This window comes from Anaerococcus groningensis (assembly GCF_046365465.1).
GTDB lineage: Bacteria > Bacillota > Clostridia > Tissierellales > Peptoniphilaceae > Anaerococcus > Anaerococcus groningensis.
Genome location: NZ_JBGMEG010000014.1, coordinates 57,672 through 173,014, shown reverse-complemented (window position 1 = coordinate 173,014; position 115,343 = coordinate 57,672). Strand labels below are relative to the sequence as shown.

General features: G+C 31.5%; 121 protein-coding genes, 1 tRNA gene and 3 other RNA genes (2 of these 125 cut by a window edge). 9 read left to right on the top strand and 116 right to left on the bottom strand.

From position 1 onward, the window contains the following. The 4 genes from mutL to dut all read right to left on the bottom strand — a co-directional run. A protein-coding gene (mutL, locus tag AB9Q04_RS07815) for a DNA mismatch repair endonuclease MutL (RefSeq protein WP_410024781.1) crosses the window boundary here: on the bottom strand, nt 1-1,180 show its 5' portion. Its footprint begins 611 nt before the window's first position; only the first 1,180 of its 1,791 coding nucleotides appear in the window; its start codon is at nt 1,178-1,180; its stop codon lies beyond the left edge, outside the window. Next, the gene (gene mutS, locus AB9Q04_RS07810; protein ID WP_410024780.1) at nt 1,180-3,789 is read right to left on the bottom strand and encodes a DNA mismatch repair protein MutS; all 2,610 of its coding nucleotides are present in this window, start codon (nt 3,787-3,789) and stop codon (nt 1,180-1,182) included. Before mutS ends, mutL begins: the two co-directional genes overlap by 1 nt. Nucleotides 3,790-3,852: 63 nt before the next feature. Beyond that, nucleotides 3,853-4,389, bottom strand: a complete 537-nt coding sequence (locus AB9Q04_RS07805) for a hypothetical protein (protein ID WP_410024779.1) — start codon at nt 4,387-4,389, stop codon at nt 3,853-3,855. Continuing rightward, nucleotides 4,389-4,820 carry a dUTP diphosphatase gene (gene dut, locus AB9Q04_RS07800; RefSeq protein WP_410024778.1) on the bottom strand — a complete coding sequence of 144 codons (432 nt, stop codon included), beginning with the start codon at nt 4,818-4,820 and terminating at the stop codon, nt 4,389-4,391. The genes AB9Q04_RS07805 and dut overlap by 1 nt, the downstream gene beginning before the upstream one ends. A gap of 86 nt (nt 4,821-4,906) precedes the next feature. Here dut and pepT point away from each other — a divergent pair, with 86 nt between their 5' ends. Both pepT and AB9Q04_RS07790 read left to right on the top strand, forming a co-directional pair. Then, the gene (pepT, locus tag AB9Q04_RS07795; protein ID WP_410024777.1) at nt 4,907-6,127 is read left to right on the top strand and encodes a peptidase T; all 1,221 of its coding nucleotides are present in this window, start codon (nt 4,907-4,909) and stop codon (nt 6,125-6,127) included. Between the two features lie 57 nt (nt 6,128-6,184). Further along, the gene (locus AB9Q04_RS07790) at nt 6,185-6,472 is read left to right on the top strand and encodes a hypothetical protein (protein WP_410024776.1); all 288 of its coding nucleotides are present in this window, start codon (nt 6,185-6,187) and stop codon (nt 6,470-6,472) included. Between the two features lie 32 nt (nt 6,473-6,504). On the opposite strand, the gene AB9Q04_RS07785 is transcribed toward AB9Q04_RS07790, so the two are convergent. From AB9Q04_RS07785 to AB9Q04_RS07690, 20 genes are all read right to left on the bottom strand, one after another. Beyond that, nucleotides 6,505-7,737: a peptidase U32 family protein gene (locus tag AB9Q04_RS07785; RefSeq protein WP_410024775.1), complete on the bottom strand. Its 1,233-nt coding sequence runs from the start codon at nt 7,735-7,737 to the stop codon at nt 6,505-6,507. A gap of 2 nt (nt 7,738-7,739) precedes the next feature. Continuing rightward, nucleotides 7,740-8,366: an O-methyltransferase gene (locus tag AB9Q04_RS07780; protein WP_410024774.1), complete on the bottom strand. Its 627-nt coding sequence runs from the start codon at nt 8,364-8,366 to the stop codon at nt 7,740-7,742. Next, nucleotides 8,338-10,032, bottom strand: a complete 1,695-nt coding sequence (locus AB9Q04_RS07775) for a ribonuclease J (RefSeq protein ID WP_410024773.1) — start codon at nt 10,030-10,032, stop codon at nt 8,338-8,340. The genes AB9Q04_RS07780 and AB9Q04_RS07775 overlap by 29 nt, the downstream gene beginning before the upstream one ends. 9 nt (nt 10,033-10,041) lie before the next feature. Then, on the bottom strand, nt 10,042-10,473 hold the full coding sequence (locus AB9Q04_RS07770; protein ID WP_410024772.1) for a Fur family transcriptional regulator: 432 nt from the start codon (nt 10,471-10,473) through the stop codon (nt 10,042-10,044). Continuing rightward, nucleotides 10,463-10,705, bottom strand: a complete 243-nt coding sequence (locus AB9Q04_RS07765) for a DUF1292 domain-containing protein (RefSeq protein ID WP_410024771.1) — start codon at nt 10,703-10,705, stop codon at nt 10,463-10,465. The genes AB9Q04_RS07770 and AB9Q04_RS07765 overlap by 11 nt, the downstream gene beginning before the upstream one ends. Then, the gene (ruvX, locus tag AB9Q04_RS07760) at nt 10,698-11,117 is read right to left on the bottom strand and encodes a Holliday junction resolvase RuvX (RefSeq protein ID WP_410024770.1); all 420 of its coding nucleotides are present in this window, start codon (nt 11,115-11,117) and stop codon (nt 10,698-10,700) included. The genes AB9Q04_RS07765 and ruvX overlap by 8 nt, the downstream gene beginning before the upstream one ends. Further along, nucleotides 11,110-11,370: an IreB family regulatory phosphoprotein gene (locus tag AB9Q04_RS07755; protein WP_394011527.1), complete on the bottom strand. Its 261-nt coding sequence runs from the start codon at nt 11,368-11,370 to the stop codon at nt 11,110-11,112. The genes ruvX and AB9Q04_RS07755 overlap by 8 nt, the downstream gene beginning before the upstream one ends. Nucleotides 11,371-11,380: 10 nt before the next feature. Next, nucleotides 11,381-13,996: an alanine--tRNA ligase gene (gene alaS / locus AB9Q04_RS07750; protein ID WP_410024769.1), complete on the bottom strand. Its 2,616-nt coding sequence runs from the start codon at nt 13,994-13,996 to the stop codon at nt 11,381-11,383. After that, nucleotides 13,993-14,403, bottom strand: coding sequence for an RrF2 family transcriptional regulator (locus tag AB9Q04_RS07745; RefSeq protein ID WP_410024768.1), 411 nt, complete (start codon nt 14,401-14,403; stop codon nt 13,993-13,995). The genes alaS and AB9Q04_RS07745 overlap by 4 nt, the downstream gene beginning before the upstream one ends. Before the next feature lie 8 nt (nt 14,404-14,411). Next, complete coding sequence (locus AB9Q04_RS07740; RefSeq protein ID WP_410024767.1) at nt 14,412-15,038, bottom strand: DUF655 domain-containing protein; 627 nt, start codon at nt 15,036-15,038, stop codon at nt 14,412-14,414. 30 nt (nt 15,039-15,068) lie between these two features. Further along, complete coding sequence (rsfS, locus tag AB9Q04_RS07735) at nt 15,069-15,377, bottom strand: ribosome silencing factor (protein ID WP_410024766.1); 309 nt, start codon at nt 15,375-15,377, stop codon at nt 15,069-15,071. Then, nucleotides 15,370-15,924 (bottom strand): bis(5'-nucleosyl)-tetraphosphatase (symmetrical) YqeK, encoded by a 555-nt coding sequence (yqeK, locus tag AB9Q04_RS07730; RefSeq protein WP_410024765.1) that lies wholly within the window; start codon nt 15,922-15,924, stop codon nt 15,370-15,372. The genes rsfS and yqeK overlap by 8 nt, the downstream gene beginning before the upstream one ends. Next, nucleotides 15,917-16,513, bottom strand: a complete 597-nt coding sequence (gene nadD / locus AB9Q04_RS07725) for a nicotinate (nicotinamide) nucleotide adenylyltransferase (RefSeq protein WP_410024764.1) — start codon at nt 16,511-16,513, stop codon at nt 15,917-15,919. The genes yqeK and nadD overlap by 8 nt, the downstream gene beginning before the upstream one ends. Nucleotides 16,514-16,522: 9 nt before the next feature. Continuing rightward, entirely contained in the window at nt 16,523-16,807 is a 285-nt protein-coding gene (yhbY, locus tag AB9Q04_RS07720) for a ribosome assembly RNA-binding protein YhbY (RefSeq protein WP_410024763.1), read from the bottom strand. Between the two features lie 8 nt (nt 16,808-16,815). Continuing rightward, nucleotides 16,816-18,096, bottom strand: coding sequence for a GTPase ObgE (obgE, locus tag AB9Q04_RS07715; RefSeq protein ID WP_410024762.1), 1,281 nt, complete (start codon nt 18,094-18,096; stop codon nt 16,816-16,818). Nucleotides 18,097-18,151: 55 nt separating this feature from the next. Then, nucleotides 18,152-18,445, bottom strand: a complete 294-nt coding sequence (gene rpmA / locus AB9Q04_RS07710; RefSeq protein ID WP_463049195.1) for a 50S ribosomal protein L27 — start codon at nt 18,443-18,445, stop codon at nt 18,152-18,154. Between the two features lie 10 nt (nt 18,446-18,455). Further along, nucleotides 18,456-18,767 (bottom strand): ribosomal-processing cysteine protease Prp, encoded by a 312-nt coding sequence (locus AB9Q04_RS07705; protein WP_410024761.1) that lies wholly within the window; start codon nt 18,765-18,767, stop codon nt 18,456-18,458. Then, a complete protein-coding gene (gene rplU, locus AB9Q04_RS07700) occupies nt 18,767-19,081 on the bottom strand; it encodes a 50S ribosomal protein L21 (protein ID WP_394011517.1) in 315 nt (104 codons plus the stop codon). The genes AB9Q04_RS07705 and rplU overlap by 1 nt, the downstream gene beginning before the upstream one ends. 107 nt (nt 19,082-19,188) lie before the next feature. Next, nucleotides 19,189-20,349: a tRNA uracil 4-sulfurtransferase ThiI gene (gene thiI, locus AB9Q04_RS07695; RefSeq protein WP_410024760.1), complete on the bottom strand. Its 1,161-nt coding sequence runs from the start codon at nt 20,347-20,349 to the stop codon at nt 19,189-19,191. Continuing rightward, nucleotides 20,349-21,467 carry a cysteine desulfurase family protein gene (locus AB9Q04_RS07690; protein ID WP_410024759.1) on the bottom strand — a complete coding sequence of 373 codons (1,119 nt, stop codon included), beginning with the start codon at nt 21,465-21,467 and terminating at the stop codon, nt 20,349-20,351. Before AB9Q04_RS07690 ends, thiI begins: the two co-directional genes overlap by 1 nt. 96 nt (nt 21,468-21,563) lie before the next feature. On the opposite strand from AB9Q04_RS07690, the gene AB9Q04_RS07685 reads away from it, so the two are divergent. Next, nucleotides 21,564-22,469 (top strand): ribonuclease H-like domain-containing protein, encoded by a 906-nt coding sequence (locus AB9Q04_RS07685; RefSeq protein WP_410024758.1) that lies wholly within the window; start codon nt 21,564-21,566, stop codon nt 22,467-22,469. On the opposite strand, the gene AB9Q04_RS07680 is transcribed toward AB9Q04_RS07685, so the two are convergent. The 45 genes from AB9Q04_RS07680 to ssrS all read right to left on the bottom strand — a co-directional run bounded on the left by AB9Q04_RS07680 (nt 22,464) and on the right by ssrS (nt 61,287). Beyond that, a complete protein-coding gene (locus tag AB9Q04_RS07680) occupies nt 22,464-23,141 on the bottom strand; it encodes a uracil-DNA glycosylase (RefSeq protein ID WP_410024757.1) in 678 nt (225 codons plus the stop codon). The genes AB9Q04_RS07685 and AB9Q04_RS07680 overlap by 6 nt on opposite strands. Further along, complete coding sequence (gene lspA / locus AB9Q04_RS07675) at nt 23,138-23,584, bottom strand: signal peptidase II (protein WP_410024756.1); 447 nt, start codon at nt 23,582-23,584, stop codon at nt 23,138-23,140. Before lspA ends, AB9Q04_RS07680 begins: the two co-directional genes overlap by 4 nt. Then, the gene (locus AB9Q04_RS07670) at nt 23,581-24,348 is read right to left on the bottom strand and encodes a YlmH family RNA-binding protein (RefSeq protein WP_410024755.1); all 768 of its coding nucleotides are present in this window, start codon (nt 24,346-24,348) and stop codon (nt 23,581-23,583) included. Before AB9Q04_RS07670 ends, lspA begins: the two co-directional genes overlap by 4 nt. 30 nt (nt 24,349-24,378) lie before the next feature. After that, nucleotides 24,379-25,002 carry a cell division protein SepF gene (locus AB9Q04_RS07665; RefSeq protein WP_394011510.1) on the bottom strand — a complete coding sequence of 208 codons (624 nt, stop codon included), beginning with the start codon at nt 25,000-25,002 and terminating at the stop codon, nt 24,379-24,381. A gap of 69 nt (nt 25,003-25,071) precedes the next feature. Beyond that, on the bottom strand, nt 25,072-26,058 hold the full coding sequence (locus AB9Q04_RS07660; RefSeq protein WP_410024754.1) for an NAD(P)H-dependent glycerol-3-phosphate dehydrogenase: 987 nt from the start codon (nt 26,056-26,058) through the stop codon (nt 25,072-25,074). A gap of 2 nt (nt 26,059-26,060) precedes the next feature. Continuing rightward, nucleotides 26,061-26,636 carry a glycerol-3-phosphate 1-O-acyltransferase PlsY gene (plsY, locus tag AB9Q04_RS07655; protein ID WP_410024753.1) on the bottom strand — a complete coding sequence of 192 codons (576 nt, stop codon included), beginning with the start codon at nt 26,634-26,636 and terminating at the stop codon, nt 26,061-26,063. After that, on the bottom strand, nt 26,636-27,952 hold the full coding sequence (gene der / locus AB9Q04_RS07650) for a ribosome biogenesis GTPase Der (protein ID WP_410024752.1): 1,317 nt from the start codon (nt 27,950-27,952) through the stop codon (nt 26,636-26,638). The genes plsY and der overlap by 1 nt, the downstream gene beginning before the upstream one ends. Nucleotides 27,953-27,954: 2 nt before the next feature. After that, nucleotides 27,955-29,190 (bottom strand): serine hydroxymethyltransferase, encoded by a 1,236-nt coding sequence (locus AB9Q04_RS07645; RefSeq protein ID WP_410024751.1) that lies wholly within the window; start codon nt 29,188-29,190, stop codon nt 27,955-27,957. After that, on the bottom strand, nt 29,190-29,600 hold the full coding sequence (locus tag AB9Q04_RS07640; protein WP_410024750.1) for a SoxR reducing system RseC family protein: 411 nt from the start codon (nt 29,598-29,600) through the stop codon (nt 29,190-29,192). The genes AB9Q04_RS07645 and AB9Q04_RS07640 overlap by 1 nt, the downstream gene beginning before the upstream one ends. Beyond that, nucleotides 29,590-31,362: an aspartate--tRNA ligase gene (aspS, locus tag AB9Q04_RS07635; RefSeq protein WP_410024749.1), complete on the bottom strand. Its 1,773-nt coding sequence runs from the start codon at nt 31,360-31,362 to the stop codon at nt 29,590-29,592. Before aspS ends, AB9Q04_RS07640 begins: the two co-directional genes overlap by 11 nt. A 9-nt stretch (nt 31,363-31,371) precedes the next feature. Beyond that, complete coding sequence (locus AB9Q04_RS07630; protein ID WP_410024748.1) at nt 31,372-31,974, bottom strand: MBL fold metallo-hydrolase; 603 nt, start codon at nt 31,972-31,974, stop codon at nt 31,372-31,374. Further along, entirely contained in the window at nt 31,975-32,424 is a 450-nt protein-coding gene (gene dtd, locus AB9Q04_RS07625) for a D-aminoacyl-tRNA deacylase (protein WP_410024747.1), read from the bottom strand. It abuts the gene before it with no gap. After that, entirely contained in the window at nt 32,424-34,613 is a 2,190-nt protein-coding gene (locus AB9Q04_RS07620) for a RelA/SpoT family protein (protein WP_410024746.1), read from the bottom strand. The genes dtd and AB9Q04_RS07620 overlap by 1 nt, the downstream gene beginning before the upstream one ends. Nucleotides 34,614-34,620: 7 nt before the next feature. Beyond that, entirely contained in the window at nt 34,621-36,351 is a 1,731-nt protein-coding gene (gene recJ, locus AB9Q04_RS07615; RefSeq protein ID WP_410024745.1) for a single-stranded-DNA-specific exonuclease RecJ, read from the bottom strand. A gap of 75 nt (nt 36,352-36,426) precedes the next feature. Next, on the bottom strand, nt 36,427-36,687 hold the full coding sequence (locus AB9Q04_RS07610) for a preprotein translocase subunit YajC (RefSeq protein WP_410024744.1): 261 nt from the start codon (nt 36,685-36,687) through the stop codon (nt 36,427-36,429). Further along, on the bottom strand, nt 36,687-37,805 hold the full coding sequence (gene tgt, locus AB9Q04_RS07605; RefSeq protein ID WP_410024743.1) for a tRNA guanosine(34) transglycosylase Tgt: 1,119 nt from the start codon (nt 37,803-37,805) through the stop codon (nt 36,687-36,689). Before tgt ends, AB9Q04_RS07610 begins: the two co-directional genes overlap by 1 nt. Before the next feature lie 9 nt (nt 37,806-37,814). Continuing rightward, a complete protein-coding gene (gene queA / locus AB9Q04_RS07600; protein ID WP_410024742.1) occupies nt 37,815-38,837 on the bottom strand; it encodes a tRNA preQ1(34) S-adenosylmethionine ribosyltransferase-isomerase QueA in 1,023 nt (340 codons plus the stop codon). Then, nucleotides 38,838-39,845: a Holliday junction branch migration DNA helicase RuvB gene (gene ruvB / locus AB9Q04_RS07595; protein ID WP_410024741.1), complete on the bottom strand. Its 1,008-nt coding sequence runs from the start codon at nt 39,843-39,845 to the stop codon at nt 38,838-38,840. 9 nt (nt 39,846-39,854) lie between these two features. Further along, entirely contained in the window at nt 39,855-40,442 is a 588-nt protein-coding gene (ruvA, locus tag AB9Q04_RS07590; RefSeq protein ID WP_410024740.1) for a Holliday junction branch migration protein RuvA, read from the bottom strand. Continuing rightward, complete coding sequence (ruvC, locus tag AB9Q04_RS07585; RefSeq protein ID WP_410024739.1) at nt 40,442-40,936, bottom strand: crossover junction endodeoxyribonuclease RuvC; 495 nt, start codon at nt 40,934-40,936, stop codon at nt 40,442-40,444. The genes ruvA and ruvC overlap by 1 nt, the downstream gene beginning before the upstream one ends. Nucleotides 40,937-40,969: 33 nt before the next feature. Beyond that, on the bottom strand, nt 40,970-41,683 hold the full coding sequence (locus AB9Q04_RS07580; RefSeq protein WP_410024738.1) for a hypothetical protein: 714 nt from the start codon (nt 41,681-41,683) through the stop codon (nt 40,970-40,972). A gap of 181 nt (nt 41,684-41,864) precedes the next feature. Next, nucleotides 41,865-42,602, bottom strand: a complete 738-nt coding sequence (locus tag AB9Q04_RS07575) for an HAD family hydrolase (RefSeq protein ID WP_410024737.1) — start codon at nt 42,600-42,602, stop codon at nt 41,865-41,867. A 15-nt stretch (nt 42,603-42,617) separates the two neighbouring features. Beyond that, the gene (locus AB9Q04_RS07570; RefSeq protein ID WP_410024736.1) at nt 42,618-43,166 is read right to left on the bottom strand and encodes a hypothetical protein; all 549 of its coding nucleotides are present in this window, start codon (nt 43,164-43,166) and stop codon (nt 42,618-42,620) included. Further along, a complete protein-coding gene (locus tag AB9Q04_RS07565; RefSeq protein WP_410024735.1) occupies nt 43,166-43,648 on the bottom strand; it encodes a metallophosphoesterase family protein in 483 nt (160 codons plus the stop codon). Before AB9Q04_RS07565 ends, AB9Q04_RS07570 begins: the two co-directional genes overlap by 1 nt. Continuing rightward, nucleotides 43,645-44,229, bottom strand: coding sequence for an RdgB/HAM1 family non-canonical purine NTP pyrophosphatase (rdgB, locus tag AB9Q04_RS07560; RefSeq protein WP_410024734.1), 585 nt, complete (start codon nt 44,227-44,229; stop codon nt 43,645-43,647). Before rdgB ends, AB9Q04_RS07565 begins: the two co-directional genes overlap by 4 nt. A 49-nt stretch (nt 44,230-44,278) precedes the next feature. After that, nucleotides 44,279-45,763 (bottom strand): hypothetical protein, encoded by a 1,485-nt coding sequence (locus AB9Q04_RS07555; RefSeq protein WP_410024733.1) that lies wholly within the window; start codon nt 45,761-45,763, stop codon nt 44,279-44,281. Then, nucleotides 45,744-47,189, bottom strand: a complete 1,446-nt coding sequence (locus AB9Q04_RS07550; protein ID WP_410024731.1) for a sensor histidine kinase — start codon at nt 47,187-47,189, stop codon at nt 45,744-45,746. Before AB9Q04_RS07550 ends, AB9Q04_RS07555 begins: the two co-directional genes overlap by 20 nt. Then, nucleotides 47,180-47,878, bottom strand: a complete 699-nt coding sequence (locus tag AB9Q04_RS07545; protein WP_410024730.1) for a response regulator transcription factor — start codon at nt 47,876-47,878, stop codon at nt 47,180-47,182. The genes AB9Q04_RS07550 and AB9Q04_RS07545 overlap by 10 nt, the downstream gene beginning before the upstream one ends. Further along, nucleotides 47,868-48,770, bottom strand: coding sequence for an ROK family protein (locus AB9Q04_RS07540; protein WP_410024729.1), 903 nt, complete (start codon nt 48,768-48,770; stop codon nt 47,868-47,870). Before AB9Q04_RS07540 ends, AB9Q04_RS07545 begins: the two co-directional genes overlap by 11 nt. A 7-nt stretch (nt 48,771-48,777) precedes the next feature. Continuing rightward, nucleotides 48,778-49,734: an RluA family pseudouridine synthase gene (locus tag AB9Q04_RS07535; protein WP_410024728.1), complete on the bottom strand. Its 957-nt coding sequence runs from the start codon at nt 49,732-49,734 to the stop codon at nt 48,778-48,780. Between the two features lies 1 nt (nt 49,735). Further along, a complete protein-coding gene (locus AB9Q04_RS07530; RefSeq protein WP_410024727.1) occupies nt 49,736-50,281 on the bottom strand; it encodes a DUF6648 family protein in 546 nt (181 codons plus the stop codon). Nucleotides 50,282-50,323: 42 nt separating this feature from the next. Next, entirely contained in the window at nt 50,324-50,743 is a 420-nt protein-coding gene (locus AB9Q04_RS07525; RefSeq protein ID WP_410024726.1) for a hypothetical protein, read from the bottom strand. A 3-nt stretch (nt 50,744-50,746) separates the two neighbouring features. Further along, nucleotides 50,747-51,691, bottom strand: coding sequence for a tRNA modification radical SAM protein MnmL/YtqA (mnmL, locus tag AB9Q04_RS07520; protein ID WP_410024725.1), 945 nt, complete (start codon nt 51,689-51,691; stop codon nt 50,747-50,749). Then, complete coding sequence (locus AB9Q04_RS07515; protein WP_410024724.1) at nt 51,684-52,070, bottom strand: DUF1292 domain-containing protein; 387 nt, start codon at nt 52,068-52,070, stop codon at nt 51,684-51,686. Before AB9Q04_RS07515 ends, mnmL begins: the two co-directional genes overlap by 8 nt. Nucleotides 52,071-52,084: 14 nt before the next feature. After that, complete coding sequence (locus tag AB9Q04_RS07510) at nt 52,085-53,455, bottom strand: zinc-binding metallopeptidase family protein (RefSeq protein WP_410024723.1); 1,371 nt, start codon at nt 53,453-53,455, stop codon at nt 52,085-52,087. Between the two features lie 9 nt (nt 53,456-53,464). Beyond that, nucleotides 53,465-54,205 carry a peptidylprolyl isomerase gene (locus tag AB9Q04_RS07505; RefSeq protein WP_410024722.1) on the bottom strand — a complete coding sequence of 247 codons (741 nt, stop codon included), beginning with the start codon at nt 54,203-54,205 and terminating at the stop codon, nt 53,465-53,467. Continuing rightward, a complete protein-coding gene (locus AB9Q04_RS07500; RefSeq protein ID WP_410024721.1) occupies nt 54,205-54,750 on the bottom strand; it encodes a S1 RNA-binding domain-containing protein in 546 nt (181 codons plus the stop codon). Before AB9Q04_RS07500 ends, AB9Q04_RS07505 begins: the two co-directional genes overlap by 1 nt. Nucleotides 54,751-55,023: 273 nt before the next feature. Next, nucleotides 55,024-55,860 (bottom strand): YitT family protein, encoded by an 837-nt coding sequence (locus AB9Q04_RS07495; protein WP_410024720.1) that lies wholly within the window; start codon nt 55,858-55,860, stop codon nt 55,024-55,026. A 78-nt stretch (nt 55,861-55,938) separates the two neighbouring features. Continuing rightward, nucleotides 55,939-56,811 (bottom strand): hypothetical protein, encoded by an 873-nt coding sequence (locus AB9Q04_RS07490; RefSeq protein ID WP_410024719.1) that lies wholly within the window; start codon nt 56,809-56,811, stop codon nt 55,939-55,941. A gap of 4 nt (nt 56,812-56,815) precedes the next feature. Then, nucleotides 56,816-58,519: a phosphoenolpyruvate--protein phosphotransferase gene (gene ptsP, locus AB9Q04_RS07485; RefSeq protein WP_410024718.1), complete on the bottom strand. Its 1,704-nt coding sequence runs from the start codon at nt 58,517-58,519 to the stop codon at nt 56,816-56,818. Nucleotides 58,520-58,583: 64 nt separating this feature from the next. Next, nucleotides 58,584-58,844: an HPr family phosphocarrier protein gene (locus AB9Q04_RS07480; RefSeq protein ID WP_394011473.1), complete on the bottom strand. Its 261-nt coding sequence runs from the start codon at nt 58,842-58,844 to the stop codon at nt 58,584-58,586. A gap of 51 nt (nt 58,845-58,895) precedes the next feature. Then, a complete protein-coding gene (locus AB9Q04_RS07475; protein WP_410024717.1) occupies nt 58,896-59,906 on the bottom strand; it encodes a LacI family DNA-binding transcriptional regulator in 1,011 nt (336 codons plus the stop codon). A 53-nt stretch (nt 59,907-59,959) separates the two neighbouring features. Then, on the bottom strand, nt 59,960-60,403 hold the full coding sequence (locus AB9Q04_RS07470; protein WP_410024716.1) for a hypothetical protein: 444 nt from the start codon (nt 60,401-60,403) through the stop codon (nt 59,960-59,962). Nucleotides 60,404-60,413: 10 nt separating this feature from the next. Beyond that, nucleotides 60,414-61,049: a YtxH domain-containing protein gene (locus AB9Q04_RS07465; RefSeq protein WP_410024715.1), complete on the bottom strand. Its 636-nt coding sequence runs from the start codon at nt 61,047-61,049 to the stop codon at nt 60,414-60,416. Nucleotides 61,050-61,118: 69 nt separating this feature from the next. Further along, nucleotides 61,119-61,287, bottom strand: a non-coding RNA gene (gene ssrS / locus AB9Q04_RS07460) — 6S RNA. Between the two features lie 182 nt (nt 61,288-61,469). Here ssrS and AB9Q04_RS07455 point away from each other — a divergent pair. Next, entirely contained in the window at nt 61,470-62,255 is a 786-nt protein-coding gene (locus tag AB9Q04_RS07455) for an NAD(+)/NADH kinase (RefSeq protein WP_394011469.1), read from the top strand. Here AB9Q04_RS07455 and AB9Q04_RS07450 read toward each other — a convergent pair whose 3' ends face one another. The 9 genes from AB9Q04_RS07450 to AB9Q04_RS07410 form a co-directional block, all read right to left on the bottom strand. Continuing rightward, entirely contained in the window at nt 62,256-63,785 is a 1,530-nt protein-coding gene (locus tag AB9Q04_RS07450; protein ID WP_410024714.1) for a peptidoglycan D,D-transpeptidase FtsI family protein, read from the bottom strand. Next, complete coding sequence (locus AB9Q04_RS07445; protein WP_410024713.1) at nt 63,778-65,037, bottom strand: FtsW/RodA/SpoVE family cell cycle protein; 1,260 nt, start codon at nt 65,035-65,037, stop codon at nt 63,778-63,780. Before AB9Q04_RS07445 ends, AB9Q04_RS07450 begins: the two co-directional genes overlap by 8 nt. Continuing rightward, the gene (locus AB9Q04_RS07440; protein ID WP_394011466.1) at nt 65,030-65,533 is read right to left on the bottom strand and encodes an FHA domain-containing protein; all 504 of its coding nucleotides are present in this window, start codon (nt 65,531-65,533) and stop codon (nt 65,030-65,032) included. The genes AB9Q04_RS07445 and AB9Q04_RS07440 overlap by 8 nt, the downstream gene beginning before the upstream one ends. Nucleotides 65,534-65,637: 104 nt before the next feature. Continuing rightward, nucleotides 65,638-67,332 (bottom strand): phospho-sugar mutase, encoded by a 1,695-nt coding sequence (locus AB9Q04_RS07435; RefSeq protein WP_410024712.1) that lies wholly within the window; start codon nt 67,330-67,332, stop codon nt 65,638-65,640. A 9-nt stretch (nt 67,333-67,341) separates the two neighbouring features. Further along, on the bottom strand, nt 67,342-69,222 hold the full coding sequence (gene pulA, locus AB9Q04_RS07430) for a type I pullulanase (RefSeq protein WP_410024711.1): 1,881 nt from the start codon (nt 69,220-69,222) through the stop codon (nt 67,342-67,344). Beyond that, the gene (locus AB9Q04_RS07425) at nt 69,219-71,465 is read right to left on the bottom strand and encodes a glycogen/starch/alpha-glucan phosphorylase (RefSeq protein WP_410024710.1); all 2,247 of its coding nucleotides are present in this window, start codon (nt 71,463-71,465) and stop codon (nt 69,219-69,221) included. The genes pulA and AB9Q04_RS07425 overlap by 4 nt, the downstream gene beginning before the upstream one ends. A gap of 1 nt (nt 71,466) precedes the next feature. Then, a complete protein-coding gene (glgA, locus tag AB9Q04_RS07420; protein ID WP_410024709.1) occupies nt 71,467-72,897 on the bottom strand; it encodes a glycogen synthase GlgA in 1,431 nt (476 codons plus the stop codon). Next, nucleotides 72,897-74,021, bottom strand: a complete 1,125-nt coding sequence (gene glgD, locus AB9Q04_RS07415) for a glucose-1-phosphate adenylyltransferase subunit GlgD (RefSeq protein WP_410024708.1) — start codon at nt 74,019-74,021, stop codon at nt 72,897-72,899. The genes glgA and glgD overlap by 1 nt, the downstream gene beginning before the upstream one ends. A 1-nt stretch (nt 74,022) precedes the next feature. Continuing rightward, nucleotides 74,023-75,156, bottom strand: coding sequence for a glucose-1-phosphate adenylyltransferase (locus AB9Q04_RS07410; RefSeq protein WP_410024707.1), 1,134 nt, complete (start codon nt 75,154-75,156; stop codon nt 74,023-74,025). A gap of 151 nt (nt 75,157-75,307) precedes the next feature. Between AB9Q04_RS07410 and ssrA the strand changes: the two genes are divergently transcribed. Further along, nucleotides 75,308-75,663, top strand: a transfer-messenger RNA (tmRNA) gene (gene ssrA / locus AB9Q04_RS07405). A 92-nt stretch (nt 75,664-75,755) separates the two neighbouring features. On the opposite strand, the gene AB9Q04_RS07400 is transcribed toward ssrA, so the two are convergent. Genes AB9Q04_RS07400 through dnaX form a run of 4 tightly spaced genes read right to left on the bottom strand, consistent with a single transcriptional unit; the run spans nt 75,756 to nt 79,378 of the window. Next, nucleotides 75,756-76,727 (bottom strand): substrate-binding domain-containing protein, encoded by a 972-nt coding sequence (locus AB9Q04_RS07400; RefSeq protein WP_410024706.1) that lies wholly within the window; start codon nt 76,725-76,727, stop codon nt 75,756-75,758. After that, entirely contained in the window at nt 76,720-77,325 is a 606-nt protein-coding gene (gene recR, locus AB9Q04_RS07395) for a recombination mediator RecR (RefSeq protein ID WP_410024705.1), read from the bottom strand. Before recR ends, AB9Q04_RS07400 begins: the two co-directional genes overlap by 8 nt. After that, nucleotides 77,325-77,660: a YbaB/EbfC family nucleoid-associated protein gene (locus AB9Q04_RS07390; RefSeq protein ID WP_410024704.1), complete on the bottom strand. Its 336-nt coding sequence runs from the start codon at nt 77,658-77,660 to the stop codon at nt 77,325-77,327. The genes recR and AB9Q04_RS07390 overlap by 1 nt, the downstream gene beginning before the upstream one ends. Nucleotides 77,661-77,671: 11 nt before the next feature. Then, on the bottom strand, nt 77,672-79,378 hold the full coding sequence (gene dnaX, locus AB9Q04_RS07385; protein ID WP_410024703.1) for a DNA polymerase III subunit gamma/tau: 1,707 nt from the start codon (nt 79,376-79,378) through the stop codon (nt 77,672-77,674). Nucleotides 79,379-79,463: 85 nt separating this feature from the next. Here dnaX and AB9Q04_RS07380 point away from each other — a divergent pair. From AB9Q04_RS07380 to cbpB, 3 genes are all read left to right on the top strand, one after another. Further along, nucleotides 79,464-79,554 (top strand) — tRNA-Ser (locus tag AB9Q04_RS07380). Then, nucleotides 79,554-79,821, top strand: an RNA gene (ffs, locus tag AB9Q04_RS07375) — signal recognition particle sRNA large type. Before AB9Q04_RS07380 ends, ffs begins: the two co-directional genes overlap by 1 nt. Nucleotides 79,822-79,908: 87 nt before the next feature. Then, a complete protein-coding gene (gene cbpB, locus AB9Q04_RS07370; protein WP_410024702.1) occupies nt 79,909-80,373 on the top strand; it encodes a cyclic-di-AMP-binding protein CbpB in 465 nt (154 codons plus the stop codon). Nucleotides 80,374-80,387: 14 nt separating this feature from the next. On the opposite strand, the gene AB9Q04_RS07365 is transcribed toward cbpB, so the two are convergent. From AB9Q04_RS07365 to nth, 31 genes are all read right to left on the bottom strand, one after another. Continuing rightward, nucleotides 80,388-82,043 carry a GlgB N-terminal domain-containing protein gene (locus AB9Q04_RS07365; protein ID WP_410024701.1) on the bottom strand — a complete coding sequence of 552 codons (1,656 nt, stop codon included), beginning with the start codon at nt 82,041-82,043 and terminating at the stop codon, nt 80,388-80,390. A gap of 32 nt (nt 82,044-82,075) precedes the next feature. Beyond that, entirely contained in the window at nt 82,076-82,777 is a 702-nt protein-coding gene (locus AB9Q04_RS07360) for a glucosaminidase domain-containing protein (RefSeq protein ID WP_410024700.1), read from the bottom strand. Between the two features lie 62 nt (nt 82,778-82,839). Then, the gene (pyrE, locus tag AB9Q04_RS07355; RefSeq protein ID WP_410024699.1) at nt 82,840-83,415 is read right to left on the bottom strand and encodes an orotate phosphoribosyltransferase; all 576 of its coding nucleotides are present in this window, start codon (nt 83,413-83,415) and stop codon (nt 82,840-82,842) included. An 8-nt stretch (nt 83,416-83,423) separates the two neighbouring features. Continuing rightward, a complete protein-coding gene (locus AB9Q04_RS07350) occupies nt 83,424-84,323 on the bottom strand; it encodes a dihydroorotate dehydrogenase (protein WP_410024698.1) in 900 nt (299 codons plus the stop codon). Next, on the bottom strand, nt 84,320-85,045 hold the full coding sequence (locus AB9Q04_RS07345; protein WP_410024697.1) for a dihydroorotate dehydrogenase electron transfer subunit: 726 nt from the start codon (nt 85,043-85,045) through the stop codon (nt 84,320-84,322). Before AB9Q04_RS07345 ends, AB9Q04_RS07350 begins: the two co-directional genes overlap by 4 nt. Beyond that, a complete protein-coding gene (gene pyrF / locus AB9Q04_RS07340; RefSeq protein ID WP_410024696.1) occupies nt 85,032-85,895 on the bottom strand; it encodes an orotidine-5'-phosphate decarboxylase in 864 nt (287 codons plus the stop codon). The genes AB9Q04_RS07345 and pyrF overlap by 14 nt, the downstream gene beginning before the upstream one ends. Then, nucleotides 85,879-87,072, bottom strand: a complete 1,194-nt coding sequence (locus tag AB9Q04_RS07335; RefSeq protein ID WP_410024695.1) for a dihydroorotase — start codon at nt 87,070-87,072, stop codon at nt 85,879-85,881. Before AB9Q04_RS07335 ends, pyrF begins: the two co-directional genes overlap by 17 nt. Then, on the bottom strand, nt 87,072-87,500 hold the full coding sequence (locus AB9Q04_RS07330) for an aspartate carbamoyltransferase regulatory subunit (RefSeq protein ID WP_410024694.1): 429 nt from the start codon (nt 87,498-87,500) through the stop codon (nt 87,072-87,074). The genes AB9Q04_RS07335 and AB9Q04_RS07330 overlap by 1 nt, the downstream gene beginning before the upstream one ends. Then, on the bottom strand, nt 87,493-88,419 hold the full coding sequence (gene pyrB, locus AB9Q04_RS07325; RefSeq protein WP_410024693.1) for an aspartate carbamoyltransferase: 927 nt from the start codon (nt 88,417-88,419) through the stop codon (nt 87,493-87,495). Before pyrB ends, AB9Q04_RS07330 begins: the two co-directional genes overlap by 8 nt. A 56-nt stretch (nt 88,420-88,475) precedes the next feature. Further along, complete coding sequence (locus AB9Q04_RS07320) at nt 88,476-89,009, bottom strand: class IV adenylate cyclase (RefSeq protein WP_410024692.1); 534 nt, start codon at nt 89,007-89,009, stop codon at nt 88,476-88,478. Then, nucleotides 89,009-89,686 carry a metallophosphoesterase gene (locus AB9Q04_RS07315; protein ID WP_410024691.1) on the bottom strand — a complete coding sequence of 226 codons (678 nt, stop codon included), beginning with the start codon at nt 89,684-89,686 and terminating at the stop codon, nt 89,009-89,011. Before AB9Q04_RS07315 ends, AB9Q04_RS07320 begins: the two co-directional genes overlap by 1 nt. After that, nucleotides 89,683-91,503 (bottom strand): ATP-binding protein, encoded by a 1,821-nt coding sequence (locus AB9Q04_RS07310; RefSeq protein WP_410024690.1) that lies wholly within the window; start codon nt 91,501-91,503, stop codon nt 89,683-89,685. Before AB9Q04_RS07310 ends, AB9Q04_RS07315 begins: the two co-directional genes overlap by 4 nt. Continuing rightward, nucleotides 91,500-92,510 carry a metallophosphoesterase family protein gene (locus AB9Q04_RS07305; protein ID WP_410024689.1) on the bottom strand — a complete coding sequence of 337 codons (1,011 nt, stop codon included), beginning with the start codon at nt 92,508-92,510 and terminating at the stop codon, nt 91,500-91,502. The genes AB9Q04_RS07310 and AB9Q04_RS07305 overlap by 4 nt, the downstream gene beginning before the upstream one ends. Further along, complete coding sequence (locus AB9Q04_RS07300; protein ID WP_410024688.1) at nt 92,507-93,076, bottom strand: histidine phosphatase family protein; 570 nt, start codon at nt 93,074-93,076, stop codon at nt 92,507-92,509. The genes AB9Q04_RS07305 and AB9Q04_RS07300 overlap by 4 nt, the downstream gene beginning before the upstream one ends. A 79-nt stretch (nt 93,077-93,155) precedes the next feature. Continuing rightward, nucleotides 93,156-93,722 (bottom strand): histidine phosphatase family protein, encoded by a 567-nt coding sequence (locus AB9Q04_RS07295; RefSeq protein ID WP_410024687.1) that lies wholly within the window; start codon nt 93,720-93,722, stop codon nt 93,156-93,158. A gap of 23 nt (nt 93,723-93,745) precedes the next feature. After that, a complete protein-coding gene (locus AB9Q04_RS07290; protein ID WP_410024686.1) occupies nt 93,746-97,168 on the bottom strand; it encodes an FtsX-like permease family protein in 3,423 nt (1,140 codons plus the stop codon). 4 nt (nt 97,169-97,172) lie between these two features. Then, entirely contained in the window at nt 97,173-97,874 is a 702-nt protein-coding gene (locus AB9Q04_RS07285) for an ABC transporter ATP-binding protein (RefSeq protein ID WP_410024685.1), read from the bottom strand. Between the two features lie 56 nt (nt 97,875-97,930). Next, nucleotides 97,931-98,584 (bottom strand): hypothetical protein, encoded by a 654-nt coding sequence (locus AB9Q04_RS07280; protein ID WP_410024683.1) that lies wholly within the window; start codon nt 98,582-98,584, stop codon nt 97,931-97,933. A gap of 138 nt (nt 98,585-98,722) precedes the next feature. After that, on the bottom strand, nt 98,723-99,262 hold the full coding sequence (locus AB9Q04_RS07275; protein ID WP_410024682.1) for a thermonuclease family protein: 540 nt from the start codon (nt 99,260-99,262) through the stop codon (nt 98,723-98,725). A gap of 129 nt (nt 99,263-99,391) precedes the next feature. Continuing rightward, nucleotides 99,392-99,889: a hypothetical protein gene (locus AB9Q04_RS07270; protein WP_410024681.1), complete on the bottom strand. Its 498-nt coding sequence runs from the start codon at nt 99,887-99,889 to the stop codon at nt 99,392-99,394. Nucleotides 99,890-99,980: 91 nt separating this feature from the next. Further along, the gene (gene smpB / locus AB9Q04_RS07265; RefSeq protein ID WP_410024680.1) at nt 99,981-100,424 is read right to left on the bottom strand and encodes an SsrA-binding protein SmpB; all 444 of its coding nucleotides are present in this window, start codon (nt 100,422-100,424) and stop codon (nt 99,981-99,983) included. Then, on the bottom strand, nt 100,387-102,528 hold the full coding sequence (rnr, locus tag AB9Q04_RS07260) for a ribonuclease R (RefSeq protein WP_410024679.1): 2,142 nt from the start codon (nt 102,526-102,528) through the stop codon (nt 100,387-100,389). The genes smpB and rnr overlap by 38 nt, the downstream gene beginning before the upstream one ends. Nucleotides 102,529-102,586: 58 nt before the next feature. After that, nucleotides 102,587-102,814, bottom strand: a complete 228-nt coding sequence (secG, locus tag AB9Q04_RS07255; RefSeq protein WP_410024678.1) for a preprotein translocase subunit SecG — start codon at nt 102,812-102,814, stop codon at nt 102,587-102,589. A gap of 146 nt (nt 102,815-102,960) precedes the next feature. Next, nucleotides 102,961-104,268 (bottom strand): phosphopyruvate hydratase, encoded by a 1,308-nt coding sequence (gene eno / locus AB9Q04_RS07250; protein ID WP_410024677.1) that lies wholly within the window; start codon nt 104,266-104,268, stop codon nt 102,961-102,963. A 241-nt stretch (nt 104,269-104,509) separates the two neighbouring features. After that, nucleotides 104,510-105,262, bottom strand: a complete 753-nt coding sequence (gene tpiA, locus AB9Q04_RS07245; protein WP_410024676.1) for a triose-phosphate isomerase — start codon at nt 105,260-105,262, stop codon at nt 104,510-104,512. 9 nt (nt 105,263-105,271) lie between these two features. Further along, a complete protein-coding gene (locus tag AB9Q04_RS07240) occupies nt 105,272-106,468 on the bottom strand; it encodes a phosphoglycerate kinase (protein WP_410024675.1) in 1,197 nt (398 codons plus the stop codon). 57 nt (nt 106,469-106,525) lie between these two features. Then, entirely contained in the window at nt 106,526-107,530 is a 1,005-nt protein-coding gene (gap, locus tag AB9Q04_RS07235) for a type I glyceraldehyde-3-phosphate dehydrogenase (RefSeq protein WP_410024674.1), read from the bottom strand. Between the two features lie 71 nt (nt 107,531-107,601). After that, nucleotides 107,602-108,531 (bottom strand): thioredoxin-disulfide reductase, encoded by a 930-nt coding sequence (trxB, locus tag AB9Q04_RS07230; RefSeq protein WP_394011429.1) that lies wholly within the window; start codon nt 108,529-108,531, stop codon nt 107,602-107,604. A 10-nt stretch (nt 108,532-108,541) separates the two neighbouring features. After that, on the bottom strand, nt 108,542-109,000 hold the full coding sequence (locus AB9Q04_RS07225) for a tRNA (cytidine(34)-2'-O)-methyltransferase (RefSeq protein WP_410024673.1): 459 nt from the start codon (nt 108,998-109,000) through the stop codon (nt 108,542-108,544). Next, complete coding sequence (locus AB9Q04_RS07220; RefSeq protein WP_410024672.1) at nt 108,993-109,844, bottom strand: Cof-type HAD-IIB family hydrolase; 852 nt, start codon at nt 109,842-109,844, stop codon at nt 108,993-108,995. Before AB9Q04_RS07220 ends, AB9Q04_RS07225 begins: the two co-directional genes overlap by 8 nt. Then, nucleotides 109,837-110,478, bottom strand: coding sequence for an endonuclease III (gene nth / locus AB9Q04_RS07215; protein WP_410024816.1), 642 nt, complete (start codon nt 110,476-110,478; stop codon nt 109,837-109,839). The genes AB9Q04_RS07220 and nth overlap by 8 nt, the downstream gene beginning before the upstream one ends. Before the next feature lie 101 nt (nt 110,479-110,579). On the opposite strand from nth, the gene rodA reads away from it, so the two are divergent. Further along, nucleotides 110,580-111,767, top strand: coding sequence for a rod shape-determining protein RodA (rodA, locus tag AB9Q04_RS07210; RefSeq protein WP_410024671.1), 1,188 nt, complete (start codon nt 110,580-110,582; stop codon nt 111,765-111,767). Here the strand turns inward: rodA and AB9Q04_RS07205 are convergent. The 3 genes in view from AB9Q04_RS07205 to AB9Q04_RS07195 are tightly spaced (each overlapping or abutting the next) and all read right to left on the bottom strand, a layout consistent with a single transcriptional unit that may run on beyond the window. Then, on the bottom strand, nt 111,764-112,405 hold the full coding sequence (locus AB9Q04_RS07205; RefSeq protein ID WP_410024670.1) for a V-type ATP synthase subunit D: 642 nt from the start codon (nt 112,403-112,405) through the stop codon (nt 111,764-111,766). The genes rodA and AB9Q04_RS07205 overlap by 4 nt on opposite strands. Beyond that, entirely contained in the window at nt 112,395-113,771 is a 1,377-nt protein-coding gene (locus tag AB9Q04_RS07200; RefSeq protein WP_410024669.1) for a V-type ATP synthase subunit B, read from the bottom strand. Before AB9Q04_RS07200 ends, AB9Q04_RS07205 begins: the two co-directional genes overlap by 11 nt. Next, nucleotides 113,771-115,343, bottom strand: partial view of a V-type ATP synthase subunit A gene (locus AB9Q04_RS07195; protein ID WP_410024668.1) — the 3' portion only. 179 nt of this gene lie beyond the right edge of the window; the window shows 1,573 of its 1,752 coding nt (coding positions 180-1,752); its start codon lies beyond the right edge, outside the window; its stop codon occupies nt 113,771-113,773. Before AB9Q04_RS07195 ends, AB9Q04_RS07200 begins: the two co-directional genes overlap by 1 nt.

Sequence of the window (115,343 nt, the reverse complement as noted above, 5' to 3'; positions counted from 1 at the left end):
TATCTTGCTTTACTTTTTTAATTGGAGATGAAGTTTCTATTTTTTTACCTAAGTCAAAAAAGCTATTGTCTTCATAATTTGATTTTTCTTCTCTGACAATATTAAAACCACTATAAGTATCTAAAAGGCTTTTATAGTTTGATAGGTCAGGTATACTCTTTTCTTTATTTTCTTTAACTTTTATAGTATTAGCTTCTAACTTTTTATTTAAAACTTTGTAGATGGAACTTTCTATTAAATCGATTAAGTCATCCTCATAAGAAAATTTGATAGTTCTTTTGTTTGGATGAACATTTACATCTAAATTTTTTGGATTAGTTTTTAAAAATATAAAAAAGGCTGGAAATCTACCCTGCGGTATAAATGACTTGTATTCTTTTTCTATGGCTTTGGTAATTATGCTACTATCTATAAGTCTATTGTTTACATATATATATTGAAGGCTCCTACTACCCCTATAGTAATTTGAAGTTGATATAAAACCTTCTATGCTATATAAGTCATTGTTATTCGATATAGATATCAAATTATCCTTTAAACTTTCATCAAGTAGATTTGGTATTTTTATATCTAAAGGATCATTGGCATTTGTCTTAAACTCCACCCTGCCATCTTTTATATATTTTATAGAAATATTCTTATATCCTATAGCTAGAGAATACATTAACTTTGAAATAGAATTAGATTCAGCTATATCTGATTTCAGGAACTTCTTTCTAACTGGAACATTATTAAATAAATCCATTACTTCTATACTAGTACCATTATTGGTAGCTATAGGCGATTCATTTATCTTAGAATTTTTAAACTCTATTTTTTTACCTACATTATCATTTGCTGTTTTAGAAATTGCAATAACATGGCCTACAGTAGTAATGCTTGCCAGGGCTTCTCCTCTAAATCCTAGAGAGTATATATCATATAGGTCAGAGAAATCTTTTATTTTAGATGTAGCATGTTTTTCGAATGCCAAAGGCATCTGCTCATTGGTTATTCCTACTCCATCATCAGTTACTCTGATGTAGGTCTTGCCACCCTTTCTTATTTCGACAACAATGTTTTTTGAACCTGCATCTATAGAATTTTCTACCAATTCTTTGACAACAGAAACAGGGGATTCTATTACTTCCCCTGCTGCGATTTGTTCAATTGTTCTATCATCTAGCTTTATAATTGGCATTATAATTTATTTATCCTCTCAACTAAGTCATTTAGCTTAGTTATTGCTTCTATAGGTGTTAGTTCGTTGATGTTTATATCGGTAGTTAAAGTTTTAATATCATCTATTTTATCATTATTTATTTGATCTAAAGTTTCTTTTAAATCTGTACTTTTATCTAGGTTAAATATCTCATCCCCATCAATTTTTTCCATAAATTTTTGAGCATTTTTTATTACTTCATCTGGCAGGCCAGATAGCTTTGCTACTTCTATACCATAGCTACGATTTGATTTGCCTCTTTTAATTTTTCTTAGAAAAACTAGATTGTCATCATCATTTAATATTTCAATCTTTAGGTTGACTACATTGTTTAATTCATTTTCTAAAATAGTTAACTCATGAAAATGGGTTGCAAAAACTGTTTTAAATTTTTTTACTTTAGAAATATATTCTACAAGAGCCATGGCAATACTCAAACCATCATCTGATGACGTTCCTCTACCAACCTCATCCAAGATAACAAATGAATTTGCAGTAGCATTTTTTAAAATATTTGAAACTTCATTCATTTCAAGCATGAAGGTTGATTCACCCTTGGAAATATTATCGCTTGCTCCAATTCTAGTAAATACCTTATCACATATTCCTATTTCAGCAAAACTTGCAGGAACAAAAGATCCCATTTGTGCAAGAATTATAATAATTGCCATTTGTCTCATGTAAGTTGATTTACCAGCCATATTAGGACCTGTAATTATTTGGATTATATTATCTTTTTGCCCAATTTCTGTATCATTGGCTATAAATTCATTTTCTTTAAGATTTTTTTCAATGACTGGATGACGCCCACCTTTAATAATTATTTCATTATTATTATTAAGTTTTGGCCTCACATAGTCATTATTTGCTGCAACTCTAGCAAGAGTATTTAGGCCATCAATATTTGCAATCATCTTTGCAAGGGATTGAATCATTAGAGTTTGGTTTAATATTTCATCTCGTACTTCATTAAATATTTGATATTCTAAATCATTTACCTTATCTTTACCTCCAATAATTAGGTTAGACAGGGTTTCTAAGGTTTCTGTTGTATATCTTTCCTGATTTTTTAAAGTTTGTTTTCTTATATAAGTATCTGGCACCTTATCTAAGTTACTCTTAGTTATTTCAATTGAATAACCATTATTTTTATTAAATACTATCTTATAGTTTTTAATTCCGGTTTTTTCTCTTTCTTGACTTTCGTATTCTGCTAATTTGCCAAGTGCATTTTCCGATTCATTTTTTAAATCATCCAAGTATTTATTAAAACCAATTTTAATTATTCCACCTTCAGTTATTGATATAGGTGGATCATCCACAATAGCTTCTTCTAATATTTTATAAAGGCTATTTACTTCTGGTAAATTTAGACCCAGATTTTTTATATTTTGATCTTTGCTTTTTTCTAAATATTTTTTTAAATCTGGTATGTTTTTAAGAGAGTTTTTAAGAGATATAAGGTCCCTAGCATTGGCTCTTTTGTAGGAAATTTTTCCTACTAATCTTTCTAAGTCATAAATATCGTTTAAAAAGTTAGATATATTTTGAGAATCTATAGGGTTGGTATTAAAATATTCTACTATATCAAGTCTTCTATTAATTTTATCTAAATCTACTAGAGGCCTTTCTAACCATTCATTTATTATTCTAGACCCCATAACTGTGTCTGCTTGGTCGAGAATTTTTAGTACTGTGTCATCCTTGGTGTTGTTATTTAAGTTTCTATGAAGCTCTAGATTGTTTCTTGTATTTGCTTCTAGTTCTAAGTAATTTGATATTTCTAGAACTTCTATATTATTAATGTGTTTTAAATTCTCATCATAGAACTTATATATATAGTCCAGGAGGTTTGCTAGTGAAACTATAGATAATCTTTTATCCTCTATCTTTAAAAGATTATCATTTCCTAGATATTCAATTATTGTATCTGCTCTTTTTTCATATCTAGCATCATCGTTTATATAATTTATAAATATATTAGAATTTTGATTTAGATATTTTGCTAAACTTTTAAGTTTGTAGTTTTCGTTTATAATTATCTCAGAAGGGTTGATTTTTTCTATCTGATCTATGGCCTGTTTGGCAATAAAATCATCTGATCCTTTTAGTTCTATGGTAAATATAGCTCCTGTTGATATATCACAATAGGATAAGGAGAGACCAAAATTATTTTGAAAGATAGATAATAAATAATTATTTTCTCGGTTATCTAGTGATTCCATATCAGTAATAGTACCTGGGGTTATAACACGAGTAATAGCACGTTTTACAAGACCTTTAGCTTGTTTAGGATCTTCTATTTGATCACATAAAGCAACCTTGTAGCCTTTTTTTACAAGCTTATTGACATAATTGTCTATAACATGGTGAGGTACACCACACATTGGAGCTTTTTTATCATGACCGCACTCTTTACCAGTTAAGGTAAGACCTAAGGCCTTGCTGGTTATAATTGCATCATCAAAAAAAGTTTCGTAAAAATCACCTACCCTATAAAGTAACAGGGCATCTTTAAAATTATTTTTGACATCAACATAATGTTTTAACATTGGTGTTAATTTTTCATATGTAAAATTATCTTTCATTCTCATATCCCTCTTCTATTTATCATTATACCATAAAAAAAAGCCCACCCTTTGGGTGAGCGCCTACTCTATATCTAAGGTCTTTACATTAGTAACCCAAGACGAAGCTGAGTCATCAGTAGTATCTACTAAAATCATTTTTCCATAATTAGGGCTAATATCATATAAAGGAGTTCCATCCATTTTATAAACCAAATATACCCTTTCAGGCTCTAGGACTGCTGACATGTGAACTCTTTCTTGGTTGCCATCATTATCTTCGATTACTAAGAACGATCTATCCTTTAAGTTTATATTAAGATTTCCTATAATTTTCTCAATAGCAATCCCCTCAATAGTAGCTTTTTCTAATCCATTATTAAGGTTGATAGACTTTTTTTCTACCCCTAGCTTTCTGATTTCTTTAAGGGTTAGGGAATCTATTTGGTTACCCTCACCTTTTACTATAAGTATTTCATTATCATACTTGGATATTTCTTTTTCTATATTGTGTCTTCTAATTAAGAACCCTAACATAATTACAACTAGTATACCTAAAATTGAAATTATTATCCTATACTTATTCTTCTTTAGTTTCTTATTTACTCTTTTACTATCCATTATCTACCAGTGGAACCAAATCCACCCTCACCCCTATCAGATTCATCTAGGCTATCTACTAACTCAATTTCAAACTGTTGGTAAGGTTGTATAACCAATTGAGCTAAGCGGTCACCATTTTTTATTATTTGAGTTTCTTCTCCATAATTATAAAAGTAAATCATAATTTCACCCCTATAATCAGAGTCAATTACTCCTATAGTATTAGCAAGCATAAGTTTTCTTTTTACACCTGTAGAAGAACGAGGATAGACAGCTCCAAAGTATCCATTTGGAATTTGAACCTTAAGTCCAGTATCGATTTTACAAGTTTCTTTTGGTTTTATTTCTATATCTTCTTTATTAGAACAGTATAAATCAATTCCAGCAGCTTGAGATGTAGCGTAAGCTGGTATTTTATTTTTTGTTACTATTTTTAATTTTTCATTCATTATATCACCTTCACTAGAGATTAATATACCAATTTTTGCCGCAGATTACAAAGGAAAGTATAGTTAATTTAAGAAAAGAGGTAGATATGGATAATATAACTAAAAGATTTTTAAAATACATTTCATTTGATACTAAAAGTGATCCTACAAATGGAGAAAAGCAAAAGCCTTCTAGTGCTGGGCAATGGAATCTAGCAAAGGAGCTTAAAAAAGAGCTAGAAGACTTAGGGCTTACTGCGACAATTAATGATGAGGCTTTTGTTTTTTCAGAAATAAAAGCCAATACAGATAAAAACTTACCAAAAGTCGGTTTTATCGCTCACATGGATACTTCTCCAGAGATGCCAGGTAAGATTGATGACCCACAAATAATTGATTACAAAGGCGGAGATATCAAATTAAATGATAAGAGATCTATAACTGTGGAAGATTTCCCTATCTTAAAAGATTTAGAAGGTTTAACTTTAATTACCACACGCGGAGAAACCCTACTAGGTGCTGATGATAAATCAGGTATAGCTGCTATTATGAATATGGCAGAATACTTTGTAAATAATCCTGATATTGAGCATGGAGATATAAAAATTGCCTTTACTCCAGATGAAGAAATTGGTACTGGAGCAGATACCTTTGATGTAGAAGCTTTTGGTGCAGACTTTGCCTATACTATCGATGGTGGATACATTGGTGAGCTAGAATATGAGACCTTTAACGCTGCAGGAGCTAAAGTTCATATAACTGGAAAATCTGTTCACCCTGGATCTGCTAAAAATACTATGATTAATTCCACATCCGTTGCCTTTGAATTTGACAGACTATTAGGTGAAGTAAGTCGTCCAGAACATACAGAAGGCTATGAGGGATTCTACCATCTAATTTCTATAAATGGTGATATTGAAAATACAAATATGGAATACATTATCCGTAACCATGACAGAGATGAATTTGAAGCTATGAAAAATCAATTTGAAGCTAACAAAGACTATATAAATAAAAAATACGGCGATATAGTTGATGTAGAAATTAGAGATAGTTACTACAATATGGGTGAAGTTTTAAAAGATAAACCTCAAATAGTAGAATATGCTAAAAAAGCTATGGAAAATTTAGACATAGAACCTATTATAAGTCCTATACGTGGTGGAACTGATGGGTCAAAATTATCTTTTATGGGCTTACCTTGTCCAAATATATTTGCTGGTGGCTTAAACTTCCACGGAGTATATGAGATACTACCAATAGAGTTTTTGGAAAAAGCTTCTGAAACCATTATAGAAATAGTAAAAGTGATTGCTAAAGATTGTTAAGTATTATATAATGAAGATGGGTATAATATTACAAAACGTATTATAAAGGAGATTTTTATGACTGACGAAAAAAGATACGAAGAAGACGATAGAAAAATCGAAGATTTAGAAACAGGAAATGTTGAAGAATCTAGCCAATATGAAGGCGATGAAGAACTAGAAGAAGTTGCTAACAACCTAGATGAAACAGATCGTAGCGATGATCCTGATGTAAAATACAATACAGATACTGAATATAGAAATACAGATGTTGATGAAGCTGGATACGTATCTGGACCAACAGCTGAAGGAAGAAGAACAAGAGTAGACGAACTTTCAGAAAATCCTTCAGAAGACGAAGAATAATCAAAATAAAAAGAGCCCCTAGGCTCTTTTTTTTATTTGCTGATTACTCTTCGTAGCATATCCCCTTCTTCTAAAGGAAGGTCTATGGTCATATATATTTTTTCTTTTGGTTTATTAGCTACTTCTAATTCTTCCCCTTTTGCATTTCTAATACTTGGAATCCTATATTCGTAAAAGTCCTTAGAATTACCGAATATTTCTATTTCTTCACCAGGGAAAAATCTATTTCTTTGCTCAATCATAGCTTCCTTTGTTTCAGGGTTATAATCTAAGACAGTTCCAATAAAATCATATTTTCTTATATAAGATGAGTTTTCATAAATTTGATCTTCCCCATCTGGTTTCTTATGGAAAAATCCTTTTGTATAATGTCTGTGACTTGCTTTTTGAAGTTCATTAAAGTATTTTTGAACAGTTTCTTCGTTATAGTTTCCTTCATAGTAAGCATCTATAGCTTGCCTATAAGATCTGATAACCGTTGCTACGTAAAAAGCAGTTTTCATTCTTCCTTCAATTTTAAAACTATCTATTCCAGCTTCAATTAGTTTATCTAGTTCATCTATTAGACATAAGTCTTTAGAATTCATTATATAGGTACCTGAACCATCCTCTTCAATCGGATAGTATTCACCAGGTCTATTTTCTTCTTGGATAGAATATTTCCATCTACAAGCTTGGGCACAATCTCCCCTATTTGCATCCCTACCTGTCATGTAATTACTCAATAAGCATCTACCAGAATATGATATGCACATTGCACCGTGGACAAATACTTCTATTTCTAAATCTTTAGGAGTATTATTTCTAATTTCTATAATTTCTTCTAATGATAGCTCACGGGCTAGAATTACTCTTTTTGCACCCATATTGTACCAGAAATTAACAGTAGCAGAGTTTGTGACTGATGCTTGAGTTGAAACATGAAGATCAATATCAGTAAGTTCTTTTGCTATAGAAAATATACCAGGATCTGAGATTATTAGGGCATCTACTCCAATCTCATCTAAATATTTTAAATAATCTTCTATACCAACCATATCTTCGTCATGGGGAACTATATTCATAGTAATATGAACATTCACACCATTTTCATGAGCATAGTCTACTGCCTGTTTCATCGCTTCACGGTTAAAGTTCTTGGCATTAGCACGTAGACCAAAACTATCACCAGCCATAAATACTGCATCTGCACCAAATTTTACAGCTGCTTCTAATCTTTCCATATCCCCTGCGGGGGCAAGTAACTCAACTTTCTTATCTGTCATTTTTACTCCTTTATACTTAAAGTTAAACCATCGCCTATAGGAATGATGGTAGTTTGAAAATCATTTCTGTCCATAACATAGGCTAGGTAATTTCTTAATCTTTTTACGATGGTTATCATACGTTTATCTACATAATCATCATTTAAAACCATTCCTTTAAATAATACATTATCAGCTATTATTATTCCGCCATCATTTAATAGATTAGCAGTTTTTTTAAAATAATCTATATAGTGGGCTTTATTAGCATCGATAAAAACAAAATCAAAGCCTTGATTTATATTATTCAAGGCTTTTTGTGCATCATCATTTATTATTTTTATATCAGCAAAATATTTTTGGAAATTTTCGCTAGCTTTATTTGCTGTGTTTTCATCAAGCTCAATAGTGGTTATATCTGCTTTTGTATATTTATCGAAAACTAGGGCAGAATAACCAATAGCTGAGCCTATTTCTAAAATACTTTTAGGCTTTTTACTTATTAGGATGGTTTTAATAAATTCTTTAGTTTCCACATTCATTATAGGGATATTGTTAATCTCTGCGTACTCACGTAGGTCTAAATAATCCCTATCTTCAATTAATTTTTCTAAATAAAGATTAGTATGAGGATAATTTATATATTTCATTATTCTCTACTTCTGAAATAACTGGTAGGATCATTGGGTCACGGCCAAGTTCATTATATAGGTAAGATTTTAAATCTTCCCTAATTTGATATTTAATTTGACTTATAGCTCTAATTTCTTCTTTTTGGCATTTTTCAAATGATCTTACTACTACCTCTTTGGCATTTTCAATTATATCTTGATTTTCTTTTACATACACAAATCCACGAGATACTATTTCAGGTCCTGCAAGTAAAGTTTGGGTGTTTCTATCAAAGGTGATAGATACAACCATCAGACCATCTTCTGACAAGTGTTTTCTATCTTTTAGAACGATATTTCCAACATCGCCTATACCAGATCCATCGACAAGTACATTGCCTGCTTGCACTTTACCAACTACATTTGCAGATTTTTTACTAAATTCTATTACATCTCCATTTTCTAGAATATGGATATTTTGCTTATCCATACCCATTGCTATAGCTAAATCACGGTGAGTGTGTAATTGACGAGCTTCACCGTGGGCTGGTAATAGAAATCTAGGTGTCGCTAATTGATACATTAATTTTATTTCTTCTTGGCAAGCGTGTCCTGAAGCATGGACTCTTTCTAATGATGAGTATATAATATTAACACCAATCTCAGTTAACTTATTAATAACATTGTTAATTGCAATTTCATTGCCTGGTATAGCAGATGAAGATAGTATAACTGTATCAGTTTCATTTAAGTGTATTTGTTTGTGATCACGATTAGCCATACGTGTTAATGCTGATAGTGGCTCACCTTGTGTACCTGTAGATAGTACCACAATTTCATCATCGGCATAGCTTTTAACATTTTTCATATCGATGATAGTATTATTTTTTACCTTTAAATAACCTAATTCACTTGCGATTTTTACGTTATTTATCATTGATCTACCAGATAAGGCTACCTTCTTGTTATATCTTTCAGCAGCAAATATTATTTGTTGGACCCTGTGCAGGTTTGAGGCAAATGTTGCAACTACTATCCTACCTGATACTTGTCCAAATATTTTGATAAATGTATCGCCAACCTCTTTTTCACTTATAGAATAGCCTGGTCTTTCAACGTTTGTACTATCACAATATAAGGCTAACAGACCTTTTTTTCCCAACTCTGCTATTCTTTGAATATCTGTAGGGTCGCCATCTATAGGTGTAAAGTCCATTTTAAAGTCACCTGTAAATAAGATTGTTCCTACTGGTGATTTTACTGCTATAGCGCATGAATCTGGTATAGAGTGACTTACTCTAATAAATTCTACGCTTAATTCTCCAACTTTTACCCTATTATTTACATTTACCATTTTTATTTTATTAGGGTTTAAGTGGTGTTCTTTAAATTTATTTTCTAAAAGGCCCTTAGTAAGCTTTGAGCAGTATACATTTGTATCTACATTTTTTAGAAAATATGGTATAGCTCCAATGTGGTCCTCATGACCATGAGTTACAAATATACCACCTAATCTTTTTTTATTTTCTTCTACATAGGTAAAATCAGGAATAACTATATCTACCCCTAACATTTCTTCATTTGGGAAAGTTAATCCACAATCTATCATTACCATATCATTGCCATACTCAACAACTGTACAGTTTTTACCTATTTCTTGTAATCCTCCTAGGGGGATTACTCTTAGTTTCTTTTCATTTGACATTTTTACTCCTTATTTGTTTCTGCAATCGGAGCAAATTCCATAGATTCTTAATGAATAGTTATTTAACTCAAAATCATATTCTTCTTTAAGAGAGTTAGCTAAATTTTTCTTTGATAAAAACTCATCTTCTATGATTTTGCCGCAATTAGTACATATCATATGATCATGGTGATCATTAATAGGATCTATTAGTTCATAGGTATAGGCTTGGTCCGTAAATTCTTGTTTATTTACTATTCCTAATTCTTCAAATAAATTTAAGGTCCTATAAATAGTAGCTATACCTACTTGCTTATTTTCCTGGTGTACTTTTGAAAATAACTCTTCTGGTGTTATGTGCTTAGCAGAGCTATCTTTTAATACATTAAAAATTATTTCTCTTTGCCTGGTAAACTTTTGATTATTTTCATCAAAAATTTTACGGATTTCATTAGTTTCCATTACTGTCTTCTTTCATTTCTTCATACAAACTGATGATTTCATCAAGTTCTACTTGACTTTCAATTGATTTAAATACTACTTCACCACCATCATCAATGACTTCCATAATCATTATCAATTCATCATCATACTGTTGTAAAGCACAGTAATTTTTATCATCTACTCCGAAAGTATCTATTATATTAAATTCGACTTCATTATTATCTTCATCATATAAAACAATACTATCCATTCTTTCTCCCATCTAAATATGTTTGTAGAATAAAGCTTGCTGCAATTTTATCAATATGTTCTTTTCTATTTTCTCGTCTGACATCCATATCAATCAAAACTCTTTCTGATTGGAGAGTAGTCATTCTCTCATCCTGGTAGACTATTTCTTTGTCAGTTTGTTTTTTTAACAAATCAACAAAGCTCATCACCTTCATAGACTGAGGACCTATAGAATTATTCATATTTTTAGGCAGGCCTACTACTATAGTTTCTACATCATATTCATTTATAATTTCAACAAGTCTATCAATATCTAGACTTGCTTTTTTTCTTTTTATTGTTTCTAGTGGGTTTGCTATCAAAAACATAGGGTCGCTTAAAGCAACCCCTATTGTTTTATCTCCCACATCAAGACCCATTACTCTAGTCATTGATATAATTATTTAATAATTCTTCGATGATTTCGTCACGATCAACTGCACGGATTAATTTACGTGCACCATTATGAGCAGTAATGTATGTTGGATCTCCTGATAGTAGGTAACCAACAATTTGACTTGATGGTTTATAGCCTTTTTCTTCTAAGGAAGAATAAACAGTTGTTAGTATTTCTCTAATATTTTTTTCGTCTTCTCTTTCTGGTTTGAAAGCAATTGTTTCATTAAAGTCATGTTTTTCAGTCATAATAACTCCTTTAAACGAGCTCATAAGTTTTAGCTAAAGCTTCATCAACTTTTGAAATATCTTTTCCTCCAGCTTGAGCAAAGTTTTTCTTGCCTCCGCCATTTCCACCTGTTATTTGGCTTATTTGTCTAACAATTCTGCCTGCGTCATATTTATCGGTCAGACTATCATCTACGGATACTGTAAATATTATTTTTTCATCTATAACACTTGCAAAGACTAAGACTAAATTATCGTAGTTATTTTTAAGTCTATTTTCATAATCACGAAGCTCATCCATGGATGCATTTTCGAATTTATGAACCAATAGATTTATATCATCTTTTTCTTCTACGCTATTGACTAGGTCATTATATACATCTTTAATAGATGAGGATTTTAATCTTTTAATTTCATCTTTTTGGTTTTCTAATTCTTCTTTTAGAGAAGTAATCTTTTGGATTATTTGATCTTCTCTAGCATTTAGACTATTAGCTATTTGGTTTAAATCTTCTTTTTGATTTTGTAATAAGTCATAAACTTTTTTACCTGTTATAGCTTCTATCCTACGAACTCCTGCTGAAACAGAAGATTCAGAAACTATTTTAAAGATTAGTATATCAGATGAACTATTTACATGGCATCCACCACATAATTCTTTAGAATATTCTCCAATAGAAACAACTCTAACATTTTCCTTATACTTATCTTCAAATAAGCCGATAGCACCCATTTCTTGGGACTGTTTATAACTTACTATTTCTTTTTTAACTGGTAGTTGTTCTCTAATTTTTTTATTAACAATATCTTCAATTTTTCTTTTTTGTTCACTTGTTAGTGCTTCATTGTAAGTAAAGTCAAATCTTAATTTGTTTGAATCAACTAAAGAACCAGCTTGAGTAATTTCATCACCTAATACATCGCGTAGAGCTTGGTCTAGCAAGTGCGTTGCTGAATGGTTTCTTGTAATGTCGTATCTGCGCTCTTGGTCAACTTCAAATGTGTACGATTTGTTTACGTTAATATATCCTTCTAAAATTTCTACAGAATGGAAGTACACATCATTTTTCTTTTGGACATCAGTAACTTTTGCTTTACCTTCATTATTATAAATAAATCCAGTATCTGCTACTTGTCCACCACCTTGCGCATAAAATGAAGTCTTATCAGAAACTACTATACCCTTATCACCCTTATTTAGCGATGTAATATTTTCACTTTCATCAAAAATATTGGTAATTGTTGCATCAGTCTTTAGCATTTCATATCCAACAAATTCTGTTGGGTGTATACCATCTGTAATAATATTATCCAAAGACCAGCCAGAATCAGATTTGCGAGCATTACGAGCTAGTTCTCTTTGGTTTTCCATTTCTTCATTAAACTTATCTTCATCTAAGTCGAATTCTTCTTCATTTAGAATTTCTTTTGTAAGATCTAATGGAAAACCATAAGTGTCATATAGCTTAAAGGCTTCGCTACCATCTAGGATAGTTTCATTATTTGCTTTCATATCCTCTATAAGAGAATTTAATCTTTCTAAACCTGAATCGATAGTTCTTTGGAATCTGTCTTCTTCGTCTTTAATAACTTTTATAATATTATCTTTATTAAATTCTAGTTCTTCGTATTCTACCTTATAAGTTTCTATAACTTCTGAAACTATTTGAGATAAAAATTCTCCTTCTATTCCTAGAAGTTTACCGTGTCTATAAGCACGTCTTATTAGTCTTCTTAAAACATAGCCGCGTTTTTCATTTGAAGGTAGAACTCCATCTGATACTAAGAATGTCATAGCTTTTGCATGGTCTGCAATTACTCTTATTGACACATCAGATTTTTTATCTTCTTTGTAACTTATTCCAGATACTTTTTCAATTTCTGAGATAATATCTTGCATAACATCTATTTCAAAAATATTATCTTTTTCTTGAAGAACCATGGCTAGTCTTTCAAGACCCATACCAGTATCAATGTTTGGATGAGCTAGTGGGATATAATTTCCTTCTGCATCTTTATTAAATTGAGTAAATACTAGGTTCCAAATTTCTAAGAATCTATCTGAGTTATCATTACCAGGAGCATTATCATTTTCATCAATTGCTCTATCAGCTCCCCTATCAACGTATATTTCAGAACATGGACCACATGGACCTACTTCTAGTTCCCAGAAATTTTCATTCTTATCTTGGCGTAAAATTCTATCTGGACTTATGCCTATTTCATCTTTCCATATGCTATAAGCTTCATCATCATCAAGATAAACTGTAACCCATAGGTCTTTTTTATCTATTTCTACTATTTGTGTTAGATATTCATAGGCCCAAGTTATAGCTTCTCTTTTAAAGTAATCACCAAATGAAAAGTTACCTAGCATCTCAAAGTAAGTACCATGTCGTTCGGTTTTACCAACTCTTTCAATATCACCAGTTCTTACACATCTTTGGGATGAAGTAGCTCTATTATTTTTTACTTTTTTCTCACCAGTAAAATATTTCTTTAATGGTGCCATTCCAGCATTTATAAGTAATAATGATTCATCATCTTGTGGGATAAGAGGAAATGACTTTAAGATTGTATGGCCTTTCTCCTTACCAAAAAAATCTATATATGATTTTCTAATGTCATTCATTCCTAATTTCTTCATTTTTCTACCTCAACTTTATTATTAATGATTTCATTTAAAGTTATAGAATCTATTGTCTCATTAATTGCTTCATCTATCTTATGAAAAGCAAAATATGCATTGCATTTGTCTACACAATGACCATCAGGATAGCATCCTGTAATATTCCAGTCACCTTCTAGAACTCTTATTACCTCTCCAGCTGTTATATCATCTGGATTTCTAGTAAGTTTATATCCACCCTTAGGTCCTCTAGTTGATTCAACTAAGTTTTCTTGTTTTAAAACTCTTACTAGCTGTTCTAAATAATTTTCTGAAAGATCCAAGTTATCTGAAATTTCTGATACAGGTATATAACCCTTATATTCATTTTCAGCAAGATAACATATTGCTCTTAGTCCATATCTACTTCTAGTTGATAATTTCATTTAACCACCTATACTGTTATTAACTCTACCATGGCTTGATAAAACTTTTCGCCAATGCCAGTTACATTTTTTATTTCTTCTATAGTTTCAAATTTTTTACTTTCCCTGTAATCTATAATGGCTTGAGCTCTTTTGTCCCCAATATTTGGTAGGGTCATCAGCTCTTCTTTACTAGCTATATTGATATTTATTTTTCCATCTTCTGATGTAGAATCTGGTTTTGAAATAATTTGATCAGTGTTTTCATTTTCTTGATTTAATATCTCACCTTCACTAGGTATATATATTTTCATCTGATCTTCTAGTTTCATAGCTAAGTTTAGAGATTTGCTATCGGCATCTGGACTAAGACCCCCAGCTTGTTTGATTAAATCATCAAGCCTATCTCCATCTTTCACCTCATAAACACCTTCTCTATTAATTTGGCCACTTATATGTACTTTTATTTGATCATTTTCATTTGCTATTTGATCGTTAGAATCATTTTCAATTAATAAATCATCATCTGTTTCTAGTAAAGAAACCTCATTGTCTAGTAAATTATTATCTTTATCTTTTACATAATTATTGCCAAGTACTAAGGCTAGAGCAATAACTAAACCAATTATAATCTTATCTTTATTTCTACTTTCCATTATGATACCAGGGCAAGATAAATAGGAAGATTACTCTTCCCATAAATCATCTATGCCATAAAACTCTCTTTGTCTTTGGGTAAAGATGTGAATTATTATATCTCCTGCATCCATTAGTATCCATTCACCTTCTCTTAATCCTTCTTTGGATAAAAGATGAAATTCATTTTTTTCAAGCTCTTCTTCTATATAGTCTGCTAGAGCCTTAGTTTGAATAACAGATGTACCTGTAGCAACTACAAATGTATCTGCTATTGATGAATCTTTTAGTTCTATAACATTTACATCTTCTGCTTTTCTATCATCTAAAACTTTTAGTATTATATCTAATTTATTCATTTTTCTCCTTAATTAAGAAATTCCTTGCATCAATTGTGAGTGGATGAATCAAATTATTCTTCTCAATTATATAAGTAATATTATGATCTAGGCTATATAAAATTGCCTGATCAATATCTTTTTTTACTAACTTTCTTATGACATCTACCCCAGGATAATCCCTGTTTGGTTCAATAGCATCAGCCAGATATATTATTTTTTCTAGCTCACTCATGTCTGCTCTTCCTGTGGTGTGATATCTGATTGCATCCAATACCTCGTTATCATTTATATTATACTCTTTTTTCGCAAGCTCTGCTCCTAAAAAAGAATGCAAAACAGCCTTGAACTGAACTTGGTAAGGGTCGATTAAATTAGAGTATAACTTCATATATTTATCTTCATTATATTTTGCACAATCATGTAAGATAGCTGCTGTTTTTACCTTATCTTCATCAATTTTCGAATTTAATTTAAGAGCTGTCTCCATTACTCTAAGACAGTGCTTAAATCTTTTCTCACCAATATCTGTAATTAATTTTTCTTGCCATAAATCTAAGTTATACATATAAGCCATACTCCTTGATTAATTCACGGACAGAATCAGGTACTAAGTATTTTATGCTCTTATTATTTTTTACTAAATCCCTTATGAGTGTAGAAGATATATTTATATTTAAATTATCAATTAAATAAATATTAGCATTATCTTTTTTAATAAAATCTACTTTTTTTACTAAATCACTATCTTCTTCAATGCTAGTCCTAGCAAAAACTATAAGATTATCATTTAAGATTTTTTCGTAGTTTCTCCAAGAGTCTATAGTCATAAAGGAGTCCTCTCCCATGATGTAATAAAATTCATCATCAGGATATTTATTTTTAAAGTAATCTAAGGTTTGGTGGGTATATACTACTGAATCATCATGAGATTCGAAGGTAGATAATTCTAATTTTTCATTATCTTTTATAGCCGCCTTTACCATTTCCACCCTGATATTTGTAGTAGTCTTTTTTTTATTTTGCTTATGAGGAGGATTGGAGCTTGGTAATACTATAATTTTATCTAAATCCATAAAGTTTAGAGTATTTTCCATAACAATTAAATGACCTATATGGATAGGGTCAAAGGTTCCACCGTAAAGTCCTATTTTCATTTATAAGCCTTATAATTCAAATTTATTATCGTCGTTTTTTCTGTATATAGTAAGTATATTACCCACATGATTAACGAACTCTGCATCTAGTTTTTCTAAAAGTTCACTTAATATTTCATCTGGGTCATCCATGTTATTATTTAAAATTTTTATTTTTATAAGTTCTCTAGCTTCTAAAGCTTCATTAGTTGCTTTTATTACATCATCAGTTAATGAGAACTTACCAATATTTACAACTGGTTTATAATCATGACTTTCAGCTTTTAGTCTAGCACGTTGTTTTCCTGTAAGCATATTTCCTCCTATTCGAAATATTCAAAGACAATATCACCTACGGCAACACTATCTCCTTCTTCAATTCCCATTTCTATAAGTTTATCAAAAACTTCCATTTCTCTTAATTTACTTTCAAAATACATTCTAGAATCATAATCTTCTAGGTTTACTCTTTCTAAAAGATTATCTATTCTCCTACCATAGACAATATATATATCATCTTCTTTAGTAAATTGTAAATCATATTCTATCTCTTTGTTGTAGAATTCATCGAGGAAGTCATTATCAACTTCTTCTATTAAATTATATTGTTTGTCTTCTGTTTCTAGTAATAGATTATAAGTTGCATCTAGCAGTTCTTTTATACCATCTGTTGTAGCTGCAGAAATTTTAAACATTTGGTAATCATCTTTAAATTCTTCTATAAATTTTGCAGCATTATCATTAAAATCTAAGTCAGTTTTATTTAAAGCTACTATCATAGGTTTATCTGCAAGTTTTTCATTATATAAATTTAGTTCTTCATTGATTAATTTAAAATCAGCGATAGGATCACGTCCTTCTATACCAGAAATATCTACTAAATGAACTAGTACCCTACATCTTTCAATATGCTTTAAAAAATCATGACCTAATCCTTGGCCCTCATTAGCTCCTTCTATAAGCCCTGGTATATCTGCAACAATAAATGATCTTTCATTATCTATATTTACAACTCCAAGATTTGGATCGAGGGTTGTAAAATGATAATTTGCAATTTTAGGTTTTGCAGATGTTATTACAGAAATCAGCGTAGACTTACCTACATTTGGTAGACCAACAAGTCCCACATCCGCTAGAACTTTTAGTTCCATTATAAGATCAATCTCTTGACCTTTTTTTCCATTTTCAGCAAATCGTGGTGCTTGACGTATAGAGTTTTTAAAATGAACATTACCTCTACCGCCTTTGCCGCCCTTGGCTATTAAAAATTCCTCGTTATCAGTTTTAAAATCTTTAATTATGGTATTACTTTCTGCTTCTCTAAGTATAGTTCCAACTGGCACCTTTAGAACTAAGTCTTCACCTTTTTTACCAAATTTTTTAGACTTTCCTCCTGGTTGACCGTTTTCCGCCTTATATTTTGTCTTGTATTTAAAATCATCTAGGGTGGATAGGTTTCTGGTAGCTTTTATTATTATGCTACCACCATCTCCTCCATCTCCCCCTGCAGGACCTCCGGTTGGTTCGTACTTTTCTCGTCTCCAAGCAACTGCACCATTACCACCATCTCCTGCCTTTAAATTAATTTTTGCAAAGTCTATCATATAAATATCCTTTCATATGAAAAAAAGCCTGCCGCAAAGGCAGGCTTATTAATTTTTAAGCAATATCTTGTTTTGGATAAACAGAAACTTGTTTTCTGTCGCGTCCTTTTCTTTCAAATTTTACGATTCCTTCGCAAGATGCGTATAGAGTATCATCTCCACCTTTTTTAACATTGTTACCTGGGTGAATTTTTGTTCCTCTTTGTCTAACGATAATAGATCCAGCATTTACAAATTGACCATCAGATCTTTTTGTACCTAGTCTTTTACTTTCTGAATCTCTACCGTTTTTAGAAGAAGATACCCCTTTTTTACTAGAAAATCTTTGTAAGTTAATATTTAACATCATTTATATCTCCTTATAATATGGTTGTATAAGCTTCTACAAAGTCACTATAACTTTGTGTTAGTGTCAAAATACCTGCGCTAAAAGTATTTAAAATTACTTCTGAGTCGTGCGATGGTTTTTTCACTAATAATTTCATAGTTTTTTCATCATCACTAAATTCCAGCTCATAATCGTAATTATCAAGTGAATTTACAGTTGTATAGGCTAGCATCGATACTGCTGCGCAAACTATATCTTTACCATGCTCATCATAATCAGCATGACCAGTAATTTCAAATCCTTTAAAAATGTCTTTTTTATAGATTAAATTTACTTTAATCATTAGTTAGCAGAGATGCTATCAATTTTAACTAAAGTATAAGGTTGTCTATGTCCTTGTTTTTTTCTATACATTTTTTTAGGTTTGTATTTGTATACGATAATTTTTTTATCTTTGTTTTGATCTTCTACTGTTGCAGATACTTTTGCGTTTTCTACAGTTGGTGCTCCAACTTTAACGTCGCTATCATTTGCAACTAATAGTACTTCATCAAATTCAACAGTTTCGCCAACTTCGTAAGGAAGTTTTTCAACTCTTACTAAGTCCCCTTCTGATACTTTGTATTGTTTGCCACCTGTTTTTATAATTGCGTACATGGGCTTCCTCCTTGTTCTTAGATTCTCGCCAGGTTAGGTGATCAGTACCTAAACTGAGCGGTTTACCTTTAAATGATACTACTGATAATTGTTTTTGTCAAATAAACTTAGATTTCGATAATCTCTATAGTATCTATAGCCTCTTTCACTAATCTATCTATATCTAAGTTACCCTCAGATCTTTCAATATATTTAAGTTTAGGTTTAGTAACTGGTTTATCTGGAGCAAATATTGAACAACAATCATCAAAAGGTTCAATAGATTTTTCATAGGTTCCAATTTCTTTTGATAAATCTACTATATCTTGCTTATCAATAGCAACTAATGGTCTTAAGATAGGAAAATTAGCAGAATCTTCTATAACAGATATTGATTCTAGTGTCTGTGATGCTACTTGACCTAAAGACTCTCCTGTTACAAAGGCTTGATAGCCGTATTTATCCGCAATTTCATTTGAAATTCTCATCATAAATCTTCTAGATAAGATAGTTGTTTCTTCTCTAGGACAATTTGTAGCAATTTCTTTATAAATATTGGAAAGATTTACCGAATAAAATTTAAGCGGTCCAGTATAAGTAGACATTAATTTTGCTAAATCTTCTGCCTTTTGATGGGCTTGTTTAGATGTAAATGGATAAGAATGAAAATGAATAGCATTAATTTTCATGCCTCTTTTTGCCATCATAAATCCTGCTACCGGAGAGTCTATACCTCCTGAAAGTAAAAGTAGTCCCTCACCACTACTGCCTATAGGTAGTCCTCCTAGTCCCTTATGCCTTTTGGAATAAACATAGGCATTAGATTTAATATCTATATAAACTTTAAAATCTGGATTGTGAATATCAACTGACAAATTATCAAATTCATCTAAAAGATAATCTCCTACTAAGTGATTAAGCTTAGGTGAATCATATTCAAATGACTTGTCTACCCTAGTTGTTTGTGATTTAAATGAGTAATCTTTATCAGAGTAGTATTTATTTACTACATATTTAGTAGCTTTTAAAATATCATCTAAATTTTTATCTACTTTGTAAACCTCATCAATATATGCTATACCAAATACTTTTTCTATTTCTTTGATAAGTGCATCAAACTTATCTTCGCTAGCTCTTATATAAAGTTTGGCACTTTCTACATAAGTATATTCGTAGCCTATATCTTTAATGTTTGCTATGATGTGGCTTAAGACATTATTAAAAAAAGTTTTTCTATTAGCTCCTTTTAAAAAAAGTTCACCAAAACTTACTGATAATAGCGCTTCCATTACATCACCCTTCTAATTTCTTCTATAGAGTCTTTTAAAACTCTAATTGTAGTGTCTAGTTCTTCTTTTGTATTCTCACCTGCAAAAGAAAATCTTATAACACCATCGCTATATTTTTCATCCACTCCAAGAGCCTCTAATATTCTGTTATTATTTCCTTTTGAGCATGCAGACCCACTGGATACATATATATCCTTATCTTCTAACATATGAAGAAGAACTTCGGATCTTATATTCGCAAATCCAACGCTTAAAACGTATGGAGAATAATCTTGCTCTGGTGTATTAAACTCATAATCACTAATATTATTTTCAATTAATTTTCTCATATATAAATTTAATTCATTCACATAAGAAAATTCATCAGTATCTATTTGCTCTTTTAAAGCTGTTGCCATAGCGTAAATTGCTGGATGGTTATCAGTACCACTAGAAATTACTTGTTGATGGCCGCCATGAAGAACAGGTTTTAATTTATTTAATATTTCTTTTCTGACATATAAGCCTCCCACCCCTTTTGGTCCGTGGAACTTGTGGGCAGAAAAGCTCATTAAATCTACTTTTAGCTTATTCACATCACAAGATATTTTTCCTAATGCTTGAGTAGCATCAATATGGAGAATAATATCTTTATTGTAATTTTTAACTATATCACTTATTTTTCTAATGTCCTGGATAGTTCCTGTTTCATTATTTGCATAAATAATAGAAACTAATTTTACATCTTGGTTTAATTGATTTCTTAAGTCTTCTAAGTCAATAAAACCATGTCTATCATTTTTTAAGTAGATAACTTTTTTATAATCATAATTTTTAAAACTATCATATACTGAAGAGTGCTCTATAGATGAAGTAATAGCGACATTATTTTTACCACTCATTGAAGAAATAGCTATATTATTTGCTTCGGTGGCACCCTTTGTAAAATAAATCTCATCTGGGTTTGACCCTATTACACTTGCTATAATTTTTTTTGATTCTTTTAAAAGATTGCTGGATTTCATTCCAAAACTATGGATTGATGAAGAGTTAGCAAAAACTTCATTTTCAGCAATAGCTCTAGCATCTTGAGCCTTTTTGTATATTTTAGTTGTAGCTGCATTATCTAGATAAATCATTTATACACCTCTTATTTATATCCTGATTAACTTAATATCTTAACTATTATACTATATAAGATAATACTGGTTAGGCAAATCTAGTATAATAAAATTATGATTACTTACAAAAAAAGATATTATCCAGAAAATTTAAATAAAAATGAAATCATACTTGATATAGAAACAACCGGTCTGGATTCTCAGCAAGACCAGCTAGTATTGCTCGGTTTTATAACTTATGTAAATGATAAGTGTTATATAATCCAGTATTTCGCAGAAGATAATAGCGAAGAGCAAAGGCTTTTAGAAATATATTTAAAAATAATAGAAGATAAAAAAATTATAACCTACAATGGAGATAAGTTTGATATACCATTTTTAAATATGAGATTGGATTATCATAAACTTTTCCCCGTATTTCCTGAAACCTTGGATATATATAAATTAATATCAAGACATAGGAAATATTTTGTGTTCGAATCTATGAAACTTATGGATATTGAAAAAAGCATAGGTATTTTTAGAAACGATCCTAGTAGATATAAGGTTATAAGCAAACTTACCGAGGATATAAAAAAAAGGGATAAGCCAAAGCCTATAATGATTCATAACGAAAATGATATTATAGCTACTGAAAAACTAGCTAATATTGGAGAATATTTTAAAAAAGAACTTTCAATTACACTTGAAAATAATATTATAACTTTAGAGTCAGTATGGATTAATAACGACATTTGCCAAATAAAACTGAGTGGTAAGGAAAAATTTACAGAGTCTTATTTTCAAGCTAACAATTATGAACTAAAAACTACTGATAAAGAAGCAGAAATAAATATTCAAGTCCTTTATGGCAGATTTGATAGTAAAAATGCTGGCCATGTGGCTTTAAACACTTTTGAATTAGAAAATCAAAGTCAAATGTCAGTCGATCCAAATCTTTTAGTTATTAGAGAAAATCACCTATATAATTACAAAAATATATTAAATTTAAGTAAAAAAATAATTGAGAATCATTTATAGATTCTCAATTTGCCAATCGATGGACTCTTCGCCTATAGATTTTAAAAAGTTATTTGTTTTAGAAAAGGGCCTAGACCCAAAGAATCCCCTATGTGCTGATAATGGAGAAGGGTGAGTAGATTTTATTATTAAATGATTAAGGTTTGTAATAAATTTTTCTTTTGACTGGGCATTTCTGCCCCAAAGGATAAAAACTATTGGTTTTTCCCTTTCATTTAGTTTTTTTATAATATTATCTGTAAGAATTTCCCAGCCAATTTTTTGGTGGGAGTTTGCTTCATGAGCCCTTACGGTTAATGAAGTATTTAAAAGTAATACTCCTTGGTCAGCCCATTTTAATAAATTACCATTATCTGGGATAAAGGTACCTATATCTTCGTGCATTTCTTTATAAATATTTTGAAGAGATGGTGGTGTTTTTATTCCTTTTTGTACTGAAAAAGCATAGCCATGAGCTTGACCTGGACCATGATATGGATCTTGACCTAGAATAACAACCTTAACATCCTTATAAGGAACTGATTTTAGAGCGTTAAATATATCATACATATCAGGATATACTTTATAATTTTTATATTCTTCAATTAATTTTTTTCTTAAATTTTGATAGTATACCTTATCCCACTGGTCAGCAAGGACTATATCCCAATCATTACCTATATTTACACTCATACCTTTTCACTTTCTTCGAAAAATATCATATATACAATTAGTAATATACTTCCAACAGTTACAAAAATATCTGCTATGTTAAATACTGGAAAGTTTACAAAGGCAAATTCTATAAAATCTACTACATAACATTGGAATAATCTATCATAAAAATTACCGATAGCACCAGATATTATCATAGCTAGGGCTATATTTAAAATTTTATGATTAGTCCTATAATTTTTTAGAAAATAATAAACTAGGGCACAAACTATGACTAGGGTTAGAATAATAAAAAATATCCTCCTGTCTTGGAGTATGCCAAAGGCTGCTCCTCTATTTTCTAAATAAGTAAAATTAAATAAAGTCCCGTTATAAGGATTTTCTATCAAATTGTTTATAGCATAAGTTTTTGTAAGCCTATCTAGTATTAGACCTAAAACTATAATAATTATGTATGTCATTTTAACTTCCTATATGTAATGTGCATATTACCTTTTTTACTACTTCCAGTTATCTCGTCAAATATGAAACGCCCTTGTCTTCTTATAGATATCATAGATCCTTCTTTAACCAACTTACTTGGATCAGTTATTATTTCGTAATTCACTTTTACAAACTTTGCTTTTATAATATCTTTGGCCTTAGCGCGTGATGTATTGGTAAATTCTGAAATAATATTATCTAATCTTAACGAAGAAACAAAACCCATGTGGCTAGTAAAATCTGATAATTTTATATCAAGTTTACTATCCTTTTTATCATCAATAGTAATGCCTTGTCTTTTAATCTTAGTGAGATTATACTTAATAAAATTTGCATCTTCTTTTAACACTACAAATTGGCAGGTATTACCATCTATTACTATATCTCCGATAGATTCACGGTTTAAGTTTAAACTCATTAAAGAACCTAATACATCAGGATGACTAAGTCCTTCATGTTGAAATTCTAAAATACTTATATAATTTGTCTCATCTATGGGTTCATAAAAGAAATTGGCGATAAATATTTTGCGTTCAGCTAAATCATTACCGCCTATAAATTTGATATCTATATTGTTTTTATTTGCTATAGATTCTATAACTTCTTGCTCAAATGGGTCTAAAAAAAAGCTAGACTCTTCTAAATTAGTATAATAAGCACGTTCTAAAAAAGAAATAGCTTTTTTTATAGTGGACTTTTTACTTTTATCGTTTATAAAATCTAAATTATATTCTAAACTCATAAAAAATAAAGATCGATTTTTATCTCGATCTTATAATTGGTTATAATTTCCATCAGAAATTTGTTCTGTAACAGCACTGTCTACTTCTACTCCCCTAGGACTGATTACGAATATACCTTTTGTAACGCGTTCCACAGTACCATCTAGGGCATATACAGCTCCAGATACAAAATCAAATATTCTTTGTCTCATGTCTGCATCAACCATTTCAAGATTTAAAACAACAACTTTTTTATCAAGTATATCATTAATTACACTTGGTGCATCTGTTTCATAATCTAGAGGCTCATGAATAGAAATTCTCATTGAAGATCTCCCTGTAAAATTATTTTCTGTCATACTTACTATATTATCTCCTCTTTTTGATGATCTTTGATAGTTGCTAGTTGAGTTATTTGAACTATAAGATTCACTATTATAATTATTTGAATCATAACTATAACTTGTAGATGAGCTAGGAGCTGAATAACTACTCTCATATGTTTTAGAGTTATCATTCTTTTCAATATCATCATCTAATAAACTAGTATAAGCCTCTCTAGATGATGAGTTAGAGTCTATATCTGTTCTATCATCATCGTAGTAAAGCTGCTCTTCATCATAATCATCGTAATTATCGTCAATACCAATAAAATCTTTAAATTTGTCAAACATAATTTTCCCTTTACTATTTTTATTAATTCTATTATAACTTAAAATATAAAAATATAAAATATGTTTATATTAGAATTCGCTTTTTAAACTTCTACCCATAAGTGATACAACAGAATCAGCAGGATTTTTACCTTCATATAAAACTTTATAAATTTCTAAAGTAATTGGTAAGTCTAAATCATTTTGAGTTGAAAGTTGATATAATGCCTTAGTTGTTGGTATACCTTCTACGACCATATTTATCTCTTTTATAGCATCTTCCATCTTAAAGCCTTGTCCAATTAATAAACCTGTCCTATAATTCCTAGAATTCAGGCTAGTAGAAGTTACTATTAAATCTCCAACTCCAGCGAGCCCATTTATAGTGTTTGGATTTGCATCATATGTTACTAAAAGTTTACTCATTTCGCTAATACCACGAGTAATTACGGCAGCCTTGGTATTATCACCATAACCTAAGCCATCAAGCATGCCTACCCCAAAAGCTAGGGTATTTTTAATAGCTCCACCAAGTTCAACGCCTATTACATCTGTTGAACTATAGACTCTAAACCAGTCGCTGTTAAATATTTTTTGTATTTCTTTTGATAAATCCATATCATTAGATGCCGCTACTACTGCAGTAGGCATTTGTTTTATGACCTCTTCTGCATGAGATGGACCACTTAAAACAGCAAAAGATATATCACTACTAATTTCATCATAAAATATTTCTGAAATTCTTTTATGGGTATCTAGTTCTAACCCTTTAGAAAGATTTATAAAAACATTTTTTTCATTTACAAATGGCTTAAACTGCTTAATAACAGATCTAATGCTTTGGGTAGGTATACCATTAACTATAAATCTATTTTTAAATAGTTCTTCTAAATTATTAGTAGCTCTAATATTTTTTGATAAGTCAAAATCTTTTAAATACTTGCGATTTTTATGATTTTTGTTGATATACTCTACATCATCTTTATTTCTTGCATACATCAAAACTTTGTGCTTTTCTGCAAGTAAGGATGCAATAGCTGTAGACCAAGATCCTGCCCCTAGAATTGATATTTCCATAATTAAAATATTTTAGACTCCTCATGGTTTATTATTCGTTGAATATTTGCCCTATGCTTATAAATTACTAAACATGCAATAATAATTATTGCATAGTAAATATTAGTTAATCCAAAATAAAAATAACCTGCTATAATGGCTCCAGCAGCTGCAAGAATAGATCCTAAAGATACCATTCTACTTGCTAATACAGCTAGTAGAAATATTGCAGCTAATATTAAAATAAATTTAATATCTATATAAATTAGAGCTCCAAATGATGTAGCCACACCCTTGCCGCTTTTAAAATTTAAAAACATACTATACATGTGACCTAAGACTACAAATACAAGGCTAACAGCAACACCATCAGGTCCTGTAACTTTGTCAGCTAGAAAAACGGCAACAAATCCTTTTAAGGCATCACAGAAGAGAGTAGCAATGCCTGCTTTTTTTCCAAAGTTTCTAAGCGCATTTGTACTGCCTACATTACCAGACCCTAAAGTTCTGATATCAGTGTTATAGAAATATTTCCCTATAAGATATCCACTAGGAATAGAGCCTAGGATATAGGAAATTATAGCAACCAGAAAAATCATTATTTAGATCCTCTTTCTTTTAGTACAAAACTAAAAGGAACACCAATAAGGTTATAATTTTTCCTAATTTGATTTTCTAAATATCTCATATAAGAAAAGTGCATTAGTTCTCTGTCATTTATTGATAACATAAATTTAGGTGGCGCTGTACCAACCTGAGACATGTAGTAAATTTTAAGCCTCTTACCTTTATCTTGAGGTGGTTGATTAAGCATAATTGCATCTTGTAATATATTATTTAAAACTCCAGTAGAAATTCTTGTGTGGTAGTTATTATCTACGACTTCTATCATGTCTAAGAGGTTATCAATTCTTTGATTTTTAAGGACTGATATAAATACAACGGGTGCATATAAAGCAAAACCTAGTTTGTTTCTAATATCTGTTTCCATATCTCTCATAGTATTAGTTTCTTTTTCAACAATATCCCATTTATTTACAGCAATAATTATTGCTTTTCTTTGGTTATGAGCATAGCCTGCTATTTTGGTATCTTGTTCTGTAACACCAACCGTTGCATCTATTAGAAACAAAACTATTTCAGCACTATCAACTGCATCAAAAGTACGTTGATTAGCATAGTATTCTATATTTTCTTTTACTTTTGATTTTCTACGAAGTCCTGCTGTATCTATTAGTACATAGTTTTTATCATTATAGGTCCAGTAGGAGTCGACTGCATCACGGGTAGTACCAGCTACATTTGTAACAATCATTCTATCATCATCTAATAATAAGTTTACAAGAGATGATTTACCAGCATTAGGTTTTCCTATGATTGCAATTCTTGTTTCATCTTCTATTTGGTCATAGTATTGAAAGTCAATATTCTCTATCACTTTATCTAATAAATCTCCAAGACCCTTACTTTGTTCAGCAGATATAGTTGCCAAATCATCAAAGCCCATAGAATAAAAATCATAAATATGATCTGGCAGTTTATGGCTATCTATTTTATTAGCAACGATTATTACTTTTTTATGATAACGGCGGATAACATCTGCTATTTCTGCATCATAAGGGCTTAGTCCTTCCTTGCCATCTACTACAAAAAGTATTAAATCTGTTTCTAAAAGAGCTTTTTCTACTTGAGATTTAATTTCTTGATTCATCATTTCCTTATTAGAAATATCAAGTCCACCAGTATCTACTAGTAAAAATTCATCTCCCTGCCACTCAACCTTATCTACAATTCTATCACGGGTTACACCGCTGATATCTTCTGTAATAGATTTTTTCTTTCCTACAAGTCTATTAAACAATGTTGATTTTCCTACATTAGTTCTACCGACTAATGTTACTATTGGCATAGCCATAATTAATCTCCATACACAGGAAATTTGCTAGTTAATTCTAGAACTTCCTTTTTTATTACTTCCAGGTCTTCTTCTCTATCAATAGTTCTTGAAATAAGCTCAATGATTTTTTTTGCCTCTTCTTCTTTCATCCCTCTTGAAGTGATAGCAGCTGTACCTATTCTTAAGCCGCTAGTTACTTGAGGAGAAAGTTTTTCATTTGGAATAGTATTTTTATTGGTTGTTATATATACTTCATCCAATAAATCTTGAGCTTCAGCACCGGTTATATTTTTATTTGTAAGATCAATTAAAAGTAAGTGGTTGTCTGTACCATCAGATATCATTTTAAAACCGTGTTCTCTTAAAGCTTCTTCCATAGCCTTGGCATTGGCCTTAATTTGTTTAGCATATTCTTTCCATGATGGTTCTAGATTTTGCTTAAATCCTAGTGCTTTTGCTAAAATAATATGTTCAAGTGGACCACCTTGAGATCCCGGGAATACTGCTTTATCAATTGCTTTTGCGTATTCTTTTTTACACATTATTATTCCAGATCTTGGTCCCCTTAATGTTTTATGGGTTGTTGATGTAACTACATCACAATATGGAAATGGATCTGGGTGCTCACCAGCAACAATAAGTCCTGCAATATGAGCCACATCAGCCATTAAAATCGCTCCAACTTCATCAGCTATTTCTCTAAACCTTTTAAAATCAATTTCACGTGGATAGGCACTTGCCCCACATACGATTAACTTTGGCTTAATTTCACGTGCTTTACTTAGAACATCATCATAGTCTATTCTTCCAGTTTCACTATCAATGCCATATGGATAAAAGTCATAAAGTTTACCAGAAAAATTTACCTTAGAACCATGAGTTAAATGTCCACCTTCACTAAGATTCATAGCCAATACCTTATCACTTGGCTCTAAAAGAGCAAAATAAGCAGCAAGATTTGCGCTAGACCCTGAATGTGGTTGAACATTTGCATGGTCACAGTGGAATAATTCTTTTAAACGATCAATGGCAAGTTGTTCAATCTCATCAATATTTTCACAACCACCATAGTATCTTTTATTTGGATAGCCTTCAGCGTATTTATTAGTTAATACAGTCCCCGCCGCTTCTAGGATATAGGGCTTAACATAGTTTTCAGATGCTATAAGCTCAATGTTATCTTCTTGCCTTTTAACTTCTTTTTCTAAAGCATTATAGGCTCTTTCATCAAAGGCTTTGATTAAAGAATAGTCCACTATATTTTCCTCACTTTCATAACATTATCACTCGCAAGGTTTTTATCTATTGCCTTTATAATCAAAAATGATATAGCAAAAAATATTATGATTGATAAAAGTGTAAGTAGGTTTACATCATATCCACTATTTTTTAAGAATACATTTGGTAAAACAGCACCTATAACCATCATCACAACTGGCAGTACATATACATACATAGAATATTTTGTTATATCTGATGTACGAGATTCTAGTATAACTTTATCACCTACTTCTATATCATCAGGAGAAAATAATTCTATAATTGTTTCTTCTTTTTGCCCGCAAGAGCCCTTGGCTGCACATGAGCCGCAGGCTTCATTACGTGTTACACTTACTAATAATTTTCCGTTTTTATTTTCAAGAACAGTTCCATGTTTAATCATCATTGTCATTATCATCACTCCTTACAGAAATACCTAGTTCATCCAAGGCTTTACTATCAACAATTGTTGGTGCTTCAGTAAGTGGACATGTAGCTGATTGAGTTTTAGGAAATGCAATTACATCTTTAATATTATCAGTTTTTGCAAATAACATTAATAATCTATCTAGCCCATAAGCAAGCCCTGCATGTGGTGGTGTACCATATGATAAGGCCTCAATAAAGAAACCAAATTTATTTTGGATATCTTCCTCACTTAAGTTTAGGGCTTCAAAAATTTCTTTTTGTAAATCTGAGTTATTTATTCTAACTGATCCTCCACCCATTTCATCACCGTTTATTACAATATCATACGCTTGTGTTCTAACCTTTTCTGGATGTGTTTTTAAAAGTTCAATATCGTCTTCATTTGGCATAGTAAAAGGATGGTGTTGGGAAACGTATCTATCTTCCTCTTCGTTATACTCAAACATAGGGAAGTTTACTACCCAAGTTAGGGCATAATCTTTCTCATAAAGGTCATTATCTTTAGCAACTTTATTTCTTAAAGCTCCTAGCCCTTCTAAAACTTTTTTATCTTTATCAGCTGCAATTAAAATTAGATCATTATCTTCGATTTCTAATTTTTCTACCATATTATTTAAAATATCATCAGTTAAGAACTTGCTGATTGATGAATTTACTTCTTCACCATATTTAATATAAGAAAGACCACCTAGACCATAGTGTTTAACGAAGTCTGTTAGTTTATCTAATTGTTTTCTAGAATATTTATCTGCTAGGTTTTTAAAGTTAATTGCTCTTACTGATTTGCCTTTTGATGTATTGTTAGCAAATACTTTAAAATCACTATCTTTCCATATTTCAGAAATATCATTTATCTTATAACCAAATCTTAAGTCTGGTTTATCTGATCCATATGATTCCATCGCTTCGCTATAGTCCATTCTAGGGATTGGTAGAGTAAGGTCATAATCAGTATATTTATCAAATAATTCTTTGATAAGCCCTTCATTTACTGCTATTACATCATCTTGGCTTGCAAAGGATAATTCCATATCTAGCTGAGTAAATTCTGGCTGACGGTTAGCTCTTAAATCCTCATCTCTAAAGCATTTTACTACTTGGAAATATCTATCTAATGAACCAATCATTAGGATTTGTTTTAGAAGTTGTGGTGATTGTGGTAGAGCATAAAACTCACCTTGGTTAATTCTAGATGGCACAAGATAGTCTCTTGCTCCTTCTGGAGTTGGTTTTGTTAAAAATGGTGTTTCTACTTCTGTAAAGTCATTTTCATACATATACTCTCTTATAGTACGAACAATATCAGATCTAAGCTTTAAATTCTTTTGTACAGAGGCCTTTCTCATATCAAGGTACCTATATTTTAATTTTAGATTTTCAGCTACATCATCATCGTCTTTTATGTAGATTGGTGGTGTGTTTGCCTTATCTAGGATATTGATTTTTTCTGCTACAATTTCTATATCACCTGTCGGCATATCAGGGTTTTTGGATTCTCTCTCCCTAACTAATCCTTTAACCTCAACTACATACTCTTGACCTAAGTGGCTGGCTAGGTCGTGATTTTCTTTATCTTCTTCACGAACTACTATTTGAGTAATACCAGTTTTATCTCTCAAATCGAAAAATACTAGAGAACCTAGATTTCTTCTTTTCGCTACCCAGCCCATAAGGACTACTTCTTCGCCTATATTTTCACTTCTTAATTCACCACACATATGGCTTCTTTTAAATTCCATCTTTTCTCCTTACATTAAAAATGGATTATTATTAAACTCATAATCCAAAGTTGTTTTTTCACCATGACCTGGATATACTACCATTTCCGGATTTAATACCCCATACTTCTCAATTATTGAATTTATAATAGTAGCATAGTCTCCTCCGGGAAAGTCTGTTCTTCCTATCGATAACTTAAATAAAGTATCTCCAGAAAAAAGAACATCGCCTACAATATAACTTATAGAATCTAAGCTATGACCTGGCGTTTTTATTGCCTTTATATTAAAATCTTTGATTATTTCATCATCATTTAAATATATATCAATCGGCACATTTAAAGCATCATAGTCAAAAGCTAGATTATAATTTTTATCATTAGCTATATCGACAGCATCACTTGAAGCATAAACATCTACATCATATAAATTTTTATAGTATGAAAGTCCTAGGACATGATCGAAATGGGTGTGAGTTTGCAGGATAAAGTCAATTTTGATGCCATTATCTTTTATATAATCAGTTACCAATTGACTTTTTTCTACTGCATCTACTATAAACCCATGCCCATTTTCACTTACTACATAAAGATTTGTCATGACAGGACCTAGAGTAAATCTTTTAATTTCCAATTATAGAATCCTTTCACTATCAATTAAAATTGTAGTTGGCCCGTCATTTACTAGACCTACCTCCATATGGGTTTGAAACTTACCAGTTTCTATATCAAAACCATCTTCTATAAGCTCATCTTTCATTATTTCATAAAATTCGTTAGCCTTATCTGGCCTTGCTGCTTCTATAAATGATGGTCTATTTCCCTTTCTTACATCACCAAAAAGGGTAAATTGAGAAACTAATAAAATTTTCCCACCTACATCTGCTATAGATAGGTTCATCTTTCCATCTTCATCTTCAAATATTCTAAGTTTTTCAATTTTTTTCTTTACATAGGCAAGATCTTCTAAAGTGTCTGTATCTTTGATACCTAGTAAAACTAAAAAACCCCTATCAATTTTTGAAATTTCTTCATTATCTACTACTACATTTGCATTTTTTACTTGTTGTATTACTGCTCTCATTAATTATTTATCCTATACACACTAAAAACTGTATTTAGTGATTTTAACTTCGCCATAACATCATCTAACTGGTCTAAGCTTTTAACTTCAACAGTTAAATCAATAAGTCCTTCTTGGTTTTCATTAAGCCTTGCATTCATACCAGCAATATTTACATTCACAGTAGATATCATTTTTGTAATATCATAGATAACTGATGGTGAGTTTGCTACTGCTATTTGTATTTTAACCGGGAACTTATCTGTCGCTTCATTTTGCCAGTAAACATCAATAAGCCTTTCTGGAGCGTGGTTATTAATAATATTTGGGCAAGATTTGGTATGAACAGATATACCATTACCCTTGGTAATAAAACCTATAATAGGATCACCAGGAATAGGAGTGCAACATTTGGCAAATTTCACTTCTATATCATCATCAAAGTCACTTACCCTAACCTCGCCTTTAGAAGAGACTGGTTTCTTTTCCTTATTTACTATTTTAATAGGCTCATCTATAGCCTTTTGCTTTTCTTCAAGCTCTTTTTCTCTTTTGATGAGTTTTTGAATAATCTGCTCACTAGTTATTCTACCGTAACCAACGGCTGCATACATCTCATCTTGGGTTGGAAAACCTAATTCATTGTCAATTTCATCTACCCATTCATCCTTAAGTAGTGATTTATAACCTTCTCTGTGTTTTTTAATATCACGGATGATTTGATTTTTACCTATTTCTATGTTTTCTTCTTTACCATTTTTCTTAAAGAATTGTTTGATTTTATTTTTAGCTTGATTACTTTTTACAATGTTTAGCCAATCTTTACTAGGGCCTGCAGAATTTTTACTGGTAAGAATTTCAATTACATCGCCAGTTTTTAGCTTTTGAGTAATGGGAACTATAGATCCATTTACTTTTGCCCCTATACATTTATTTCCCACTTCTGTATGGACTTTATAAGCAAAGTCTATAGCACATGATCCTATTGGTAGGGAGTAGATTTCACCAGCTGGAGAGTAAACGTAAATCTCTCTTGAGAAAAAATCAGTTTTTAAAGTTTCCATAAACTCTTTACTATCAGAGTCTGCTCCACCCTCATTTTGCCATTCCATAATACGGCGTAAAAATTCCATGGCATCATCAAAGTCTGATCCCTTGGTATTATTTTCTTTATATCTCCAGTGGGCTGCCACCCCATATTCACATTCTTTGTGCATTTGCCTAGTACGAATTTGAACTTCAAAGGGTCTAGAGTCTTCGCCAAAAACTGTGGTATGAAGAGACCTATAACCATTTGGTTTTGGTTGGCCAATGTAATCTTTTATCCTATTTGGAATAGGTCTCCACAAAGAGTGAACTTTTCCTAGTACTTCATAGCACTCAGCAATGGTATCTACCAAAACTCTTACAGCAGTAAGATCATATATCTCTTCAAAGACGATATTATTTCGTTTCATCTTTTTATATATAGAATAAAGAGATTTAGGCCTACCACTGATTTCAAAGTCAATTTTGCTATCTTTTAAAGAATCGCTTAAAGTTTCTATAATTTCATTAATATATTTTTCTCTTTCACGACGCTTTTGAGAAACCATTTCTGCTAGTTCATAATATCTTTCAGGTTCTTGGTATCTAAAACATAAATCTTCTAGCTCCCATTTTATAGAATATATTCCTAGTCTATGGGCAAGGGGCACATAGATTTCAAGAGTTTCTGTTGCAGTCTGCACTTGTTTTTCGCGTGTCTTATATTCCAAAGTACGCATGTTATGGAGTCTATCCGCAAGCTTTATAAGTACAACTCTTACATCATTAGACATGGCCATAACCATTTTTCTAATGTTTTCTGCCTGTTTTTCTTCCCTTGAGCTATAGTTTAAGTTTTTAAGTTTGGTTACTCCATCGACTAAAAATGTAATCTCATGACCAAATTCATCTTCCATTTGTTCATAAGTTATAGACGTATCTTCCAAAACATCATGCATAAGACCTGCACAGATAGTTTGATCATCTAGTTTCATATGCGAAAGAGTTTTTGCTACTGCAATTGGGTGGATAAAGTAATCCTCACCAGAGTTTCTTTTCTGTCCCCTATGGTTTACCTCTCCAAAGCAATATGCTTTTTTTATTAAATCCATATCAGCTTTGGGATTATTTTTAAGGATTACATCCTTAAATTTTTCATATTCTAAGTTAAAATCTGTTGTCATTTTTACCTCATCTAATATCAATAAGCTTTAACTGAAGGTTTCTATTGCCTCTAAACTCATTTATATCTGGGTAATAGACTACATCAATTTTCTTTCCTTCAATATTTCCATTAAATTTATCACGTAAATACTTATAATCATCCACTGCATTAAATTTAATTGCATTAACATAAACTCCATTTTTATGGAGTGACAATTTCATGGTTTTCTTATCTTTACCAATCATAGCTACTTGGGCTATATCGACATTTTTGTCAGCAAATATTGGTTTTTCAAAATCTTTTCCAAAGGGTGCTAGTTTATTTAAACTTTCTGCAAACTCTAAAGATAATTTTGAAATATCAATAGCCTTATCAATGTTAATAGTTTTTTGCTTTTGCCTATCTGTAAGCTTTGAGTTTTCATTTAAAAACTCTCTTAGCTCATCTATTTTCTGGGTTTTTATAGATAATCCACAAGCCATAGGGTGGCCACCGAAAGATTCTAAATTTTCCTTATATTTTAAAACTTCTTGGTAGATATTATAATCTTCTATAGATCTACCTGATCCCTTAGCAAGACCCTTTGTATTTGATTCAGTAAGAATAATAGTAGGTTTATAATATTTTTCTTTTATACGACCTGCTACTATTCCACATATAGATTCATTTATGGTTGGTTCATAAACTACAATCACATCGTTATCGTAGTATTTATTTTCCTCAATAATTGCTACACACTTATCTAAGCCCTCTTGGGTTAGTTTTTTGCGTGCATTATTTAGTTCAACTAATTCTTTGGCAAGCTCATAAATCCTGTCTATATCTTCTTCCATTAAAAGTTCTATGGCCATTTTTGCAGATGAAAGCCTGCCTGTAGCATTCATGGTTGGTCCTAAAATAAAACCTAGGGTATAAACATCTATTTCTTTTGTCCAAGAACTTTCTTCTAAGACCGCTTTTATACCAAGTTTTTCAGTATAATTTAATCTTTTTATTCCTTCAATTACAAATATGCGATTTTCATCTGTAAGAGAAACTATATCACAGACTGTTCCCATGGCTACATATTCTAGTAAACTATAGAGATACTCAGAGTCTCCATCAAGCTTTTGAAACAAAGCAGCCATTAATTTAAAACAGACCGCTGCCCCACATAAATCAGTAAAGGGGTATTCTTGATCAATGCGTTTTGGATTTATAACTGCATCAGCTTCTGGTAAGACTTGCTTGGCCCATTCACCATTATTTGATATTTCTATCTCATGGTGGTCAGTAACAATTACATTTATACCTGCATCTTTTAACTCTTTTACTTGCTCAAAACCTGTAATTCCATTATCACATGTAATTATAAGGCTCACTTTTTCAGCAATAGCTTTTTCAACCATCCCAGTTGATATGCCATAGCCTTCTTTAACCCTTTGAGGAATGTCATAGCTAATATTGTCATAATAAAAAAGCAATCCATCTAATAAAGTCATAACTGATGCTATACCATCTTGATCATAATCACCAAATATTCTTATTTCTCCACCCTTTTTCATGGTTTCAATAATAAGATTAGTAGCCTTTTCCATATCTTTTAGTAAAAATGGGTCATGCAATTTATCAAGGCTAGGATTTAAAAACATTTCTACAGTTTGATCCCCTACTATATTTCTATTTGCTAAAATCAAAGCTTCTAGCTTGGAAATATTATTATATCTTAAGTTATTTAAGTAATTTTCTTTTTTATTATATATAAACCAATTGCTCATTGCATCACCCTTCCTAATAGGAAAATTATACCATTTTTTAATTTTTTATAAAACAAAAGAGGCATCGTATGCCTCTTAAGAAATTATATTTTTAATTTCAGATTTTTTTATTTTTAACTTACTTATACTATCATAATCCCCAGATAAAATTGTAACTACTTCCCCATCTATGTCAGTAACTTCACCAATGATACCAGAAAATGTTGTTATCTTAGACCCTATTTCTAGATTTTCATAAATATATTCTCTATTTTTTCTTAGCTTTATATCATCTTTTATAGATTTTTCATAAAATCCAAATAAGAGAATGATTAATATAATATACTCAAGTTTCATTAATAGCCGTATTTACTATAAAACTCTTCTTTGTATTCTAAAAACCTATCTTCCATAATTGCCTGTCTGATATTTTCGCACATTTTTAAAAGGAAGTATAAATTATGGTAGGTAAGAAGCCTAGCCCCTAAGATTTCATTTACATTTACCAAATGTCTGATATAGGCTCTAGAGTAATTTCTACATGTATAGCAATCACACTCATGGTCAAGTGGAGAAAAATCTTCTTTATAAGCTGCATTTCTTACAACTAGTCTACCTTGAGAAGTTAAAGCAGTTCCATTCCTTGCAATTCTAGTAGGTAATACACAATCAGCCATATCAATTCCTGCTTCAAATGACTCAAATAAATAATCTGGAGTACCAACACCCATATTGTATCTTGGTTTGTCATATGGTAGCAGTGGAGTTGTAAAGTTTAAAATATCAATCATTTCTTCTTTTGTTTCTCCAACTGAAAGTCCCCCTATAGAAAATCCATCAAAATCCATAGCCGTCGTTTCTATAGCAGATTTTTCTCTTAAATCCTTATATAAGCCACCTTGAACAATACCAAATAAGGATTGGTCTTTATGTGAGTGTTCTTTATGGTAATCTAATCCTCTTTTTGCCCAACGAATTGTTCGCTCCATTGATTGTTTTACATAATCATAATCAGCTGGTGCCTCTACACACTCATCAAAGCTCATCATAATATCAGAATGGATATCATTTTGGATAGATATTGCTTTTTCGGGTGTAAAGAGGTGTTTTGATCCATCTATATGTGATCTAAATTCTACCCCATTTTCATTTATTTTCCTACGCTCAGCAAGGGAAAATACTTGAAACCCACCACTATCTGTAAGAATTGGTTTATCCCAGTTCATAAATTTATGAAGGCCGCCTGCCTGTTTCATAATATCCATACCAGGTTTTAGATACAAGTGGTAGGTGTTTCCTAAAATAATCTTAGCTCCCATTTGATCTAACTCTTCAACCGTCATTGATTTTACTGTTCCAAGGGTACCTACTGGCATAAAAATAGGTGTAGGTATATCTCCATGGGCAGTATGGATTACACCTACTCTTGCGTTTGAATTTTTATCTTTTTTTATAACTTCAAATTTTAATCCCAAAATATCTCCTTAATGAATAAACATAGCATCGCCAAAGCTAAAGAACCTGTATTTTTCTTTGACAGCATAGTTATAGGTATTTAAAATCATATCCTTTGAGGTAAAGGCTGCTACTAGCATTACCAAAGTTGATTTTGGCAAGTGGAAGTTAGTTATAAATGCATCTACAACATTATATTCAAATCCTGGGTAGATAAAAATATCAGTCCAGCCAGAATCTGCTGTAAGCTCACCTTTATTTTTATATACTGTCTCTAATGTTCTTATAGTTGTAGTACCAGTAGCAATTACTCTTTTGCCATTAGCATGGGCTTCTTTTATAATATCAGCAGTTTCTTGGCTGAGATTATAAAACTCGCTATGCATTTTATGATTATCTACATCATCAACACTTACCGGTCTAAAAGTACCAAGCCCTACATTTAGTGTTAGATAAGCTAATTTAATTCCCTTTTCTTCAATTTGATTTAAAAGTTCTTTGGTAAAGTGTAGGCCAGCAGTAGGGGCTGCTACAGAGCCTGGATTTTTTGAATAAACAGTTTGATATTCTTCTGGCTCATCAAGCTCTTCTTTAATATATGGAGGTAGAGGCATATTGCCAAGTTTATCTAAGATTTCATTAAATATTCCTTCATAGAAAAACTCTATTATCCTATTACCATCTTCTTTTATATCTTTAACTTTAGCTGATAATTCATCTGAAAATATAATTTTTGTACCTATTTTCATCTTTTTACCAGGACGTACTAAACATTCCCAAGTTTTGCCTTCAGTATTGTGGAGTAAAAATACCTCTATCGATTCTTCTTTGCCTTCTCTGTGGCCAAAAAGTCTAGCAGGTATTACCCTAGTATCATTCATTACTAAAACATCACCAGGGTTTAGATAGTCAATAATATCATAAAAGTATTTATCTTCTATACTTCCGGTTTCTTTATTCAAAACTAGTAATCTAGCATGGTCTCTTTTTTCTGCTGGATGTTGGGCTATTAACTCTTCTGGTAAATAATAATCAAAGTCGTCTGTTTTCATCTATTCCTCGTATACTAATCCATAATGCTCATAGGCTCTTCTTGTAAGAACACGTCCTCTAGGTGTCCTAGACAAAAAACCTATTTGCAACAAGTATGGTTCATAAACATCTTCTATAGTTACATTTTCTATACCGGTTGATGCGGCTATGGTATCTATTCCAACTGGGCCACCGTCAAAATTTTGATACATGGTCATCACAATTTTTCTATCCATAGTATCTAGACCCATATCATCTATTTCTAGTAAATTTAATCCCTCTTTACTTGTTTGCCAGTCTATTTTGCTTTCTTTTCTAACTATAGCATAGTCACGCACTCTTTTTAAAAGTCTATTGGCAATTCTTGGGGTACCTCTAGATCTTTTTGCTATTTCGTAAGCACCCTCATCATCTATCTCTATATCTAAAATACCAGCAGATCTTTTTATAATTGTTGTTAAATCATCTGCATCATATAAGTTTAATGAAAGTAAAACACCAAACCTATCACGTAAAGGTGCTGATAACTGTCCAGCTCTTGTTGTGGCACCTACTAGGGTAAACTTTTCTAGGTCTATTCTTATAGATTGGGCATTGGGTCCTTTTCCAACAATAATATCTAAAACAAAGTCTTCCATAGCAGAGTATAATATTTCTTCTACAGAACGGTTTATCCTGTGAATTTCATCTATAAATAAAACATCTCCGTGCTGAAGATTTGTAAGAATACTAGCAAGGTCTGATGGACGTTCGATAGCTGGCCCACTTGTTACTCTTAGATTAACTCCCAGTTCATTGGCAATTATAGAAGAAAGGGTGGTTTTACCCAGTCCAGGTGGTCCTTGTAAAAGCACATGATCTAGTGGATCTTTTCTAGATAAGGAGGATTCAATAAAGATTTCTAATTTTTCTTTTACCTTATCTTGGCCAATATAATCCTTTAACCACTTAGGCCTTATAGAGTTTTCGTTAGTTAAATCTTCTTTTAATTCGTTAGATCCAACTATTCTTTCATTTTCATCATACATAAATTGCCCCTATATTAGTCTTTTTAAACTTTCTTTAATAAGTTCTTCAAGTGAAAGGTTACTATCCTTAAGCTCAAGTAAGACATTTGAAATATCATTTTGAGCATAGCCTAGGTTTAGTAAGGCATCTTTAGCAACATCCATATCTTCATTTTGAGTTAGAGATGATACTGGTTTTGTCTTATCTGCCATAGGCATAAGTTTTACCTTATCCATTAGTTCTAAAATAATTCTACTTGCAGTTTTTTTACCTACACCCTTTGCTTTAGTTAAAGCATCAATGTCATTATTTGCAATGGCAAGTTTTATCTCCTCAACACCAAGCGAAGATAAGATAGTAATCCCATTTTTAGGTCCTATTGAAGAAACCGATGTTAAAAGCAAAAACATTTCTAGCTCTTCCTTAGAATAAAACCCGTAAAGGCTCATATCATCTTCTCTAACTTGCAAAGACGTATATATTTTGTATTCATTATTTAATTCTATTAGCGCAAGGGTTGATAAAGAAGTTTTTATTTGATAACCCATGTTGTTATTTTCGATTATGAAATCCTCTTCATTTATAGCCCTTACATCACCTATAATATATGAAATCATTAATTCATCCTAAAATTTTCTTTAAACCTTTGACTTAAAGCATGGCAAAGAGCAACAGAAAGTGCATCTGCTGCGTCATCAGGTTTTGGTATTTCTTTTAAATTTAATAATGTTGTAACTGTTTTTTGCATCTGACTTTTAGTAGCCCTTCCATAACCTGTAATGGCTTGTTTAATTTGTAGGGGCGTATATTCGTAGATAGGCAAATTATTTCTTTGTGCACACAGTACTTGAACACCTCTAGCATGGCCTACTGTTATGGCAGTTTTTACGTTTTGGTTAAAAAACAGTTCTTCTATAGCGTATTCATCTGGCTTAAACTCGCTAATAATTTCATTGAGATTTTCATATAAAATCTCTAATCTTTCTGGAGTTTTTGTCTTGCTAGATGTTGTAATTACACCGTTTTCTATTACTTTAACCTTATTTCCATCAAAATCAACCACGCCATAACCCATGATTGCAATTCCTGGATCTATCCCTAATATTCTCATAATTTTTAAAATAAAAAGAGCTTATATAAGCTCTTATTGATATCTTTCTAATACTTCTCTTAACAATCCTCTAAAATAATATTCCGCATAAATGTCTACAATAGATTTATAAAGATATGATTGACTCTTTTCATATATTTTTTTAGTCTGACTAATAGTAATATCATCTGTGTATATGCTGCTGGTATCAAACCTTAATTGCTTGTGGGTGGTTTGGTCTAGGGTGTAAACCTTTGATTTTACTTTCAAATCACAATAAACCCCCATATTTTCCTTTAATTTTGATACTAAGTTTTTATCATTGTAGATATTTTCTTTGTATTTATCTCCTAAATCTATAAGTTTTGGGTCATTTTTGTTGATAGTTGGATACATGTTTTCCATTAAAAATCTTACACCTAGTTCGTTTATAATGTCACATTCTAAATCATCTATCATTTTTTTATCTTTAAAAGCCCTATATTGAGCTTTTACAGATATCCAAAATTCGTATCTATTTAGATCATCAGTGATAAGATTTTCTAAAGTTAAAATGATTTGATCAATGTCGCTAAGATTCCAAAAATATTTTTTTAGGTTTCTCATAACATACTCTTTAACATAGTAATCATTTTTGGAGAACTTTACAAAATTTTTATCATATAATAAAGACATAAGCGTATTAAATGAGTATATATCTTCATTTATCAAAAAATTATATTCAAGTTTTTCAATTATTGGATATTGTTCATTTACTTCTGCCTTCATTACCTTACCTCGTGTTACTATTCTAACATAATTAGCCTTAAAATTATTTAGAAATATTTATGGTCAGAATAAAAAAAACTAAATTATTAGTAAAAATATGCAGTAATATATTATTAATGTATATTTTACTTACAATTTAGCCTATATGATTTTTAAAATAAAATTTTATTCATAAAGATTTTTAAAACTTTTTAAAATTTGCCTTCATATCACTAAGTTTAAAACTATAATTCACATCTTTTCTTTCAATATCAATTACAGTTTTTTCTCTTAGCTCACTATCAGTATATAGCTTATCAATAAGCTCAAAAGATGGATTGATAGCATGAGGATGGCCCACTAACTGGAACATGCTGATGTCACCATTGGTATCCCCATAGGCATAAGAACTATCTAAGTCAATATTATACTTCTTTGCAAGCTCCATTACAGCCCCTAATTTACTTCTGTTATCCCACATTGGAGTAACTTTTCCAGTAAATAGATTAGTATCATCAAATTCATAAATAGTTGATATACTCTCATCAGCCCCATATATTTCACCAAAATGTTCTACCAAGAACATTGGGGATCCAGATATAAAAAATATTTTGTAGCCGTTTTTTTTATGAAATTTTACAGCTCTTTTCGTGATTCTATAAACCTTATTTTTGTTCTCTTTTATAACTATGTCTGAGTATTTATCAATTATTGCCTTATCAATTCCTGCTAGTTTTTGTTGGTAAACCAAAGATGCCTTATCCAGATAATCTTCATAGGCACCTAATCTATTTTGATACTTACTATAAAGAGGTCCTATTTCATTTTTCCAAATATCCTCATCTATAACTCCATCTGCAGTTAATAGTAAAAAATGCTCTATTAATAAACTATTTCTAAATAGGGTTCCGTCTATATCAAAAAATGCTGCTTTTTGCATAAAATCACCTTATACTTAATCCTCAGATTCAAAAACTATTACATCCTTAGTCTTTGATTTATTATTTTCTTTTATTTCGCCCTTAGGGTTTGCCTTGATTTTTTTTGTATGATACTTACTGGCCTTGTTTTTACTAGTACGATTTCTACTAGGCTTTTTAGCTACCCTAACATTTTCATCAGACTTTTTAGATTTTCTTTTAGAATCACTTCTAGTTTTTTGAGCTACATGACCTTCATAAGATGCAACTTCTAGATTTGCATGTTTAATCGATTTTATTAAATCTATTATAAAGCATGTAAATAAACCAACTAAAGCACTGGATCCCAAAAATATTGCAATCCAAGTAAGATTAATCCCCCTAGGTGTTGTAAAAATATTAAGTGAATATATTAATAGTAAAATCGCACCTATTCCTAAGGCAAATGATGGGAAAAATTTAACAATTTTTCGTTTAGCCAAAAAGTGGATAAGTATAGTTATAATAATATTCATAACAACAACTACTGGTAATATACTTAATTTCGATGAATTCTGGGCGATAAGATTGATTAATCCTGTCATTAGAACTCCTTATTTGTTTTAATTCTTCTTAAATCATAAGAATTACCATTTATATCTAGGATAAAAAACCCAGGATTATTGTCTCTAGGCATACTAACTGAGCCAGGATTTATAATTCTTATATTATCTTCTACTACATTTAAAGTTTTATGGGTGTGCCCATAGATGGCTATATCACATGATAAGTCTCTTGCACGTTTTAAAATTTCATCATAGCCATAATGTACACCATAGGTATGGCCGTGGGTTATAAAAATTTTTATATCTTCTACTTTAACTATCTTTTCTACCGGTGCATTAGAGGAATAGTCATTATTTCCTCTAACAAATTCATAACCTATACCAGTTTCATAATGAATATTTTCTACATCACTTGCCCCATCTCCAGCATGGAGGAGTAATTTTATATCATCATTTTCTAAAATATAATCACTTATTCTAGAATAAATGCCATGGGTATCACTTGTAACTAATACTTTCATAATTCTAACCCAACTAAATATTTTTTAAATTCTTCAAAAGCCCTGCCTCTATGAGATATTTCATTTATCTCTTCTTTGTCCATTTCTCCAAGGGTCTTTGAAGAATCTTCTGGTAAAAATACTTGATCGTAGCCAAAGTCATAATCACCAATTTCTGATTTTGTAATCACTCCACTAAGCCTACCATAAAAATAATGGTCTTTGCCAGTTTCATCTATAAAACATAAGCAAGTTTCAAAGTAAGCATTACGATTATCTTTATTTTTCAATTCATATAAAAGTTTTTCTCTATTTTCTTTGTAAGTAGGTTTCTCACTTGCATATCTGTGGGAATATACACCAGGATCTCCATTTAAGGCTTCTACAAATAAACCAGTATCATCTGCGATTGTTGGCTTATTCACTATATCAAAAAGTGCCTTTGCTTTTTTATAAGAATTTCCCTTTAAGTCTGGTGCATCTTCCTTTACTTCAAAATTTTTTATCTTAAAATCCTCAGGTGTTTTTACATCTACTTCACCAAGGATTAATTTAACTTGTTTTACTTTATCTTTATTTCCGCTTGCAAATACTAAATCCATATTCTCTCCTAGAAATATGATATCATTTTACAAAAACTCTTTCAATAAATTAATTTTCATCAACTATTTCATTAGATGAACTAAATGAGTCTTCTAAACTTTCAACATTGGTTCCACTTTGTTGGTCTAGGGCTATAAATGATGTTGGATTTGGAGTTTGTATTGAAAAAAATGGATTTTTATCAATCGTTCCATCATCTATCTTATGAAATAAAATTTCATCTGTTGTTTGTATGATTAAATAGTTGCCATTTTGTACTACTAAATAATCTTTTTCTTGGGAATTTATATTTCTTACCTGATCGCGTGTAATTGTTGTTGATAAGGTAGAGTTTTCTTCCGCATAGTTTCTTATAGGAATTTGACTAGAAGCTCTTTGTTGCCCTTCTTTGGTATATAAAGAAGTTTGGATTGTCCATAAACCATTATCTCTAACCAAACCAAAATTTGTAGAGTCAATTTTTATATTTTCGGGATTTACATCAGATACTTTGCTTATAGTTTCATTTACAACCATTTCTTCAAATTGCTCACTGGCATTTTCCTCTCCAGTAAATTCTGCTATAGTTACAAGATTATTATCTTCTAGTTCATTGGTTCCCAGTACGCCGTATTTATTAATGGTATTATTGTAAAAATCAGTAGTATAGGAAAACGAAATATAATCCATATCTACATAATTAATTTTTATATCCTTAGAAAAGTCCTTGTAGGTGTAACGGGCTATGTTTGCACTATCTTCCATATCTTTTTCTATCCTAGTTGGAAAAGCTTCGATATTATCATATAAACCTGTTACCTTGTTTTTTTTTGATTTTACTTTCCAATATTCATTTTGTCCGCGAAAGAATATATCTTTTGCTTTTTTATAACTAACTTCTTGGTCTGGACTTATTTTTACAAAATATGTGTAATAATCATAGTCTTGCTTACCATCTGATAGATCTCTTCGCTCTCTTACAGCAAGTAAGATTCCCAAATCTTCTATAGATTTATCTTCATCATTACTATCTACACGTTCTTTAGTAGCAAGACTAGTATATTTATCAATTACCTCTTGATCGACTGTGTTTGATAGTTTTGATAAATATATAATATTATCGTCTTGTAAAAAAAATATTTCGTCTTCACTTCTTTGGATAAAGTCTCTTGAAAAAAATTGCCCTTGAGATGCATTGACGACTACCGCTGAATCTTCTTTATTTATTTTTTCAAAGTCATAACCTCTGGTAGCTAAGTACTCATATAAGTTTACATATTTTGAACTAAAGGTGGGTGGGAATGCATATTCATCATCCATGGCTACTAGATTTTTATCTATATATAATTTTTCACCTAATTTGGGTGCCACACTTGATGAATTTCCCGTTATTTCTTCTACTTCACTTACCTGCCAAGTTCCTTCTAAAACTGGACTTGCTAGTTCTGGAGTTTTTATCAAATCACTTAAATCCTGGGATTTAGAATTTGAGCAGGAAGTAAGAAAGAATATAAATAAAAGTCCTAATATATACTTAATTCTCTTTGTCATCATCTAACCTCGGTATTTCTACAATAACTGATGTACCTGAACCGTACTTACTTCTTATTATAAGTTTTCCATCATGAGCTTTGATTATTTCCTCACATATGGATAAACCTAAGCCAGTTTGAGATTTTGATGAGCTACCCTTATAAAACTTGCTTGATACAAAGGCTATCTCATCTTCTTTTATCCCTTCACCATCATCTTTTATAGTAACAGATACATTATCACCTGCTTGGTCTATAAGAATATCTATATTACCACCATCGCTAGTGAATTTGATAGCGTTATCTATTATATTAATAAAAACTTCTTTCATGCGGTTTTTATCAGCATAAACTATCACTGACTTATAAATGCTTGTAAATGTGAAATTTATACCTTCATTATTGGCCCTAGGAGTCAGCTGAGTATGGACTTGTTTTACTAGCTCTACTATGTCAATTTTATCCTTATTGTATTTAAAATTACTAGATTGAAGTCTTGAAAAGTCTAATAAGTCTTCTACCATCATTGAAAGCCTATCTCCTTCACTTTCAATAATATTTAATCCTTGGTTTAGCATATCTGGATTTTGTTGGATATCTTTTGACTGCAGGGTAATCGCCCATCCTTTTATAGAAGTTAAGGGTGTTCTTAGTTCATGGGAAACTGAAGATATAAACTCATTTTTCATATCTTCCCTTTTTATAATACTATCACTCATAAAGTTAATGGTAGAAGCTAGCTCTGATAGTTCGTCATTACCATTTACCTTAGCACGCTCTTTGAAGTCACCTGCAGCAAGTTTTTCTGAAACACCAATTAAATCTAATATTGGAGCGATAACACGTCTAGAAGCTATAAGTGATACAAAAAATGCAACTATAACAACTATGGATCCAAATACTATGTAAAAAAACATATCATTTCTTATTTTTGTATTTACCTCACTTAGTGATGAAGTAAGTCTTAAAATTCCCACCTGGTTTTCATTCGCTGTTAGCGGATAAGATAAAGAGATGATTTCTTCATCAGTTTGAGGATTGCGACTTTTAAAAGTACTAAGCTTACCTTCTCTAGCCTCACTTACATCAGATTGAGCTAGTTTTGTACCTACTTGGTTGGTTGCCTGTGAATCAAAAAGAACCACACCAGAATTATCTAAAATTTGTACTTGAGTTTCATTATTCCTATAAAAAGCATTTTTATCTCCAACTATGATATCTGATAAGTCATACCTATTCATATAAGTATTAAATTGGAGTTGGTTTATTCTGGCCTGGTTTTGCATAGACCCTACTAAAGCGGATTCATAATAATTTCTAATACTGTTATAAGCAAATATCTCAAAACCAATGACTACAGTAACTACAAAAAGCATAATGATGCGGATAATGGTCTGCCTATATGAATTATTTTGCTTTAATAACTTATTTCTTTTTTCTACTTCCATCTATAACCTGTACCCCATACAGTTTCAATAAACTGAGGTTTTGCTGGGTCTTCTTCTATTTTTGCTCTGATTCTTCTGATATTTACATCTACGATTTTTGTATCATTACTGTAGTTTTCTCCCCAAGTCTGCTCCATTATTTCATCACGGGTCATAGCCTTACCCTTATTTTGAATAAAGTTTTTAAGGATAGCAAATTCTGTTGGAGTCACATCTATTTCTGTTTGGTCCTTATAAAAAGTTTTTGCATATAAGTCTAGGGTAAAAGGACCATCGGATATAGTTTTTGCATTTTCTTTATCTGGCTTATCTACACTTAGGTTAACCCTGCGCATAAGAGATCTCACTCTAAGAATAAGTTCTTGTGGGTTAAAGGGTTTTATAATATAATCATCAGCACCTCGTTCTAAGCCAAGTATCTTATCTATATCTTGGGATTTTGCAGAAACCATTATTATTCCAGTCCTAGGGGATTTTTCTCTAATAGCTTCACAAACATCAAAACCACTGATACCTGGTAGCATTACATCTAAAATAGCTACAGCTGGATCTTCTTCTTCAAATAATCTTAATGCCTCTTCCCCTGTAGCAGCCTCTACAGTTTGATAACCCTGATATTCCAAATTTATTTTCATAAATTGTCTGATAGAATCTTCGTCATCTAGGATTAAAACCTTGTTATTTTCCATTACTCATCCTTTCAAAAGCAATTTTTCCTGCACCTATAACACCTGCATCATTTAAAAATTTTGCAGCAACTACATCAATATTTTCAGTATTATTACATGTTTTATTAAATTTTTCGATCATACCATCCCACCGAATATCTTTAGAGTGGATTACTCCTCCTCCAATTATAATCACTTCTGGATCAAATATATTTCTAAGACTGGTTAAAAAATAAGCTAAGTTACTTTGGTAGTTTTCTAAAACCTTTCTAGCATCTACATCTTGACTAGAAATTTTTAGTATTTTTTCTCCAGATAAAAGCTTGCCAGTAAGTTTTTCATAATTTTTAGAAATGGCAGTTCCTGCACAATAAGCTTCTACACATCCATGTTGGCCGCAAGTACAGTAGTCACCACCTGGATGTAAAATTATGTGGCCAAGCTCTGCACCTTGAAAATTTGAACCTGATAGTAAGCCGGATTTTTCATTATATATAGCCCCACCTACACCAGTACCAAGGGTTATCATTACTATGTCCTTATAGTTTTTGCCTGCTCCAATCCATTTTTCAGCTAAAAGAGCTATATTTGCATCATTTTCTACAAAAACTGGTATATCTACAAACTCTTCTACTGCATTTTTTAAATTTAAACCCGTCCAGCCTTCTATATTTCCTGAAAAAGTAACAATGCCATTTTTTGCATCTATAAAACCAGGAGTACCTATGCCAATGGCAAGAGCATCATTATAATCGAGAGCCTCTATAGATTTTTGTATATTATTTAAAACTACATCTCTACCCTTTTTGGCCTCAGTTTCTACAGCGCTTCTTTGGATTATTTCACCCTTCTCATTTATTAAGCATGCATTAATCTTTGTTCCACCAAGATCTATTCCTATAACCTTATCCATAATTTACCTATAAACTAAAAACCTGATCCTTTAATTCCATAATATCCTTTGTTTTATGAGACTTATAAGTTTTACCCTTTAGATATTCCAAATTTTCTATCTCATTGAAATGAACCTTATAAGCTAACAATACTTGATTATTAATTTTAAATTTATCATTTAATAACTTATTAGTATTCTTATCCCCATATTTTCTATCTCCTATGATAGGAGTATTATTTTTAGCTAGTGAAAACCTTATTTGATGGGTTTTTCCTGTAACAAGCTTACACTCTAGCAAGGTATATTTACCATTTGTTTCTAAAGGCTTAAAATGAGTTATGATTCTTGATCCTTCTTTTGCACTTTTTACCTTATTTCTATTCTCATTTTTACTAATTGTTGTATCAATTGTAAAATCTTTGTTTATCTCGCCTTTTACAATTGTTAAATAATACTTATCAATTCTATTTTCTCTGATAGCTTCATTTAAAGCTCTTAGAGAATCTGCGTTTTTTGCTCCCATTATAAGGCCAGCTGTATTTCTATCTAACCTATTTACTACCGCTGGATTAAAAGTTTTATCACTTTTATCTACTTGATTGGTTTTATATAGATAAGAAAGCATATTATCAACTAAATTATTTCCATAATCAGCCTTACTAGTAGAATGAGTTAAAATACCACTTTCTTTATCCATTATTATTATATTTTTATCTTCAAAAACAATATCTAAATTAAAATCAGTAGGCTTAAAATCAGTTTTTGTAAGCCATTTATTATAATTTTCATCAGATATGTACATAGCTATGAGATCATCTTCATAAACATAGGTATCAGCCTTTGCTCTTTTACCATTTATTTTAAAATTTTTCTTGCGAATATTTTTTTGAATTACTGATAGAGGAGCATTTTCAAAATATTTTCTTAAAAATCTATCAAATCTTTGGTTAGCATCATTTTTTGTTATGGTTATTTCTATCATATTAATATGTTTTATTTACATAAGAATCAATAAGGGATTGTCTTTCTTCTTCTAGAAAAACATCATGCTCTCTTAAACTTTGAAGGATAGCCTTGCTTTTGGAATGAAGTATTGCTTGTTCCATGGATTTAACATGGATTTCAAATATTTCACCTTTTAATCTTGTAGATTTTAAAATTATATAATAACTTTCTATATCCTGATAATTTATAAGCTCTAGCAGACGTAAGGTAGCCATATCTTTTAAATAATAATAATTTTCCCTTTGATTAATATTTTTTACATACTGCTTTTTTTTCTTAGCATTATGGATTATTTTTTGGGCATCTAGATTTGATTTTTTTGCATAGAGATTGTAGTAATGGTAATTATATAAGGCTTCATTAATATTATTTATATTTGTAAATGGTTTAAGATTTAGTTTTTCTAAAAAAGCCAGGTTTGTAGCTAGGAAAGTTTCTTTATCTACCTTTGATTCTTCCAGTAAATCTATCGATTCCTTTCTGAAAGTTTCAAACAGCTTAAGTTTTTCATTTTCATTCATCATAATTAAAAAACCGTCTCAAAGAGACGGCCATATACTATTTTATTATTCAACTTCAATAATGTTAGCTTTAGTTGATTCAGGTATATCATCTTTTGACCAGTCTAAACCTAGATAGATGTCAGCTTTTGCATATTCTGAAAGTTCGTTTAGATCATTTGTTAATTTTTCTAAATCTTCTCTATCTAAATCAAGAATGTCATAGATTCCGTCAACATATACTTTTCCAATATCGTAATCACGAGCAAGGATACCTGCGATAAACCCTTTTAATGAGCATCTGCAGCAAATACCGTATGATTTTGCATTGATTACCCTAACTTTATGGTCTAGGATTCTAGTTTTATCGTCATCTGTATTGATAAATACAATGTTGTTGGTATCTTTTTCTTTTTCTTTATTAGCTTCATCTATTAGATATTGTGTTTTACCTGTTCCTGATTGTCCTAGTACGTAATAAATCATTTTCTATTCCCCCTTGATTTTATCATAAACTATTCTTTCGGACTTATCTCCTTGGACAAATCCATTATTATTCATAATTTCAACTATTTCATCGCGGATAGCCCACCAAGAAGTATCCCAGTTACAAAAGGCTGTTTCTTCTTCTGGTGCCCTACCTACTAGTCTTTGGACTGCAACATCTGGCTTTATTAATCTAAGAAATGTAATTACATTTTCTTCGTATTCTTGTTTACTTGGCATTGTAAACTCGTTATTCTTATACATTTGATAAAGTTTTGTACCCTTTATTACAAATAAGGAGTGAATCTTAACTTCTTTTACATCTAAGGCATTTATTATTCTAGCAGTTTGTCTTACATCTTTTATATCATCCCAAGGTAGCGATAATATAACATGGGTGCAAATTCTAAAATTATACTTATTTACTAAGTTGCAAGCATAGATAAAATCAGCTAAGTCTTCACCTCTATTTAAGATTTCTAGAGTTTTATAATTTGCTGTTTGTAAGCCAAGTTCAAAAATTATATCCTTGCCAGTTTCCTTTGACCACTCATCTAAAAATATTAATTTATCTTCTGTGACAGAGTCAGATCTAGTCGATATAGAAACGGCAACTATATAGTCTTTATCACAAGCTCTGATGATTTCTTTAAATTCATATAAAGACATGTAAGTATTGGTGAAATTTTGAAAATATGCAATAAACTTTTTTGCTTTATACCTACTGCCTATATAAGACTTATTTTCCTCTAACTGCTCATCTACTGTTAAATATGATGGAAGATTTTCAAAACTGCCCCCGCTTTCGCTACAAAATATGCATCCTCCATAGCATGCGGCACCATCACGATTTGGACAAGTTAGAGAAAGTTTTACTGGAAGCTTATATACTTTTTCACCATAGGTATCTTTGTAGTACTCACTTATTGAATAATATGGATTATTCATCTATTGATTCAGAATCCTCAATTATTTCATCTTCATTACCGTAGTGTTCGATTTCTTCATCATACTCTTCTACTAAGTTATCTAAAGCTTCATCATCCCAGTAGTGAGTAAATAAGTGGAATACTTCTTCTAGTTCTTCTTCATCTTCTATAACTTTTAAATCAACTTCATCATTTTCAAAAGACTCTTCATAATAAAATAGGTATATTTCATTGGATTCGCTAGAAATAAGAGCTACATAGTCTTCTCCATCTACTGAAAATACATCTATTAAATAACACTCATCAGTAGCATCTCCTAAATCAATTTCTATTACGGCTTTGCCGTTGTTTTTTTGAAATTCTAATTCATGTCCATGAAGTTCTATTTTTTCTGTCATATTAACTCCTTATTTTATATATGTGTTAATACGTTGTCGATCACATTAATAACAGCTATTATATCTGCTAAGTCAGTGAAAAACATATTATCATCTCTTTGTTTATATTCTACCCCTAATGACACAATTTTAACATCTAGTCCTAAAAATATCATACTTGAATCTAGTGAATATTGAGTTTTCACTACCTGAAGATGTTCCTCTGTTAAGTCTTCATATGTCTTAGTAAATATTTCAGTTAAAGAGTTATCAGAATTTTTCCACCTAGGAAGTCTTATACCATTAAAGATTTTGCTATCACTAATACTTGCTGCAGTTTTAGTTTTATCTAGCATTTCATTCATACTTTCTTCTGATAAGGACCTTAGGACAATTATAAAGTTTATATAATCTTCAAATGTTCTTACAGTTGATAAATTTATTGAACTAATTAATTGGTTATTATTTGAATTTACAGAATAAGCACCAGTAGGAAGTAGTTCTACAAAGGATGTTAGGTGGCTAAAAGATTTATCTGATATAGGACTAAGCTCAGAGCCTTCACTTTCACTTAAAACTATATCCATATCTGGCTCATACTTAAGATTTTTTTCTATATATTCATTTTTATAAATTTCAAAAGTATTTAATAGTTCGTTTTCATATTCATTTTTTACCGTAAAATCAATGCTCGCATAGTTGGGTATGTAATCATACCTATCCCCACCTTGAAATCTTACTATATCTAGATCAACTTTAGATTTTATTTTCCTGATAAATCCCAAGGAAGTCTTTATAGAATTTAGCCTTACCTTATCCAAATTCTCACCGGTATGGCCACCGATTAGATTTGAAAATGAAAGTCTAAAGGTCTTAACAGGGCTTTCTATTTCTTTTCTATCTACAGGAAGCTTTACGTTTAGTAGATTTAGCGCACTAAATTCATCTGCTATGCACCTAGATTGACGCAAATTAAGATTTATTACCTTATCACTTCTTATGACATCCTTTAGATTGCTATAATTTTTTATATCATTTTGAATGTTATTATTTGTAATTAGAACATCAAAATCATTACTAGATAGGTCTAAGAGCGCTGCTATTACAAAGATAGCATTAAATAAATAAATATTTTTGCCAGCAATAATCTTACTCCCATCACTTTGATCAAACTCTAAATTTCTATATAAAAATTTAGCATCTGCGTTTAAGTGAATGAGGGCCTTAGGATGGATTCCTTTTTTTATATAATAAGAATCAATTAAATCTATGACCTCATAGTTGTGGTCGCGAGCTTTTTCTAGGATGAATTTATTTACAACATCTGCAGCCGTTTCCACATCCTCATAGGCAATAGTTTTATCTATATTAAATTTTAGATTATTTGATAAATTTTCATAATCCATAAGCTTTGCCTAGTAGAATTTTTTAACCTCAGCTTTTTTAGCTAATTTGTCAACTAATTCTACATATACTTCTTGTCTTTTTAACATTTCATAAGTGGATCTTACTTGATCTTTTATTTCTTCAAAAGAACTTTCTATTTCTTTTTTATCATCTAATTTTATAATGTGGTAGCCAAATTGACTTTTAACTGGTTTAGATATTTCCCCTACTTCTATAGAATCAAGTCCTTCTTGGAATTCTTTTACCATAACTCCTTTAGGGAATGATCCTAATTGTCCACCATTTTTTGCTGATGGGTCTATAGAATATTCTTCTGCAGCTTTTTGAAAGTCTTTACCATCTTTAATTTCTTCATATACTTTATTAGCTTGGTCTAGGTCTTCTATTAAGATGTGACTTGCTGTGTAGGTTACAGGTGAGAATAAAGTTTCTTTGTTTTCTTCATAGTATTTTTTTAATTCTTCATCTGTAATTTCAATTGATTCAAATAATTTATGCATAGCATAGTTTTTGAGCATATTATTTTTCACCACTTCTAGTTCTTCAGCAAATTCTTTATCTTCATCATATTTTTTTGCTTTTGCATCTTCTAATAGTAGTTCTTGGTTGATAAGCTCATCTGCAAGTACATTAATTCCTTCATCGTTGTTGAATCTTTCTCTATCTTGCATACCTTGCATAAGTTCGTATACGTCACTTAGATATATTTCTTTACCATTTACTTCTGCTAATAATTTATTTTCAGTCATTATATCCTCTTTACTAATTCTATTTTGTTATCAAAAATTTTGATATCATTGTTCTTATATAATCTGCCTATGGCACGTTTAAAGCTTGATTTGCTCATTCCAAATACTTGATTTATTTTTGCTGGGCTAGATTTATCTGATAAGTGGACTACCCCATCATTATCATAAAGATAATCTAGAATTTTATCACTATCATTATCTATTTCTAGATGAGCACGCTGCCTTAAAGAAAGCTCTATTTTACCATCAGACTTTACTTCTTTTACCCTAGCATTTACTAACTCACCTTCTAAAAATACTCCTTTTAATTCATCTATTCTTAAAAGGGAGTCGAATTTATCATCTATTGCTATAAAAGCCCCAATAGATTTATTAATAGAGTAAATTCTACCGCTAACTTCATCATTTTCGTGAAAGTCATGGTCAGTTGATAATAGATCTCTAATTTTTGACGTTAAGTAGATTTCTCCATTATTATCAACCTTAAAGGCCACCGGATAAATCATATCAAGAATAATCCTATAGGTCCTTTCTGAGAAGGGCATAAATATATGACTTTTATTAGGCGTTTCAAAATATACACCTTTTTTATCAATTTGTACTGCCCTTAAATCATAGACTCTATCAAAATCATAAGGAAAATCTGTGGTTGCCTTTAGAGTATTGTGTAAATCTTTGTAAATATAAGCTCTTACACTATCACCTTGATTTTTATCCCTTACTTCTTTTTTATCTATTATGGCATCACCAAATTTTGTGGCAAGATATGCTTTATTCTTGTTAAATCTCTTTATTCTAAATTCTTTAATAATTCTCTCCTATCTTAGTTCTTTCATAGTAAATCCTTCACCAAATACTTCTGAAATAGTGTATGAGAATATGAAAGCTTTATCGTCCATTTGTAAGATTTCTTCTCTTATAACAGGGAAACTTCTAACGTTTGATATTGTAAGTACTAATTTTTTATCCCTACGAGTATAACCACCTTCTGCATGAAGTAGGGTAACTCCTCTGTGGTATTTTTTAGTCAATAAGTCATTTATTTCAGTGTACTTATCACTAATAATAAATACTGCAATTTTTCTACCCAAACCTTGGCTGACATAATCAAGACATATAGATTGGATGATTATAGCTAGAACTGCATATAAGGAAGGCTCTACTCCTAATACAAACATGGAAAGTATTATGATTGTAAAATCTGTACAAAATAAACTAATATGCATAGGGATATCTTTATATTTATTTATTACAGTGGCTATAACATCAGATCCACCAGATGATCCACCATTATAGAAGATTAGTCCCAGTCCTACTGCTATAATTAACGGTCCGAAGATAACATTTAATATCATATCGTTTGTTAGTATAACATCAGGGAACAAATTTTCATAAATAATAATTGTTAAAGATAAAGTAGCTGCAGCAAGAATAGACCTTTTTGCAAAGTTTTTACTAATAAAAATAGCCCCCATGGTCAAAACTGCTACGTTTAAAATCAAGTTGAAAATTCCAAGGGGAACTGGTAAGAGTCTAGACAATACAAGTGAGAGTCCTGAAAGGCCACCGGCTGCAATATTATGTTGTAATAAGAAAAAATATAAACCAGTTGCTATTAAAATAGACCCGATAAATATGTAAAAGTTCTTTTTCACGAGTCACCTCCATAATTTTTCTAATAAAAGTCTATCACAAATTTAACTTTTGTACAATCAAGCAAAAAAAGAAGGCTATTAACCTTCTTTTATCCAGTTTGGCATATCTGTATTGAAATTATCAAAAATATTTAGTAGCTGTTCGATCTTTTCTTTATTAGAATCTAATTTGTTACCATCTCTATGTTCCACTAGGTCTTTTAGTATACTGTAAGCAGAATATAGGGCTAGTAATCTAAAAAATTTGCCTGGAGCTTTTTTATAATTAAAATATCCATCATAAGTTCCCTTTAAAAAGTCTTTTGAATTAAGGGAAAACTTATTAATTCTTGCAAAGTCATAGACCCCATCGCCTATCCTTTTAAAATCTAAACCTGATATTATAATTTTGTTATCTTGGTCTACTAAAATATTTTCATAGTCTATTTTATTAAAAATATATGATTGACGTATATTTTTTGTAAGGTGTTTGTTTCCGTTTATATAATCAATCAAAATATAATCATCATCACCTATATATTCATTCACTCCATGCATATAAAACTGGTAATTTGCTCTTGTATTAAATATTTCATACCAATCTACTTTTTGATCTGGTCTTATATCATGTAATTTTCTTAGTATACTACCAAATGATAAACCTAGGTCATAATTTTCTTTAGAACTATGATTTTTTAAATATTCATCAAGTCTTTGAGTTTTTTTAAGTTTTTTTATTTCATAAATATTTTCTAAGTCAAAGGTGCCTTTTTCTAAGATATCATCTTTATTAGTAGTCAAAGCAGCAAATTTTTCATAGCTTTCATTTGGATATAAGTTAACTAGATAATCATCTTTATCAGTAACTACCCTATATCTATCGTGATTTATAAAGTTTATTTCATCTATTAATATGTCACTATTTTTAAAATAATTTAGATTTTGAATTTGATTTTTAATATAAACTGGCATTGGATTAATTGTGATCTTTTACTTTTTCTTCTACTTCTTCTGGCGTTTCTAAATCTAATAGTTTAAGGGCAAATTCTTCTTCTTCTTTTTGACTAGCCTTAATAATAGTATCTTTTACTTCCGCAATTTTATTTGCTGATGCAGAGTATTCGTCTAAACCTAGACCTAAAAGTAATTTAGTTGCTTCAGTATCAGATGCAAACTGACCGCACATACCTGTCCATTTGCCTGCCTTGTGAGATTCATCTATTACATGTTTGATGGCTTTTAAGACAGCTGGATTGTAGTTTGAATAAAGCTCAGAAATATTCTCATTGCCCCTATCTACTGCAAGAGTATATTGGGATAAGTCGTTAGTACCTATTGAGAAAAAGTCTACATATTTTATAAACTTATCTGCCATAAATACTGATGCAGGTGTTTCTATCATGATACCTACTTCTAAATCTTTATTGTAGTCTACCCCATTTTGGTCAAATTCTTTTTTGATATCTTCGATTAGTTCTATACTTCTTTTAAATTCAGAAATATTTATAACCATAGGTATCATTATTTTTAAATTACCATAGGCAGAAGCTCTAACTAAAGCTTTTAGTTGAGTTATAAATATGTCTTCTCTATCTAGGCAGAGTCTAATAGCCCTATAACCTAAAAATGGATTTTCTTCTACTGGAAATGTAAAGTAATCAAGTCCCTTATCTCCACCTATATCAAGGGTTCTGATTATAAGAGGTTTTTTTCCTAGCATTTCTGTAGCTTCTTTATATACTTCAAATTGTTCTTCTTCTGTTGGGAAGTGGTCATTTTCCATATATAAAAGCTCAGTTCTAAATAAACCTACCCCATCACATCCATTATCTATGGCAGCTTTTAAATCTTCGATATTTCCTATATTTGCAGATACTTCTATTTTTTTCCCATCTGTTGTTATAGCTTCTTTATCTTTAACTTCTTTTAGTCTTTCACGTTTTTCATTTTGTTCTTTTAGCTTATTTTCGTATTCTGCCACTACATCATCAGAAGGATCTATAATAATGATTCCTTGATCACCATCGATGATAGCTTTTTCTCCACCTTCAACTTTTTCTGATATATCCTGCATACCAACTAAGGCTGGGATATCTAAAGTTTGAGCTATGATTGATGTGTGACTTGTTTTACCACCAAGGTCAGTTGCAAAAGCAACTACATTTTCTTTATTCATATTTGAAGTATCAGATGGTGTTAGTTCTTTTGAAATAACTATTGAGCCTTTTTCAATTAAAGATAAATCTTTTGGTTTTATTCCTTTAAGTTTATACATTAATTGATAGCCTATATCTTTATAGTCACTGGCACGTTCTTTTAAATACTCATCATCTATCTGGCTCATTATTTCTACCATTTCATTTATGGTTTCATTTAAAGCTAGTTCTGAGTTTTTTAATTCATTAACTATTTTAGCATCGATAGTATCTGAAAAATATGGGTCTTGAAGAAGTTCTTTATGAGCATTTGCGATGTTAATTTGAGCTTCATTAGCTCCTTCTGTATTATTTAATTCACTTATATAATCATAAATAGCAGATTTTACACGGTTTTTCTCATCATCAACCATGTTCTCATCTATTTTTGTCTCATCAACTACAACTTCTTCTCTATTAAATAAATAAATTGTACCAATGGCAATTCCATTACTAGCTATAATTCCTTCGTATTTAGTATTCATAGTTATCCCTTCCTAATTATCTATAAAAAAAAGGATACTAATCAGTATCCTTAAAAGTTTAGTTTTATTCTGATAAGTTTTCAATAAAATCTACTAATTCATCTGCAAATTTATCTTCATCTTCACCTTCTACAACTAAAGTGATTTCTGTTCCTTTAGCAATACCTAGGCTCATAACGTTAAAGATAGATTTTGCATTTGCTTCTTTTCCTTCTTTGATAATTTTAACTTCCCCTGGATAATTTTTTACAAATTGTACTAATGATGCAGCAGGTCTTGCGTGTAAACCTGTTTCATTTGTAATAACAACATTTCTTTCTGCCATAATAGCCTCCTCTTAATTTATAATAATATTATAGTGTTTTATAAACGCTTTTCAACCAACCTTTTTGCTTGATTCCCTAGCAACTATATTACAATCCATAATCCAATCTTTATCTAAAATTTCATCTTCTTTTTTGATTCGTTTTATTAAAGCCCTTATGGAAATTGCACCAATATCATAATAAGGAATAGCAACAGTAGTTAGGTTTGGCCTATAAATGCTTGCAATAGATGAATCACCAAAACCGGCCACAGATATATCGTCTGGCACTTTTATACCATTGTCAGCACAATAATCTATAAATCCAATTGCAACTTCATCATTCAATAACGAAACTGCTGTGATCCCATTTTCTTTACAAACATCTATAGCTTCCTTACCTATGTTATACCCATCATTGCTAGTTATCCCATCAATTTTCACTATAAATTCTTCTTTACCTAATTCTTCTATAGCTTCCCTATAACCGGCAATTTTTGCATTATTTAGTACATTATCAGCTTTATCGCCAATAAATAATACATTATCATTACCTTGGCTAAATAAATACTTGGTCAAATTATACTGCTCTTTTTTATAGTCAACTTTTACAGTTGTAAGATTTTTATATGCATGGAATTTATCTAATAAGATAAAAGGTATTCTTGTTTCTCTTAATTTTAATAAAGCTTCATCAGATAAATTTTGCGTAATTATAATAAATCCTTCTACTTGTTTAGTTGCTAGAAAATCAATTGAGTTATTAAGCGCATTTTCATCTCCATATGAACTTTGTAAAAGTATATCGTATTTATATACTCTACCTATTTCTTCTATACCTCTAATAAGTTGAGCCATATATTCTATACCTATATCTTCTACTATAACCCCAACTAAATTAGATTTTCTCATAACGAGAGATCTTGCTAACTCATTTGGTTTAAAATCTAGTTTTGCTATGGCATCTAATACTTTTTGCCTAGCTTCTGGACTAACTGGCTTTGAGTTATTCATAACTCTTGACACTGTAGATATAGAAACGCCGGCAAGTTTGGCCACATCTTTTATTGTTGGTTGCCCCATATTTACCTCTTTTCATCAAAAAAGGTCATCCTAAGATGACCTTTTGTCTTTTATTATCTACCTGATATTACGTTTCTAACTATATCAACAACATCAACAACTAAGCTTGAGTAATCACCAACTGATGCAATACCAGCACCAACTGTATCAATGCTATCTAGAGCTGTTTCGCCAACATAGTTTACAGTGTCTCTAATATCATCAGTGATACTATTAACGTTAGTCATTGTATCATTTGCTTTGGCAATTGCCATTCTTAGGTTAGGATCTTGAACAACTGTGTTTACGTTGTTTACTAACATGTTAGCTTGATCAACAACTCCAGGAAGTTTATCAATTACTTGATCAATGTTATCTTCATTTTTATCTAGTACTCCGTGGATTTTCTTTACTAGTTCGTTAGCACTTTTTAGTGTTAATATTAAATAAACTAAAGCAATGATTCCTACTATAGTAAGGATAATATTTCCAAGAAGATTAAAGTTTATTGTTAGCATTTAAAACTCCCTAGTTTTTTTTCTTATTTTCTATATCTTTTTTTACTTGTTTGCCAGTAGCCTTAGCTTCATCTACTGCTTTATCAGTATTTTCTTTTACTTCTTTTTTACCTTTTTGAGCTTCATCTTTAATGTCGATGCCTTTTTCATCAGCAACTTCTTTAGCTTCTTTTGCACCAGATTTTACATCTTCTGCAACATCACTTGCTGTGTTAGAAACTATTTTTGAAACTTCACTTGCACCTTCTGCTACGTTTTCTTTTACATTACCAGCAGTTTCTGCAATTTGATCACCAGTTTGTCTTGCTATTTCTTTACCATAGTCAAAACCTTCTCTAACTGGTTCTAAGTCTGTGTAAGCTCTATATTTAATATCTTCGTAAGTATCTTTTGCATTATCAACTAAATCAGTAGAGGTTTCTTTTACTGTTCTAATTGTTTCATCAAATGCTTCACCAATATCTTCTCTAGTTTCTTTACCAGATTTTGGAGCTAATAAAATACCTGCAGATACACCTACAAGTGCTCCAAGTAAAGCCCCTTGAGTTCTCATTCTGCTATCATGATTTTTAGCTTTCCAAATTTCATATTTAATTTCTCTTTGTTTAGCTCTTGCTCTGTCTTCAATATAATCTGCTATTGACATATATATCTCTCCTTTAAATTGTACTAATTATTATATACCCACTTTAAGTAACATATAACAATTATTTAAAAAAATCCTAAGGTGGCCCTTACTTTAATACCTTCGCTTGTGTGAAGGTGGGCAAGCTGCCTAGTATTTCTGAAGTCCACTCAAAGGAGGCTTTCCATCCAAACTAGGACGACGCAATCCCTTATAAAAGTTGTAGGTTTAAATTCGGGCCTATTCGCCTTAGGATATATCAATTATAATATATTGATAAGGCTATTGCAACAAAACTTTTTCATAAAGTAAGCTACAATATCTTTATATCAATGTTTATCTTAAGGAAAATTTTTTCAAAAATTAAAAAAATTGCTTGATAAATATTTTATTATAGGATTTTTTTATCTATGTTATAATTACTATGAGAGGTAGAGATAAATGACAAATGTTATCAATATTTTTAAAAATAAATCAAAATTTAGTAAAAGCGTTTATTACAAAACAAAACAAATGTTAGAAAATCATGGTTATGTTGTAAGTAAAAATTATGACAAGAACGCTGTGTTAAATCTTGTTATTGGTGGGGATGGCACTTTTTTAAAGGCTGTCCACGATACTAACTTTACATCTATACCATTTATAGGTATAAATACAGGTCATCTTGGTTTTTACCAAGAAGTAGAAGTAAATGAGATTGAAGACTTTATTCTATCATTTAAAAATGGGCTCTATCAAACAGAAGAGTTAACCATTTTACAATCTACTGTTAATAAAAGAAAAATAGAATCTTTAAATGAAGTAGTGGTTAAAAGTAATAAAAATCAGATAGTTAGGCTAAAAGTTTTTATAGATGGCAATTTTGTAGAAAATTTTTCTGGAGATGGACTTATAATAGCAACTCCCCACGGATCTACAGCCTACAACTTATCTTGTGGTGGGTCAATCCTTCACCAATCATTAAAAGGATATTCTCTAACACCTATTGCTCCTATTTACTCAAATTTAAATAACGCAATAATTAGCCCAATCGTGCTGCCAGAAGATGCTACTATTGATATAGTAATTTCCAAAAGAGATAACTATCATACTGTATTTATTTTCGATGGTAAGGAATATTCTACCAAAGACTATAAAATCAATATTAAAGTATCTCAAAACACAATAAAAAAGCTTATCCTTGATAAAAACCATTACTGGTCAAATATCAAAAATAAGCTTATATAACTAGTCTAGATTTACTTGGTTAAATATGTCAACCAATAAATTTCTAGCAATTGGTGCTACGGTTACACCACCTGTGTCAGCCGCATCTTCAACTACAATTGCTATTGCAATTTTAGGATCATAGGCTGGCGCAAAACCAACAAACCATGCATCTATAAATCCATTTGATTTATCAGTTGTCCCTGTTTTTCCAGCTACCTGAATTCCATCAATGTAGGCAGCCTTTCCTGTTCCCTCATTTACTACATCTACCATCATATCACGTATATTGTTTGCATTACTTTTACTGGTTACAACAGATAATTTTTCATCTTTTGCTTTGTATACATTTTTTTCTTCTTTATCAGTTATAGTTTTTACAAGCTTTGGCTGCATCATAATTCCATCATTTGCAATAGTTGACGCTACCATGGCCATATGAAGCGGTGTCGCTTGGGTTTTGCCATAACCAAAACCTGTCATAGCTAAATCTACTTGGTTTAATTCTTTATAAGGTATTTTTGAATCATATTTTTCTAGATCAAATGGATAAGATTTATTGAACATATATTTGTCTGTCATATTCATCAAGCTTTCCTTACCCATATCATTTGTTTTTTTGGCAAAGTAAGTATTTGATGAATTTACAAAGGCACTTCTTAAATCCAGATGACCAAAAGATATACCATCAAAGTTTTTGATTTCAAAATTTTGTATAAGCTCTGATCCCGTATCTTCATAATTCTCATCTATATTACTTTCTAGCATGGCATTTGCAGTTACAACTTTAAAGGTCGAACCTGGCCTATATAGTCCTGTTGTAGTTCTATTTACTAAAGGGCCATTGTTATTTGCAATAAGATTATCCCAATTTGCATCAATAGAGTTTGGATCAAAGGTAGGATTTGAAACCATGGCTAGGACATCCCCAGTTTTTGGATTCATCACTACAGCTGCTCCCACATAGTTACTCATATAATTATAAGTAAGATTTTGAATATTTTGATCTATAGTTAGATGCAGGTCATTGCCCACATCATTGGTTACCACCATTTTTCTAAAGTTACTCATGTTTTCATCTCTAAGATTTAATAACCAATTATTAAAAGTTTTTTCAATACCAGTTTTTCCATAGCTTTTTGATGTATATCCTGTTATTGTAGATGCAGCCTTGCCATAATTGTAATGGCGAACTTGGTTGCCGTTTTGATCAATATCGCTATAAGCTAATATATTACCATTTTTATCAAAAATTTTACCACGGGCTATATTTTCTTCATTGACCCAGTTTCTACGATTATTTTCATTACTTGCTACAGTCTTTGCTTTAAATAGTTCAAAGTAAACTAAATATAAGGCAAGGCCCATAAATAAAACTACAAAGAAAATCATAACAAAAAGTAAGCGCTTGTTTAAGGTTGATTTTGATAAGACCTTTAGCTCTCGGCTATTTTTTAGCCTTTGCTTTTCTTCTTGTTTTTTTATTTTATCTATAAAACTTTCTTTTTGGGCTCTTTTTTTGCTAGCCTTACGATTATTTTTATCACTCATCTATCTCATCTCCATATTTAATATCGCTTGCACAATATTGTAAGCAACCAAGGAGGATAAAACCAGAAAGCATAGATGACCCCCCTTGAGAAATAAAGGGCAAGGTTACACCTGTTAGTGGAATTATTTTTAATACGCCTCCAAGGATTATAAAGGTTTGAAAAGCAAATAATACGCCTATGCTAAAGGCCAATATACTAAAAAATTTATCTTGCTGGGTTAGGGATATTTTAAAGGCTCTGTATACCAAAATCATAAATAAAAGTATAACAGCAAGCCCCATAAATACACCCATTTCCTCTGAAATAGCAGAAAAAATAAAGTCAGATTCTGCTACAGGAATATAATCTGGATGGCCTAGACCAATGCCTGTTCCAAATAATCCCCCACTTGCAGTTGCAAATAAAGCTTGGGTTATCTGATAGCCAGTAGCATTTATATCAGACCATGGATCTAGCCAAGTAGCAACCCTTATTCTAACATGGCCAAACATAAAGTAAGCCAAAATAGAACCAAAAATCATAGCTACTATATTTATAGTAATAAGCACCCTATCTTTTTCATACACAAATTGAGCAAGTATCATTAACCCAAAAAATATAAGAGCTGTTCCTAGATCTTTTTGTAAAAATAAAAAACCTATAAAAATATAAATTACTAAATTCATATAGTATCTACCAAAGGGTTTCATAGATATTTCGTTATATCTAGAATAGAAACTCGCTACAAAAAAAGCTAGGGGCACCTTTATAAATTCTGATGGCTGAATTGTGATAGGTCCTAAAATGATCCAGTTTTTTGCCCCACCAATGTATGAACCAAATACTAATGTAGCCATAAATAAGCCAACAGATATTATTACATAAAATAAACTTATCTTATTCCAAAAATTAAAAACTTTGAGAATAAAAAAAGTTAAGAAAAATAGGACTATCCCTATTAAATAAAATTGTAATTGTCTTTTACCATAGGATGGGTCAAGCCTATAAATCATGGCTACTCCTATGGCAAAAAGCATGTTTACTATCATTAATAGTATATTATCAGCCTTAGTAATTTTGGGTGTAAGTATTGTAGATAAAACAATTACAACCAAGATAGCAAGGTAGGTATAAAAATCAGTGGCTGATAGATTTGATACATTAAATATCAAAGCCAAAGATAGGGCCAAAAATGAAAATATAAATAGTAAAAATATTGATTTTCTAATGTACTTTTTCTCTTTTTGTTCTACATCAATAGTATTAAGCATTCTCTTCACCTTGGATAAATAAGAATTGGAGCTGGCCAATATGGATTATGTCATTTGACTTAAGCTCTATGGCATCCTCAATCCTTTCATCATTTAAAAAAGTTCCATTTGCAGAATCTAGATCTTCTAGAAAATATATATCTTCATCTTGGATGATGCGGGCGTGAAATTTGGACAGGTACTTATCCTTGATGCAAATACTATTTCTATCATCACGGCCTATGGTATTATCCTCCCCTATAAAGTAATACTCTTGGACTATAAATCTAAAACCATCATTTCTATTTAGAAGTTTTAAATAAGTGTCTGATTCTTGCTCCTTTTTTAAGGTAGTTCTTACATCATAATAAATTATTCTTATGATCGAATATATAAAATAAAAAACCACTATGACAAATATGTATTTTAATATTGTTGAAAATAATTGATACAAGGTTAAATTTCCTATAACTTGTACTGAAAAAACATCATCAACAGCTTTCAAAAATTTTTCCATATAAACCATCCTTTACGATTTGTATATATTTTACCACATATGATTTATTTTTGAACTTTATAAAAATAAGTAAAAAAAACTAGGGCCTAGGCCCTAGTCTTTTTTTATTCTACGCTATCAATAATTTTTTGCATTTCGCTAATTAGTTTCTCTTTCTTATCATCAGCTGCTTTTAAGTTATCAGTTGATACTGCATTTATATAAAGTTTTATTTTTGGTTCTGTACCTGAAGGTCTAATTGCTACCCAAGATTCATCTTCAAAGTAATACTTTAATACATTTGATTTAGGCAAGCCTGTTTCATCTAACTTATAATCTATAACTTTTTTTGTTTCTAAACCTGCTAATGATTCTAATGGATTATTTCTAAATTCTTCCATTATTCTACCAATACGAGCCTTTCCATCTAAGCCTTGAAGGGTAATAGATATGACATCATTAGAATAATAACCATGTTCTTTATATATATCATCTAAAACATCTAGTAAAGATTTACCTTGTTTTTTATAGTAAGCTGCCATTTCAGCTATCATCATTGCTGAGTTTACAGCATCTTTATCTCTTACAAAGTCTTTGTAGTTATAGCCAATTGATTCTTCAAAACCAAAGATAAATTTGCCATCTCCTGTTCTTTCAAGCTCATTTGCTACTGCATAGATATTTTTAAAACCTGTTAGAACATCATATTTTTTAACTCCATATTTCTTAGCTATAGGAGCTATCAGATCACCTGTTACTATAGATTTGACTACTGCCCCATTTTCTGGAAGTTCTCCGTTTTTATCAAGGGCTTCTAAAATGTAGTTTGTAAGTAGGGCACCAATTTTATTTCCAGTTAAAAATATAAATTCACCATTACCATCATTTACTTCTACAGCACATCTATCTGCATCAGGGTCAGTTGCAAGAAGTAAATCTGCTCCCACTTCTTTTCCTAATTTTTCAGAATATTCGAAGGCCGCTGGCATTTCTGGATTTGGATAGCCCACTGTTGTAAAGTCTGGGTCTGGATTTTCTTGTTCAGCTACGACATGGATATTTTTAAAGCCACGTTCATCTAAAATCCTACGAACTAATTTATTTCCAGTACCATTTAATGGTGTATAAACAATATTTATATCTTTATCTATGTCTTCATTTATAGTACAAGCTAGTATTTCTTTTACATAGTCTTCTACTACACTATCTGGCACCCACTCTATAATCCCATCTGCTAAGCCTTTTTCAAAATCTATACGTGGGATTTCAAAAAAGTCTGGATGTTCTGCTATGTGGCCTAAAATTTTATCTGCAGTTTCATCTAATATTTGACTACCTTCAGCGTTGTAAGCCTTATATCCGTTATATTCCATTGGGTTGTGACTTGCTGTAATCATAACCCCTGCTGAAGTTTTTAAATGTCTTACAGTATATGATAAAACTGGTGTAGGTTCAATTTCTTTATATATATAAACTTTTATCCCATTTGCCGCAAAAACTTCTGCTGTAATTTTTGCAAATTCTTCAGATTTGTGGCGAACATCATAGGAAATAGCCACACCAGCTTTTTTTGCATCATCTCCCATTTCATCAATCGTATCTGCAAATCCTTGGGTGGCTTGGGCAACCATATATTCATTCATACGATTGGTGCCAGCACCAAGTTTTCCCCTAAGACCTGCTGTCCCAAATTCTAAAGAGCTATAAAATCTGTCTTTTATCTCTTCATCATCATCTTTTATTTCTTCTAATTCCTTACGGGTTAATTCATCAAATTTTTCATTATTTAACCATAAGTCATAATTTTTTTTATAATCCATTTTTATCTCCTAATATATTTTATATACATTAACTGATAGTCTATCAAGGACTAGGTCCTCTACCTTACTATTACTTTTACCCTCTTTGCCAAAAATCTTATCCATAATAAAATCATGTAAGCCTATAAATGATCTCAGATTTTTATTATATATAAATTTATCCTCATTTGAAGCATTGATTGCTATTAAAATATAAGATTTACCAGTCCTCATTTTATAAATGATAAGACTATCTTCTATATTTTCCATAAAGCTTAAACTTTCCCTAATAGCAACTGGATTTATTTTATTAAACACTTTTATATCTTTTCTTAGAGCTATCAAATCTTTTGTATAGTTAAAAATTTCAATATTTTCTTCCTTTTCTTTCCAATTAATGGCATTTATAAATAAGGGAGAATTATAAGAATTTCTATCATTATTTTTACTATGATTAAATTCATTGCCCTCATACAAAAATGGTTTACCAAAGGATAATAAAACAAGTCCTAGGGCAAGTTTAACATAAGCATCTATATTTTCTAGATCAGTCAAGGATATTTGTAATTTATCGTATAAAATCAAATTGTCATGGCAATTAAAATAATTAATAGACTCTGATGCATAGTCTGCAAATCCCCATCTTTTGTCATCATAGTGAATGGATCCAGCTATCCCTTCTTCTATAATTGGTTTTAAATAGTGGGCTCCCTGGATATATCCTATTCCAAAAGAGTCGGTATCTCCTTTTATAGCATCCCTATAAATATCATTAAATACTCCAAAACCTTGAGACTTTTGAGAACCTTTTAAAGTCTGTTTTTCATAAGGCAAGGTAGTACCTAAAGCCATCCAGGGTTCTCCATACATGATGAGATTGGGATTTATTTTACGTAGTTCTTTTAGCGCAATTTTTATGGTATCTACATCTACTAAAGCCATAAGATCAAAGCGAAATCCATCAATTTTATATTCCCTCACCCAATGTTTTAGAGAATCTATTATTAACTTCCTTACAAAGGCTCTTTCACTGGCAAGCTCATTGCCCACTCCAGATCCATTTGAAAAAGTCCCATCCTTATTCATTCTATAATAGTAATTTGGTCCTAGGGTATTTAAATTTGAATCATAAGACTTAAAGGTATGGTTAAAGACAACATCCATAATTACCGCTATATTTTCACTATGGATAGCCCCAATCATTTTTTTAAGTTCTATTATTCTTGATTTTGGATTTGTTGGATCACTTGCATAAGACCCTTCTGGAGCAAAATATAGTTCTGGATCATAACCCCAGTTATAATTATCATCATCAAAAAATCTTTCACTGCTTTCATCTACACTAATAAAATCGTAGATAGGAAGTAATTGCACATGAGTAATGCCTAGTTCTTTTAAATTTTCAAGTCCTGTTTTAAAGCCGTTGTAGTGGGTGTTTTTTTCTGTAAGTCCTAAAAATTTGCCTTTATTAAGAACCCTACTACTTTTATCTGCGGTGTAATTTTTAACAGACATTTCATAGATAATAGCTTCTTGTTCAAGTATTTGTGGAACTTTAGAATTTTTAAAACCAGTGGGGTTAGTTTTTTCCATATCGCAAACTACTGAGTACATACTATTTATAGAACTGGTATAAGAATATGGATCTGTCACTTCGTACTTGTCATTTACTAGGTAGGTATAATAATAACCATCTACGTCTCCATCTATACTTAGCTCCCAAACTCCCCACTCATTTTGCTTCATAGGATATATATCTTTTCTGGGATTCTTATAATTAGTGGTTAAGGCTAATTTTACATCTACTTCTGGTGCGAATACTCTAAATATAGTCTTGGTTTTACTATAAATGGCACCCAGCTTATAATCTTTTATATCATCATAGGTTAAATCTTTATAATTTTTTATCAAAACAAGTTTCCTTTTTTTAAGTATTCAAGGTTAAATTCATTGGCCCACAAAATATTTTTAACTTGCTTTTTAGTCCACTTTTCCTTATCAAGAAAATCTTTTGAAGCATTTTCCCTTATTTTAATTAAATTCTCCAAATCTAAAAGTACTTCAAATGAATCGTTGTAAAGCAAGATTTCTCTATATAGATTATTAAAATCATAAGGGAGGTTTTGTTGGGTTTCATTTAACAAGTTTTCTAATGTATATTTTACTACTTGGTTTTGATAAATGATATCACTAGCCTTATAGGTGTTATTGGTATTTCTATTTTTATAAATTTTGTAGGTGTCTGGGAATAAATAAAAGTCATTTGCTTTTTTTAGATTATCAACTATCCCACCCTTAGTTGAGATGATATTTGCCATATTGAATAGGGAATTTAGCATATCAAAGTTTTGATTATCATATAAGGGATAGGTTAGATTTGAATAGATATCACAAGCTGGATATAACATTCTTAGATCGCTAACTGTAACATCTTCCACATAGACTATTTTTATTTTTTCTCTGATAATCTTATCTGATTCAATTAATTTTTTAAGAGCTAGGATAAATTTTATAGTCTCTTTGGCTATAAAATACCCTTCATTGGCCTTGCCAGAAAAAATAAAGGTAGTTGGGATAAAGTAGGCATTTCTGTTATCTCTTAAGTAATAATATTGGTAGGCAATAGCAAGGGCATTTAAAATCTGCCTTTTACTCTCATGCATTATAGATAGTTGCATATCAAATATAGAATAAGGATTTATATCTGTTTCTTTTTGTCCTAAAAATTCTATCAACCTATTTTTGTTTGCTAATTTTATATCATCAAGCCCTGACAAAAAAGTACTATCGTTCTCATATCTACTTATTTTTTTTAAATTATTATAGTCTGTTATAGCTAATCCGTAATCCTTAAAATAAGTTGTAAGTTTATCATTAGCACTTTTCCCATACATTAGCCTATCAGTACCTAAATTTATGTGGGAATTTTGTTTATGGGACCCTTTGTTTTCCACTAAGATTTTTGATAAAAATAGGTAGTCTTTGCTTAGGGCTAGGTTTATATTTTTAAATACCACATAGCCATCTTCTATAAAGGGTTTAAAGTCAACATCGCCTGCTAACTCATTTTGCACATCTATTATAGTAGCAAATACATCTTCATTTAATTTTCTAATCTCATCTACAGGATATCTTTCTAAGGAATCATCCGTTACTGAAAAAACCAGATGATAAAAGATTTCTCTAGTATAGACTATGGCCTTTTTTATAGTAAATCTATATTCGTAAGTTAAAATTCTAATAAATTCTATAAGGGCTAAGCTTGGGTGAATATCATTTATTATTACATTTGTTTTTTCATTTATTAGATTTATATCTTCATAATATAAAACATACCTACGAACAAAGTCTCTTATAGCTGATGCAGCAAAAAAGTATTCTTGTTTAAGTCTTAAAATCTTTCCTTCATAACTAGAATCATCGACGTATAAAAACTCAGTTATAGAACTATTATTTATATAATCGTCATAGGCCTCTAAGATTTCACCCTTTGAAAACTTATTTATATTTACATCCTTTGGAGATTCTGCCTTAAATAATCTTAGGGTATTTATAAAACTTGCATCATTGGATATAACTGGCATATCGTAGGTAACTGTCTTGTGCCTTTTTCCATATATTTCTATTTCATTGGTAAAAGATTTTTTGTGCTCCCAGTTTGAGCCATACCTTAGCCATGAGGAGGCCTCCTCTGTTTGCATCCCATCTTTTATAACTTGTTTAAAGTTACCAGACTCATAGCGCAAGGTATATGCTGTTGCCTTTATTTTTTTATTTGACAACTCGTTTATAAGGTAAGATGAACCCATACCCATATCACCTATACCTAAGCCTGGTTCAGGATCTAAAGATAAAATATCCTTATAGGAAAAACCCATTTCATCTAAGGCAGCTTTTATATCACCTTCTAAGTCTAGTTTATAAATAGCGTTAGACAAAAATCTACCCGGCAAGTATTCAAAACTTAGAATATAAACTTCATAGTCTTCCTTTATTTTTTTAGTATCAACCCAAGTTTTACCGATTATTTCCATAAGATACCTACATAGGCAGTCGTATATTTCGTTATCTCTGGCTGTTTTTATGTCTTTAGCATAAAAAGAATACAAATAATTTTGTATTCTTTCTATAATAATATCTTTATTTTTTTGCATATTAGGCTTTGATATCCTCATATAAATCTAAGTATTTGCCAGCTGACATTTGCCAGTCTATATCTTGGCTCATGGCATTCTTTACTAAACTATTATGGGTTTTTTTATCATTTTTATAAACGTTAATAGCGTTTTTTATAGTAAATAAGAGCTCATGGGCATTTATATTTGCAAAAGAATAACCAGTACCATCTCCAGTGTATTCATTATAAGGGATTACTGTATCCTTTAATCCTCCTGCTTCTCTCACTATTGGTAATGTTCCATAGCGCATAGCAATTAATTGGCTTATGCCGCATGGTTCTGAAATAGATGGCATTAAGTAAAAATCACTTGCGGCATATATTTTGTGGGCTTCAGCTCCACCAAAATAAATTCTGCTTGCCATTTTTTCCGGATACTTCCAAGCAAAGTATTTAAACATTTCCTCGTAAGTATAATCCCCTGTTCCGAGTAACACAAACTGGATATCTTCTTGTAAAAGCTCTTCTAGGATAAAACGAATTAAATCCATACCCTTCATCTCGTTTAATCTAGATACAAGACCTATAACTGGCACATCTTCTCTTTTTGGCAATCCATATAATTCTTGGATAGCAAGTTTGTTTAAAACTTTTTTATCAATAGAATTTATATCATACTTTTGATCTATCAATGAATCTGTTGCTGGATTCCATTCATCATAGTCAATCCCATTTACTATGCCAGATAGTTTATAGTCATATTGTCTAATCACACCATCTAAACCTTCTCCATAAAATGGATAGTGGATCTCCCTAGCATAATTTTCTGAAACCGTATTTACAGCTGTAGCATGGATAATGCCTGCTTTCATAAAGTTTATAGCGTCATAATATTTTAAATCATTTTCATTAAAGTATGACCCATCAAGGCCTGCTAGGCGTAGATATTCTGAATCAAAAATACCCTGATATTTTAAATTGTGAATGGTAAATAAGGTTCTGATATCATCAAAATAACTATCCCCGCGTCTATAATCATTCACAAAAACATTGACCATAGCAGTATGCCAGTCATTTGAGTGGATAATGTCAGGTTTAAAATTAATTTCTTTTCCTAAAAGTGTACAAACTTTTGAGAAAAATATAAATCTCTCAGCATCATCGTCAAAACCATAAGGACTTTCACGGTCAAAGTATTCTAGGTTGTCAATAAAATAATATTTAACCCCATCAAAATCTAGGCCATATACTCCAGCATATTGGTGTTTCCAGTCAAGATCTACAAAAAATTCTGTAATTTTTTCCATTTTTGCCCTATAGGCTTCATCAATAGTGCTATATAAGGGCAAAACCACTCTAACATCTGCTCCAAGTTTTATAAGTTCTTTTGGAAGAGAACCTGCAACATCTGCTAGTCCTCCTGTTTTTATAAATGGCACTGCTTCACCAGTTAGATAAAGGATGTTCATTAATAACTCCAATCCTCTAAAATTTCATTTTTACTTGATACATATGGGTGGGATCTGTTACCAAATAACTTAACATTTCTACCAACTTGAGTACTTTTTTCTGCAATAACAAAATTAAGGATTGCTTCATCACCTATAACGCTGTCTTGAAAGATTACAGAGTTTTTAATCACTGCACCTTTTTTAACATTTACTCCCCTAAATATAATAGAATTTTCTACTTCTCCTTCAATAATAGCTCCATTTGCTACTAACGAATTTTTAACCCTACTATTTTTTGTATATGAAGTAGACGGCTCATCTTTTGATTTTGTATAAACTAGGCCATCTTTATAAAATAGGTTGTTAAAATAGTCTCTATCAAGTAATTTTAGATTTGCATCAAAGAAAGAATAAGCATCCATAATAATTTCTAATTGATTATCTATGTGATAAAAATCTAGGTCTAATTTTTCTGGGAATTCAAAAATAGCTGCTAAAAGAGTTGATATACTATTTTTTTCTTCAGCGTACCTTAAAATTCTTATAAATAAGTCTCTTTTTATCAGAATAGATCCAGCAAATAAGTCGAATTCTTCGCTAGTTCCTAAATTTAGGCCAGCACTTACTGGTTTTCCATCTTCACTAGAATTTATTATCTTACGATTTAAGAAAAAACCATCTTCATCAAAAGTTTTTTTGGTGAAAATTAAGGCATCTTTACCCTCACTTCTTAATCGTTCCTTAGCATCTCCTATATCTACTTTGTTAATATACATAGGATTTGTGATAAATATATACTCGGCATTGCTATTTTCAAAGGCCCTTATGGTATCAAAGTATGTTTCAATTTCGGTTGGATTTGTTATATCATAATTTGGAGGATTTATTGTAAGACCCCCACGTCTTCTGTTTAGCTCCCAACTACGTCCATCACCTATGTGATCAAGAGTAGATCGCATTTTATTTCCAGCATATAAAATTACATTGCTAATATCATAATTAGTTAAATTTGATAGAGTAAAGTCAATAATCCTGTATCTTCCAGCAAAAGGAAGCATATAATCAGGTCTTACCTTACATAATTCTCCATAATCTGCTGGATTAAATTCTGAGCTATATACTAATGCTAAAATATTATCCATATTATTCCTCCTCGATACCTTCAGAACTTACTAGATAGACCTTATCAGTACCACTTTCACCGATATTTTCATTTATTTCTATATCTTCAGCAACGACACAATTATAAATCTTATATCCTGACTTTACTTTTGATCCATTTAGTAAAACAGAATTATATACTTCTGCCCCCTCTTCTATAGTTACATTTGAGAAAAGAACAGAGTTTTCTACTTTACCATCTATAACACAAGCCTCGTTTACCAAAGCATCATTTAATGTTCCCTTTTGTCCTATTCTATGTGGTGGTAGGTTTAGGCTAGTTGTATATATTTTCCAATCCTCATCATAAATCCCAAGTTCATTGCTAGGATTAATTAAATCAAGATTTGCCTGCCAATAACTTCTTACAGTTCCTACATCCTTCCAATAACCATCAAATTTATATACATAAAGTGGTGCGCCATCAGCTAGCATTTTTGGAATAATATCTTTTCCAAAGTCATTTGATGAGTCTGGATTTTCATTATCTTCTATAAGTGCTTTTCTTAAAACTTTCCAGTTAAATACATAAATTCCCATAGAAGCTAGGTTTGATTTTGGATTTGCTGGTTTTTCTTCAAATTCGGTAATTTTGCCGTCTTCATCAGTATTCATAATACCAAATCTGCTTGCCTCATCCCAATCCACTTCCATAACGGCAATAGTAGCATCTGCTCCTTTTTCCTTGTGGATATCCAAAAGCTTTCTATAATCCATTTTGTAAATATGGTCACCAGATAAAATCAAAACGTATTCTGGATTTACAAGATCAAGGTAGTTTATATTTTCATAAATAGCACTGGCAGTACCTTCAAACCATTTCCCACCTTCTTCAGTATAATATGGAGAAAGTATACGAAGTCCACCGTGGTTTCTATCATAGTCCCAAGCTGATCCTATACCTAAGTGACGGTTTAATAACTGTGGTTTATATTGGGTTAGGACACCTATATCTTTTATTTCTGAATTTGTGGAATTACTTAGGGCAAAGTCTATTATTCTGTATTTTCCACCAAAAGGAACTACAGGCTTTGCCATATCTTTTGTCAATGCTTTAAGCCTTGACCCTTGGCCACCAGCTAAAAGCATTGCTGCTGTTTTATTTGAGTTTCTCATATGCCCTCCTTCACAAATGTCTTTATCATATGCTATATTAATACCCTAAAATAGGAGTAAAAAGATAAAAAAACCTTTTCTTAATATATATTTTACAAAATTTGCAAAGCTTTGACAATAAAATGAGTTAAAAGTATAGTAAAAGTTACATGGGGATGCCATGGTTTCGACGTGGTCGAAGAATTATTAGTAGCAAGTCGAGTGTGGAACGTAAATCCACAGTTTAAATATAAACGCAAACAATAATAGCGAAGCTAACTTCGCACTAGCTGCCTAAGAATCTGGTAGCAATGAATTGTAGGTTTGTCGCGAACTTACAATTTGTTTCATAATTTTAGCGACAACTAATATACCTAAGCTTTGCAGTATATTCAGTAAGATGAAGCTAGCACAAAAACTATTTGTAAGTTTATCAGTTTTTATGCGAATCTTTTAGACTTACTAAACTTGTAGAGGCTAATAAGGAGACTTCCACGGACATGGGTTCGACTCCCATCATCTCCACCAAATTTGGCCAATAAGCCGTAATAAGTAAATTTTAGATATTGAAATTTAAAATGTTACAAAAAAAGAGCCCTAAATAGGCTCTAATTTTTTTCTTATTTTTCATAGTATAAGTCATCATCAGATATATTTTCCCCAACTAGCGACTCATCTAAATCATTTAATTTATCAAGGAAGACCTTATAGGTTCCCTTCATTGTATCTTCATCTATAAATACTGGGTTTGACCTTTGTAAAGATGTTTTTGCTTGTTCTTTTGTAATATCATAAGATTTTAGTATATCTTCTGAAACTTCTATATCAAAATCATCATCATCTAGCTTTTGAGTGCTTTCTTTATAATCTTCTAAAAACTTATCAAATTCAATTTTATGATTTTTTAAATAATCCTTATTTACAATGATTATCTCACTAACAAACTCTCCCTTTGCAATTGGTAGTAAGTTTGCTAGGTCTGATTGGAAATAGTCTTTATCTTCTATTTTTGTAAGGTATGGATCAGATAGGATGGTCATAAAGTTGCTTGTCTTATCCATCTTATCTAAAATCTCATCCATACTTTTATAGTATTCTAAGTTTAGTCTTAAAAATAAACTAGCTGGGCCTATTTTTTTATCTAATATTTCTGCAAGGTTAGCAACTGGATCTGGTATTAGGAAATTTTTGCCCATCAAATCTTTTTGATCATTGACCAAAAAGTCTGAGACTATATGGATATTATCGAGCTGAGTTATGGCTGCTATTTCTATGCCTTGATTAGTTCTATCATAAAAATATGGTCCTAAATATCCTGGTACAATTGCAATATCAAAATCCCCATTTTCTATTTGTTGGTAGTTTGGATTTTTTGAAATATTATAAGAAGTATCCTCTGAGTCTTTCATATTATCTATTACTACCTTTGATGCAAAGGTACTAGCATTTATGGTTAACTCCTCTTTTTTGGCTTCTTCTTTTTCAACTTCTATTACCTGAGTTTCTTCTGTCTTTACTTCTTCTTTTTTGCTACAACCAGGAACTATCGCAATAAGTGCTAGGGCTAATAATAATTTCAATACTTTAGTCATGGATTTCTCTCCTATCCTCTATGGCTCTTTCTAAGGTGAGTTGGTCGAAGTATTCCAGATTAGACCCTACAGGTATACCTTGGGCAATTTTTGTTACTCTAACATTTTTCTCATTTAAAAGGCTGGTTAAAAATAAAGCTGTGGTTTCCCCTTCTATTGTAGAAGAAATCGCAAGGATAATTTCTTTTATACCCTCACTTTCGATTCGATTTAGCAGTTTATCTATATTTAATTCATCTGGACCTATGCCATCTGAGGGTGATATTAAACCACCAAGGATATGGTATTTGCCATGAAAGGCTCCTGATTTTTCTATAGCTATCAAATCTTTTACATCTTCTACTATACAGATAAAATCTTCTTCTCTTGTTATATCCTTACAAATATCACAAATCTCTGATTCTGTAAGATTACCGCATATCTGACACCTATGGATTTTTTCTTTTACCTCCATCAAGGCCTTGGAAAAATCTTTTATATCAGCTTCATCTCGCTCTACAATATTCATAGCCAGCCTTTCAGCTGACTTTCTTCCTATGGTTGGCAGTTTTTGAAACTCTTCTATTAAGTTATTTAAACTTTCTGGAAAAATTGCCATTACATAAACCCAGGTATGTTTAGACCACCTGTTAATTTGCCCATAGTTTGACCGCTGTATTCATCCGCTTTGTTTAAAGCATCATTTACAGCTGCGATTACAAGATCTTCTAGCATTTCACTATCTTCTGGGTCTATTACATCTTCATCTATTTTTAATGCAATTAATTCTTTTTTTCCATTTACAGTTGCTGTTACAACTCCACCGCCAGATGTAGATTCAAATTCTTTTTCTTCGATATCTTGCTGAGCTTTTTCCATCTCTGCTTGCATCTTTTTAACTTGTTTCATCATATTATTCATATTTCCGCCACCTGGGAATCCGCCTCTTGCCATAATTTTCTCTCCTATTCTATAATTAATTCATCTCCAAAGATATCTAATAGTTTGCTAGAATAATCTTTGCTTTCTTCTTTAATCTCTATTTCTTCTTTTTTTTTATCTTCTACATTACTTATATTATTGTTCATATTATCGTATGAATCAATAGTAAACTTATAATCTGCCTTTAAGATGTCTTTTAAATTCTTTTCTATATCATCTATTTTTGATACTATAAAGAAATTATAAAAGTCTTCTTTGATGTAAAGGATAAAGTTGTTATTACTTATCCTATAATTAAAGCCCTCATCAGTAAATAGACCATTTATAACTCCACCAGCCGTTTTTACTAGCATGTTTTTTATTTCTTCTTCCTCAACAGATGTTAAGAAACTACTAGTGGTTGGTGAAACTTCTTCTTTTTCTTCTACTCGTGGTGCTTGATCCCTGTTTTTAGAATCTATATTAGTATTATCTAAAACTTTTTTATCAGTATTATCATTTACCTCAGGAATCTTCCTATTAACTGATACGTTAGTTTTATTTAAATCTAGATTGGCTAGTTTAATTTCCACTACTTTGTTAATGGTATCTATCAAATCATCACCAGTATTTTTTTCTAGATAGCTTATCCTAGAATCTAGGTTATCTATATTTTTTAAATTTAATAGCCTTAGTATACAAACTTCAGTGAGCACATCTGTATTTTCTGTAAGCTTCATCTTATTATTATATTCTATAAGTATATCTAGATAGTCTCCTAGCTCACCATCAGTTATATCTGCTGATCTTTTAGCTATAAAATCTTTATACTCATCATTATCAAAATATGACTTATTGCCTGTAAGCTTAAATATTAAAATATCATTAAAATAAGCTATTAGGCTATCCATGATATCTTTATTGGACTTGTTATTAGCTCTTAAATCAAATAAGCTTTCCAAACTTATTTTTGAATCTTTTGCTATAATCGCACCTGTCAGTTTATCTACATCATAAAAATCCACTACACCTAGTAAGGATTGGACTTTTGCTAAATCATAAGACTTTTCTCCAAAAGAAACTACCTGATCTAGGATGCTTAGAGCATCACGCATGGCACCATTTGCTTTTTTTATAATAAGCTCGATGGCCTCCCCATCCATGTTAATATCCCTATCCTTTAGGATTTTATCTATTTGAGTCTTAATGTTTGAATCATCTATTTTATTAAACTCAAATTTTTGGACACGGGATAAGATTGTGCGAGGAACTTTTTCTATTTCAGTTGTTGCTAGTATAAAAACTAGATGGCTTGGTGGCTCCTCCATGATTTTAAGTAAAGCATTAAATGCCTCACGGGTTATCATATGGGCCTCATCTATAATATAAACCTTATATTTTAATTTATTTGGTGGATAGATTACATTATCTTTTAGGTTTCTTATATCATCTATCCTACGGTTACTAGCAGCATCCATTTCTACTACATCGATAGTAGCTTCTTCTTCAATGGCCTTGCAGTTTTCACATTCAAGGCATGGTGATCCATCTTTGGGATTTAGGCAATTGACTGCCTTTGCAAATATTTTTGCACAAGAAGTTTTTCCTGTACCACGTTCGCCAGAAAATATATAAGCATGGCTTATCTTGCCAGTTTTTACCTGATTTTTAAGGACAGTTGTTACCCTATCTTGGCCTAAAACTTCATCAAAAGTCTTTGGCCTATATTCTCTATATAATGCTTTTGCCATAATTTTCCTTTCTAAAACATTATACCATATGTAAAATTTTTGCATTTAGAAAAATTCATAGTATAGTCTAATATGTTAATCGTATGGAGAGCTGTCCGAGCGGTTGAAGGAGCACGATTGGAAATCGTGTATACATCTTTCATGTATCATGGGTTCAAATCCCATGCTCTCCGCCATGCACTAGATGGGGAACTAGCGATGCCTTGTAACCTGCAATTCGCTATAGCAGGGTCGAATTCCCAGTCAAGGGATATTATCTAACTACAAGCCTATATAAACTAGCGTTGACTACTGGGTCTTGCGCAACAGGAAACTATGAACCATGTCAGGACGGGAACGTAGCAGCATTAAGTAGACCTTTCTGTGTGCCGCAAGGTCACCTAGTACGAGCTAGGCTTATATAGATACTCTAGTGAGATTTTATTTCGAAGCTGGGTGTGCTTTACATAACCTCGAGGTTTAACCTCGAGGTATTTTTTTACTTTATTTTTCTTTTAAGGTAGTTTATAATCTTAATAAGGAGCTTAAATATGATAGGTAAAAATATAGAAAAGATGTTTAAAGAGCCTACCGAAAATATAATGATTCCTGCAAGTGATGTGGCTATAGTACATGAAGATGACTCCCTAGTCCATGCCATCCTCGTCCTATCTTCTTCTGGTTATCAAACTATCCCAGTTTTAGATGGTGAAAATAGAGTAAGGGGACTAATTTCTATTTCTAATATAGTTACTAGTACTGAAGATTTATCAATATTTGATGAGGATAAACTTGCTCAAATCAAAGTAAATAAGGTAATGAATCAAGTTGTGCCTATACTATTTGACAATTATAATCTAGAAGATGTTTTAAGGTTGATAATTAATAATAATTTTATCTGTATCACCCATAAAAATGGATATTTTTTAGGAATTATCCCTAGAAAAATAATCCTAGAAAGATTTACAAATATAGCCCATAACTTGGAAAATCAATATAGATTAACACAAAAATAATAAGAGGATGAGTTTTATAGCTCATCCTCTTTTATTTTAAATATCGCTGATCCAAAGGGTCTTATTTTTATAAAATCATTCTTATTTAAAATGCCATTTACATTGCCAGATCCCTTATAGGCTAAAGCTTCTGTATTTATTAACTCTTCTAGCTTATAAGGGCTAGGTATTTTGTATTCTAGGTCTGTTAAATTTATTATAATTAGCACTTTTTTATCTTTATAAGTTCTAATATAGGCATAAATACTATAGCCACCTATATCAAGGAGTTTTGTAGTTGATTCATTACTCGATAAGGCTTTTTCCTTTTTATATAGGCTAGTTAAGTCTTTGTAAAAATCATTAAAAGTTAAATTTTTATCAATTTTCGTCTTAAAGCTAGTTTTATCAAAGACAGAAAAGGTTTTAAAACTTGCTAGTTCATCTCCCATAAATATCATTTTTGATGAATTTAGCGAGTATAAAAAGGTAATAAGGGTTTTTAATTGACCTATCTTATCTTCTCCGTGCATTTTCATAGCTAGGCTTGCTTCATCTAAAAAAGCATCTACATAAGAAAAACCTAATACCTTTTTTGAGTTATCAGCTATTATTAAATTTTGTATATCCCTTTTATAGTTGTCACGCTCAAAAGGAGATTTTTGCATAATTCTTAAAATATTTCTAAAACTTAAATCGTAAACATAATCAAAAGATAAATCAAGATTATAAGTACCATTAAAGATTGCTATAGCATAGGCCTTATTGTTATGAATGATACTAATAATTTCTTCTAAAAATTCCACCCAATTTTGATTAATTCCTCTATCTTCTTGACCTTGCCAGTAAATAGCATTTTCTATATTAGCTAAAGCTATACCATCTAAGTTAAATTCTGTTAACCAATAATTAACTACTGATAGGATATAAGACCTGCTGGCATTTTTATTAGGATCAAAGTTTAAACCGCCATAAAAATTATATTTTATGTCTGAAAAATCATAAGTATATAGGTTTGTCCCGTCAAAATTATCTAGGAAATAAGGATTTTCATCGAATTCGTAAATATCTAGTTCTACTATAACTCCAATATTATTGGCATGCGCCTTATCTATAAATTCTTTAAAGTCTATCTTACTTCCATATCTACCTGCAAAGGCAAATAAGCCAGTACTTTTGTAACCATAAGACTTATAATTTTCATATTCAGTAACTGGCAAAAATGAAATGCAGTCAAAGTTATTAGCCACACAGTGGTCAATTAACTTATCAAAAGAAAAGGTCTCATCTTTTAAAAGTGATCCTAGGTGAACTTGATAGATATTTTTTGGCTTTTTATTTACTTTTTTATTTTTAAAGTCATAATCATCATCACCAACTAGGGAGCAATTTTCCTTTACTGACATCTCTCTTGCATAGGGATCTAGCTTTTTTATTATCTCCCCTTCTCTAGTGGTAAGTTTGTATTGGTATCTATCACCTTTTTTAGCATTTTTTATATTAGCAGAAAATACCCCTGTTCTGTATTTTCTTAATCCCTGACCCTGCCAATCGTTAAAATCACCTATAAGTTCAACTTTATAAGCGTTTGGAGCAAAAACTCTAAATATATAACCACCATCTTTTGGGTGGTTGCCAAAAAACTCATAAGCTTTTTTAGATTGTCCATCTATAAATTTTTTTGTATCCATAAAAACCTCCTACTTATAGGAAAAAAGACAGGTTATATACCTGTCTTGTTATCAAATGCATCTATCATAGATCTAGCTACTTCTATCATCATCCAGTTTACTTTTTTTGACCAATCTGGGTCTGTTGCATAGCTTATACCTATTGCATCAGTTGACACACCGTTATAGTAATCTCCATCAGATGATAGGTAACTTTCCTTTAAATGTTTTGCTACAGTATTTATAGAATCAGCTGGTGTTTTAAAATCTTTCGCTTGATTATATGGGTCAAAATCATAGGCATTAAAACCAAAAAGATTATTTTTATTTAAAAATAATTCACTAGTGCCATTACCAGTTTCATGTTTGGCCATAGCCATTAGCAAGATTGGATTTACACCATAGGTTTCTCCAGCTTTTTTAAAATCTTTACCAAGACCAGCTAGTCCAGTACCTGCTAAGGCATTATCTAGTTCTTCCGCAGAAAAGTCTGGTGTATTTAAAAGGTAAAACATATTGTTGGAATCAATCTTACTAGATCCTTGATCATAAAAAATATCTAAATCTTCTTCAAATTTTTTATATTTTTCTGATTGAGTTTTTTTTAGAAGCTTAGCCTCATAATATATCTTATTAATCCCATCTATGAGGTTAACTTTGGTGTTTTCCTTGGCAGCAACGGCCTTATTTGAGCTAAATAAAGCTATAAATAAAGCAAATCCCGCCACTAATTTTTGTGTATTTTTGTTTTTCATATATAAATTAAGTCCTAGCTTTTTTATAAATTATATTAGCCAGGACTTAATAAAGCAAATTATTATTTAATTTTTCTTGATCCAGGTTTTACTGCTGGTGTATCTTTTAAATGATCTGGTAGGTCATCTGCATCATAGGTATTTACATCTATTTTTGTAGCGGAGATAATAGGCAGACCATTTATCTCATCTTTATTTGACCTATTTACAATAGATGTTAGAGCTACTACTTCTGCCCCGTATGATCTAATTACTTCTACTGTCTCAAAGGAAGATTTACCTGTTGTAATTACATCTTCAACAATAATTACTTTTGCTCCCTCTGGAATTTCAAAACCACGGCGAAGAGTCATATCATTATCTACTCTTTCTGTAAATATGGCATTAGTCCCGATAGCCTTTGCTAGTTCATAAGAGATAATTACCCCACCCATAGCAGGTCCTACGCATAGGTCTACATCAATATCAGCTTCTTTTAGTTTTTCAGCTATTATTTTAGATACTTCTTCGCAATATTCTGGGTGTTGAATTAATTTCGCACATTGGATATATCTATCAGAGTGTTTACCGCTTGAAAGTAAAAAGTGACCTTCTAAAAGAGCGTCTGATTTTTTTAATAATTCTATTGTTTTATCCATCTTCTCTCCTAAATAATTCCTATAATTTCTTTTATATCTTCTATATTATTTTCTTCTAAATATTTTTCAATACCTACTGCTACATCTAGCATGGTGTTGTAGTCTACAAAGTTTGCAGTACCTACTTGGAGAGCGCTTGCTCCTGCCATAATAAACTCTAAGGCATCCTTATAATTCATTATTCCACCCATACCAATAACTGGTATATCTACTGCATGAGCTGCTTCATAAACCATTCTTAGGGCAATTGGTTTTATGGCTGGACCTGATAAGCCTGCAGTCTTATTTACAAAAACTGGAGCTTTTGTGTTTATATCAATGGCCATAGCGTTAAAGGTATTTACAAGTGAAATTGCATCTGCCCCATTATCTTCTGCAAGTTTTGCAAAAGTTGGAATGGATCCTACATTTGGTGAAAGTTTTACTATTAGCGGTTTTTTAGTTTCTTTTCTCACTTTTGATATAACTTCACTAGCCTTAGTTGGATCTGTACCAAAAGCCATGCCACCTTCTTTGACATTTGGGCAGGAAATATTTAACTCTATCATAGGCACATCAGTTTTATCTAAGATGCTTGCGCCTTTTACATAGTCTTCTACTGAATGGCCCCCTAGATTTGCAATGGTAACTGTATCTTTGCTAAGTAAAAATGGCAGTTCTTCATTTACAAAATACTCTATGCCAGGATTTTGTAGGCCAATTGAGTTCATAATACCTGATGGGGTTTCGTGGATTCTTATCCCGCTGTTGCCTAGATTTTTATTTAAAGTAAGACCCTTTGAGCAAATGCCTCCTAGTTTATCAAGGTCAATATAGTCTGCAAATTCTTTGCCAAAACCAAAAGTTCCACTGGCAGCAATTACTGGGTTTTTAAAGTGGATACCACAAATATCTACTCCTATATTCATTCAAAAACCTCCCTTGCATCAAAAACTGGGCCGTCTTTACAAACTCTTAAAAACTCCCCATCAGCACTTGGCACCGTACAACCAAGGCATGCTCCGATTCCACAAGCCATGTGGGCTTCCATAGAAACTTCTAAATAAGCCTCATTGTTTTTTTCATGGATTGCCTTAAGTAGACCATTTGGACCACAAGCATAAATAATATCATAGTCATCTGGGTTTAAGTCTTCTGTAATAAATTTCTTATCATTTTTAAATGAAGTTGTTGTAATAGAGTTTACATAGGGACTAAAATCATATACAAAGTATGGATCAAAGGTAAAACCTGCATAAAAATCAGGTTTTTCCGGTAGATTTTTTACTAAATCTAAAAGTGGTGCTATACCTATTCCCCCAGCAACTACTGCAACTTTTTTACCCCTTGCGATTTCAGTATTAAAACCCTTACCAAGTGGGCCTAAAAGTTTTACCTTATGGCCTGGATTAAGATCTGCCATAATTTCTGTACCTGCGCCTACAACTTGGTATAAAAATGTAAGTTCTTCTTCATCCTGGTCACATACTCCAAAAGGTCGAGATAATAAAGGTTCATTTCTAAAACTTTCTGTTCTAAACATAAAAAATTGGCCAGATTTTGCCTTTAAGCCAACATCGACTTTCATCTTCCAGATGTCAGGAGCTATTTCAATATTTTCTGTAATCACACCATTTTTATAGGTCTTCATTTTTTAAAATATCCTCCTGAGTTTTAATAACAGCTTCTCTGGCGTATTTGCCAATATTATCTGCTCCGTCAGTATGGTTCATATAAGCTTTTAAAACTCCACGGGAGTTATTAACTATTCCTCCGTTATTGTCATTTAAAAGTTTATAAACGTTTAAGCTATCTGCTCCTTGGGCACCGAATCCTGGGATTAAAAAGAAATTATTTTTATATCTAGTTCTTATTTCTTCAACTTCTTTGGTATGAGTTGCTCCTACTACAAATCCTACTGGCCCATAGCCTGATTCTCCAATGTACTTATCGTTTAGTTCTTGTAATTTATCTCCTACTTTATAAAATAATTCTTCTCCATCTGTTTTTAAAACTTCAAAGTCGTTTGCCCCAGGATTTGATGTTCTAAGTAAAACAAATACACCTTTTTTACCACTAGCTAAATACTCTTCATAAGGTTTGATGGAGTCCATACCCATGTATGGGTTTAAAGTTATAAAATCTGTTTGAAAATCTCCTTCAAAGTGGGCCTTAGCATATTGACTTGCAGAAGCTGCTATATCTGATCTTTTGATATCGCCTATGGATAATAAATCTTTTTCTTTTAGATAGGCTAGAGTATCTTTATAAGCTAGCATGCCTTCTATACCGTAGGACTCATAATAAGCTATTTGAAGTTTGTAGATAGCTGTTATATCGTAAGTAGCATCTATAATTTCTTTATTAAAAGCAAAGATAGCTTCATGGATGCTTTTACCTTCTTTATTTTTTTCTGGTATGTAATCAAGGGAAGTGTCAAGGCCTACACAGACAAAGCCTTTTTCTTCCACTTCTTTATATAATCTATCTATTATCTGCATATTTTAAGACACCTTTCTTATAAACTTTCTTCACCTTGCCAAAAAGTTCTTGGTCTATTAATAGGGAATTTTTTGATTTAGATTTTATATCTTCTTTTCTATAGATATAAGACTCATCAAGGTCTATTAAAGTAAAGTCTGCTTCATAACCCGTCTCTATTTTTCCTTTATTTAAACCTAAAAGTCTTGCTGGATTTGTTGCCATTATTTTTATCAAATCATTAAGTGAAATTTCCCCGGATTTTACTAAAACTTCATAGCAGGTTGAAAAGGCTGTTTCTATACCAATAAAACCTGGTGCACCTTTCTCTTTATCTTCTTTGCTATGAGGGGCATGGTCAGTGGATATGGCATCTACTGTGCCATTTTTAATCATTTCTATTAAAGTTTTTCTATCCTCTTCTTTTCTTATAGGAGGATTTACCTTTACTTCTTCACGTCCTTTATTAGCTAGTAGTAAATGGTGAGGAGTTACTTCACAAGTAATTGGTGCTCCTAGGTCTTTAAAGTATTTAATTGCTGTTATAGAACCCTTAGTAGATACGTGAGAGAAATGAGCTGGACAATTAAGTTTATAGGCATAATAAGAGTCACGAAGGGTCATTGCATCTTCTGCTATTACATAGTCTACATCAGAAACTTCATCCACTTCTTCATGTAGGGTCATAGTTACCCCAAGTTCTTTGGCTTTTTCCATGGCCTTATACATAACCATATCATCATTGACCCCGTGTCCATCATCTGAAATGTATTTTACAGATTCTGGCATAGAATCTAGGTGGTCTAAGGTTTTTCCATCAAAGTTTTCTGTAATGGTATATACTTGCTCAATGTCAATTAAATCTAAGTCTTTACCACGTTTTATAATATCATTATAAATTTCTGGGCTAGATACAGTTGGCTTGGTATTTCCCATTAAGAGTACGGAAGTATAGCCACCTGCAAGCGCTGAGTAGGATCCTGTTTCTAAATCTTCTTTATAAGTAAAGCCAGGATCTCTAAAATGTACGTGCATGTCTACAAAAGATGGAACTAGGGCTAGATTTTCACAATCGATTATTTCATCGGCTTCATTATCAGCAAAAGCTTCTACAATTATCCCATCTTTTACATAGATAGGGTCTCTAGATATTTTTACATCATCAAATGAATAACAATTTTTAAAAATTTGCTTCATTATTCTTCTACTCCGTAGATGTGATCGCAGTAAGCACATTTGTAAAGTTTTTCTTGTGGTTTAAATAAAGTAAATTTAGATGGTACAGACCTTTCTGATGTTGAAATACATTTTGGATTTTGGCAAGTTAAAACATTTACTATTTCCTCTGGTAGTTCTAGCTCTTTTTTCTCTACTACCTCTTCATTTTCTATAATGTTTACAGTAGCCTTTGGATCTATGATAGATACGACATCTAGGTCTAAGTCTTGGTGGTTTTCTACCTTTATAATATCTTTTCTGCCCATATTTGAGCTTTCTGCATTTAAGATTAATGCTACTTGATCATCCAGCTCAGCTAGGCCTAATAATTCAAAAATTTTTATTCCATTGCCAGCTTTTACGTGGTCAATTACTATTCCATTTTTTAAACTTGTAATCTCAAGCATTATTTGCCTCCAATAATTTCATAATAAGGGCCATTCTTACATACATACCATATTTAACTTGGTTAAAGTAAACAGCCCTAGGATCTTTATCTACTTCTGTTGCTATTTCATTTACCCTTGGTAGTGGGTGCATGATTATCATATCATCTTTAGCTTTTTTAAGTTTTGCCCTATCTAGGATGTAGGAATCTTTTAATCTTGTATATTGACTCATTGAGAAAAATCTTTCTTTTTGAATACGAGTCATATATAAGATATCTACTTGGTCTATTACCTCATCGAGGTTGGTTGTTTCGATGTAGTTTTTATTATCCTTAAATACATCTTCTTTTACATAGGTTGGTAATTTTAGCTCTTCTGGTGCTATTAGTATAAATTTGTTATTGCTAAATAAATTCATAACTTTTAATAAGGAATGAACAGTTCTACCGTATTTTAAATCTCCTACTAGACCAATGGTGTGACCTTCTAGGGAATCTTTATATTGGCTAATGGTTAATACGTCAGTTAGAGTTTGTGTAGGATGTTGGTGGCCCCCATCACCTGCATTTATAATAGGACAATCTGCAGTTTGACTTGCGAGATATGCTGCCCCTTCTTGTGGGTGACGCATGGCAATTATATCTGCATATTGGCTAACTGTTCTTACTGTATCCTGTAAACTCTCACCTTTAGTAGATGAAGATACATTTGCATCTGAAAATCCTACAACTGATCCGCCTAGTCTTATCATAGCTGATTCAAATGATAACCTAGTTCTAGTTGATGGCTCAAAAAAAAGAGTCCCTAAAATTTTTCCCTCACATATATGAGAAAATTCTAGTGGACTCTCTATTATTTCATTTGCTAAATTAATTAATTCGTATATATCGTCTTTAAAAAGTTCTTCTGATGTCAATAAATTTTTAATACTAATCATTTATACACTCCTTTTGTTCTTAAAGATGTTACACGAAAAAATAGCTTTAGTCAAGTTTACTTATTTAATTTTTCTCTAAGTTCTGTTATAGAAGCTGTAGTAATATTAGCTTTATCAAGACTTAGGTCATCAATTATTTCATCCATCTTATCCTTATTGCTAAATTCTATTTCCATATAAGGATGTGGATAGGTATTTTTATCCCAAATATCTATATCAAATCTTTGATTCTTATAGGAGTAGGATATACGTTCTTTCTCTCCTTCATACTCAATCTTAATATTAAGCTCTTCTAAAATTTTTATCATCATAGATACAGAATCTATATTTACAGTATATTCGTTATTGACACGAAACTGATCATCACTTTCTACTCTTTTAAAGGTAAGCTCTAGTGTTTTTTCACCATTGTCTTCAAACTTTGTTTCACGGATTCTTAAATATCCATTTTCAAAGACTCCTTCTTCTGGCACAAAGGTATAGTTTTTTTGAAATTCATGGCTTATTTTATCCGCACCAAGGTCAACTAATTTTTCTTCAATTTCTTTTGGATCTATATTTAAAACTTTTACTTCTATCTCTCTTTGCATCATACAATCCTTACTGGTGTAAAATTAATATAATCACCTGCTACGCATTTTATATCTATGCCGCCTACATTACCTTCTTTGATTATGCTATGACCTATCCCATGTAGATGGCCATAGATTAAATAATCTACATTGTTATCCTTACATATATCATAAAATTCATTTAGAGTCTTATCTTGGTTTATAGGTGGGTAATGGAGCATAACTATTTTTTTATTATCCCCACTTGCTCTTATGGAATTTTCTAGTCTCATAAGTTCTCTAGTAAATACTTTTTCATCATGGTCGGTAAAATCTTTATTATCTCTAGGTATCCAGCCACGAGTCCCGCATATATCATAGCCTTCTATGCTAAAGGAATTGTTCTGTAAATAGTGCATAGTAGAAAGATCTAGATTTTTTATCTTATTTAATGAAGTCCACCAATAATCGTGGTTACCCTTCATTAAAATTTTTTCTCCGTTTAGCTGGTCTATTTTTTTAAGATCTACATAGGCATGGGTAAGGTCCATAGCCCAGGATATATCTCCTGGGATTAAGACAGTATCATCAGGGCCTACCACATCATTCCAATTATGAAAAATACGTTCTTGGTAATTTTCCCAATTTTGACCGAAGACTTCCATGCTTTTTTCATTTGTATAATCAAGATGTAAGTCAGCTAGGGCATATATCATATTTCCTCCAAATCAATCATATTAAAATCGATGGCCTCACTTTTTAAAACTTCTTCTTCCCTATTGTGGCAGGATAGGTAAATAATTTGCCTATCACTTGCTAGGTCAAGTAGGAAAAATAGGGCTAGTCTTAGCCTATCTAGGTCGTAATTTATAAAGGCATCATCGAAGATAATAAAATTATCTAGTTTATTTTCATTTATCAAAAATTTAAGGGCAAAGTTTAGCTGGTCATAAAAACCAGTTGAAAGCTTGTCGACACTAATAGTTTCACCACTTGAAGTTGTTATACTAGGATTTAGCTCATTATCATAAGTGATTTTCTTATACTTATCCTTGGTAATCGTCGATATTAAATCTGATATTTCATTATTAAAGGTATTTCTATCGGCTGTTGAGCTTTTGGATACTTCTGCTATGGTGTCTTTGGCTAAATTTATAGCTGCTATTTGCTTTTCCATGGTTTTTAGATTCTGCTCTAGGATATTTAACCTATCTACTAGGTCTACTTCCGTGTTAAGCATCTGTTCAGCAGAGGCTAGTTTTCTTTCAAGGTCAATATTTGTTTTAGTTAGTATTTCTAAATCACTTTCTAGTTTTCTTATCTTATCTTCAGTCTCTTTTATATCCATCTTTTGGATGGCCTCAATATTTGTCCTATCCTTTGTCTTATCTTGATTGGCTAGAACTCTTAAGACATCTTCTATCTTTTCTTTTTCCTTAACTAACCTTAAATATTCGATATATCTCTGATCATTATACTTTTTATCTGTTGACTCTGACACTTCTTTATTCTTTTTGTCTATAGCTATCATCATAAGTGGCAATATGATAGCTAAAACTAAAAGATAATTTTGCTTAAAATATCTCCACAATACTATAAGTAAAAGTGAGCCAAGTATATAAAATACATAATGTCTGGATAGGTTCTTATTAGATAAATATTCTTTTTCTGCCTCTACAACAAGATTTTTCTTATCTTTTAAATCATCGTATTTTTTTAGTTCATTTTCTACAAAATTTAGCTCATTTTTATACTTAATCTCATCTTCAAGATTTTTATAGGCTACATTTTCCCTGTAGCTATCACGAGCATTTTTTAAATCTTTTAGTTTATTAGATTTATTGGCTATATCATCACGGTTTTTATAAAGTTTTGCAAAGTCTTTGTTAGTTTCGTTTCTAAGGCTTTTTAAGTCTAGGATTTCCCTTGATAATTCATCTATTTCAGTTTTTGTCTTTGCATAGGGCCTGGTATAGGCACGGTCAGATCCAATCTCTGCTAGCTTATTGTCTAAGAAATTTATAGCATCACTTGCTGAGAAGTTATAATCATCTCTATTTATTAAAAGCTCTACTACCTTGGCCTTGGCCTTTTCGCTTGATTCTTGGCTTTGGTAGTTTGAAATAATATTTTTATATATATCATAGGATAAGCCTAGTAGAAATTCTCCCGGATAGTTTAAATTACTTGTCTTTGCTTCAACAACTTCATTATGGAATAAATCATATATTTCATATTCACCACTATCAAAGTTACGACTTATCCTATAATCTATGCCATCTTTATTAAAGACTGCTAGACCTGCGTACTTATAAGAATTAAGGGGTCTATAAATTTCTTGTTTTTTATTAAAATGGCGGACACGGCTACCATCATCAAAACCATAAAGGATTCCCTCTATAAAACTAGCAATAGTAGACTTACCGGACTCATTTTTACCATAAATTAAGTTAAAACCGCTATCTAGGTCTATAGTTGTATTTTCAAAGTGGCCAAAGGATATCAGATGAAGTTTTTTAATTATTACACTCATTTTTTACTCCTTAATATAGCCTCTAGACCCAGCTCATAAGCTAGCCTACTTATCTCATCATCCTTCCCTTCAAAATTTTTACTAAATTTACTTAATAAAGAGTTTGGATAAAGGCTTACTGCACGACTCTTATTTTCTTGGTAGTCTTCTTTTATTTCTAAGTAATCAGCATTTATTTTTTTCTTTAAATTTCTCATATCTATGTCTGATTCTTCTTTTATATTAATCCTTAAGAAATTTATTTTATTGCTTAAAGAATCATTAACATATTTTAAAATATCTTCCTTGCTATCATATTCCTTTGGATAGAGATCTAGATCTATAAATTTCATCAAGGATGAGTCTACTTGGCTTATTTGACCATCATCGTAGCGAATGTATCCATAATCGTAAATATCAGAAAAATCATGGGGCTCGATGCTGCCTGGATAGTAAATACTATAGATATTTGCTGCCTTATGAATATGTCCTAAAGCTACATAATCAAAACCAATTTTATTTAATCTAGTTGGATCTAGGTCTAGATAATTTGTAGGACTAGGGCTAATATCTCCATGGGCTAATAATATATTAAAAAAATCCTTATCTAATTCTAAATCATAGGTAAAATCATTTTTGTAAATGCGGTCCTTATAAGATAAGCCATATACTCTAAGATTTTCTTTTTCAAATAAGGATAAGTTTTCTTCTGTGAAGATATGAAGATTATTTGGCTTACTATTTAAAAAGATAGTGTTATATGAGTCAAAATAATCGTGGTTACCTGTAACATAATAAATATCCTTGCCAAAGTTTTCAAATATCTTAAATAACCTATCAAAATCTTTTGATGAAAAATATAGCCTTTCAAATAAGTCTCCCGCAACTAAGGCAAAGTCTACATCTTTATTTTCCTTAAAAATATTTTCAAAAGATTCCCAGGACTTTTTTCTAATTATAGATCCTAGATCATTATCAAAGCTAGACTTATCTGCTAGGTGGGCATCTGCTAGGTGGATAAATTTCATAATAAATTGACACTTTCTATTATTTTTTTATTATCTTCTATTCTAAAGACAGTAATAGAGCCATTATCCAACCAAAATTTTTGCCAATTTTTCTTATCATCTAGTAGCCAAAATAATGATGATTTTATAGCTATGGCATGGCTTACACAAAGGATATTTTTATCTTCTTTGGACTTTTCTTCAAAAAAATCACTAGTTCTTTTGATGACATCATTTATAGATTCTCCACCAGGATATTTTATATTAAAAAAGTCTTTTTCTTTCTTATTAAAGAAATCTAATTCGTTAGTTCTAATATCATCAAAAAACTTGCCCTTAAAGTCTCCAAAGTCTAGCTCATTTATACGACTATCTACTTTAAAATCCGTATATCCAAGCCTTTGGGCGGTCTCTTGGCTTCTTTTTAGTTCTGATACGTAAACTTCATCTATGTCATATTTTTCTAAATTTCTTTTAGTATTATTTAAAACACTAAAGCCACTTTCGTGTAACTTAGTATCTTCCAAGGAATAAAATCTTGAAATATTTGCATCACTTAATCCGTGTCTAACTAAAATTATTCTCATTATCCTCTCCTTTACTTATATTATATCTTATATAGACACACAAAAAAACAAGACCCCAAGGCCTTGCTTTAAAGTTAACTTAAATAATGTTTACACCCTTAATAAGTTTCTGTTTATCATGGACTTCAAAGATTGTTACTGATCCATTTTCTATCCAGAAACTATCCCAGTCTGCCTTATCTTTTAAAATCCAGAATAAGGCTGCTTTTATAGCTAGACCGTGGCTTATGCAAAGGGCATTTTCATCCTTTTCTACTAACTCGTCTAAAAATTCGCTCAATCTTTTAATAAGGTCATTACGACTTTCGTTACCAGGATATTTTAAATTAAAGACATCTTCTTCATTGTCTAAAACACCATCATAGTGGTCTTGGATTTCTTCTAGTAACTGGCCACTATAATCACCAAAGTCTAGCTCATTTAACCTAGCATCAGTAATATAATCATGGTATCCAAGCATGTCTGCAGTTTGGGTTGCATCCTTTAATTCAGATGAGTAAACCTTATCAATATTGTATTTTTCTAGAGTTCTTCTAGTATTAACTAAAACATTAAAACCACTTTTATTTAATTTTAGATCTTCGATTGCTTCAGTTCTTGCCCTGTTTGATTGGGTAAAACCGTGTCTTACTAAGTATATTTTCATTAAAAAAACTCCTTAAGATTTAATTATTCACCGCTACTCATAGCCTCAGCCATGTCTATCTTTTTAAGATTTCTATGGACTATAAATAAAAGAACTATGGATATAGCTGTGGTTATTATTCCACTATATAAAAATGCATTTAAGTGGACTCTATAGGATAGTAGGATATCTTTAGGGGCCACTACATATATTATATACCTAAACATAGCATATCCTAAACCAAAACCTACAAATATTCCAAGGATTGTTAGGATAAATATTTCCCTAAATATATATGAGGTAACTTCTTTAGGATAAAACCCTAATACCTTTATGGTGGCAAGCTCCCTTTTTCTCTCACTTACGTTTATATTTATAAGATTATATAAAACTACTAGAGCAAGTAAAACTGAAATAATTGTTATAATCCCTATTACAAGATTTAGGTTGGCTAAAAGAACATCCATAGAGGCATAGATAACGGATGCATTAATAATCGCTACTACTGCCTTTTCATTTTCAATATTTTCTATCATTTGGCTAGCATTCCCTTTTAGGTAATTAGCATTATAACGTGGATTACTAGTGGTTAACTTTTTAAAGCTATCTTTTGAAATATAGATATAATCTCCAGTATAGTTTTCAGCAATATTTGTAACTGGCAAACTATAGTCCTTATTTTCATAGGTAAAGTTAATCTTATCACCAACTCCTATGCCTAGGACATCTGCCGCCTTTTCTGTGATTACCGCATCTTCTTTTGCTAGGTTTATTGGATTTCTTTTAAGGTCTTTAAGGCTTACAAAACTTTTTATATCTGCACTTGATTTTGGTATCACAAGTTTAACATCACGAGTCTTGCCATTATTAGATATTTGTGCATCATCATAGCTGATGTCTAGGAAGTCATATTTTTTTATTTTTTCCTTATAACTTTCTATCTCATCATCTGTGGCATTTTCATCCACCATAGCAATTACATCATAGTGGTTGATGTCATTTTGCTGCCAAGTAACAGTATCTTTTATAGAATCTATCATAGCAAAGCCAAAAAATGTTAGGGCTGTGCATCCACCCACTCCAAATAAAGTCATAAACATCCTAGACTTATACCTAAATAAGTTTCTAGCTGTAATTTTTTGCATAAAGGAAAGATTTTTCCATATTGGTTTTATGCGTTCTAAAAAAGTTTTTTTACCTACTTGTGGGGCCTTTGGTCTTAAAAGGGATGATGGAGTTTCTCTTACAGTTTCTTTGGATGAGAAATATACAGTAAGGGCAATAAGCCCTACAGAAAGGGCAACTGCAAATAAAATATAAGGTAGGGCATTCACATAATTTATTCCTAGGTTGCCAAAACCAGAAGAATAGGCCTTTATGATAATACCGCTTACCACAAATCTACCTAGCAAAGCACCTATAATGGAGCCAACAAGGGTAGGAATAATCCCATATAGATAAAATCTTTGGCTAATTTGCCTATTGGTATAACCAAGAGATTTTAATGTACCATTTATAGTTCTTTGCTCTTCTATATACCTTTTCATAGTGGTAAGGGTAACAAGCATAGCTACAAGATAGAAAAATGTAGGAAAGACCTTGGTTAATTCATCCATATTTAAACTATTTTGGTAGTAGGTATTTATCCCCTCATTATCAAAGATAGTTTCTACTTCGTATTCTGGATCAACTAGTTTGAGTAAGGCCTCTTTATTTTCTTTTATCTCATCCTCACCCTCACTTATTTCATCGAGGGCATCTGGTTTTTCCTTGTTAAATTTATCTAGGTTTTCTTGGTATTCTTCCTCGCCATCTAAAAGTTTTTTATAGGCATCTTCTAAATCTTTTTTGCCAGATATTCTTTGCTTTTCTAATTCAGCTAACCCTCTATTATAGTCTGCCCGGCCAGCATCTATTTTTGCTTGGTTTTGCTTTAGTTCATTTTCGCTAGCCTCTAATTTTTGCCAACCATTATTTTTTTGAGCCTTAAATTCATTTTTTCCCTGCTTAAGGCTTGCCCAAGCTTGGTCAAGTTCTGATTTTTTATTATTGATTTCACTTTGACCTTGATCAAGTTTTGCTTTTTCTTTATTAAATCTATCATCTAAGGTCTGCTTATTTTTATTGTATTCTGCTAGGCCACTTTCATATTCTGCCCATCCTGCTGCAAGCTCTGCTTTCATAGATGCTAATTCTTGATTTGTTATTTCATCTGCTTTTTCTTCTAATAAGGAAATTTGTTTTTCTTTTTCTTCTAACTCATTTTTTGCCTGATCTAGCTTTATTTTGCTAGCAGCTAAGTCTGCCCTAGGGGATTTAAACTCTTCTTCAAGTTTTTTATAGCCTGCATTTAAATCAGCTTGGGCCTTATCTAATTCTTCATCTCCCCTAGCCAGTTCATTTTCTTTTGCATTTAGATCCTTTTGCCCTTGCTTAATTTTATTATTATAAGCATTTAAATTAGCTTGATACTCGCTCCAGCCCCTATCGATTTCTTCTTGGCCTGTTATGAGTTTATTTTTTGCACTTGATAAATCATTTTGAGCCTTGGTAATTTCATCATTATAAGTTTTTTTACCTTCTTCATAGTCCTTGTAGCCTTGGTCAAGATTTGCTCTTGCTTTTTTTAATTCTTTACTAGCGTCTTTGAGCTCTTCTTTGGCATCATCTATTTCTGCTTGGGCTTGATCAAGGCCATCATTAGCATCAGCCTTTATTTTTTTAAGGACTTCTTCGGGTCTATTTGCTATTTTTTCTTCTATATTATCCTTTTTTTCTGCTACAAGGCTTTTATAATCGAAGCTCGTTTTATCAAGGCTTTTAGTGTCTTTATAGGAAATATTTGCTTCTCCAAACTTATCCGTAGCAAAGTTTTCATCAAGGACATAGGCGTAGCCATTTAATTCTTTTTTTGCAGTAAAGGATAGTTCCCTCATATCCTCCATAAAATAATCAGAAGTTTTAAAAAAACCCACTACTTTATAGTCTAGATTTTCCATAACTTCTTCATCAAATTTAGGATTATCTACATAAGAAAAGCTAATTTTATCCCCGATTTTATAATTATCAGCTAAAATTCTATCTAGGATAATCTCATTTTTTGCTTGTGGTGCATGGCCTTTTACTATTACAGATTTTGGGATATCTTTGTTATAGGCCTTTACTCTTATAAGGGTTTCTTTATCTAGGAGATCTGCTGTTTTTATAAAATTTATTTTATCTATATCCTTATCTCTTTTAAGAATAGCTTCATCTTCATAATCAAGGCCATAAGTTGACCTTACAATTATATCTGGGTGGCCATAAGTATTCATTGACTTATTTAAAGTTTTTCTCATGGTTGGCCCTGTCATGGTAAGGGCTACTACTACAAGGGCTGCTAGCCCCACCATTGTTGCAATGGATACTACCTTGCCTTTAGTATTTTTTATGTCTTTTAAAATATTTTTTATATAAGTTTTGTTCACAAAATCACCATTCAATATCTTCTACAGGGGTTGGATTTGTATTTTCATAATTTTCTATAACCCTACCATCACGCAGCTCTATAACCTCATCTGCCATAGGTTTTATAAGAGAATTGTGGGTTATGATTATTACTGTTGCGCCTAGATTTCTTGATGCATCTTGTAAAAGTTTTAAGATATTTTTCCCTGTTTCATAATCAAGGGCTCCTGTAGGCTCATCACATAGTAAGATTTTAGGATTTTTTGCAAGGGCCCTAGCTATGGCAACTCTTTGCTGCTCTCCACCAGATAACTGGGAAGGAAAATTTTCCGCCCTATTTGTAAGGCCAACATTTGTTAAAACTTCTCCTGCATCAAGGGGATTGTCAGATATTTCAGAAGCTAGCTCCACATTTTCAAGGGCAGTTAAGTTTGGAATTAGGTTATAGTGTTGAAAGACAAAGCCAACATCATTTCTTCTGTAAGTTGTAAGTTCATTGTCAGTAAGTTTTGTAAGGTCTTTGCCATCTATTAAAATTTCACCACTACTTGCTTGCTCCATGCCTCCTAGTATATTTAAAAGAGTAGTCTTTCCAGCACCAGATGCACCAACTATAACTAAAAGTTTGCCCTTATCTAGGTCAAAACTTATATTATCATTGGCAACTATGGTAGATCTACCAGACTTATATTTTTTTGATAAATTATTTAACTTTATATATGCCATATTTAACCTTTCTAAGCTTTGGTTTTATAATAATTATACCTAGTTATAAGGCTAAGTCATTGACCTTTTACCCTAAGATAATTTTTTTCATCTAAAAACCAATCAAAGTTTATAACAAATCTTTGAGCATATTTTGAACTTTCAATTTTATTAATTGTCGCAAGCACATCATCAAGCTCGTATTTTTCGATTAGCTTTGTTAAATTTATTGTTCTTTTAACATCACTATATATACTATCTATAGGAACTACTAGGGTTGATAAATTATTCCAAGCCTCAGTGATTTTAGCAAAGCTATTATAATTATTTAAGTTATTACTAGCATAAGTATGTGTATTGTTAGTATTTAATAGCTGGTTATTTTCTTCTTTTTCTTTTATTATATTTACTTCTTCTACATTTACATTTTGGCTAAGAGGTTTTTTCACTTCATAAATCTCAGTTTCCCAACGAATAATAACTCCATTTTCTCTTATAGGATAACGGTAAATATATCCTTCATTTATAAGTTCATCCACACCTGACCTAAAAGATTTTATGCCATCTTTTGAATGTGTTATTACTTCTTCAAAATAAATAACCCAATCTCCCGGCAAAGATAACAAGTAAGTTAATATCCCCTTGGCCTTAAAAGAAAGATTAGGATCATTTAAGTAACCATTATCAACTATGGTAAAATTTTTATTTTTCTTAACTTTATTTACAATCATTAACTCCTCCTTTACTTATATATAGAAAAAATGAGGAATTTTTCCCGAAAAAAATCCCCAGTTATACTGGGGAAATTAATACTAAAAAATATTTACTAGCTGTAGGATAAATTTGTCCCCGCATGTGCGGGATAAACCTTAACTCCATAAACCTATCTTCTCTATCTTGGCCTCTTGCTCTATATCACGCATTATGCCGGTATATTTTACATCAGGCTTATATTCTTTGGCCCTAGCGTATCCATTTCTAACCAAAATGCCATTTACCATTTGGTTTTTTATTTCTTCATAGCTTGGATGGTTTGGATTTTCTGGTGGGTTTAACCAAATGTATCTTAACCACCTACCATATTTATCTGTATCTGAAGTATCTTTTTCTAGGTAAACTATTTGATTTTCTAAAAGATTTTTAGTAAATTCGGTGGCCTCCTTACCCCATGGCTCTGATATATCTCTTTTGGGGTTATACTCTGGGGTATCCATGCCTACAAATCTCACTTTTTGATTTTCATTATTAATTTTTATTACAGCGGTATCTCCGTCTACCACCCTTACTACTATTCCTACTTCATAGTTAGGGTCTGGCTTTGTAAATAAATTTGTATTATTTATTATAGCAATTGCTAATATAATAAATATAGCTACTATATTAGAAACTCTTTTATTTTTAATTTTCATTTTTACCCTCCCTTGTAAACCATACATATTATTATAACTAAAGTTAGAAAATTATATAAATAAAAAACCCCTCCATCCGTATTTCGGATTTTGGGGTTCAGGTCAATTCTCTGGTTTAAAATTGTAAATTTATCTTCTAGACATGCAGCCTACTTTTTTGTCAGTATTGTTGTTCTTTAAGTAGTTGCGGCACATATTATAAAGTTTTGCCTGATCTTTTAGACCAAATGTTTCTGGGTCTACATTATTTTCTAGCATATAGTCTCTACAAGCATTATAAAGATTATTCATATCATCATATGTAAAATTGCTAGTATCATATCCAAGTTTATCCATGGCTTCTAGGCAAGCATTATACATATAGGATTTTTCTTCTTGACTTAGGTCATTATATTCATTTGTTTTCACATAAGCTACACCAGTTTGGGCTATAGCATTGATATCGCTTTTATCTAAGGATGTTAAATCAAAGTTCTCTAGCTTGTTTTGATTTCTATTTTCTTCTACTTTATTTATAGCTTCTACATCTATAATTTGTGGGTTTAAGTCTTGCTCAGTCTTTTGAGAATTAACTCCAAAACCTGTAAGTAAGGCACCTGATAAAATTATTGGTAATACTTTTCTCATATTATCCTCCTTTAAGTTACTGGACTATTATACCATTTTTTTATTTTATTTTAAATTAAAATAAAAATCGACCATGATTATGGCCGACTGCTTAATAATTTTTAAGGGCCCTATCGATTCTACGATCAGCCTCTCTTCTTTTTATTGTTTCACGTTTATCGTATTGTTTTTTACCCTTGGCTAGGGCTAATTGGATTTTTACTAGGCCATTTTTTTCATAAACACTTATTGGAATTATAGTATATCCATCTTGAGTTTTTTTACCTATTAGGGTATCTATTTCTTTTTTGTGTAATAATAATTTGCGGGTCCTAGTTGGATCTATACTTTGGTCATAGGCCTCTTTAAATGGGGTAACATGCATACCATATATAAACATTTCCCCATGTCTATCTCCTATAAAACTTTCTTTTATACTTACTTTTCCTTGTTTGATACTTTTTACTTCACTGCCTTTTAGTTCAATGCCTGCTTCATATTTTTTTTCTATGAAGTAATCATGAAAGGCTTTCTTGTTGTTGGCTAACTGTTTCATTTTCCTCCAATAAATCAAAGTCGATATTTCTTTGGTAAATATCAACATTTAATACTCTAATTCTCACTTCATCACCTATTGCATAAATTTTGTGGTTATCAGTATTTACTGCTTTAAGGCTTTCTTCTTGGTACTCAAATCTAGCTTGCGAGAATTTATACATAAATAATCCCTCAACTGTATTATCTAATTCAATAAACATTCCAAAATCAGTTACAGATGAAATTGTACCGGTAAATTCATCTCCTATAAACCTACGCATGTACTTACATTTCATAAGGTCCTCTACATCACGCTCTGTATCTTCTGATCTTCTTTCTGTCATTGATAAATGTTCACTTGATTTTTCTAGGCTATTTTCTAGGATTGTTTGATTTAATTTATTTAGCCTATTTTCTATATAAGATTTTAAAAGTCTATGGACAATTAGGTCTGGATACCTACGGATGGGACTTGTAAAATGGGTGTAAAACTCTGTAGAAAGTCCAAAGTGGATATCACGCTTTTTACTATATTTTGCCTTTTGCATGGTGCGAAGCATTAATAAATTAACTACATTTGCTTCACTTTCACCCTCAACTTCTTCAAGGATTCTTTGAAAATCTTTTGGATGCAGTTCATTGCCACGGATATTATATCCCATAGCATTTAAAGCTTGCTTAAATCCATCAAGTTTTTCCTTTGAAGGTTTCTCGTGGATCCTATACATAAAAGGAAAGTCCATGTAGCCAAATAAGGTTGCTACTGTTTCATTAGCTGCCAGCATAAATTCTTCTATCATTTTATTTCCTGATCCACGCTCATGAATAGAAATATTTAAGACTTTACCTTCATCTGTTACATCTATTTGACTTTCTTTAAAATCAAAGTCGATAGCTCCCCTGTCTTCTCTTTTTGCCCTTAAAATCTTATGAAGGTCATTAAATAAATTTAGTTTTTCTTTTAATATTTCATCTTCATAGGCTGCCTCGTCCTTATCATCTATAAATTTATTTACATCATCATAAACTAGTCTGTAATCAGAATTGATAACTGACTTATAAAAGTCATTGGCAATTACTTTTCCTCTTTTATCTATAGTCATTTTTAAGGATATCGCAAGCCTATCTACATTTGGATTTAGCGAGCAAATGCCATTTGATAATTCTTTTGGTAGCATGGGAATAACTACATTATATAAATAAGTGGAATTTCCCCTATCATAAGCATCGTGGTCTATAGCTGTTCCTCTTTTTACATAATGAGAAACATCTGCTATATGAACATACAAATCGTAATTGTCCCCATTTTTATCAATTGATATAGCATCATCAAAGTCTTTTGAATCTCTACCATCAATTGTAACTGTAAATAAATCTCTAAAGTCAGTGCGTCCTTCTAATTCATCTTCTTTTACTTCTTTATTTATATATAAGACTTCTTTTTTTGTTTCTTTAGAGAATAAGTAAGGGATGCCGTGTTGGGCAGCTAGAGAGTATATGTCTACATTCTTATCATTTTTATGACCAATTATATCAATTATTCTTCCCTCAGGCTTGCCTTTTTTAGGAAAGTTTATTATCTCTGCAACTACCTTATCTTTATTTTTAGCTTTTTTAGCAAGTTTCTTATCTATATAGATATCTTGGCCAATGGATTTATTATCAGGAACTACAAAACCAAAGCCTTTTGACTCTTGGAAGGTACCTACTACTTTGGTGTTGCCACGTTCTATGATTTCAATAACTTTTCCCTCAGCATTTTTGCCTTTTTCAGCTGGTTTTATAATTTCTATTTTTACCTTGTCACCATCAAAGGCTTTGTTTAAATTATCTTTTGCTATAAAGACATCTTTAAAGTCCTTATTATCAGAAATAAAAAATCCATAACCTGCTTGGGCAAGAGAGATTTCTCCAACTAGAGATTTTTCTGCTTCGCTTAGTGGCATGATTCTTTTTTTGTGAGAGATACGTAGCTTATTTTCTTTTTCAAGCTCTATTAAAGCATCATTAACTGCATTTCTAGTGTATTTATCAACTTGTAAGTAATTTTCAAGTTCTTTAATTGTCATTACTTCATAGTTTTCGTCATTAACTATATTTAAAATTAGTTCTTTTAGATTCATATCTTATCCTTTTCTATAAAAAAAGAGGCTAGATAGCTTAAAGTCTATCTGTAGCCCCTTACATAACTGCTAGCATTATGATACTTCCTAAGAAAAGTAAGACTCCTCCAGCAATTACAACTTTATCTAACATTTCATTTTTAGTTCTATGAGCACTTCTACCAAATACGTTTGTTTCTTGGCCAGTTAGTGTTCCTAGTCCGTCAGTTTTTGGATCTTGCATAGTTACACCAACTACAATAATTAGTGATGCAAGCATTAATATAACTGCAAAGAAATTTTCCATCAAGACACCTCCGTTTTCATCATTCTATATGATACCACAGTCAGCATCTTTTGGCAATTTTGTTTATAGATTAAGCTAGTAATATGATACCCAAATAACATCTAATTAAAAAAAGAGGAGTTATTTTCCTCTTTTTTTGTACTTTATTAGTCGTTAAATCTATCTTTTAGGTTATAAAATGCTTTTAGTCCTTTAAATTCAGCATTTTCCCAAAGTTCATCTTCGATTCTTAGTAGTTGATTGTATTTTGCAACTCTATCTGTTCTTGATGGTGCACCTGTTTTTATTTGTCCAGCATTTACTGCTACTACAAGGTCTGCTATTGTAACATCTTCTGTTTCACCAGATCTATGAGAAACTACTGCTGTGTATCCTGCTTGTTTTGCCATTTCAATAGCATTTAATGTTTCTGTTAGAGAACCGATTTGGTTAACTTTTACAAGTATGGAGTTTGCAACATTTTCTTTGATACCTTTTTCAAGTTTTTTAGTATTTGTAACAAATAGGTCATCACCTACTAATTGTACTTTTCCACCAAGTCTTTCTGTTAATTTTGCCCAACCTTCCCAGTCATTTTCATCAAGACCATCTTCGATTGAAATGATAGGATATTTTTCTACAAGACTTTCAAGCCAGTCTACCATTTCTTCTTCTGAGTAAACTGTACCTTCCCCTTCTAGGTGGTATTTTCCATCTTCTTTGTTGTAGAATTCTGAACTTGCGCAGTCCATAGCTATAAATACATCTTTACCTGGTTCATATCCAGCTTTTTTGATAGCTTCTACAATGATTTCTAAGGCTTCTTCGTTTGATTTTAGGTTTGGAGCAAAGCCACCTTCATCACCTACTGCTGTATTGTAGCCTTTTTCTTTTAGTACACTTTTTAAATTGTGGAATACTTCTGTACCAATTTGTAGGGCGTGAGCAAAGCTATCTGCACCTAGTGGGAAAATCATAAATTCTTGGATATCTACTGAGTTATCAGCATGCTCCCCACCATTTAGGATATTCATCATTGGTGTTGGTAGAAGCTTAGCATTTGGTCCACCAATGTAAGCATATAATGGTAAGCCTAATTCATCTGCTGCTGCTTTTGCCACTGCTAGTGATACACCAAGGATAGCATTTGCACCTAGATTTCCTTTATTTTCTGTACCATCTAGCTCAATCATTCTTTTATCAATACCAACTTGGTCTGTAACATCATAAACTAAGACTAATTCATCAGCAATTTTCTCATTTACATTTTCAACTGCTTTAAGTACTGATTTACCTAGGTAGTAGTCATTATCTCCATCACGTAGTTCTACTGCTTCCCATTCTCCTGTTGATGCACCAGATGGAACTGATGCACGACCGTAGCCACCTAGTTCTGTTTCAACTTCTACTTCTACTGTTGGATTTCCTCTTGAGTCAAGAATTTGTCTTGCGTATACACTTGTAATTAAGCTCATTATTAATTCTCCTTTTTATCTATTTCTTTCTAAATTGTTAATAGCTCTTTTAGGGTCTTTGGAATAAACTTTGCCATCAGATCCTAATAATGGTATAAGTTGGCATCCATATTCATTGTTAGCTAAATATAGTTTACACCAGTATTTCTATCCATTAGTACATGGATATCTAGTCCATTGTCTTTATTAAATTCTTTTGATAAGCTAACAAATCTATTTTCTGCCATATTTATACCTTTTATTAGTTTCTATGATTTACTAAAGCAGCAAAGTCATCTGCTTTTAGACTTGCTCCACCTACTAAGGCACCATCTATATTTTCTTTAGCCATTAGTTCTTTTACATTGGCTGGTTTTACTGATCCACCGTATTGGATACGAACTGCATCTGCTGCTTCTTTAGAATATAATTCAGCAACTAAGTTTCTAATAAATGCACACATAGATTCTGCATCATCAGCTGATGCTGTTTTACCTGTACCTATTGCCCAAATTGGTTCGTAAGCTATGATTACTTTTTTAATATCATCTTCACTTACATCTTTTAGGTCAGCTTCTAATTGAGATTTTACTTTTTCTTCTTGCTTATTAGCTTCTCTTTCTTCTAAAGATTCACCACAGCAAAGGATAGGAACTAAATCATGGTCGAGGGCTGATAAAACTTTTTTATTTATTAATTCATCATCTTCCCCAAAGATGTCACGACGTTCAGAGTGACCCAATATAACGTATTTTGCTCCAATATCTTTAAGCATAGTTGGAGAGATTTCTCCAGTAAATGCTCCTGATTCTTCAAAATACATATTTTGTCCACCAAATCCAATATCAGTGCCTTCTAAAAGATTTGATGCTACTGTAAGGTCTATAGCTGGTGTACAAACTCCTGCCTCTACTTCAGAATCTAAGTTTTTTTCTTTTAATTCAGTAAGTAAATTTTTTGCTTCGCTTACTGTCATATTCATTTTCCAGTTTCCAACTATTACTGGTTTACGCATTTTTTCTCCTTATTTATCTTCTATTGCAGATATACCTGGTAAGTCTTTGCCTTCTAAAAATTCTAGGCTTGCACCACCACCGGTTGATACGTGAGTTATTTTATCTTTTAAATCTGCCATTTCTATTGCAAGTGCTGAGTCACCACCACCAACAATTGTTGTTGCATCAGCTTCTGCTAGTGCATTGGCTACTTTATTAGTTCCGTTTGAAAATTCTTTAATTTCAAATACTCCCATTGGCCCATTCCAAACAACTGTTTTTGCAGCTTTGATTTTTTCAGCATATTTTTCTGCTGTCTTTGGTCCAATATCTAGGGCTTCTTTATCAACTGGTATACTATCAATATCTACTATTTCAGTCTCAACACCTGGAGCAATATCATCAGCTATTACTACATCTTCTGGTAGTAATATTTCAACTCCATTTTCTTTTGCTCTATCAAGTAATTCTAATGCGAGGTCCATTTTATCTTCTTCAAGTAAAGATTTACCTATTTCTTTACCTTGAGCTTTTAAGAATGTATAAGCCATTCCTCCACCGATAAGAATTGTATCTACTTTTGTAATTAAGTTTTCAATTACGCCGATTTTATCAGATACTTTTGCTCCACCTAAAATTGATACAAAAGGATGTTCTGGATTTTCTAAAGCCTTACCCATTACATCTATCTCTTTTTCAATTAAAAATCCAACTGCGGAAGGTAAAATACTTGCAACACCTACATTTGATGCATGAGCTCTGTGGCTTGTACCAAAGGCATCATTTATATATAAGTCAGCAAGAGATGCGAGTTCTTTTGCAAATTCTTCATCATTTTTAGTTTCACCTGCTACATATCTAGTATTTTCTAATAGTGCTAACTCACCTTCATTAAGCTCACTAACTTTTTCTTTAATTTCATCATTTACCACCTCATCAGCTGGTAAAAATTCGAATTTATCGCCATATTTATCAGCTAACCAGTTAGCAACTGGTTTTAAAGAAAATTCTGGGTTTGATTCACCTTTTGGTCTACCTAAATGGCTTATAAGAATAACTTTTGCTCCATTTTCTAGTAAATAATCTATGGTAGGTAGGGCTGCCTTTATTCTTGAGTCATCTGCAATTTTACTATTATCTTCTTTTGATAAAGGAACGTTAAAGTCAACTCTAACTAAAACTTTTTTTCCTTTAACATCTAAGTCTTTTAATGTCCGTTTATTCATAATCCACTCCAATAATAAAAAGGGCAAGAGATAAATATCCCTGCCCTTTTCTATCTCTTAAAGTTTAGCTAAATAGTCTAATGTTCTAACTAAGTTAGATACGTATCCTGCTTCGTTATCGTACCAAGCAACTGTTTTAACTAATTGGCTGTCTCCATTTTCTACAACTTTTGTAAGTTGTGAATCAAATACTGATCCTGCAGGGTAACCAATGATGTCACTTGAAACAATATCTTCTGTTTCGTAAGCAAATGCATCAGATGAGTATTTTTTCATTGCTTCATTTACTTCTTCTTCAGTTACTTTTTTCTCAAGTACTGAGTAAAGTTCTGTAATAGAACCTGTAATAACTGGTACTCTTAAAGCTGTACCATCAATTTTACCTTCTACTTCTGGAAGTACTTTACCAACTGCTTTTGCAGCTCCTGTTGAAGCTGGAATTGTATTTTGAGCAGCTGCACGTCCACCTCTAAGGTCTTTTTTAGAAGCTGGCGTATCTTGGATAGCTTGTGTTGCTGTATATGCGTGGATTGTAGACATTTGTCCTGTTACAAATCCAAATTCTTTATTAAGTACGTTTACCATTGGTGCTAAGCAGTTTGTTGTACAGCTTGCTGCTGATACTACTGTTTCAGAACCATCAAGTATTTCATGGTTTACACCATAAACGATAGTTTTCATATCACCTTTACCTGGTGCTGAAATTAAAACTTTTTTAGCTCCTGCTTTTAAGTGAGCTTCTGCTTTTTCTTTTTCTGTAAAGAATCCTGTACATTCTAGTACAACATCTACATCAAGGTCTCCCCATGGTAGGTCTTCTGGATTTCTTTCTGCAAAGATTTTGATTTCTTGGCCATTTACTTTAAAGCCATCTTCTGTTTGCTCAAAATCTCCAGTAAATCTTCCTTGTGCTGTATCATATTTGAAAGCATAAGCAAGACCATCTTTATCAATAAGGTCATTAATTGCTACTACTTGGATATCATCTTCAACTTCAGAAATTCTTCTAAGTGTAAGACGACCGATTCTACCAAATCCATTAATTGCTACTCTAGTTGTCATTATTACCTCCTTAATTCTTTCTAAAAGTTTTACAATAATATTTTACTAAATTATAGGATATTGTCAATAGTTTACCATACTTGTCCTTCAAGGTATCTGTTTGCTACAACAGCAGCTATACAGCCATCTCCTGCTGCTGTTACCATTTGTCTAACAGATTTTTCACGGTTGTCGCCTACGGCAAAAACTCCTTCGATATTTGTTTTCATATCGTCATCAGTAACTATATACCCATAATTCATGTCAATCTTATCTTTGAATATATCTGTTTGTGGGATATATCCTACAAATATAAATACCCCAATTGGACTATTGTCATCACTTTTTAGCTCTTTTATTTCACCAGTTTTTACATTTTCTACTATAAGAGAGGTAGTTTCTTTATCTCCTTTTATTTCATTTACAACGGAGTCTAGTTCGAATTTTATCTTTTCATTGGCCTTAGCCTTATCTACAACTATTTGGCTTGCTCTAAATTCATCACGTCTGTGAATAATAGTTACAGATCTACCAAATTTTGTAAGATAAATTGCTTCTTCTACAGCACTATCTCCACCACCTACAACATAGATATCTAGACCGTTATAAAATGGTCCATCACAGGTTGCACAGTAGGATACGCCCATATTTGCAAATTCACTTTCACCTGGTACTTCAAGTTTTCTGTGCGCAGCACCAGTTGATATAATTATTACCTTTGCTTCGATTGTTTTACCATCATCAGTATGAACTTTTTTAACTTCACCTTCTAGCTCAACACTAGTTACATTTGTGGTTAAAAATTCACAGTATTCTTTGGCTTGCTCATACATCCTATCTGATAAACCCATACCTGTTGCATCTTCCATAGATCCTGGATAGTTGTCTACAAAGGCTGTTGTAGCTATTTGTCCACCTGGGATATTTTTTTCTATAATAAGTGTTTTAAGTTTTGATCTTCCTGCATAAAGTCCTGCGGTAAGTCCTGCTGGACCTGCTCCTAAAATAATAATATCGTACATTTATTCTCTCCTAAAATTTAAAATCATTTTGCCTTAAGGCTTCATATAAAACTATATTTACTGAATTGGCTAGGTTAAGCGACCTATCAATTTTTTTAGTCATGGGAATAGTAATTATTTTTTCCTTAAATTGTTCTAAAATATCAGGGTTTATTCCCTCTTTTTCCCTACCAAATATCAGAAAATCTCCATCTTTAAAGTCAACGTCAGAGTACTTAGTATCTGTACCTGTCTCTACCAGATAAAAGTTCTTATCCGCTATATATTCTAAAAACTCATCCATACTATCATGGATAGTTAACTTTACCTTATCCCAGTAATCTATGCCAGATTTTTTTAAGGCCTTATCGGAAAAATCAAATTTAAAAGGCCTTACTAAATGTAGATGAGATTCTGTTAATACACACGTCCTACCAATATTACCTACATTTCCTGGATATTCTGGGGCTATTAATACTATATTAAACACTTGGATTATCCTTATTATATTTTAAAATAATATCTGAAGCTTCCTTTATGCCATCTAAGTTATTATCAGCTACTACATAAGTTGCTACTTTTTTTATATCTTCATTGCCATTGCCCATAGCAAAGCCTAGATGAGCATTTTCTACCATAGGCAGGTCATTATAAGAATCACCAATGGCTGCAATTTCATTATTTTTTATACCAAGATGGTCTGATAAAATTTTTATACCTTCCCACTTGTTTACATTAGGCTCCATTATTTCTATAGCCCCTGGGCCTGAAGATGTTACATAAAGTTTATCTAAAAAAGCTTTTTTTATAATATCTACCGCTTTTTCTTCTCCATATGGATGGCTATTTAAACAACCTATGAGGATTTTATAGGCAGGTTTCCCCTTTTCTTTTAAATCCTTATAGGGATCTTCTGTAATAGAAATGTTGCATTGGTAGTTTAGTCCATAGTCACTAGAAATTTTTAAATGCTTTAACCTATCCTCATCTAATCTATTTGAATAAAAGGTATCCTCATCATAAAAATGGTAAATAAATTTGTGCTCATCACAAAATTTTATTAATTCTTTGATATGATCTTCCTCTAAAGGATGCTCTGATAAAGTTTTTTTGCTATCAAGTTTAATCAAGGCACCATTATTAGCAATCATAGGATTATCTACTCCAAGTGTTTTATTAGCAAATCTTATAGAAGACATCACCCTTCCACTTGTTAAAACTGTTTTTATACCTGCCTTGTTTAAATCATTTATTGCTTTAATGGTTGCTGGGTTTATTTTACTTTCACTGTTTAAAAGAGTCCCATCCATATCTATTGCAAAAAGTTTAATCATCATCTCTCCTATAATATAAACATAACTTATTCAAATCACACTCATCACAAAGAGGCCCACGGGCCTTGCATAAGGCTCTTCCATGGGTTATGAGTCTTTTATGGGTAATATTCCACTCATCTTCTGGGACATTTTTTGTAAGTTGTTTTTCAGTTTGACTTACATTTTTAGCATTGGCAAGTCCTAGCCTATTTGATACGCGAAATACATGGGTATCAACTGCAAAAGCTGGCATATCAAAGGCATTTGCCAAAACTACATTGGCAGTTTTATTGCCTACACCAGGGAGTTTTATAAGCTCAGCTTTTACATTTGGAACTTTCCCATTATAGTCTTCTAGTAAAATTTTACTAGTTGCTTTTATATTTTTTGCTTTGTTTTTATATATTCCTATAGATTTTATCCAATCTTCTAGCTCGCCTATATCCATATTAGCAAAGTCTTTAGCTGTGTTTGCTACTTTAAAAAGCTTGCTGGTTACTTGATTTACCCTTACATCTGTGCTTTGAGCTGAAAGCATAGTTGCTATTAAGGCCTCAAAGGGTGTTTCAAAATGTAATAAGTCTTTATTGGGATCTTCATACATGCTAGCTAGAATTTCTAAAACCTCTTTTATTTCTTTTTTACTTAAAATATTATCACCTAACCTCTGCTATTACTATACTATTTTTTATCTTTTTATTTATCATATTTATTTATAATGGTATAATCTAGTATTAGATATGGAGTGATTAAATGTTTAATATTAGAAAGAAAAATTTTAAAGAATTAGACCTAGTTTTGCTGATTTCAACGATTTTAATTAGTATCTATGGCCTAGTTATTCTCTACTCAGCTTATGGGGGAGAGTTTAGTGAGATTAAAACCCAAATTATAGCTACCTTTTTAGGTTTTGTTTTTATAGCTATACTTTGTACTATGGACCTTGATATTTTAAAAAGATTTTACAGGTGGATATATGCGATTGGCCTAGGACTTTTGGTCCTTACCCTTATCTTTGGTAGAGGTTTAGATGAATGGGGAGCAAAATCCTGGGTATACATAGGATCTTTTTCCTTCCAACCTTCGGAATTCGTAAAAGTTGGGCTTATATTTGCTTTTGCAGCTTATCTTGATAAACATAAATATCAGATAAATGAACCTAGAAGATTAATAGAAGCTTTAATTTTTGCAGCAGTTCCAGTTGTACTTATACTTTTACAACCAGACTTTGGTACAGCCATGGTTTACTTATTTTTTATAGCTGCTATGCTTTTTGTCGCAGGACTTTCTTGGAAATGGATAGCACTATTTGCAGTTGGTGGATTAGCAGTAGGATTTTTAGTTTTAACTAATCTTTCTGGTTATAGGGCTGACAGGATAGAAAACTTTTTAAATCCAGCAAGGGATACTTCTGGTTCTAACTGGCAGCAACAACAAGGTATGATTGCTATAGGATCTGGTATGCTAAGCGGACGTGGTTTTTTAAATGGTACCCAATCTCAATACGGCTATGTACCAGAAAAAGAAACTGACTTTATATTTTCAGTTTTAGCAGAAGAATTAGGTTTTATTGGAGCCATATTTTTAATAATATTATTCTCTATTATAATCTTAAGACTTGTAAGAATAGCAAAAAAATCAAATAATACCTTTATTTCTCTTATGGTAACTGGTATTGCAGCCATGCTTTTTATCCACATCTTTGAAAATATCGGTATGACTATAGGACTTATGCCAGTAACGGGTATTCCTCTTCCATTCTTATCCGCTGGAGGTACTTTTCAATTGATATGTTTATCAATGGTTGGTCTTGCCCTATCCGCATCCATGCAAAAATCTTATAAAGACGATGATGTAATTGATTATGAAACTATAAAAGTAATCGATCCTAATTTACTAAGAGCATCTAAAAAAAGAGAAATTAAAAACACCGCCAATTAATTGCCGGTGTTTTTTTCTTCTCTAACTTTTTTATCCTTAACCATTTTTGTTTTTGAGAATTCTTCTCTTTCTTTTTCTTCGATTAAGGATGATATTGTTTTTATTCTCTCTTCAGTTTTTGGTATTTGTACCTTTTCTAAAGAGTTTACTTTTTTGCTAGTCTTTTTTATTTGCCTATCAAGGTTATTAATTGTAGTATCTAGCTCTGCTAGCTTATAAATTTTATCCTTAAGTTCGTTAAAAGAAAGAACAGCTACATCAAAGTATTCATTGGTTTCGTAAAATGAATAAGAAAGATTAAGCTTAGCTGGTTTAAAATCAATATCATAAACCTTGGTTTGCATAAATTCATCTTCTTTTAAAGTTATGCTATTATCAACAGGTACTATTCTTGAAATATCATCAAGCTTTGATTCACCCATAGTTACCATAGCTTTCTTAAAATTTTGGCTAACTTTTGCTATAGTAGCATTTACTTCTTCATTTAACTCATCTCTTTGTTTTATTTTGCTATCATGAGCTCCAATTAGTGCTTTTCTTGATTTATCGAGGATATCTAGACCCCCTCTTAAAAGTTTGAGGTGGTCTTTAGCTGCAATTAAATTTGCCTTGGTTGGTGCAGTTGATTTAATTTCCATCTTTATTACCTATGAATTTATCAAGATTTTCTGGACTTACCCTGTGAAGTTCTGTTCTAGGTAGGATATTTAATATTTCCCAGCCTAAATCTAAACTTTCGTCCAGTTCTCTATTTTCAGTTGGGTCTTGGGATAGAAATCTTTGCTCAAAGGCTTCTCCAAATTCTAGGTATTTTTTATCAATATCTGATAAATCATCTTCCCCTACGATTTGGGCAATGTTTCTTACCTCACCTACGTGGGAATATGACTCATAAATTTGGTTCATTAAATCTTCATGGTCTGCTCTTGTGTATCCTTCACCAATACCATCTTTCATAAGACGAGAAAGGGATGGTAAAACATTGATTGGTGGATATATACCTTTATTAAACAATCCCCTATCAATTACAATTTGTCCTTCTGTGATATAACCTGTAAGGTCAGGAACTGGGTGGGTTATATCATCGTTTGGCATTGTTAAAATTGGAATAAGAGTTACAGATCCATTTGTTCCGCGAATCATACCAGCTCTTTCATATAAGGTAGCTAGGTCAGAATATAAGTATCCTGGATAACCCTTACGAGATGGAACTTCTTGTCTAATAGATGAAACTTCACGTAGGGCTTCTGAATATGAAGTCATATCAGTAATGATTACTAAAACGTGGTAGCCTTTTTCATAAGCTAAATATTCTGCAGCTGTTAGGGCACATTTTGGAGCTATTAGCCTTTCCATAATTGGACTATCTGCAAGGTTTTGATACATTACTACCTTATCACGCACGCCTGCTTTGTTAAAAGCATCTTCAAAAAACATAGCTTCGTCTTTTTTAATTCCCATAGCTGCAAATACAAAGGCAAAGTCTTCATCTGTTTTAAGTTTTGCTTGTCTTACAATTTGGGCTGCTATTTGGTTATGGGTTAGACCATAGCCAGAAAATATTGGAAGTTTTTGACCACGGATAAGGGTTGTAAGAGTATCTATAGCTGAAATACCTGTTTGAATAAAGTCTCTTGGGTATTCACGTGCAACTGGATTTAGGGGCTCACCTTCTACTGAGTAAGTTTTTTCGGCATATATTTCCCCACCATTATCAATTGGGCGAGCCAATCCATCAAAGGTACGACCTAAGATTTTTTCATTTAAAGGAATAGCAAGGGGTTTTTCTTCAAAAGAAATTACTATATCATCCAATGAAAAATCTTGGGTATTACCAAAAACTTCTATAGAAATTGTATCATCATCAATTTTTACTACTTGGCCTACAAAATCCATACCTAGGGCTTGGACAGAAACTACTGCATTGTAGGTTACATCTGCTACATTTTCTATCTCTATGATGGAGGATTCTATTCTTTTTACTTTTGTATACTCTTTACGCATTAATATTCTCCTCCTTTTAGTCCTAAGAAATGTGATTCTAGCTTGTTATTTAAAACTGTAAATTTATCTAATTCATCATTTTTTATGTTATATTTCATTTGAGTTATATCATTTATAAGCTCTGGGTCATATAAATTATTATATGGGACACCATTTTTAATAGCTTCAGATGATCTATGATAATAATTGCTTATAGTATTTAGCATTTTTATTTGCTTTTCTAATGGCACATACTTATCTGTATCATTATAAGCATTTTGTTGTAAGAAGCCTACTCTGATTAGCTCTGCAATGTCAAGTATATTTCTTTGTTCATCTGATAGAGCATCCTTACCTACTAACATTAAGATAGATTGGATTTCATCTTCTTGAAGTAATACATTCATAAGCTCATTACGAACTGCAATGATATCTTCTCCAGTTTTTTCTTGGTAGAAAGGTCTCATGGTATCAACATAGTTTGAATAAGAAGTTAACCAGTTAATAGCTGGGTAATGACGTGAATAGGCTAGCTTTCTATCTAGACCTAAAAATACATTTACAGCTCTTCTAGTGTTTTCTGTAACTGGTTCTGAGAAGTCTCCACCTGATGGTGAAACGGCACCGATTAGGGTAACTGATCCTTCAGATCCATTTAAGTTTGTAAAATATCCTGCCCTTTCATAAAATTGTGAAAGTCTTGATCCAAGATATGCTGGATATCCTTCTTCGGCTGGTATTTCTTCCAAACGACCAGAAATTTCTCTTAAAGCCTCTGCCCATCTGGATGTAGAGTCAGCCATTAACGCTACATGGTAACCCATATCTCTAAAGTATTCTGCAATTGTAATACCTGTATAAATTGATGCTTCACGGGCAGCTACTGGCATATTTGATGTATTTGCAATAAGGATTGTTCTTTCCATCAGACCATATCCTGTATTTGGGTCGATAAGTTCTGGGAATTCTTCTAGTACTTGGGTCATTTCGTTACCACGTTCACCACAACCAATATAGATAATAATATCTGCATCTGCATATTGGGCAAACTGGTGTTGGAGCATTGTTTTTCCTGTACCAAATCCTCCTGGGATAGCTACTGTACCGCCTTTGGCAACTGGGAAAAATACATCCAACACTCTTTGACCTGTACTTAATAAAAGTTCAAGGGGTCTTACTTTTTTAACTGGACGTGGATTTCTAACTGGCCAGTATTGGTAAAGTTTTAGCTCTTCTTCCCCATCTTTTGTAGCTACTTTTACAATTGTATCTTCTAACTTATAGCTACCAGATGGTTTTACTTCTGTAACTTTTCCTGCTACTGAACTCATAAGTCTATGTTCAATAGTTTTTGTTTCCATGATAGTTGCATAGATATCACCTACATTTAAAGTATCTCCAACAGCAACTTTTATGTCCACATCCCAGTCTTTTTCTTCATCAAGGTTTTCAAAACCTATACCAGATGGGATAAAAGCTCCATTTTCATCCATAATTTTTTCGAGAGGTCTTTCTATACCATCAAACATATTTTTAAGTAGACCAGGTCCTAATCTTACTGAAAGAGGTCTACCTGTTGCAATTATTTCTTCA

What these genes read in the sequence shown, in the direction of transcription:
- AB9Q04_RS07580 (WP_410024738.1), bottom strand. Translation starts at nt 41,683, where the DNA reads ATGAAGGCAGAAGTAAATGAACAATATCCAATAATTGAAAAACTTGAA.
- AB9Q04_RS07350 (WP_410024698.1), bottom strand. Translation starts at nt 84,323, where the DNA reads ATGAATATAGGAGTAGATATTTGTGGTATCCACTTTAAAAACCCAGTA.
- AB9Q04_RS07705 (WP_410024761.1), bottom strand. Translation starts at nt 18,767, where the DNA reads ATGATTAAAGTAAATTTAATCTATAAAAAAGACATTTTTAAAGGATTT.
- ruvB (WP_410024741.1), bottom strand. Translation starts at nt 39,845, where the DNA reads ATGTATGATGAAAATGAAAGAATAGTTGGATCTAACGAATTAAAAGAA.
- nadD (WP_410024764.1), bottom strand. Translation starts at nt 16,513, where the DNA reads ATGAAAATAGGACTTTACGGTGGAACCTTTGACCCTATCCATATAGGT.
- AB9Q04_RS07440 (WP_394011466.1), bottom strand. Translation starts at nt 65,533, where the DNA reads ATGGAAAAATTTTTGAAAGCTGTTGATGATGTTTTTTCAGTACAAGTT.
- AB9Q04_RS07205 (WP_410024670.1), bottom strand. Translation starts at nt 112,405, where the DNA reads ATGGAAATTAAATCAACTGCACCAACCAAGGCAAATTTAATTGCAGCT.
- AB9Q04_RS07470 (WP_410024716.1), bottom strand. Translation starts at nt 60,403, where the DNA reads ATGCTAACAATAAACTTTAATCTTCTTGGAAATATTATCCTTACTATA.
- AB9Q04_RS07640 (WP_410024750.1), bottom strand. Translation starts at nt 29,600, where the DNA reads ATGATGATTAAACATGGAACTGTTCTTGAAAATAAAAACGGAAAATTA.
- AB9Q04_RS07295 (WP_410024687.1), bottom strand. Translation starts at nt 93,722, where the DNA reads ATGAAAATATACTTAGTAAGACACGGTTTTACCCAATCAAACAGGGCA.
- ptsP (WP_410024718.1), bottom strand. Translation starts at nt 58,519, where the DNA reads ATGAATACTAAATACGAAGGAATTATAGCTAGTAATGGAATTGCCATT.
- thiI (WP_410024760.1), bottom strand. Translation starts at nt 20,349, where the DNA reads ATGGAAGCGCTATTATCAGTAAGTTTTGGTGAACTTTTTTTAAAAGGA.
- pyrF (WP_410024696.1), bottom strand. Translation starts at nt 85,895, where the DNA reads ATGCAGATAATAGATAGATTATATAAAGAAGTGGAAGAAAAAGGCTTT.
- plsY (WP_410024753.1), bottom strand. Translation starts at nt 26,636, where the DNA reads ATGATTTTTCTGGTTGCTATAATTTCCTATATCCTAGGCTCTATTCCT.
- AB9Q04_RS07565 (WP_410024735.1), bottom strand. Translation starts at nt 43,648, where the DNA reads ATGAAAGTATTAGTTACAAGTGATACCCATGGCATTTATTCTAGAATA.
- dut (WP_410024778.1), bottom strand. Translation starts at nt 4,820, where the DNA reads ATGAATGAAAAATTAAAAATAGTAACAAAAAATAAAATACCAGCTTAC.
- AB9Q04_RS07500 (WP_410024721.1), bottom strand. Translation starts at nt 54,750, where the DNA reads ATGCCCTTCTCAGAAAGGACCTATAGGATTATTCTTGATATGATTTAT.
- AB9Q04_RS07525 (WP_410024726.1), bottom strand. Translation starts at nt 50,743, where the DNA reads ATGATTTATTACGTACTAGGACAATCAGGAACAGGTAAAACACAATAT.
- cbpB (WP_410024702.1), top strand. Translation starts at nt 79,909, where the DNA reads ATGATAGGTAAAAATATAGAAAAGATGTTTAAAGAGCCTACCGAAAAT.
- AB9Q04_RS07755 (WP_394011527.1), bottom strand. Translation starts at nt 11,370, where the DNA reads ATGACTGAAAAACATGACTTTAATGAAACAATTGCTTTCAAACCAGAA.
- AB9Q04_RS07775 (WP_410024773.1), bottom strand. Translation starts at nt 10,032, where the DNA reads ATGTCAAATGAAAAGAAACTAAGAGTAATCCCCCTAGGAGGATTACAA.
- AB9Q04_RS07310 (WP_410024690.1), bottom strand. Translation starts at nt 91,503, where the DNA reads ATGAGTGTAATAATTAAAAAACTTCATCTGATATCCTTTGGCCACTTT.
- AB9Q04_RS07435 (WP_410024712.1), bottom strand. Translation starts at nt 67,332, where the DNA reads ATGGATTATAAAAAAAATTATGACTTATGGTTAAATAATGAAAAATTT.
- AB9Q04_RS07785 (WP_410024775.1), bottom strand. Translation starts at nt 7,737, where the DNA reads ATGACAGATAAGAAAGTTGAGTTACTTGCCCCCGCAGGGGATATGGAA.
- AB9Q04_RS07330 (WP_410024694.1), bottom strand. Translation starts at nt 87,500, where the DNA reads ATGCTTGAGATTACAAGTTTAAAAAATGGAATAGTAATTGACCACGTA.
- AB9Q04_RS07660 (WP_410024754.1), bottom strand. Translation starts at nt 26,058, where the DNA reads ATGGAAATATCAATTCTAGGGGCAGGATCTTGGTCTACAGCTATTGCA.
- AB9Q04_RS07680 (WP_410024757.1), bottom strand. Translation starts at nt 23,141, where the DNA reads ATGAGTGTAAATATAGGTAATGATTGGGATATAGTCCTTGCTGACCAG.
- der (WP_410024752.1), bottom strand. Translation starts at nt 27,952, where the DNA reads ATGGCTATGCCAATAGTAACATTAGTCGGTAGAACTAATGTAGGAAAA.
- AB9Q04_RS07610 (WP_410024744.1), bottom strand. Translation starts at nt 36,687, where the DNA reads ATGAAACTTGAGTATATTATATTAATCATTCTCTTATTTGGATTTTAT.
- AB9Q04_RS07740 (WP_410024767.1), bottom strand. Translation starts at nt 15,038, where the DNA reads ATGGAAAGTAGAAATAAAGATAAGATTATAATTGGTTTAGTTATTGCT.
- smpB (WP_410024680.1), bottom strand. Translation starts at nt 100,424, where the DNA reads ATGAAACAGTTAGCCAACAACAAGAAAGCCTTTCATGATTACTTCATA.
- pyrE (WP_410024699.1), bottom strand. Translation starts at nt 83,415, where the DNA reads ATGGATAAAACAATAGAATTATTAAAAAAATCAGACGCTCTTTTAGAA.
- AB9Q04_RS07455 (WP_394011469.1), top strand. Translation starts at nt 61,470, where the DNA reads ATGACAAATGTTATCAATATTTTTAAAAATAAATCAAAATTTAGTAAA.
- AB9Q04_RS07300 (WP_410024688.1), bottom strand. Translation starts at nt 93,076, where the DNA reads ATGAGAATAATTTTAGTTAGACACGGATTAAGTGATGCAAATATTTCA.
- rnr (WP_410024679.1), bottom strand. Translation starts at nt 102,528, where the DNA reads ATGAATCTAAAAGAACTAATTTTAAATATAGTTAATGACGAAAACTAT.
- AB9Q04_RS07390 (WP_410024704.1), bottom strand. Translation starts at nt 77,660, where the DNA reads ATGGCAAGAGGCGGATTCCCAGGTGGCGGAAATATGAATAATATGATG.
- AB9Q04_RS07555 (WP_410024733.1), bottom strand. Translation starts at nt 45,763, where the DNA reads ATGATGACAAAGAGAATTAAGTATATATTAGGACTTTTATTTATATTC.
- alaS (WP_410024769.1), bottom strand. Translation starts at nt 13,996, where the DNA reads ATGAAGAAATTAGGAATGAATGACATTAGAAAATCATATATAGATTTT.
- AB9Q04_RS07410 (WP_410024707.1), bottom strand. Translation starts at nt 75,156, where the DNA reads ATGAGAAACTCAAATAAAACAGCAGCAATGCTTTTAGCTGGTGGCCAA.
- tpiA (WP_410024676.1), bottom strand. Translation starts at nt 105,262, where the DNA reads ATGCGTAAACCAGTAATAGTTGGAAACTGGAAAATGAATATGACAGTA.
- pyrB (WP_410024693.1), bottom strand. Translation starts at nt 88,419, where the DNA reads ATGATTAGTATTAAAAATTTATTGACATCAGAAGAACTTTTTAAAGAC.
- pepT (WP_410024777.1), top strand. Translation starts at nt 4,907, where the DNA reads ATGGATAATATAACTAAAAGATTTTTAAAATACATTTCATTTGATACT.
- AB9Q04_RS07790 (WP_410024776.1), top strand. Translation starts at nt 6,185, where the DNA reads ATGACTGACGAAAAAAGATACGAAGAAGACGATAGAAAAATCGAAGAT.
- AB9Q04_RS07490 (WP_410024719.1), bottom strand. Translation starts at nt 56,811, where the DNA reads ATGCCAGTTTATATTAAAAATCAAATTCAAAATCTAAATTATTTTAAA.
- AB9Q04_RS07780 (WP_410024774.1), bottom strand. Translation starts at nt 8,366, where the DNA reads ATGAAATATATAAATTATCCTCATACTAATCTTTATTTAGAAAAATTA.
- AB9Q04_RS07550 (WP_410024731.1), bottom strand. Translation starts at nt 47,189, where the DNA reads ATGGAAGTAGAAAAAAGAAATAAGTTATTAAAGCAAAATAATTCATAT.
- AB9Q04_RS07200 (WP_410024669.1), bottom strand. Translation starts at nt 113,771, where the DNA reads ATGCGTAAAGAGTATACAAAAGTAAAAAGAATAGAATCCTCCATCATA.
- AB9Q04_RS07685 (WP_410024758.1), top strand. Translation starts at nt 21,564, where the DNA reads ATGATTACTTACAAAAAAAGATATTATCCAGAAAATTTAAATAAAAAT.
- AB9Q04_RS07745 (WP_410024768.1), bottom strand. Translation starts at nt 14,403, where the DNA reads ATGAAATTATCAACTAGAAGTAGATATGGACTAAGAGCAATATGTTAT.
- AB9Q04_RS07425 (WP_410024710.1), bottom strand. Translation starts at nt 71,465, where the DNA reads ATGCAAAAAAATAAAGATATTATTATAGAAAGAATACAAAATTATTTG.
- eno (WP_410024677.1), bottom strand. Translation starts at nt 104,268, where the DNA reads ATGAGCTTAATTACAAGTGTATACGCAAGACAAATTCTTGACTCAAGA.
- AB9Q04_RS07445 (WP_410024713.1), bottom strand. Translation starts at nt 65,037, where the DNA reads ATGCTTAATACTATTGATGTAGAACAAAAAGAGAAAAAGTACATTAGA.
- AB9Q04_RS07475 (WP_410024717.1), bottom strand. Translation starts at nt 59,906, where the DNA reads ATGGGGCAACCAACAATAAAAGATGTGGCCAAACTTGCCGGCGTTTCT.
- dnaX (WP_410024703.1), bottom strand. Translation starts at nt 79,378, where the DNA reads ATGGCAAAAGCATTATATAGAGAATATAGGCCAAAGACTTTTGATGAA.
- rodA (WP_410024671.1), top strand. Translation starts at nt 110,580, where the DNA reads ATGTTTAATATTAGAAAGAAAAATTTTAAAGAATTAGACCTAGTTTTG.
- glgD (WP_410024708.1), bottom strand. Translation starts at nt 74,021, where the DNA reads ATGGATAATATTTTAGCATTAGTATATAGCTCAGAATTTAATCCAGCA.
- ruvA (WP_410024740.1), bottom strand. Translation starts at nt 40,442, where the DNA reads ATGATTTCATATATTATAGGTGATGTAAGGGCTATAAATGAAGAGGAT.
- obgE (WP_410024762.1), bottom strand. Translation starts at nt 18,096, where the DNA reads ATGATAGACTTTGCAAAAATTAATTTAAAGGCAGGAGATGGTGGTAAT.
- AB9Q04_RS07305 (WP_410024689.1), bottom strand. Translation starts at nt 92,510, where the DNA reads ATGAAATTTATCCACCTAGCAGATGCCCACCTAGCAGATAAGTCTAGC.
- AB9Q04_RS07285 (WP_410024685.1), bottom strand. Translation starts at nt 97,874, where the DNA reads ATGGCATATATAAAGTTAAATAATTTATCAAAAAAATATAAGTCTGGT.
- rdgB (WP_410024734.1), bottom strand. Translation starts at nt 44,229, where the DNA reads ATGGATTTAGTATTTGCAAGCGGAAATAAAGATAAAGTAAAACAAGTT.
- AB9Q04_RS07530 (WP_410024727.1), bottom strand. Translation starts at nt 50,281, where the DNA reads ATGATGAATGAAAATGAAAAACTTAAGCTGTTTGAAACTTTCAGAAAG.
- AB9Q04_RS07570 (WP_410024736.1), bottom strand. Translation starts at nt 43,166, where the DNA reads ATGACAGGATTAATCAATCTTATCGCCCAGAATTCATCGAAATTAAGT.
- AB9Q04_RS07400 (WP_410024706.1), bottom strand. Translation starts at nt 76,727, where the DNA reads ATGACTAAAGTATTGAAATTATTATTAGCCCTAGCACTTATTGCGATA.
- AB9Q04_RS07505 (WP_410024722.1), bottom strand. Translation starts at nt 54,205, where the DNA reads ATGACTGAAAATAAATTATTAGCAGAAGTAAATGGTAAAGAAATATAT.
- lspA (WP_410024756.1), bottom strand. Translation starts at nt 23,584, where the DNA reads ATGACATACATAATTATTATAGTTTTAGGTCTAATACTAGATAGGCTT.
- AB9Q04_RS07540 (WP_410024729.1), bottom strand. Translation starts at nt 48,770, where the DNA reads ATGGATAAGGTTATAGGAATAGATCTTGGTGGAACAAAGATTAATGCA.
- AB9Q04_RS07345 (WP_410024697.1), bottom strand. Translation starts at nt 85,045, where the DNA reads ATGAAGACCTATAAAAATGGTGTGATTACAGAAAATATTGAAATAGCT.
- secG (WP_410024678.1), bottom strand. Translation starts at nt 102,814, where the DNA reads ATGGAAAATTTCTTTGCAGTTATATTAATGCTTGCATCACTAATTATT.
- AB9Q04_RS07690 (WP_410024759.1), bottom strand. Translation starts at nt 21,467, where the DNA reads ATGATTTATCTAGATAATGCAGCTACAACTAAAATATACAAAAAGGCT.
- AB9Q04_RS07465 (WP_410024715.1), bottom strand. Translation starts at nt 61,049, where the DNA reads ATGTCAATAGCAGATTATATTGAAGACAGAGCAAGAGCTAAACAAAGA.
- glgA (WP_410024709.1), bottom strand. Translation starts at nt 72,897, where the DNA reads ATGAACATCCTTTATCTAACTGGTGAAGCAGTGCCATTTATAAAAACA.
- gap (WP_410024674.1), bottom strand. Translation starts at nt 107,530, where the DNA reads ATGACAACTAGAGTAGCAATTAATGGATTTGGTAGAATCGGTCGTCTT.
- AB9Q04_RS07575 (WP_410024737.1), bottom strand. Translation starts at nt 42,602, where the DNA reads ATGCAAAAAGCAGCATTTTTTGATATAGACGGAACCCTATTTAGAAAT.
- AB9Q04_RS07805 (WP_410024779.1), bottom strand. Translation starts at nt 4,389, where the DNA reads ATGGATAGTAAAAGAGTAAATAAGAAACTAAAGAAGAATAAGTATAGG.
- AB9Q04_RS07270 (WP_410024681.1), bottom strand. Translation starts at nt 99,889, where the DNA reads ATGAGAAAAGTATTACCAATAATTTTATCAGGTGCCTTACTTACAGGT.
- AB9Q04_RS07280 (WP_410024683.1), bottom strand. Translation starts at nt 98,584, where the DNA reads ATGATTGTAAATAAAGTTAAGAAAAATAAAAATTTTACCATAGTTGAT.
- AB9Q04_RS07620 (WP_410024746.1), bottom strand. Translation starts at nt 34,613, where the DNA reads ATGACAACAGATTTTAACTTAGAATATGAAAAATTTAAGGATGTAATC.
- yqeK (WP_410024765.1), bottom strand. Translation starts at nt 15,924, where the DNA reads ATGTATAACTTAGATTTATGGCAAGAAAAATTAATTACAGATATTGGT.
- AB9Q04_RS07450 (WP_410024714.1), bottom strand. Translation starts at nt 63,785, where the DNA reads ATGAGTGATAAAAATAATCGTAAGGCTAGCAAAAAAAGAGCCCAAAAA.
- trxB (WP_394011429.1), bottom strand. Translation starts at nt 108,531, where the DNA reads ATGTACGATATTATTATTTTAGGAGCAGGTCCAGCAGGACTTACCGCA.
- AB9Q04_RS07320 (WP_410024692.1), bottom strand. Translation starts at nt 89,009, where the DNA reads ATGCAAAGAGAGATAGAAGTAAAAGTTTTAAATATAGATCCAAAAGAA.
- AB9Q04_RS07670 (WP_410024755.1), bottom strand. Translation starts at nt 24,348, where the DNA reads ATGAGTTTAGAATATAATTTAGATTTTATAAACGATAAAAGTAAAAAG.
- AB9Q04_RS07535 (WP_410024728.1), bottom strand. Translation starts at nt 49,734, where the DNA reads ATGATAGAAATAACCATAACAAAAAATGATGCTAACCAAAGATTTGAT.
- AB9Q04_RS07335 (WP_410024695.1), bottom strand. Translation starts at nt 87,072, where the DNA reads ATGAAGCAAATTTTTAAAAATTGTTATTCATTTGATGATGTAAAAATA.
- AB9Q04_RS07365 (WP_410024701.1), bottom strand. Translation starts at nt 82,043, where the DNA reads ATGGATACAAAAAAATTTATAGATGGACAATCTAAAAAAGCTTATGAG.
- dtd (WP_410024747.1), bottom strand. Translation starts at nt 32,424, where the DNA reads ATGAGAGCAGTAATACAACAAGTAAAAAATGCAAATGTAGTAGTAGAT.
- yhbY (WP_410024763.1), bottom strand. Translation starts at nt 16,807, where the DNA reads ATGCTTACAGGAAAACAACGTGCTAGACTAAAAGCTGAAAGTCATGAT.
- recR (WP_410024705.1), bottom strand. Translation starts at nt 77,325, where the DNA reads ATGGCAATTTTTCCAGAAAGTTTAAATAACTTAATAGAAGAGTTTCAA.
- AB9Q04_RS07765 (WP_410024771.1), bottom strand. Translation starts at nt 10,705, where the DNA reads ATGGATAGTATTGTTTTATATGATGAAGATAATAATGAAGTCGAATTT.
- AB9Q04_RS07545 (WP_410024730.1), bottom strand. Translation starts at nt 47,878, where the DNA reads ATGGAAAATAACAAGGTTTTAATCCTAGATGACGAAGATTCTATCAGA.
- AB9Q04_RS07480 (WP_394011473.1), bottom strand. Translation starts at nt 58,844, where the DNA reads ATGGCAGAAAGAAATGTTGTTATTACAAATGAAACAGGTTTACACGCA.
- rplU (WP_394011517.1), bottom strand. Translation starts at nt 19,081, where the DNA reads ATGTACGCAATTATAAAAACAGGTGGCAAACAATACAAAGTATCAGAA.
- rpmA (WP_463049195.1), bottom strand. Translation starts at nt 18,445, where the DNA reads ATGATGTTAAATATTAACTTACAAAGATTTTCTAGTAAAAAAGGGGTA.
- AB9Q04_RS07220 (WP_410024672.1), bottom strand. Translation starts at nt 109,844, where the DNA reads ATGATTAAACTTTTTGCAATAGATATGGATGGGACTCTTTTAAACAGT.
- AB9Q04_RS07315 (WP_410024691.1), bottom strand. Translation starts at nt 89,686, where the DNA reads ATGATATATGCCCTAGCTGACTTACATCTTGATTATACAAATGAAAAA.
- mutS (WP_410024780.1), bottom strand. Translation starts at nt 3,789, where the DNA reads ATGAAAGATAATTTTACATATGAAAAATTAACACCAATGTTAAAACAT.
- AB9Q04_RS07665 (WP_394011510.1), bottom strand. Translation starts at nt 25,002, where the DNA reads ATGTTTGACAAATTTAAAGATTTTATTGGTATTGACGATAATTACGAT.
- rsfS (WP_410024766.1), bottom strand. Translation starts at nt 15,377, where the DNA reads ATGAATAAATTAGATATAATACTAAAAGTTTTAGATGATAGAAAAGCA.
- AB9Q04_RS07515 (WP_410024724.1), bottom strand. Translation starts at nt 52,070, where the DNA reads ATGACAGAAAAAATAGAACTTCATGGACATGAATTAGAATTTCAAAAA.
- AB9Q04_RS07360 (WP_410024700.1), bottom strand. Translation starts at nt 82,777, where the DNA reads ATGAAAAACAAAAATACACAAAAATTAGTGGCGGGATTTGCTTTATTT.
- AB9Q04_RS07510 (WP_410024723.1), bottom strand. Translation starts at nt 53,455, where the DNA reads ATGGATTATGAAAATTTATCAAATAATCTAAAATTTAATATAGATAAA.
- aspS (WP_410024749.1), bottom strand. Translation starts at nt 31,362, where the DNA reads ATGGAATTTAAAAGAAGCCATATGTGTGGTGAATTAAGAAGTGAAAAT.
- AB9Q04_RS07770 (WP_410024772.1), bottom strand. Translation starts at nt 10,473, where the DNA reads ATGGAAACTAATGAAATCCGTAAAATTTTTGATGAAAATAATCAAAAG.
- recJ (WP_410024745.1), bottom strand. Translation starts at nt 36,351, where the DNA reads ATGAGCAATTGGTTTATATATAATAAAAAAGAAAATTACTTAAATAAC.
- AB9Q04_RS07275 (WP_410024682.1), bottom strand. Translation starts at nt 99,262, where the DNA reads ATGAAAATTAAAAATAAAAGAGTTTCTAATATAGTAGCTATATTTATT.
- queA (WP_410024742.1), bottom strand. Translation starts at nt 38,837, where the DNA reads ATGAAAACAGACGACTTTGATTATTATTTACCAGAAGAGTTAATAGCC.
- ruvX (WP_410024770.1), bottom strand. Translation starts at nt 11,117, where the DNA reads ATGACTAGAGTAATGGGTCTTGATGTGGGAGATAAAACAATAGGGGTT.
- AB9Q04_RS07240 (WP_410024675.1), bottom strand. Translation starts at nt 106,468, where the DNA reads ATGAATAAACGGACATTAAAAGACTTAGATGTTAAAGGAAAAAAAGTT.
- ruvC (WP_410024739.1), bottom strand. Translation starts at nt 40,936, where the DNA reads ATGAGAATATTAGGGATAGATCCAGGAATTGCAATCATGGGTTATGGC.
- mnmL (WP_410024725.1), bottom strand. Translation starts at nt 51,691, where the DNA reads ATGAATAATCCATATTATTCAATAAGTGAGTACTACAAAGATACCTAT.